This window comes from Chitinophaga sp. YR627 (genome assembly GCF_900114995.1).
In the GTDB taxonomy this organism is placed as follows: Bacteria; Bacteroidota; Bacteroidia; order Chitinophagales; family Chitinophagaceae; genus Chitinophaga.
In genome coordinates this window covers 1-115343 of the sequence record NZ_FOUX01000007.1, presented here as the reverse complement: position 1 = coordinate 115343, position 115343 = coordinate 1, and the positions used below count along the sequence as shown (strand labels likewise).

The following is a 115343-nucleotide window of genomic DNA, read 5'->3' as shown; positions in this document are numbered from 1 at the left end:
TCTGTACATTGATGAAGATAAAATCTTTTGCTTCCGGCACCCCTCTTTTTTGCTCTGCGTTGACCTTATTCACAGCCGTCAGAAAGCGTTCAAACTCAAAAGGCTTTAGCAGGTAATCCGTCACGTTCAGATTAAACCCTTCCACAGCATACTGATGATAGGCCGTGGTAACGATCACTGCCGGCGGATTGACCAGTGTTTTCAGAAAAGCCATGCCTTTTAGTTTAGGCAGATGGATATCCAGGAAAATCAGGTCTGTCTGGTTGGATAGCAGGAACTCGGATGCAAGGATAGCGTCCTTAAAAGTACGCTGCAATTCCAGGAAATGGACTGCTGCAATGTAGTCAGTCAGCACCTTCGCTGCCAATGGCTCATCTTCGATTATAATACATTTCACTTTAGACATGACTGGCGAGATTTATCTTTAAAACAGCTGTGAAACGGAAATCACCGGGTTTGAGATCAAGACTGTAATCAGTATACAATAATTCCAGCTGACGGCGCAGATTAGAAAGACCGATATTCTCTTTTACCGCATCACTTTCCGCAGCTTCACCGGTTGAGTTTTCCACCGTAAAGACGAGCACCCTGTCTTTCACGGAAAGATGAATATTAACAAAGGGCCTGTCCCTGGTTTCTGACACCCCATGTTTGAAGGCGTTTTCCACCAATGGGATGAGCAATAGCGGCGGTAAACCCTGCTTTCTGTCTTCCAGGTCATGGTTAAAGTTAACATGCAGGGACTCATCGTAGCGCAGCTTTTCCAGTTCGATATAGTCATCAATAATTTTGAGATCCTGTTCAATAGCGGTGTAGGGTGCACTGGTTTCATACAGCATATAACGCAGGATCTTCGACAAACGGAGAATAGACTCCGGCGCCAGGTCTGATTTCTCCCTGGCAAGCGCGTAAATATTATTGAGTGTATTGAAAAGAAAATGAGGATTCGTCTGTGATTTCAGGTAGTTCAGTTCCGCCTGCTGACTGGCGATACGTAGCTGCTGCGTTGATTGTTTTAATCTGACATAGTTGTAAATATGCCTGACGATACCAAAGAACAATACCGAGCCTACGCTATAACCGGTTAGCGTACCGATCCTGTGCTGTATGGATACGGTGTCATTCAGCACAGTATAAATATGCAATGTTACGCCCAGCGCTCTCCAGAGAAATAACCCGATAGAATAAGCGAAACCATATAAGAGCAGATAGCCGAATGACTCAAAAAAACGTTTCCAGCTCACACCTGGCAAAGTATACTCCAGGAGCCGATAGTTGATAAAAGATATATAACAGGCGAGCCATACTTCATTGACTGCCCGCTGCGGGAAACTCCCTTCCGCTTCCACCAGGTCCTGAAACAGGTTTAATACCAGGTAAGCTGGTATCAGCCAGACATACAACTCATATCGTTTTATACCGGATAATAGCTTCATAAGGGTGTTTGCAGGATAAATGTCGACAAAATATTCTTCATTTTATCACACTACAAAGGTGATTGACGCAATCCTGCTGTTCGTTTACTGTAATTCGCTGTTCGTTGACCCTACGCAGGCACAATAAAACCGATATGCTATCCTTGTACTGTCAACAACCAAAACCTACGTATTCACCCACAATACCAAACAACATGAACAAGCTGATTCAATTCGGAGAAACAGTACCAGGATATGATATTCCTGTACTAAACGAAAGAGAGATCAGGGCTTCGGCCGGCATACTATTTCTGGCCACCTATACCTCGTTGATGTACATCCTTTTTGAGGGCAATTTCATTCCCGTAAAGTATGTCATTACCATTTTCCTGACTGATCTGCTGATCCGTGTGTTCATCAATCCCCGCTTCTCTCCTACCATGATTGCGGGTCGTCTGATCGTACGCAATCAGGTACCAGAATATGTCGGTGCTCCGCAGAAACGGTTCGCCTGGAGCATCGGGGTCGCATTATCCGGTCTGATGTTCTATATGTTTATCATTGTCAATGCCTATAGTATTATTACTGGTCTGACCTGTCTTGTTTGTCTGGTATTCCTGTTTTTCGAAGCCGCCTTTGGCATCTGTCTGGGGTGCCTGTTCTATCCCCTGTTTAATAAAAAGAAGGTACAACATTGTCCGGGAGAGGTTTGTGACACGCAGTCACGACAGGCGATTCAACGGGTATCTATTGCGCAGCTGACCATACTGGCCGCGTTTATTGCACTCTTTTTCTTCGCTTCCGGTCTGCTGAATGAACAATACAGCCGGCCACCACACGACCTGTTCAAACCAGTAAGCAGTATTAAAACGAAATAGTCATGCAGGCATCCCCTATCATGCGTGAGCAAAGGCTGGAAGATTACTTTTCATCCTTCAGTAAAAACATCATCGGCGAACAGCAGCATTTTGAATCGCCGTTTGGCATCAAACGGATCATTTATGCCGACTGGACGGCCAGTGGCAGGGCATACAAGCCGATTGAAGCATATATACAACATACGATACTTCCTTTCACAGGCAATACACATACTACGACCACTGTTACCGGCAGCTCCATGTCACTGGCTTATGATACAGCAAAGAAGATCATAAAAGCGCATGTGAATGCCGGTACGGAAGATGTATTGCTCTTTTGTGGCAGCGGCATGACGGCAGCTGTCAATAAACTACAAAGGATCCTGGGCATACGGCTACCAGAGCGTATGCGCCATCTATCGGCAGAAAAGCCAGTCGTATTTGTTACAGAGATGGAGCACCACAGTAATCATATCAGCTGGCTGGAGACAATTGCAGATGTCGTGATCATCCCCAACGATGCGACAGGACATGTAGACCTGCATCATCTATCCCTGCTACTGGAACAGTACAAAGACAGGACCCGTAAGATCGCAGCTGTAACAGCCTGCTCCAATGTGACGGGTATACAAACGCCTTATCATGAGATTGCGCAACTGATACATGCATATAACGGGTTTTGCTTCGTAGACTTCGCCTGTTCGGCGCCTTATTGTAACATCGATATGCATCCGGAAGAAGCCGGCGCCCAGCTGGATGCTATTTATTTTTCAGGACATAAGTTCCTCGGCGGACCAGGGACTCCAGGTGTACTGATCTTCCATCAACAATTATATAACAACCAGGTGCCTGATCAACCAGGCGGTGGTACCGTGCTGTATACCAATCCCTGGGGAGAACGTCTGTATATTGAAGATATTGAACAACGGGAAGACGGCGGTACACCGGCGTATCTGCAGGCTATCAAACTGGCGATGTGTATACGGCTGAAAGAAGAAATGGGGGTACACCGGATCCTGAAACGGGAGCAGGAACTCCTGGAGATTATTTTCTCAAGACTGGCGGAGATCAAATCAGTACAGGTATTGGCTGCTGATATCACCAGACGGCTGGGCGTCGTTTCCTTTCTGGTCACAGGCGTACATTACAACCTGATCGTCCGCCTGCTCAATGACAGATTTGGTATTCAGCTACGTGGTGGCTGCTCCTGTGCCGGTACTTATGGCCACTACTTATTACATGTTGATAAAGCCCGGTCATATGCCATACGAGATGCTATTCACGCCGGCGACCTCTCCTGTAAACCTGGTTGGGTCAGATTATCCATACATCCGACCATGACGGATGCAGCAATCAACTTCATCCTGGATGCCATAGAGATCACCGTCGCGAATGTACACGAATGGGCAAAAGATTATTACTATGCCCATTCGTGCAATGAATATTTTTTTAAGGAAGCGAGCGACAGCAAACAGCAACAAATTGCCGGCTGGTTTGACACCAGCAACTGGAACAGCTGTTAGCGACTAAAATCGTAGGAAGTCCTTTCTCCCGTTTGTGCAGCAGTCTCTATAGCATGGATCATTCTATGCCTGATCAGCGCGTCCTCGAAGGTAGGCGCCTGACCGGAACGGATCAGGGGATAGTTCTGTCCGGAGTTAGTCGGAATGGGGCCAAGGGAAGCATCCGGGATCAGGTTATATGCTGTCGGGATGGCTAGTTCTTCCAGCGGACCATTCTCTCCTTTACTGGCTTTAACGGTCAGGTCAAACACCGCCAGACTTGCACCGGGAGCCGTGATCTGAATATCGCCTTGGGTACCATTGATCTCCCACAGGAAATTGGTGCCTGGTATAGTACCCCCTCTGAAGTGCACGGCCGCTACCGCACCACTTTCCAGGATACCGGTCACAGCCACCTGATCAGGCGTATTAGCAGGGATTTCCTCCCCTGTTTCTATGACCCGCGTCTTTGTTCTTCTGATAGCTGTCGTCGCGGAAAGGCTGGTAAATTCTCCCAGTACATAACACAGGGCATCTACCGCATTGGAAAAGATCACGGGTAATAAACCAGCGCCGGCTTCCGGATTGACAATATAGGTATTCGCCTGATCTACCACCTCACCATAGAGGATACCAGCGCCTACCATGGTGGTAGATAATACCTCTCCGATATGCCCCTGGGCAATGTAATCCTTAATAAAGCGGACAGCAGGTACCGACCGGGATTGTAAACCGACAAAACCTTTGACTCGTTTCTCCTTTATCAGGGCCGTCAGGGTTTCTGCTTCCTGCAGATTCCGACCTAAAGGCCATTCACTGAATACGTCCTTTCCGGCATCCGCGGCAGCTTTGATCAGTTCGTAGTGAGAGGGGACTTTTACGGCTACTAACACCATATCCACCTCTTTACTATGCACCAGGTCCTGTATCTCGTTGTACACTACAGGCACGTTAAAGGCGGCCTTTAAAGTAGCAGTATTCTCCTTTTTAGAGGTGAACAACGCGCTGATCTCATAGTCAGGTAATACCTGCAGGGCTGGGATGTGGCCCCAGGCCGCCCATCCTCTTTTTTCGCTTGCGCCTATAATACCGATTCTTGTCTTATTTGCGTTCATCTTACATTCATAATTTTCGATATCAAAGGTATCTGCAAGTTGCCATACCTTTGTCAGCAGTATCACGGATGATACCAATACCATGAAAGATCAATGCATCAAAGTACAGCAAACCGAAGAGGACATTAAAGCCCTGCAGGACACCATCTATGTGATCGGTGGCAAGTGGAAATTGCCTATCATACATTCCATCTGTAATGGCAATAAACACTTCAAGGAGATCGAGCGGAGTATACCGGGTATCACCACGAGGATGTTGTCGAGAAGTCTGCGGGAGTTAGAAGACAATAAACTGATCACCCGTACGGTCGATCCGAATGTACCGACACTGGTAGAATACGAGTTTACCGAATATGCGAAAGAATACGGTGTACTGATCACTGAAATGATCAGATGGGGTAAACATCATAAAAAAATGATTATTGGCCAGCTGTAATACCACCTTATAAAAATAAAGACACCAGCCAGGAATAGCCGGTGTACTGCTTAAACCTACAACTGTATCAATCGCTGATGAAGCAATTGTTAGAACTGTTAAATTTTTAGTCTGCGGCAAATATTGCACTTTCTTCCAGGCTTTGCCTGTCACATCTGATGAACCGACTATAATGTAGTTTGAAAAGGAAAGAACCCGTCATGAAGCGTGACAGGGATACAGCAATACAACTGGTGTATTGGTAGTGAAGCTGACTGTGAAGGATAATAAACGGATGTGATAACTGATAGCAGATAACTCAGGCCCGCTGGCGCTCCGCCAGTTCTATTCTAACCATCGTTTTGGCGGCTTTACGCTCTTTTTTCCAGTATATTTTATGTAAAAGCGGTCTTAGGTGTTTCCATCTTTCAGTAGCAGTAGTAAGATGTCCTTTTCTTTTATATGCCATAGTAACAGGGGGATTAAAACCGGAGGTCCGGAAAACAAAACGAATATAGATTTTATTCTCCAGACTTCGGGCGATACCATTTTATCTTGTTGTAAAACGGTCTATTATTTTCCTGATACACCGCACTGTTTCCTCCGGTTGTTCTTCCGGCACATAATGCCCTGCATCTTTTACTACTATCACTTCCGGCGATGACAATTGCTGCAGGGCATTGCCGATCTGTTCTACTAGAGCGTACTGTCCACCCAGGGCCAGCACCGGTACCTGTAAACGATGCAGATCTGTCCTGTTATGCTGTGCACTGGTCGTAAATGCCCTGTAATAAGCAAAACCACGCTTCAGCCGTTCTATACCTGTATAAGCGCACACATATTCCTCCAGGTCCGGTTCATTGATCGCGTCTTTAACAAAGGATTTATTAGAGAAATACCAGGACAGATAAGCCTTCTCTTTTCCTTCTACCAGTAACTCCGGGATGTCCCCAACAGCATGAAAATAGAACTGCCAGATCTTTTGTGCATTCTCTGGTCTGAATACGGCATCTGACATCAGTCCTGGTATCGCGGCATCGATAACGGTCAGGGTATTGAGCTGCGCTTCATGGTTCAGTGCAAAAGATACGGCTACCCAGCTGCCTACATCATGAGATACCAGGTGTACTTTGTTGATATGCAACTGGCTGATAAAACGACTGATCAATGCGGCTATGGATTTTGTATCATAAGCCGGCGCCGGACCACTGTTGCCCAGTCCGGGCAGGTCCACCGCAATGACCCTGTTGTGCTTCGCCAGTAATGGCATTACTTTCCGCCAGACATAAGAGGTCTGTGGCCACCCATGTAATAACAGGATAACGTCTCCCTGACCTTGTTCGTAATAACAAAGCTTTGTACTTTCGATCTCAATAAATTTTGCTTCAGGCATTTGTGCTTTCATTGTGCTAACGGATAAAAATGTGATTAGTGCTGTTAGAATCATCCTATGTCTCATACAGCAAATTTAGTTCCGTGACCGTCCGGACAGGAAGACAAAAAACCGTCTATTTCTGCCATTCGCTGACGGTCATTTTATTGCAGATCTATTATGAGCAAAGAAGAGAAACATATCGTAATACTGGTACCTTCCAATTCCGCATTGATGGATATGGCAGGACCGATGGAAGTATTCAGCAGAGCAGCGGCAGAACAGACTAAAACGGCTCATCCTTTACGATACATCGTGCATACGGTATCGGGCGAAGCGACGAGGCAGGTCATTACTTCTTCTTTCCTGCCGATATTATGTGAATCGACTTTCGAAGAGATCAATTACCCCATTGATACACTGATCCTTTCCGGTATTCCTGCGGATGATGATCAGCCATTACATCACAATCTGCTTCCCTGGATAGCCGCACAGGCCACGCAGGTACGGCGGATAGGCTCCGTTTGTTCCGGTTCTTTTATGCTGGCGCAGGCGGGCGTATTAAATGGTAAAAGAGCCACCACCCACTGGCGGCTCTGTCAGAAGATGAAAGAAAAGTATCCGGAGGTATTGGTAGAACATACGCCTGTCTTTGTAAAAGACGGACATATTTATACTTCCGCCGGCGTTACTACCGGTATGGACCTGGCGCTGGCATTGGTAGAGGAAGATATGGGGCGGACATTTGCGCTGGATATTGCGCGACAGATGGTACTTTTCCTGAAACGCCCCGGTAATCAGTCCCAGTATAGTACCATGCTCGCGGCACAGGCAACGGACTATACCCCGATCAACAACGCCCTGTCCTGGTTACAGACGCATCTGCATGAAGAGATCACTGTCGAGCGACTGGCACAGGAAGCGGCCATGAGTCCCCGTAATTTCGCCCGGATATTTGTACAGGAACTCGATATCACCCCGGCAAGGTATATTGAAAAACTGCGTGTGGAACTTGCCTGTAGAAGTCTGACCGAAAAGAAACTCACCCAGGCAGAAATCGCCTTACAAAGTGGATTTGGCAATGCAGACAATATGCGCAAAGTATTCCTGCGGGTCATGGAAACCACGCCCTCCGAATACAGAAAACGGTTTAAAAGCGCGCTACACGCTTAACAGTGTAAACCTGACTTTGCGTCGTCTCTCCCCTGTTCCGGCCAGCCTTCTGGCAGGTTTTCCCCTATAAATGCTTTCTCCCGCTGCCATACTGACCCTGATTTTTCCAGGGTAGGGTATTTGATGTGCCAATTGCATTATAAATCGATTTTATTAAAACTATGGATGCATATTCTCAACTCATCATTGACGCTGTCGAGAAGGCCAGTCCCGCAGTTGTCAAAATAGAACGGTTGGAACGTCGTGGTAACCAGGAGACCGTATCCGGCACAGGGTCCGGATTTCTTTTCTCTTCCGATGGTTACCTGTTCACCAACAGTCACGTGATCAATGGCGCCGCCCGTCTGAAAGTGCGGTTGCAGGATGGACGTGAATTCACGGCCGCCCTGGCAGGGCAGGACGTACCTACCGATCTGGCCATACTGAAGATTGACGCAGGAGAGTTTGCCACGGTAAAACTGGGTGATTCGGATGACCTGAAGATCGGGCAACTGGCTATTGCTATCGGTAATCCGCTGGGCTTTCAGCATACGGTGACCGCCGGTGTGATTAGTGCTGTAGGCAGGTCGCTACAGGGACAGAACGGCGTTACAATGGATGCGATGATACAGACAGATGCAGCGCTGAATCCCGGTAATTCCGGCGGACCGCTCATCAACAGTGAAGGCGAAGTGATCGGGGTCAATACGGCCGTGATCATGGGCGCGCAGGGACTTTGTTTTGCGATCAGTATCAATACCGCTAAGGCCATTGCCAATCAGCTGATCCGTTTCGGGAAAGTAAAGCGGGCTTATATCGGTGTGGCCATGCAGCAGATAGACCTGGTACCCCGTTTACGCAGCATTCACCAGATCCGGAACAAACAGGCCCTCTTCATTTCCAATGTGGAGCGTTATAGTCCGGCCGCCAAAGCCGGCATCCTGAATGGCGATATCATCTTCCAGTTTAACGACCAGCTGGTGGAAACGGCCGACCAGTTCTTTAAAATGCTCACTTCCGACAAGATCGGACAGTTCCAGTACATCAATGTGATCAGGGATAATACCCTCCTGGAGCTACGCATTACTCCCATTGAAAGAGGTGACTGACCATCACTCCACATCACCATACAAGGGTGTAGTAATCAATGATCACTACACCCTTGTATGGTATATCATTCCCACTATGCAAATTAATAGTGAATAATCCCCCTACCCCTGTTCCTTTCCAACGGAAACATCAGTAAATTAGAAGAGATTTCGAATTCCACGACTTACACTTATACTCACTGATTATGGGTAAACAACTGTACTTCCCGCTATTGGCCCTATTGCTGTGCTGCCTCTTTTCCGTTCCCCTTGCGGCACAAAACACCGGCATCTTTGACGCCCATGGCGATATTGGTCCCGTGAAACATCCGGGTAGTCTGCAATACGATCCCCGGACACAACAATACACCATTACCGGCGCCGGTACGAATATGTGGTTTGGCAGCGATGAATGTCATTTCGCCTGGAAAAAAATGAAGGGAGACTTCATCTTACGTACCCGCGCACAGTTTAGCGGTAAGGGCCGGGAAACACACCGGAAATGGGGCCTGATGGTACGCAGTAGCCTGGATACAGGCGCTCAGCATGTCAATGGTGTAGTACATGGCGACGGACTGACCTCTCTGCAGTACAGAAAGACCAGCGGCGCAAATACAGAAGAGATCAAAACAAATGTGAACGGTGCGGACATTGTCCAGCTGGAAAGAAAGGGGAATACCTACATCCTGTCCGTTGCACGTAACGGGGTTCCTTTTATCAGTGAAACACTCAACGACATACAACTGGGAGATGAGGTATATGCAGGACTTTTCGTTTGTTCACATAATGCGGATGTAACAGAGAAAGCGGTATTCAGTAACGTACGACTGACAGTACCGGCACCAGCTGATCTGAAGGCTTATAAACAGTATATCGGCAGTCAGCTGGAGCTGATGGATATTGCCACCCAACACAGTATCATCGTTTATCAGACGCCGGGGTCTATACAGGCGCCTAACTGGAATACAGACGGCCAATCGCTGATCTATAACAAGGAAGGGAAATTATACCAGTTTGACCTGCGTACACAGACGCCGTCACCGATCAACACCGGTGTAGCCAAACAGAATAACAATGACCACGTCTTATCTTTTGATGGAAAGATGCTGGCAATCAGTAGCGGTGAAGGTGAAAATGGCGCTTCCGTAGGATATGTTGTTCCACGTACCGGCGGAGATCCTGTGCGCATCAATCAGGTGGGTCCGTCTTATATGCATGGCTGGTCACCTGATGGAAAATACCTGGTCTTTACCGGACAAAGAAATAACGAGTTTGATATATACCGGGTGCCTGCAAAAGGAGGAGATGAAGTACGGCTGACTACAGCGCCTGGTCTTGACGACGGACCGGAATATACACCCGACGGCAGGTACATTTACTTCAATTCCGTACGTAGCGGTATGATGCAGATCTGGCGGATGGGACCAGATGGCAGCAATCAGACGCAGGTAACGGATGATGAGTTTCACAACTGGTTCCCGCATATCTCACCGGATGGAAAATGGATCGTTTTCCTTTCCTTTCTGAAAGAAGAAGTAGACGCGTCTGATCATCCTTTTTATAAACATGTGTATTTACGATTGATGCCGGCAACGGGCGGTCCGGCGAAAGTAATTGCCTATCTCTATGGCGGACAGGGTACGATCAATACGCCTTCCTGGTCGCCTGACAGTAAGCGTATTGCTTTTATCAGCAATACCAATCTGCTGTTTCCCGTATTTCCGATGGAAAAATAGGCTTAACGACGGCTCATTTGTTTATTGATCTCTACGGCAGCACTGATCAGGGCCAGGTGGGTGAAGGCCTGCGGGAAATTCCCGAGGTGCTCACCTTTCATGCCCAGTTCTTCACTGAAAAGTCCGAGGTGGTTGGCGTAACCGATCATCTTTTCAAAGCTTTCCACTGCGAGGTCAATCTCTCCACATTTGGCCAGTGCTTCGATATACCAGAAAGAGCACATGTTGAAGGTACCTTCTACCCCGTCAAGACCATCGATCCGTTCCAGGTGATTCCGGTAGCGGTAGATCAATACGTCCAGGCGGAGGTCACGGTCAATGACCTTCATGGTAGACAACCACCTGGGTTCAAGCGGTGTAATAAAATGGGTCAGTGGCATCAGCAGGGCGCTTGCGTCTACCGTCTTAGCGCCTTTATACTGTACCCAGGCCCCCAGCTCTTCGTTCCAGAAGTTATGATAGATATCGTTGTAAATCTCATCGCGGACGGCCTGCCATTCCATTTCCGGATAAGGGAAGGACCGATGTTCTGCGATCTTAATGGCCCTGTCCATAGCTACCCAGCACATTAAACGTGTATGCAGGAACTCACGTTTTACATTCCTGATCTCCCAGATACCATGATCGGGCAGTTTCCAGCCCGCCACCACACTGTTAACCTGTTGTTGTATCAGGGTCCAGAATTCGTACGTGATCGGTTTATAAGATTTGTTGTAGATGTAGATCGTGTCGATCAGTTCTCCGTAGATATCGATCTGTAACTGTGTGGCGGCAGCATTCCCTACACGTACCGGTTTAGCACCCTTATAGCCGTCCATATGTTTCAGTTCCCTTTCTGCCTCACTTTTAGTACCATCCACCTTGTAGAGCAGCTGTAATTTGCTTTCTGTACAAAGACTGGAGATCCAGTTCATGAAGTTCGTTGCTTCGTCATAGAAACCGAGTTTCAGGAAAGCATACATGGTAAAAGCCGCATCCCGGATCCAGGTAAAGCGGTAGTCCCAGTTACGGCTGCCGCCGAGGGTTTCCGGTACGCCGAAAGTAGCTGCCGCTATGACGGAACCATACCGGGCGGAGGTCAGTAGCTTCAAAGTGATGGCCGAACGTTGTATCAGTTCCCCATAATGCCCTTTATAAGTCGATTTCCCTACCCATTCCCGCCACTTTGCGATCGTTTCATGATAAGTGTCGTGCGCATAGTAGTTAATGCCTTCAAAGGCTCCTTTATGGTCTTTCCTGACAGCCTGCAATACGATATGCGCTATTTCGGACTCTTTCAATGTAAACTCTGCATAACCGTCCTTCCTTTTGAGCTGAAGCGGAATATCTGCTATCAGGCGTAACTGCACATTTCCATCATTGATAGCGGTGAAGATGATCTCATTCTTTTTCTTTTTCAGGTCTGCCTCATGCTTCGCTTCCGCATAGTCAAAACGGGGTGCGCAATGCACCTTAAACGTGATATCGCCCCGGATCGCCTTGATCTTACGTACGATGGTGCTGTCAGTCTCATCTCCGGATGCCTGCAGGGGCATATAGTCCGTCAGTTCGGCGATACCGGATTCAGAGAAATAGCGGGTCAGCAGGATCGCCGTACCGGGTATATACAATTGTTTGGAACTATATTCTCCCATCTGTGGTTCTACAGAAAAGAATCCACCTTTGGTGGAGTCCAGCAGGGAGGCGAAAATAGTGGGGGCATCAAAGCGGGGAAAACACATGAAGTCAATGGATCCTGTCAGGGAAACCAGGGCGACTGTTTCAAGGTTGCCGATGATACCATAATTTTCAATACGCTGATATGGCCGTTCCTGATGCTTCATACTGGTATTTATCATGAACCATGCCTAAAACAAAGGTATCCCTTACCTTTACTGCATGTTACAATTGCCCATTACTGTGCGTATTCCTACTGATGCGGAGCTGGATCACCGGCCTGATATTGATGAAATTCTTATCCGGCGGAGAAAGGCAAAGATCGTGGAAGGATACAATCTGCAGATGAATGAAAATCCTCGCCTGCCTTACCGTTTTCAGGCGACTATCAATATCGACAATGATCGTTTATGGGCGCTTTTTCTGACACTGGCAGAAACCCTGCCTTCCAAGGTGAGTTGTGTGTATGGTATTTATGAGGAAGAGAACATGACCACTCCCCTGTTACAGAAAGATTTTGTGCTGAAGGAACTGGAGAAATACGAGCCTGAACTGGCACAGGACTGCCTGCTGGAAGCCGGTATGTTATTTCATACCAAAGACATCCTCATAGAGCTGGGTATCAGTGCCAGTAAATACATCCGTTACTGGGGCGCAGAACTGGAAAGGTTTCGCCTGCTGATGCAATCCTTTGAACTGCCTTTTGTGGAAGGACTGGAGTTTATCGATGAATACCCACGGATAGTGACACCGCTGCGGGAGCTGGACAGAACGGCCAAAGCACCTGAAACAGTACTGTACTATCTTGATCAGGCATTCCGTGTAGACAGAACAGCCCCTGAACCTTTCTTTGACTGATCTATCAGAATTAAACTGAGCTCCTGCACATCGTTCAAATGATTTGCGGTCTTCAGGACCAAATAAAAAGAGGATGTATCTTATTTCGGATACACCCTCTTTGCTATGTGTCGCAAAAAAGATCGCTGTTCATCACCTCCCGGTGTGATAGTTATTAATTACTAATGATGGCAACACATTGATGCGATACGTTTTCCCGTTACAATGCAGGATTAGCTGCATAGTCAGCCCAGAGCTGATCAACGGTTTTACCGGTCAGCGTTACCCAGGTGTTGGCAGTGTAGGTGTGATTACGCAAAGCAGTATTCAGATTGGTTACAATCGTGCTGCTCACGTGATTTTCCAGCCATGCCAGGAAACGCGCAGTTACGCGGTAAGAATTCGTATAAGACTGAGACGAAGAAAAAGCAGGTAAAGACCATCCTGCTGCTGAGTTATTCACGCCGTATCTGTAACGTACCAGGTCAGCGATACCCTCAGTTAACCAGCCGGGTGTACCGCCGGTATAAGCCTGAATGATATGCATGATCTCATGCGTTGCTACGTCCACATCCTGTGGATTGCTCTGGAACCATGCCGCACTGTAGGTTACAGTTGTACCGGAAGTGTAGGCTACTCCACTGTAGTTAGGGTCAATTACATAGGTAATTGATTTGGTGACACCGGGGTTGAAGCGGGTCAGCAATTGCGGATAGGTACCGAAGAAGATGTCTACGATCTTCTGACGTACCGTTTCATTGAAATTCGGATCGTTGTTGGTCAGCGTCAGTTTATAGCCATTGCTGGTATAAACAACTGTGCCAACAGGTACTGCGAGCGCGGCAACTTCGCCCGTTGCCTTTGAGTTTTCATTTACGGCATTTTCTTCGGGAGCGACGCTATCGGATTTGCTACAGGCAGACAATAAAAAGATACCAAGGGTACCGATAATCATGGAATTTTTAAGCGAGTGTCTCATTTTTCTGAGTGGGTTTACAATAGGAGGCAAATGAACAACGCGATCTACCCATATAAACGCATGATGTATCTTTTTCGTACATCCTGCACCCACTGCCGTAAAGCTGTTTTCTACTTGACAAGTTGAATATCTTACACGACCTGTACATCCGGCCATCCGGCTGCTTCTTCCAGCCGCTTCCGGGTATATTCCAGTCCGGTCTGATAAATAGCGTCGAAACGCTTAAAATCAAACATTCCAAACTGCCCCAATCCATCTGGTTCTATAAAGAGACTGCATAACTGCCTGTTCTTCAATACCGGTTCCTGGATAGCCATATGCATGGTACGATCCATAGCCGCTGAAATGCTGCCTCCGGGATTGTAAGGCGTCATCGGATTGACATGCACACCGATAATATCACTATAAATACCCAGCAGCGGTTCAACGGGCAGATTACTGGAAATGCCACCATCGATATATGGTATACCATCTATTACCACAGGAGGAAACAGCATCGGGATCGTCGAAGCCGCCAATACAGCCGGAATCACTTCCCCTTTGGAGAAAACGGTCTGTCTGCCGGTACCGTAGTCCGTGGCCGCGATATATAAAGGAACAGGCAAAGACTCAAAAGTAGTATGGCGCAGGGTCTGTTTCAGCACCTTCTCCACCGTCTTCAGTGACAGAAAACCGGATTTGAGGTTTCGCCATTGCATGGACAATCCCATCTTCGTATGCTGGAAGATCTCTCTGACCTCATCGGGGGTATATCCGTCGCAGATAAAGGCGGCAGCAATGGAACCGGCACTGGTAGCTGCGATCGCCTGGGGAAAAATGTCCTGTTCTTCAAATGCTTTTAATACTCCAATGTGGGCGTAACCACGGGCGCCACCACCGGAAAGCACAAACGGACGCCGCATAGGGATTTTCAACTGCTGATTCATCCGGCTAATATATATAAAGAAAGTAAAATCTGCTACCTTTAGCGTCATCAACAATAACCCATGAAACGCTGCTATCTGCTACTGAAGACCGCGCTGATCGCCTGTACCTTACCGGTATCTGCGCAGTCAGTTCCCGGCGCCACCACAAAGACCATCTGCATTACGCATGCAAACGTCATTGACGTCATTAACAACAAAACGCTGCCTGATCAGACGATCATCATTGACAACGACCGGATCGTCCTGACGGGGTCTTCTAAAAAGCTAAAGGTCCCTGCAGGTGCTACCACTATTGATGCAACAGGACGTTTTGTAATGCCGGGTATGACAGATGCGCATATACACTTTTTCCAGAGCGGCGGACTGTATACCAGACCAGATGCACTGGACCTGAGACACGTCTATCCTTATGAAAAAGACCAGCAATGGGTTAAAGATCACCTGAGTGACCTGATGGCCCGCTACCTGGCTTGTGGTATTACCACTGTCGCAGATGTAGGTGGTCCGCTGCGTAACTTCAGCATCAGGGATCAGGCAGCAAAAGACTCCCTGAGTACCAATGCCTGGGTGACAGGTCCATTGATATCAACCTACCTGCCACCAAATCTGGACAAAAATGACCCGCCTATCGTGAAGGTGACAACACCCGATGAAGCACGAGAACTGGTCAGAAAACAACTGCCCTATAAACCTGATTTCATTAAGATCTGGTACATCGTGGTACCCGGTCAACCGGCAGAAAGCACACTGCATATTGTGCGCGCAGCCATAGAAGAGAGCCATGCACACGGATTGAAAGTGGCCGTACATGGCACTGAATACCAGACGGCAAAACTGGCGGTCAGCGCCGGTGCAGATATCCTGGTGCATAGTGTGGATGATAAGCTGTTTGACAATGAAATGCTGCAGTTGCTGAAAAGTCATCAGACGGTATACATCCCCACATTAACCGTCATGCATGGTTACAAACGGGCTTTTACACAACAGTTTGATTTTCCTGCACAGGACCTGGCCTATGGCGATCCGTTTATGCTGGGTACATTGACTGATCTGCAACATATCGATAGCAGCGTGGCTAAATTCAGTTACAAACAATTACGCACCCGGCACCACGTACCATCAGAAGAAGATACGATCATGCTGAAAAACCTGCAACTGGCACAGGATGCAGGTATTAATATCGTCACGGGAACAGATGCCGGAAATATCGGTACCCTGCATGCCTCTTCTTATTTTACAGAACTGAAAGCGATGGAGAGCGCCGGACTGACGAACATGGAGATCATCCGCGCAGCGACTATCAACGCCGCTAAAGGTTTTGGAAAAGACAAAGACTATGGGAGTATTGAAAAGGGAAAGGTGGCAGACCTCCTGCTGTTATCCAAAGACCCTCTACAGGACCTGAACGCTTTGGCACACATAGAGACGCTGATCCACAGAGGCAAAACCATTGACGCCCAAAAACTATTACCTGTTACACCTGAAATACTCGCACAGGAACAACTCAATGCCTATAATGCCAGAAACATTGATGCATTTCTGGCACCCTACAGTGATAGTGTAGTGATCTCCGATCAGGCAACAGGACAGGTGATCATGAAGGGTAAAGAACAGATGCGCCAACGATATAGCGGTCTCTTTGAGCGGGCGAAAAACCTGCATTGTCAGCTGGTCAGCAGAATGGTGCTGGGGAATACGGTAATAGATCAGGAAAGTGTTACCGGTATGGGAAATAAACCATCGGAAGCGATCGCCATTTATACCATCGAAAATGGGAAAATAGCACACGTATCATTCATCTTTCCCGCCCCATACTGATCACATGTACGACCGGCGGATTGCGCATTTTTCTGATCATCGAAAATCCTGCAATACCGATCAATGCACCAAAGATCAGATAAACATTGACGGTGCCCAGTGAGATCAATCCGATCAGTAATGCACTGATACGTCCCGTGCTATATACGGTGCCACCATGATCCAGTTCGTTCATGATAAACAGGGTATAAATAAACAGTAAAGCAACTACTATCAATCCTGCCATCGGTTTTGTTGCCGCTCTCATTTTATCATACCTGTCCACCCGGTAAGATGATCCCGGAATATGCTCTTTCAGATATGCGAAGATTTCCTCACGCAGCGTTTCATCTTTGATAAGGAAGTGCTCTTCCGAATCACGTCCGAAAAATACCTGTATATGATCATTTCCTTCCTGCAAACGGATATCTCTTACATAATCCAATGGGAGACCAAACAGACTGGGGTCTGAAAAGTCATTTGCCTGCATCCTGGCCACTAAAAATTCCAGTTCTTCTTCTTTGGGATTTGCCTTATAAAGTGTAGCATTTACAAATGCTATGATCTTTTCCCCTTTGTTGTCGTAATTAGTCCAGATTCGGGTCATTATTATTCCTTAAAGCTGCCGAAGATATAAAAGATTAATCTAATCTGGTAATACCAGCCGCCCATTACCCGCCCCGGGGGTTTTATGTATATTTAGCCCATGAGTGGTATTACAGATCTGTCCGAATTACTTAAAAACATGACACCTCAGTTACAGGATGGTGAGTATGTTTTCTGCACGGTCCCTGATAATCAGGCAATTGATATAAAAGACATCCTGGGCAGCTTCCGGGAAGAAGAAGGTATAACACTGATCCTCTCCCGGGAAACCGCCGACAGGCTGCAATTGTCCTATACTTATATTGCCGCCTGGATCACCCTGAAAGTACATTCGTCGCTGTCAGCCGTCGGACTGACCGCCGCTTTCTCTGCTGCACTGGGCCGGGAAGGGATTAGTTGTAATGTAGTGGCCGCCTTTTACCACGATCATATTTTTGTGGCAAAGAAGGAGGCAGGTAGAGCAATGGATGCACTTAAACAACTCACTATCAACAATTAGCCGCGATCCTGCCACCGCTCAAAATAACCAGTAACCGCTGTTGTAAATTAACGCACCTCCTCCCTCCCCCCTGGCGCTTTGTAAATAATTTTTGTATCTTTCGAAAGTAAAATCAGATTCACCTACCTATCCCTAACGAAACCTACATGAAAAAGAACACACTATCACGGATAACAACCGCTGTTGTTGCTATCTGCTGTATGAGCATCACCACTGTAGTCGCACAAAAGAAAGTACCTAATCCTGGTACATTAAACATCGAAAGAAATGGTACGGTCTTCTCCTCTAAGGATATCAGAGGCAATGCTACTATTGGTAGCAGCAAGATGGCCATTATGAATATGGAATGTACACTGCATGATGGAAAACGAATCCTGTCCCTGAGATTTGATCTGAAAAAAATAGGGGAATTCAAACCTGTTACTATTACGTTTGATAAGTCTACCGGAGAAGATCAGGTGGGCAACTTTGCGCAGTTCCTGAACTATCCGCAGGATGAAGCAACAGAAACGGCCGATGACGGTTCAGGCAAAGATGTGTCTTCCAGTGCAGAGAAAGGTTCTTTTACCCTGACAGAGATCAGATTTGATGATGTGAAAGCATTTATCTCCGGAAACTTTGAATTTACGGGTCCGAATGATATAGAGTCCGGCGCTGAAAAAACGGTTACTGTGAAGGGCACCTTCAGCGGCGTACAGGTCGTTTGTATGGGTCCTCATCCATGATATTATAATCAACAGCGGGCATATTATTACAGCATGCCCGCTGCTGATCATAGTTCCTTACCGGTCAGACAATAAAAGAGGTTCTGTAACTGATGTACATATACCAAAGGTTGTCCGTAAGGCACCAGCTGTCCCGGCGCTTCTGCCAGCAGCTGAAAGGAATAACCTTCATCTCTTACATAGATACTGTCCTTTCGGTTATATCTGAAGGAAAATACATTTTCATCTTCCCCGTGATCTCTGTCTCCCTGTACAAATCCCAGACTGTTAAGATGTCCCGTATCGAGCGTTAACGGATGCACACTGGCCAGCGGCAGTTTGCTTTTAGGCAATGAAGAATTATAGATAAAGCCGTCCAGTATCCCTTCCACTTCAAACACCGTCTCATTCATATACAGATCATAATACCATACCAGGTTACCGGAGCGCACGTCAGTTGCTTCTATCATGATACCATATCTTTCTGCAAGTATAATGGTATATTCTAATTATCAAATGAGACACTGCGACTTTCCTTTATAATATCTTCCTCTTCCGGATCATTCCTGTCTATCAGTCCTGCAAATACCTGTACTTTCCCACTTTTGAACACAACACTGTCAATACCGGCACTTGCGCCGGACCTCCGCATGTTATTGAAAGCCATCTTCTTTTCCTTTCTACGGGCTACATTCACTGCAACCACTCTTACACTGTCCTCCGGATCATTACCGGTGATGTTGTATACGATCTGACCAGTTGTAGCATCGTAATCCAGCACCTGCTCATACTCCTGGTATTCCGGCTGACTTTCCTTACTCACCGTCATTACTGCCAGACATTCAGTACCACAGTAATATTCGAAGAAAAGGTGCTTCGCATTTTCACCGGCATAACGGGGAATGTATTTCCAGCTCAATGCCAGGACCTCTGATTCCGGAATGACCAGCTTACTTTTTCCGTTGCTGCACTCCATGTACAGGTCTTTGTATTTTGTCTTATCGTCCTTTACCAGATATCTGACCGACCAGCCACTGGCAGTCAGGGTATCCTGTGGCATCATGCCTCCTTCAGCATACGCCTCATCTTCTCTGTTCAGGGGTACCATGGCAGTTGAATGATTTCCGTGTGCTGTTTTGCCGACAGCTCCGTCACTTTCTAAGAACTGAGCAGCAGTATTTTGTGAATTTTCAGCTGGTTGATGACAGGCAGACAGGAATGCTGCCACACATGACAATGCGTAGATCTTTGCGTATTTCATAGGTATATTCTGTACACTAAATGTAGTATTCCTCATGCAATTCTTTATAACTATCTTTATATACCATTAAAGGTATCACGACAAGTGATCATCAGTACGCAATAACCATTAAACACAGTGTAACATATCTATGGAAAAGCTCCGTATATCCTTCCCATCTCTATTATTTTAAGTAGTATATTTGAATGGATGTACCCCTTATGCCCTGGATATTTCACGTTAAAGAACCGACGCAGATTTTCAACACCCTTTATGTAAACTCAAAATAACCTGGTAAAATCTATGAAAAGCCTGTATCTGTCAGCGATCCTGCTGGCTGCCGCTGCATTGCAAACGCATGCACAAGCTCCCGTTTCTGTAGGCGCCGGAAGTTATGCTTCTTTTCCACCGGCCTCAGAAAACACAATCGATGGGAATAACGATGGTAAGGGAGATCTCTATCAGTTTGTCTATGACCGGCCTATTTATGTCGCGGCCGACAAAATGAACAAACCTATTCCCACCAATGACTGGTGGACCGACCTCGTAGTGTCACAGTATGGAGGCCTGATGTGGGCCTATCCTTTAGTGGCTGATCCTGAAGACTATGGCGTTAAAATGTACTATCCGAACAGCTTTGTTGCCGATGGTTCCAACATTGCCTACGGTGGTAGTATGATGATCAAAGCTGCCGGCTATACGCCCTCCAAAGCGATTGCCAAAGACTGGTCTGACTGGGGCCTGGTGATGTCCCTGCCTGACAGTCTGCACAACAAAAACATGGATGTAACCATGGCGCATGGTATTCCATTTATGTGGCTGGAAACACAGGGTATCAATCCTGAATTCTCTTTTGACAGAGGCGCGTCCTATCTCACACAAAGTGGCAGCGCCATTCAGTTCCCTACCAGCAATTCATTTGTCATACAGACGGATGGCCGCTATTTCGGTATCCATCTCAGTGGCAGCACAACAGCTGAATTACAGGGACAACAGTATGTCAGGATTGACCTGGGATCTGTACAGAACATTACCAAAGTAAGGCTCAACTGGGAAACTGCCTTTGCAAAAGGTTATGCCATTCAGGTATCCAGCAATGGTACTACCTGGAGCACAGTGGCCTCGGAGGTCAATGGTAACGGCGGACTGGATAGTCTGAGTTTTAACACCTCCGGCCGCTATATCAAACTGGCACTGGCTGAGAAGGGCTCTATCTATGCCTATTCCCTGTGGGAAATGGAAGTCTTCAATGGCACGACCCTCCTGTCACGCAACAAACCAGTAGAAGTATCATCTGTTGAAGCAGCCTTCGCCGGTACCAATGTCAACGATGGTAATACCGGCACCCGCTGGGCTTCCGATGGCGCAGCAGCAGAACGCCTGGTACTGAATACCGGTAATGGTAACGCCTATTTTGTAGTATCCGCTCTGCCAGCGCCCGGCGACCTGCCCACTTACGAAACCTATGCATTCAACAAGGTGACCAATACCGCTGTAGGATATGATTATGATGCCAGTGCCGGTAAAGTGTATGTCAACTGGAACATTACCACGGCTAATCTGAAAGGACAGGCTGCCGGTAATACCATCCAGGGTTTCCTGCCCCACCTGTATCAGAATGCGGCCAACAGCATCGCGTTTACGGCGGTGAACTATGTAACACCCAGAGGGTCTATGAAAACGGCCATCGGAAAGACCTTCTCTTTTACGTACGACTTTAATGGCATCCTGCCTACCTATAATTCACCTTACCGCAATGCGGCAGATGCAAGTCCGTATAATGCTAACGCGATGTTTGACATGCTGACCCGCTTCTCCAAGAAAACCGGTTATGGTGGCGACACCTACTGGGGTGGTAAAGACCTGGTCAACTATGCCAAATACACGCTGATGGCAAAGGAACTGAATCACCAGGCCTACCAGTCCCTGAAAGCAAAAACAAGAGAGAGTCTGGTCAACTGGCTGACCTATACGCCGGGTGAAACAGAAAAATTCTTTGCCCGCTATGATAGATGGGGCGCTATTGTTGGCTTTAATGAATCTTACGGTTCAGCAGAATTCACAGACAATCATTTCCACTATGGCTATCTGATCTATGCCTGCGCACTATATGGTATGACAGACCCTGATTTCCTGACGCAGTACGGCCCGATGATCAAAATGGTGGCTAAACAATACGCCAACTGGGATAGAACAGACAACTTCCTGCCTTTCTTCAGAACATTCGATCCATGGATCGGACATAGTTACGCAGGCGGCACCAGCTCTTCTACCGGCAACAACCAGGAGTCTACTTCAGAAGCGATGCAGTCCTGGATCGGTCTGTTCCTGCTGGGCGACATGCTGAATGATGAAGCTATCCGCGATGCCGGTGCTTTCGGTTATATCAGTGAAGCATATGCCACCCTGGAATACTGGTTTGACTGGAAAAACAGGAACCTGCCAGCAGCCTATCCACACAATGTAGTAGGTATCCTCTCTAATCAGGGCTTTGCCTATGGTACGTATTTCAGCGCCAGTCCGGTACACATCCACGGCATACAATACCTACCGGTAAATCCTGGTTTCAAATACCTGGCAAAAGATACCACCTGGGCGAAAAGAGAATATAGTGATATGATGACGGAATCAGCAGCAATAGACGGACATACCAGTGAGACCGATTTTGGTGATGACTGGGCACATGTGGCACTCGGTTTCCGTCAGTTGTTCGACCCTAAATATGCGGCGGGTTTCATGGCCAATAACCTGGCCCTGGCGCCTACTGACAGCAAGTATATCATGGATTATGAAGTAGCAGGTATGACTTATTTCTATACCCATGCGAATCAGAACCTGGGCTTTTTCTCTTTTAACTTCCGCACCAACTTCCCTTCCAGCAGCGTATTCGAAAGGAACGGCGCATTCAGTCACGCAGTAGCATATAATCCAACGGCAAGTGCAAAGACCTGTAATGTGTACAATGCCGGCGGCGCAATCGTGGCTTCTTTCAACGTGCCTGCCAGGACACTGGTGACTTATCCTACCCTGCCAACTACCGGACAGCAGCCAACAGGTTGTTATGGTTTATTACCAGCTACTGCTACCGCTACTTCCGGTAATGCGGCCCTGGCCGTTGATGGTAGTTTGGGTTCCCGCTGGGAAAGTGCCTTTACTGACCCACAGCAGCTGACGGTTGACCTGGGCGTGGTTTCTACGGTGAATAAGATCAGTATCTCCTGGGAGGTGGCCAATGCGAAGAACTACACACTGACTGGGTCTGTAGATGGTAATACCTGGCTGCCGATTGCCACAAAGACCAATATGCCTACCGGCAACAGGACTGACATCATTGATAACCTGAATGGTAACTACCGTTATATCCGTATGGATGGTACTGTCAGGAATACGCAATGGGGTTATTCCATCTATGAACTGGAAGTATGCGGTACAGCCGCTGCCGGTGCAGCACCGCTGGCTGCCGCCAATACACTGGCCAGCAAAGCAGAACCGAAAACGGATGCGACAGCACCTGTGCTTTATCCAAACCCTGCCAATGACTGGGTGAAGATCCAGAGTAAGACAAAGGACATTTACAGTCTGACAGACCTGCAGGGTAAAGTGATCCAGACAGGTAAACTGGATGCCGGCATCAACACCATTGATATCAGCCGTCTTCCAAAAGGTCTTTACATCATCAGGATCAAAGATCAGACGTTCAAACTCATCAAATCCAACCAATAAACAGCATCGCTGTATAAACAACGAGGGTGTACCGGTAAAACGGTTACACCCTCATTTTTATAATGAACAAAACAATCCTCTCAGGATTCGGCAGACACAGCCACCGCTTCTGTAAACGGCTGCAGGTCATTTCTCAGTGACTCGATGATATCGACAAATTTATCGGCTACCAATCCAAAGCCATCATTGGTAGGATGAATCTCGTCATACCAGGAATCGCGTGCCACGATATCTCTCACATTGACATAGTATACTACACCAGGAAATGCAGCCACTACTTTCTGTAAGCGTTTGTTGAACTCATCTACAATGAACTTAATCACTGACTCTCTTTCCGCCTGCGGATCCATATGTTTCAGGATCATGTATTTACCCAGCCAGCTGGTTTTCTTTGGTTGCAGATCAGTATCTACCGGAATGATATAGTCATAACTATGCACCAGGATCCGCAGGTTAGGATAGCGGTTGTGCAGTTCCGTGAACATATCTTTATACCATTTCTCCAGGTCGTCCAGTTTATCATTAAAAGCGCCTTTGAGATAGCGGCCCGGCGTGATATCATCTTCTGCCGGTGTATCCCGCAGGAACTGCTGGAACTGTGATCCGAGTATATCATTACCACCGCCACTCACCAGGAAGATCTGGGCCTGCTCATCTTTGATGGCATTGAGGTATTCTTTTTCTTTCAGATAATGCTCCAGGGTATCGCCTGCTTCTGCAAAGCTACGGATCGCATACAGCTTATACAGGTGATCGAGGGTATCCAGCAAACGGATGGGATACTGGAACCAGGAATCTCCTTCGGCTACGATGCGGAGCCGGTCTGTTTTCTTCAGGCGGTTGTACAACCTTCTGCGCTGACGGGTTTCGATAGTGTTGGCTGCCCATAATACCACGTCTCCCCATATGCCTCTTTCGTCTTCCGGCAGCTTTATTTCCGGTTTCAGCTGCAGCTGGGTCGGTTGTCCGCTTTCATCGGGTACCAGGTCATAATAGAGGCCTGCGGCAAAGTAAGACGTCTCTTCGTAGTCCATCAGTTGTTTCAGCGTCTCACTATCGATACGGTTAAACGCCGGATTATTAAACACCAGTGTGAGTGTCTGTGTCATCCAGCCACTGAATACTGCCGGTGTTTCATCTTCCATCACGGCACCACGGGTCACTTCCATCCCACCCCTCATGATGCCCCGGTCTCTGTCAGCCAGTACATAAGGCGCAGGCAGATTACCCAGTCCCAATGCCTTCACATTAAATTCTTCTGTGCTGGCAATGATCTTCACGGTCTCCATACTCAGCGGCCAGTTATACTCCCTGACAAAATCATCCTGGCGGATGATGATCCGGTCTTTCCCTTTTCTAGCCATGATGATAAACTTACCTGGTTCCAGCAGCCAGGGCGACTGTACCTGGTAATCCAGGTAGCTGCTGAACTGTATGCCCAGGTAAAGCGCCGATACGTATAAGTTCTGATTAGTGGTATTGGTCAGCTTTATTTCCATAGCACCTTCCCAGAGGTCTACTTTTTCTTCAAAGTTGAAGATGGCCCTTCCGGAAGAAACATCCAGTTTCTCACGGCAACCATCGGTATATAAACGGGTCAGTTCAATACGCAACGGTTGTTCAGGGAAGCCGGGAGGAATACTGCTGTTCTGCAATTCCTTAATGAAGTGCCATTGGGAAATATGCTTCAGCGTTTCTACCAGCTCCAGGTTACCATTGTCTTTCAGAATGTCCAGGGGTCGTACTACCGGCCGGTAAGGATCATTGGCACGTGTGATCACGGCCTCCCCTGCCCGGATGTGCAGGGTATAGTCCGCGCTGCGTCCGTTTTCTCCTGCGGCAGTCTGGAATTCAAAATGACCACTTGCCTTACTATCTATTTCATCCAGCAGTCTGGCCATTTCAGCCGGATGACCATTACTGTTGTTGAGTTCAAGTAATATCCTGCCGCTCATTAATCCTTCAACAAAGGCTTTATGGGCACGGTCCTGATCGGGACTACCATCCACAGTAATACTGCTATAATCAATGAACACATTGCTGATTACCGCGTTCCACTTACGGCTGGTATCTGCCGCATCAGCTATGGTGATCTTTGTATTTTTATCCACGCCGTGAATAGCCCCCAGGTTCAGCTGCCAGCCTTTGGCATCATTGTAAGTGACTTCGCCTATAGTGGTCTGATCGCTGAGACTACGGTTCAGGAATCCGAGCGCCAGTAGTCCGTCCATATTGCCAGGTACATAGATCTTAGGCGTCTGTTCAAAACTAAAGCGCAGGTACTGTCTGATACGGCTGCTTAATTCATTATAGGAAACATTACCGGTACACGCATCCAGTGCGCCCAGCAGTTTTTTGGTAAAGACGCCTTCACCATTTACTTCAACTGCCGACTGATTACTTTCACAGGCTGCCATCTGGATATGTATACCTTCCGGTAAGAATTCTTCCGGTTTTTTGCCTTTGATATCCTCTTCTCTGATAACGTTACCGAAGACAAATTCCGTCCAGTCACGCTGCGGGAATGCACCGGAATAACGGGAGGTATCATAGACCATCCGTTTATTGACTTCGTCATTCTTATAGGCGGTACTTACCAGACGGCCACGGGTATTGTCACCGGAGTGACAACAGTCAAAAATGGTAACGATATGCGCGCCCGTCTTTTCATAAAGTTTGCCGAGCAGATAACGCAGTTCCTTATCCGTCAGCAGGAAGTCAGCTGCTTTTTCTGCACCACCGTCATAGCAAACCAGGCATTCCAGTTTGCCGTCTGTTTCATCCCATATAGACGCAGCATCTTCCTGGGTACCATGACCGGAATAATAGAAAAGGATGGTATCTCCCTTACTGGCATTTCCCAGGTGCTCTTCAAATGCTTTTACGACGCCGGCACGGGTAGCTGCCGAATCTGTCAGTTTCAGTATACGGCAGTCGAACGGTGTACGGTTCTTCAGATAGTTCTCTACCTGTTGTACATCATGCAGACAACCACGCAGTTTACGCACACGGTCATATTCATTGATACCGGCGAGTAATGCGAATACTTTACCGCTTGGCTGTGTAATATCTTTTGTCAGATCTTCTTCGTAGTTAAATGGATTGTACCCTTCATTGTCAGTCGTTTCAGGTGCGTTATCCTCTGCACCCGTCGTATCAGCAAACTGTGCGTTGATACCTGCTTCAGATGTGACGCCGGGTGATAGTTCGCGGGCCGCAAAACTAAGTGAGCGGGCAGTAGTGGAAGGTGTGAACTCCGCAGCGGTGACGCCATTGATCAGAGTAGTCCAGTCAAAAGCGGGCCCTATATCCCACTTACCGGAAGCGCGGTAGTTGATATGGGATACGATGCCTTTAAAAGTGAGTACATCATTGGTCGTAGTATATCTTTTATCCTCCGGCAGGAATTGCCTGGGGATGTTATACTTCGCCGTCAGATAACGCAGCAGGATGATCGTGCTTTCTATCTGTTCCGGGGTATAGGCAGCATAATATACCTGATCCCTGAAAGGCTGATTGATCTTAATATAAGCGGCACTATTGCTTAATGCGCAGTATTCATCAACCGGACCCGGTTTACCATTCACCGGCTGACGGGAATAGATCGTTTCCAGTACACCATCGTGGGGTACCAGGTAGGCATAATTAGATAATTCGATACCGATGCTTACTTTGTCCTGCGCATTCTGTGTACCCTGATTGCCCAGTCCGGGGCCAATATGGCCGGACCAGTTTGCAGAAGGAAACAACTGATAAATGGTACCGTCCCTTGCGATAACGAAGGGAACAGAAACATGCCTGTCCTGTGTGGTCAGGCTTTGCATGTCGGACCTCAGATTACCGGCTGTAAAATGCAGCACTATCCGTTCCTTGTTATGCGTTGCCGGATAGAAATAGTTGCTGCTGGCAGGTTTGTACAATTGTCCTTTCAGAAACAACTGTTCATTGGGAACCTGTAAAGAAAATGAAGTAAGTAATGACGCTGCTTCACTCTTGAAACGAGCCTCGATCTGGGGTAAGGAGTCGTATCTCATGTAGAGGTTAATTTAAATTTACTGGGGATACTGATAATGCCGGTGCTTTTTGGATTATACGGTTGTGTAAAACGTGAAAATTGTGACGATAAAACTGAATTCCCGAAACGTACTATATATGATTATGCCCATTCCAAATATATGATTTAAAATCCAGAATCAACTGATAATCCTCACATTACGACACCTATCCGATTCCACGGCTGTGCCTGTATACTTATTTACACCCTTTTTATCCGGAAGTCCACATTAACATGTAAGCCTTATTCAATACTTAATTATTCATGAGATATAATAACATGATCTATAGTCCAGTTCCAGATCAGCAGAATCAAGCAGGATTTTGGCAATAAATACTATTATTAATTTCTCTTTAAAACAACGAGTCATGAAAAAGCATTTTGCAACATGTTGTCTGCTGATCGTATCTGGCGCATTTGTTTATTTCGGGGTAAACACAACGCCTGCCTTCGCAGCAAGTACAACAGAAGACGAGGCATATATTGCCTCTTTTGATCAGTATAAACAGGATACTGTTCCCGGTAGAGACACTTCCTGGCAAAAGTCGAAGATGAAGCACAAAATGAAAAAAGACACTACCTGGAAAAAAGATACAATACCCCAATAAGCTAACTATACAGGCAGCCTCCGTGTAAAACGGAGGCTGTTTCTTTTGGTCACTTATCCCCTGCGTTTCGTCACATTTAGCGGGCAGTCCGTTTTCTGTTCGCTAGTATTGCTGTCAAATCGCACACTACTATGAAACACGTTACTTTCCTTACACTGCTCCTGCTCTGTGGTATACACCTTAGTGCACAGCGGCAGTTGGGGAAACTCAATCAATACTTTAATCATGTTGCGCAGCAGGGGTATATGAACGGTAATATCCTGCTGGCTCAAAACGGGAATACTATTTACCGGCGTTCTTTCGGAGCAGCAGATATTGCGGGCGGCAGACCCAATAATGATTCCTCCAGGTTTAACCTTGCTTCCATTTCCAAAGTATTTACATCCACCGCAATCCTGCAATTAAAAGAGAAAGGATTGTTGCACCTGAATGATACCTTTCAGCATTATTTCCCTTCGTTTCCTTATAGCGGTATCACCATCCGGCATTTGCTGACACATACATCCGGACTACCTGACCTGGAACTCTATGAGTCACTTATCAGGGCATATCCGGATACGATCGTCACCAATAATATTATTATACCTACCCTGATCAAAGAGAAAATGCCTTTGTATTTTTCTCCGGGCGATCAGTTCCGGTATTCCAATACCAACTATTCCCTGCTGGCCCTGCTGGTGGAGCAATTAAGCGGACAGTCCTTCGCTGCCTACCTGGACACACATATATTCCAGCCGGCAGGTATGCACAGGACCAGCTGTGATGCTTCGTCCTTCCGCCCAGCAGATACCGCGATCGTGACACCGCATGTTTATAGCATGTTCTATGACTCCGTTTACACAGCGGTGTTCAATGTGAAACGGTATAAGTATACGGCCTATAATAATGATGCCGCCATTGGCGCCTCCAATATTGTCAGTACGACCGGCGATCTGCAACTATTTGACAAGGCCTTCTTTGATGGCCGCCTGATCAGTGCGGCATCTATGAAAGAAGCTTTTACACCTGTTGTGTTAAATAATGGTGATACGCTGTGGGAGCATATGGATACGATGCGGGGAGAAGGGAAAGGCAGTTACGGACTGGGATGGGATATCTTCAGACAACCGGGGTTTGGAACGGCTGTAGGACATGGTGGTTTTAAGTTTGGTCTGGCTACTTTTTATTACCGGAATATAGACCTGGGCGAGACGATCATTGCTTTTGACAATGCACCTGGTGCTCCGTTCGGGGATATTATCACTTCTGCTTTCTATATTATGAATCAGCAGCAGGCGTTTCCCACACATGTCAGGCAATCGCTGGTCCGTTTATTTGCGCAGGCTATTACGCAATATGGATTTGACAATGCGGTGAGTTGTCTGAGCAGCTTAAAAAGCGATACCACTCACTACTACTTCAGCGAAAAAGAGATGAACCAGCTGGGGTATGAGTTCTTATATTTTTCTTCTTTTCCGGCGCATCAGCAACTGGCGGTGCAGACGTTTATGATCAATATGTTGCTGTACCCGAAAAGTTTCAATACATACGACAGCTATGCGGAAGCACTATCGGCGACAGGCAAAAAACAGGAAGCCATCCTTATGTATCAGCAATCCATTGCGTTAAACCCAAACAACGCAGACGGTATAAGGGCCCTGCAACGTTTACTCAGCCAGCGTTAAAGGGACAGCCGGTCTGTGTTGTGTAAGAGTGTGGCATTTGCACGCCACACTCTTTTTTATGTTTATCTGTTATTCAGATCGGCAATCATCGTTACCAGCTGTGAAGCGGTGACAGGTTGCAGATTGAAACTAACAGGTGTATAGTTCGTTCCCGAAGCCGGTGCTGCAATGGTCACATCCAGCAACTGTGCATAGAACTGTCCGTTGAGGGCAGTTATTGCCAGGAATGTACCCTGTTGTCCGACTGGTATAATTGTCTGATAGCTCAGGAAGCCTTTGAAACCGGCAGGCGCATTCAAAATGATGTTAAAGAACTTAACTACAGAGTTGATGTTCCTGGGTTTGAAAAACAGCATACTTGGCTGCTCAGGAGATGAGTTAGGGGTGTCGTTATTGTACACATCAAAATAACCAAGTACGGTTGTTTTGGGTCCGGTGCTGCTACTGAACACATCGCAGTTTCTCCATTGCAACAACTGAGACAGCTGGAAATCCAGTGTACCGGTAGTGGCGTTGAACAGGGCATAATCAGGCGCCTGTGTCCAGTTGATACCAGGATCCTGTGAAGCAGGTTGCGTTACAGAAGTAGGCTGGTTCAGCTGGTTATAACCATTGATGGTGAAGTACACCGTCGTGTCGCCGTCCCACATTGGTACTTTTTCCTGTGGACGAACCTGGGTTCTTACGACGGTCTGTACAGCGATCGGGGCTGCCAGTACCAGGTCAGCGCCCGCTTCTGTGGCACGTACAAAATACTCTCCATAGGACAGCAGATAGGCGCCGGAAGCAGCGGTAGGTCTGTTGCTCAGTACAAAGTCTTTCGGACTTAATACCTCTCTGATAGCAACGGAGATCGGACCGGTAGGTGCGGTACCATCTTTTCGGCGCAGGGCGCCGGCAGGGATGTTGTACTTATTACCATTGCTGGTGGTAAGGGTTACTTTTTCCTTCCCCTGCACAGTGAAGAACTGGGTTTTAGGACCTGCACTGGCAAAAAGCTGTGCCAGTAACTGTGCGTCTCTGTTAGGTTGTGCTTCAGCAGCGGCAATGCTGCCTTCGGGATTCAGTTTTTCTACAGTGGATTGTTTGTTACAGGAAACAACGGCAATAGTTGTCACCAAAGCGAGTGCTCTGACAAGGGATTTCATAATTATCAGTTTTTAGTTAGGAAATTTCCAGGGTTATTACGTGTTGCTACATATAGGTGCGACTTATCACAAATTTAGATGTTGTGACTTGAAATCATACCGCGGGGGAGATAAAGAATTAGGAATTAAGAATTAAGAATTGGTTAGCCGGAAGTGCGATTGGTATGTCATATACTATATAATTGGGTGGGTATTATTTATTGCATATTGCAAGAATTTTCGATGATAGCTGTATTGTTACTAATTATTATATGCGCCAGACCTGAATGAACATCCAGTCAAGTGTATTACGCGGATGGCTATTGTTGAATTCTTAATTCTTAATCCTTAATTCTTAATTCTTAATTTTCAGATTGTCTATATGCTGAGAAACTGCTGCATGGCTTCTCTCTTATAATCTGTAAAGCTTCTGCCGGAGAAGTTCTTAAAGAACTTACTGAAGTGTGCGATATCATCGAAGCCTAAGCTATAGGCGATTTCTTTCATGCTGGCGCCGGAATAGGTTGCCAGGCGTTTTGCTTCCAGTATGACCCGCTGTCTGATATGATGACTGGCAGGGAACCCGGATACCTTTTTTACCATCTCATTCAGATGGTTGGGCGTCACCGCCAGTTCGTCGGCATATTCAGCGACGAGTTTATATTCCATATATTTCTTTTCAACAATGGAGAAAAACCGGTTGACCAATGCCTTGTTGCCTGCTTTTACAACAGGCGCTATTGTAGGGCGGTATTGACGGGTCAGGTAGATCATGAAGATATTCAGGAGGCCTCTTAATATCTCTGATCTGAGTAACAGGAAACTGGCAAACTCTTTCAGCATCTTGCCGGCCAGGTCTTCCATTTCTTCGCGGATGTCAGCGGACAACTCAATAATGGTCGTGCCGGACAACTTATGGAAGGAACTGGCATGAAAGATCAGGGCAGCATTATCTTCCGGCATAAGCAGGAATTCAGGACTGAAGGTGATCACATACCCTTTGGTGGCTGTATCGGGTTTGAACTGATGTAGTTGTCCCGGGGTCAGACAATATACCATATCCGCACCTACTTCATGCTGCTCATTGTCTACAAGATAATCACCACTCCCCTCCAGTACCCATACCAGCTCAAAACTGTTATGCAGGTGAGGTGCACCGTCTTTCAGGTGGTGGTTGCAGGACGCATCTTCCAGCTTGTAGATCTCGAAAGGCACGTTTGTCCTGTTTTCCGGAACGGGGGACTGCTCCGATTTGCTCCCTGGGCTTCGTTGCACGATGCAACTTCGACTAATTTTTGTCATAGAGTGTAGTTAATGGTTCCTAAAAATTGGTCAGGCGTTGTTCCCTTCCGCCAGCTCGGGGGCCAGCGGAAAGTCTATTTCTATCTGGGTGAGATTACAGAGATAATTCATAGCGATATTATCGCTGATCTGCAAAATGAGGTCTACGAGGTTCCCTTTGTCATATCCAGCCTCAAAAAAGCGTTCAAGGGCGTCGATGGATGCCCGTCCCTTATTCTCCGCGATCTCCTTTGCAAGGCCTGCTAAAGCGTTTAATCTTGGATGGCTGCTGCTCCCTGTTCTGACAGCCATCAGTTCTTCTTCTGATATACCATTTTTTCTGCCCAGGGACGTGTATACGCTCTGGCAGTAACGACAACCGTTCACCTGTGCCATCACCAGGCTGACCGCTTCCCTTTCCCGGTTGTAAAGAGAGGTTTTTGCCGTCTGGAAGGCCAGGTACTTATTCAGTCCGTTCTCGGAATAGGCGATTGTGGCATATAAATTCGGCACCATTCCCAGTCTTCTTTGCAATGTGTCAAAGGCCGCTTCGTTTCCAGGATAAATCTGTTCTCTTGTGGGTACGCTAAAGTCTATCATTCTTCTTACTGTTTTGTTGTGACGTTGGTATAGCGACATAGAGAAAACAAAACACATACCATATGGATAAAGAACTGGAAAACAGCCATTTGATAAAAAATCACCATTTGATAATTAACTATATTTAGTGATTTCACTGCTTTTACCCACTTTATTTAGTGAATAGCCGCGACCTTTTTTTGCTTCGCAGAAAATGCCGGAATTAACAATCAGGCATGAAGAACAGGTCGCAGAAATGGCGTTTTTACGAAATCTAATAAAGGAATTCGCGTGAAAGGCTGCGATATTACGAAATATCGTGTTTTTATATCAGGACACAAATACACAAACAACTGAAAATCAACAAACAACAACTCGGGCATACAATTGGCCATTATTCCGGCATAAAACCACTGCATTATGAAGTATCCAGAATATTGCCCCCTGTTAAAGCTCGAAGACGTAGACGCCAATCTGCCATTCCAGATCCGTACATTTAAAAATATGCGGGAAGAGATCATTGCGCATAACAGCACCCCGCATAAACAAAACTACATTGAAATCATCTGGATCACAAAAGGAAGCGGTACCCTGGTACTGGACCTTGAAATCTTCAACCTGGAAAGTAACAGCATCTTCTGTATTACCCCCGGACAGCTACATCAGCTGAGAGAAGATGAAAGCACTGAAGGGTTTATATTATCATTTACCGAGGCATTCCTCCACATGGGTGAGCAGGAATTTGACCTGATGTATAACTCAGGACTGTTCCAGGCCTTCTCCCGTTCAGCCGGTATCCGTGTCAATAATGATATCGCGAGAGAGATGCAGGAGGTGGCGCTGAAAATGCTGAAGGAAAGCAATAATGTTTATCTGTTCAGAACGGAGATGTTGCGCCGTTATCTGAAGATCTTCCTGATCTACGTTACCCGTCAGTTTCAGGGACCATTGACAACCGTTATTCAGACGCGTAATCTGGAACTGACAGAGAAGTTTAAATCACTGGTGGAAGTTAATTTCAAAACGCACCGCAAAGTGGCAGACTATGCGAAACTCCTGGCCGTAACGCCCAACTATCTCAATGAGATCATCAAGAAGACGACCGCTTATCCTGCCAGTTATCACATCCGCCAGCGTATCATATTAGAGGCAAAGAGAAGAGTGGCCTATTCTGACGAGTGCATGAAAGAAGTGGCCTGGTATCTTGGTTTTTCCGACATTGCACACTTCAGTAAATTCTTCAAAAATGCTACCGGTATCACCTTCTCTGATTTCAGAAAGGAATGCCTGGTGATCAGCGCCGCCTGATAACAGGCATTCCCATTTGTTTTTATTCAATGATCTTCAGCAATACGATACTTACTGAGTCCGGTTTGGACAGAAAAGGACTATGTCCTGTATTGAGCGCATATATCTTTTTGATACCTGCCGCGGCGGCCATCTGATTTTGCAGATCTATACCGATCGTATGATCCTGATTGGTATGGATATAATACTTATCAACTGAGCCAAAGTTTGCCGCGGTCACAACGGCTTTATTCGTGAACGGGATAGCTGGTTCGTCGCGATATTTCGCGACCAGTTGTTCCTTTACAGCAGCCGATCCATCCTGACAGAATACATCGGTCAGTTTTTCCGGTTTCACCCCAATAGTTGCCGGTGTCGGAAAGGTGAGTGAAGCCGGTAATGCGGATTGTTTATCCATGCCGGACAACTCCAGGATAGACTGACCATTCGCAGGCACGAACGCACCTATATACACCAGTTTCTCTATCTGTGCAGGTATTTTTTCAGCGATAGCCGTAATGACTGCACCTCCCATACTGTGCCCGACAAGGACTACTTTTTGCTTTGTCGCATTGATCGCCGCGAGTACTTTGTCCCTGTATGCATCTATCGTTACGTTCTGCGGAGCAGTTGTATCATCTCCGTGAGCAGGTAGTTCTACAACGACCACTTTTTGTCCGTGTTGTTCCAGCTGGGTTTTAACGGATTGCCATACAAAAGCGCCCTGCCAGGAACCGTGAACAAGCACAAAGGTTTTCGCGGGTGCAGCCGGCTGATTATTGTCGTCATCATCTGAGCAGGCAGCAAAAGAAAACAGCGTTACGCACGCAAGCATTAAAGCAATAACTGATTTTTTCATGATTCGTCTGTATTTATGCAAACAAAACTACAGGCGGTCATGCGCAACAATTTTAACCCGGGTTAACTTTTTCCAGGTATATAAAAGATAAGCTCCTGACCTACCATTACTGATCTGTCAGGAGCTTTTATAAAGTAACAGTGTTCGTTTACTGTTTGAGATATTTCTTCAGTTCTGCACCGGCATGATCCATCGCAGAACGCGTGCCAGGAACAGTCGCCAGCGGGTTTAACAGTCCCCAGTCATGGATCATTCCCTGATAACGCACCAGCGCTACCGGTACGCCTGCCTGATCGAGTTTACGTGCATATGATTCTCCTTCATCACGCAATACATCATTCTCAGCAACCATCACCAATGCAGGTGGCAGTCCTTTCAGTTGATCTGTTGTCGCCTGTAAAGGAGAGATATGAATATCGCTGCGTTCTGAAGGTGTGGAATAATTATCAAAGAACCATTTCATCATTTCTTTTGTCAGGAAACGGCCTGTTGCAAACTGATTATAAGAACCAGTTTCGAAATCAGCATTTGTTACCGGCCAGAGCATTACCTGTCCTTTAAGCGCAGGTCCCTGTTTTTCTTTTGCCAGAATAGCTACGACAGCCGTCATATTACCACCTACGCTATTACCTGCCAGCGCGAGGTTCTTACCATCTACACCGATCTCATCACCATGTTCAGCCACCCATTTGGTAGCAGCATATGCTTCATTGATCTGTGTAGGGAATTTTCCTTCCGGCGCAGGCGTATAGTTAGGGAAAACTGCAACAGCACCGGATGCCACAACGAGGTCACGCACCAGTCGTTTATGTGTAGGGAAATCGCCCAGTACCCAACCACCGCCGTGGAAGAACATGAACACCGGCAGTTTGCCGCTTACGCCGGCAGGACGTACGATATCCAGTTTTACGGTAATTCCTTCAGATGTAATGGTTTTCTCAGAAAACTCCACGCCTGAAACGTCTACCTGTACAGATTCCTGTGCACCTGTCAGCACAGCACGTGCATCCACAGGTGATAATGTTTCCAGTGGCTGACCGCCGCTTGTATTTAAAGCATGCAGGAACGCTTTTACTTTGCTGTCAATAGCAGGATCTACATCCGGATCCAGTGGTAACCTTATCTCTGTGCTCATTGTGTTTTAAGTTTATGTTGATGAATTAACAATTATCCGGTACTAATAGTTGCAAAGCTATTTCCAATATGATGCCAGGACAATTGCCAATTACCTGCAAGTGTTGTCATATTTATCGTGAATCAGGAGACAAAAATTTAATTCTTAATTTCTAACTCCTCTCCGGCGATAAAAAAGACAAAACATACTATGATCTGACAATTGATGTATAGCGGGTCCATGTATAGATTTGGGTTCCATTACAATAGAACATGAACACCACATACAGAGCTGCGCGGTTGAAAGATGCGGAAGTACTTACTATGATGTCCACGGAATTATACGGCGAAATGATCAGCCGTAAAAACCTCGCTCAAAATAAGATCGTCGCTACATTATTTTTTTATGAACAACGTCACAATATGGGCGCCGTACATGTAATAGAATGTGACGGAGAGCTGGCCGGATATGCTATCTCTTTCTGTTACTGGAGTAACGAATACGGTGGCCTGATACTCGGGATCGATGAATTATATGTACGCCGGCTGCATCGCAGAAAAGGCATTGCCGGTAATTTCATCAGGAGTCTTATCCGTGCGGGCGGGCATGATCAATCCTATGCAGGCATTGAATTCAGTATGCATGCGGGCAATGATGCCGCTGTAAAATTTCTTGATGCACTGGATATCCCGCGAAATGCACAATCAACTTATGTGAGGTTATTCGGTAAGGAGTACTAACGTCCATAATTAATACAAATTAAACCCTGATTCCTGCATTGCTATACAAGATCATTTTTTTCACCTTTGTATTGTTATCAATAAGATATCGGATCATCAGCGAAAATTAAACCTGATATTTTTATCAAGTTGGCATTGGTTACCAAACGGCTGTTTCTATTCAGGAACAGCTTTTTTTTTATAGTTGACAATAAAAATAAATAGCGCCACAGAGTTGTGGCGCTATTGGGTTACAAACATTTATCTACCTATTACAACTGTTCTTATTTTTCTCACCCTATTTCCATCCGCCTCCCAGACTTCTGTACAATTCAACAGAAGCGCTCAGCTGCTGACGGGTAATATCAGCCTGTGTGAGTGATGCCTGTAAGGATCTGCTTTGTGCGGTGATCACATCCAGGTAATTAGCCATTCCACTGCGGAACAGCATTCTCGCCTGTGAAGTGGCCAGCGCCAGGGTAGTTACCTGATTAGAAGCGATCACCTGCTGTTCTTTCAGTTTATCCAGTCTCACCAGTGAATTGGACACCTCTCCTATTGCATTCAGCGCCACCTGTCTGAACCTGATCACGGCTTCTTCCCGCTGGATCTTTGCGACTGCGAGGTTCGTTTTCAGTTGTCCGCGCTGAAACACCGGTTGTGTAAGGCTTCCGGCCACTGTTCCAAACAGTGAGGCCGGCAATGTAAACCAGTCGCTGGCTTTGAATGCATTCACACCACCATTGGCTGTAATGTTCAAAGCAGGATACATACTGGCCTGTGCTACGCCTACTTCAGCATTCGCGGCGACCAGCGCCATTTCCTGTTCTTTTACATCCGGTCTGTTACTCAGCAGCGCTGCTGGTACGCCGGCTGGCATCAGTTCGCGGAGCGGTGTAGTGATCAGTGTCGTATTATACACCACAGCGCCCGGCAACTCTCCTGCCAGGATACGCAGCGTATTCTGTTCGATCGCTTTTGCCTGCTCCAGCTGCGGTATCAGTAATGCTGCTGTCTGACGTTGTGCCTCTGCCTGTTGTACCGCCAGTTCAGTTGTTTCACCGGCTGTCTTCTGCAAACGGATCATCTGTACGATGGTATCGCTGAGTGATACGTTACTCTTTGCAATTTCCAGCTGTGCATCCAGCATCAGCAGGTTGTAATAACTGTTGGCAATATCCGCCACCAGCCCTGTCTGTACTGCATGCATACCTTCAAATGTACCGAGGTAGCTGGCCAGTGCCGCTTCCTTGCGACGTCTGATCTTACCCCATACATCGATCTCCCAGGAGAGTCCGGCATTCAGACTGTAGTCCTCGATATGATCGGTCCGCAGGAAGGTATTCAGACTGGTACCATTCAAACTGTTCTTTGAAGGGATGGAAGTAGACGCTGCTGCCTGGAGATTCACCGTTGGCAGCCAACCTAATTTCGCTTGTTTTAAGTATGCCTGTGCCGTTTCTATGCGTTTAATTGCCAGCTGCAAATCATAGTTCCCGCTCAGCGCCCTTCCGATCAATCCCTGTAATGTCGTATCTGTAAAAAACTGCTTCCATTCCAACGTCGCAATACTGCTGTCAGCAGCTGCCGTTGCCACCGTATCATTGTACTGAGCAGGCATTGCCAGAGCGGGCCGTTGATAATTGCGGCCCACCCGACATGCTGACAATCCTACAACTATAACTACAGTGACGATTGAAAATCGAATATATTTTAGTGTCATCCTGTTTTCTTTATACTTTAATATTAGATGCGCTTATACGGTTGCATCGCTTGTTACATCTGTATGATGTGTCGTCTTGAACGGCTTACCGCTGATCTTTTCCTGTAGATACTGGAATATGATAAACAATACAGGAATAGCGAAGATACCCAGTATCACACCGGTCAGCATACCACCGGCCGCACCGGTACTGATGGACCGGTTACCTAATGCGGAGGAACCTGTTGCACGCATTAACGGCGTCAGACCAGCCACAAAGGCGAAGGACGTCATCAGGATCGGACGAAGACGTAAGCGGGATGCTTCCAATGCAGCAGCTAACAGCCCCATACCATTACGACGGCGCTGTACGGCATATTCCACGATCAGGATCGCGTTCTTGGCTAACAAACCAATCAGCATGATCAGACCTACCTGCACATATATATTGTTGTCAATACCAAACAGGTTAATGAATACGAATACACCGAAAATACCCAGCGGAATAGACAGTATCACTGACAACGGCAGGATATAGCTTTCATACTGTGCTGCCAGCAGGAAGTATACGAACACAAGACATAACAGGAAGATGATCCCTGCCTGTCCGCCTGCTGCGATCTCCTCTTTTGTCATACCTACCCACTCATAGGAATAACCTCTTGGCAGGTATTGCTGTGCAACTTCCTCTACTGCTTTGATCGCGTCACCGGAACTGTATCCTGGTTTCGGCTGACCATTAATCGTTACCGCATTGAAGAGGTTATTACGGGTCACCGTTTCCGGACCGTATACTCTTTCCAGTTTCACGACTGCATTCACCGGCACCATTTCACCTGAACTGTTCTTTACAAAGATCTGATCCAGTGAAGCAGCTTCTGCGCGGGCAGGCGCTTCTGCCTGTACGATCACACGGTAGTACTTACCAAAACGGTTAAAGTCAGATGCAAAGGTGCTACCATAATATACCTGCATGGTCTGGAGGATATCTGATACTGAAATACCCAGCTGTTTGGCTTTTGTTTCGTCGATCTCCAGGTTATATTGCGGGTTACCGGCATTGAAGGTGGTGAAGGCAAAAGCGATCTCTTTACGCTTCATCAGTTCACCGATAAAACCATAGGCGGTATTGGCCAGTTTATCGAGTGGTCCGCCGGTACGGTCCTGCAGGATCACCTCAAAACCATCCACGTTACTAAAACCAGGTACGGTCGGCATATTGAACATAAAGATGCTGGCTTCCTTGATACCGGCCAGTTTGCCCTGCATCATCCCCATTACATCTTTCAGGTCTTTCATCTGACCACGGTCTTCGTGTTTTTTCAGTTTCACGAAACCTACCGCATAGGCAGAACTGTTAGAGTTAGTGAGGATGTTGAAACCAGATACGCTCAGGTAACTGTTCACTGATTCCAGCGCCTTCATTTCCTTCTCTACTTTATTCACCACTTCCTGTGTACGTTGCAGGGATGATCCCGGCGGCATGGTCACAGAGTATACCACGAAGCCATTATCCTCTGTCGGGATAAAGCCGGTCGGCGTTCTCTTCACCAGCCATACAGTTACACCGATGATAATTGCCAGGGCAGATAAAGCGATCCATTTACGTCTTACGAGGAAACGGATACTGCTGATGTATTTATTAGTTACCGTTTCAAAACCAGTGTTGAAAGCGGTGAAGAAACGTTTACCAAATCCTTTTGTATAAGCAGCGCCATGCGCCTGATCACTATGGTTGTTCTTCAGCAACAGCGCACATAAAGCCGGACTCAGGGTCAATGCGTTCAGTGCGGAGATCAGGATTGCGATCGCGAGTGTGAAGGCAAACTGCCGGTAGAACACCCCTGCAGGTCCCTGCATGAAACCAACCGGAATGAATACCGCGGCCATTACCAGGGTGATGGAGATGATCGCACCGGATATCTCCTGCATACTGGTGATCGTGGCAACCCTTGGTGACATATTGATGGTCTCCATCTTCGAGTGCACGGCTTCGACGACCACAATGGCGTCATCCACCACGATACCGATGGCCAGTACGAGTGCGAACAGGGTGAGCAGGTTGATGGTAAAACCAAACAGCTGCATAAAGAAGAATGTACCAATGATCGCTACAGGTACTGCGATAGCAGGTATGAGCGTAGAACGGAAATCCTGCAGGAAGATGAACACAACGATGAACACCAGGATAAAGGCTTCTATCAGGGTATGTTTCACCTGGTCAATTGATTCATCCAGGTATTCCTTCGTGCTGTAAATATTGAAGTAATCCACACCATTCGGGAACAGACCTGCTGCTTTTTTCATCAGCACATTTACCTGTGTCTGTATTTCGTTGGCATTGGAACCTGCTGTCTGATAGATAGCGATACCGATACCATATTTACCATTTACATGCGTGTCACTGCTGTAGGTAAAGGAACCGAATTCCACACGTGCCACGTCTTTCAGCCGCAGCAGGGAACCGTCTGCATTTGCTTTCAGTACGATATCTTCATACTGTGCATTCTGGTTACGTTTTCCTTTGTATTTGATCACATATTCGAATGCTTCCTTGCTGCTTTCGCCAAAACGGCCCGGTGCTGCTTCAAGGTTCTGTTCACGGATCGCGGTCAATACATCCTGTGGAGACAGGTTATTGGCAGCGAGACGGTCAGGACGCAACCAGATACGCATAGAGTAGTCTTTCGCACCGAATACCATTGCCTGACCAACACCGGTCACACGTTGTATTTCAGGGATGATGTTGATCTTTGCATAGTTCTGCAGAAACTTCTCATCATATTCAGACATTTCGCTGACCAGGTTCACCACCATGATCATACTGTTCTGCTGTTTCTGTGTGGTGATACCTGCGCTTACAACTTCCACCGGCAGGAGGCTTGTTGCTTTTGCCACGCGGTTCTGTACGTTTACAGCGGCGAGGTCAGGATCAGTACCCAGTTTAAAGTATACGGTCAGGGTCATGGAGCCGTCATTGTTGGACGTGGAGGTCATGTAGGTCATGTTCTCCACACCATTCACAGCTTCCTCAATAGGCGTTGCTACTGAGCGGGCTACCACTTCCGCATTCGCACCCGGATAGGAGGCTGTTACGGCCACGCTGGGCGGAGCGATATCGGGGAACTGCGTAACGGGCAGGGTGGCGAGCGACAATAATCCCAGCAGTACCAGGATAATGGACACCACCGTTGCCAGTACGGGTCTTTCTATAAATCTTCTTAACATAATTTGCTTGCGTTAGTTGTTTGTCAGGATGTCCGGAGTGTACTATCCCCAGCGGTCTTTGCAAACCGTGATAGCGGGGAATACATTACTATACTGTCGTCAGTTAAAGTGGTCTGGCTTTCAGCAGACTATCCATTGAAATGGGTTGCGGTTGGATCACCATTCCATCACGCAGACGGTCCAATCCGGTGTACACAACAGATTCACCGGCGTTCACGCCTTTTGCGACGAAATAGTACGCACCATTTTTACCCGATACGGTGATCGGTTTGCTTACTACTTTATTACTGTCGCCAACAGTAAATACGAAGATCTTATCCTGTAATTCGAAAGTAGCTTCCTGTGGTATAACCAGTGCGGCGGCAAAGGATTCGGAGAGTTTTACCTTACCTGTATTACCGGAGCGCAGCAGACCGTTCGGATTGGGGAATGTAGCGCGGAAACTTACAGCGCCCATTGTTTTATCGAACTGACCTTCCATAGTTTCGATGCGGCCTTTTTCAGGATAGATCGTGTTATCAGGTAATACCAGGTCCACCGGAGGCAGTTGTTTTACTTTTTCCGCGATGGTATTGCCGGGGAATTTATCCTTGAATTGCAGGAAATCCACTTCACTCATAGAGAAGTATGCATATACTTCATTTACATCAGAAAGTACGGTGAGTGGTTGTGATTCGCTACGACCTACGAGGCTACCATTCTTATAAGGAATGCGGCCGATATAACCGCTCACAGGTGCTGTGATCAATGTAAAACCTACGTTGATGCGTGCATTGCTGACCATGGCCTGTGCCTGCGCTACATTGGCTTTAGCAGCCTGGTAAGCGGCTTTGGCTGTTTTCAGCTGAATGTCGGATACGACATTATTGTCTACCAGTGGCGTCAGTCTGGATACTTCCAGTGATGCTTTTTCTTCGTTAGCCTGTGCAGCCAGCAGACTGGCAGATGCATTGCTCAACTGTTCCTGGTAAGGACGGTCGTTGATCCGGAACAATGGTTGTCCGGCTTTCACATAAGCGCCTTCATCAACGAAGATCTTATCGATATATCCATCTACCTGTGCACGGATCTCCACGTTCACTTTACCTTCCAGCGCGGCGTTATATTCACGGTGAGTAGAAGCAGGAACTGCAGCAGCCTTGAATACCGGCAACGCAGTTACAGGAGGAGCACCACCTTCCGGATTAGCGGAAGAGGACGCGCAACCTGATAATACTGCGAGCAGTATCAGGCTATAGAGAAAGCCTACAGGCTTTTGTTTGTAAACTTGTTGAAATAAGTGGTTCATACGGTTTTGTGTTTTCTTGATTATTGACAATAGCCGGTCACGCTGTAATCTTATTGGCGATTTCAGACACATTGTGGAGCTATGGGCAAACCCTGCCATATCCCTTCCCTGTTGATGGAAAGAAAATAGTTGTTGTTGCGTAGTGTTGGAACTACGAGGTAGATTTACTAAAAATAGCTAATAGAGAAATTTGGTTCCTGATAATTAACAGGTGAGATCATTGTACTTCATGAGCGTTCGGTTTTAGTTGACGATTGCTAAAACAGTTTCCATTCTATCCGATTTACAAAAATAGGACGTATAAAAAAGAAAATCATTTAACTAATTACGGTATTAATTGTACTTTTCACGGATGCTACGTTGAAAAGAAGCAGGTGTTGCACCTGTATGTTTCTTAAAGAAGCGATTAAAATAACCGTCATCTTCAAAGTTCAGTTGTCCTGCGATCTCTTTAATTGTATGTTCACCCCAATACAATAAACGCTTTGCTTCAGTAATACGTTTTTCGTCTATAATTTGTTTAGCGGTCTTCCCCAGTGCGGATTTAATCGTATCGTTCAGGTGACCCGGCGTTACGAACATCAGCTCTGCGTAGTGGGCGACCTGGGTTTTATCTTTGTAATGGATGTCGGACAGTTCATTGAATTGTCTGACGATGCGGTTGGGCAGGGTATCTGACTGTATAGATGCGATATCGAGTTGCGGCAGTCTGGCGGTAGCGGCCATCAGCGATTTCAGCTGACTACGGATGATCAGGTCACTGAGTGGCTGCGGGTTTTCCGTTTCTCTGAGCATGAGGCGTGCGAAGCCGAGCAGCTCTTTGAGCTGTCCGTCGGTCAGTGGCACAATTGCTTTTTCAAATACGCATGACCAGCAAACCATTCCACTGGCGGATGTTTCCGGCAGCAGAAATTCCGGAGAGAAAGAAATGTTCACAATTTCAGACAGGCTATCGCCGGTGTACCGGTAGATCTGATCAGGAGATAACATGATCAGTGCCGGTGCTTTCACGGTATATTTTTCGAAGTCTATATATTGTATACTTTCGCCGGATAATAACAACGTGAGGCTGTAATTGGAACGTCTGTGCGGCTCGGACACATCTTCAGGTTGTACCAGATAAGTTGTACGGTCAATATGAAATCCCCTCACAGGATTACCAGGCCTGTTGACGTCGGCATAGTCGTAAACGGGTATCAATACATTATTCCTCATAATACTTGACGTTTGGTATTAGTAATGCGCACTACAGTAAATAAGGGGATCAGGCAGATCTCATTATTGGATCCGGACAGAAGCAGGTGGTAACAAGTAGTATTAACGTATGGTGTTCGTTATGGTGGTACAAAAGTATACAATCCACCCACAAATCATAGTTATTCTTCTGATATTAATTTATATCTCGATAATTTAGTTCCATACGGTTTGCGCTACTTTTCAATCCTGCATTTAATTAGCCGGCTAAATAAATAATTTAAAAAAAAGGAAAAATGCGCTTATTCTTCCTCTTCCATGTTTTCCAATACCTGCATTAACAGTCGTCTGAGCAATATCTTTTCTTCTGTGCTCATGTTTTTTACCATCTGCTGCTCCAGCTTATTCCAGGTAGTATCTATTATATCGGTGGCTGCTTCTTTTCCTTTATCGGTCAGGCTGACTCTCACAACCCGCTGATCATTATTACATTTTTCTTTTGTGAGAAACCCGTTTTTCTCCAGTCGTTCAGCTGTTCTTGTCACTGTTGCGGGTGTTACTTCCAGATTTTCCGTGAGCTCGTTCATCGTCATAGGTCCTCCACACAGCAGTTGCGCCAGGAAATGCTCCTGACCGGCATGGAGCTGATGGGCAGCCAGCATCTGGTTGCCTTTATTCCTGTGTACCTTGCAGATCTGCGTAAGCAGGTGGCTGATGGTACTACACATCATCGGTCTGTTCATAGAACGAAGATAATACAAATTAATTAGCCGGCTAAGGAAATATTGGGAGCGTTAAGAATTAAAAAGGAAGGGTTGCGTGAAAAAGCATGAATGATTAATTTTCATAAAGTGTTAATTGGCGTTGATATACGCCCCGGCTGAATAGGTTACAGGTGTAAAGCGCTCGCTGAAATAAACGCCAACCTGTAAAGCTAATCCTGCATTCAATACATCAACTGTAAGGTTGTTCTGTACCTGTACATCAGAGCATGTAAACCGCTATCAGCACTATACAGAAAGCCGTTTGAATATCTGAGATAATTCCCAGATAAGCCGTAGATAACCCGTATATAAGCCGTAGATGAGCCATACTTATAGGAGCGGCTTATCTACGGCTTATATACGGGTTATCTACGGGAAGACAATGATTTATAGTGAATTACAAGACCTGATTAGTCCGGGGTTGGATATAGCCTGGCATGATTTGTCCTGAATGCCCCTTATTCTGCCTAAAAACGGCTTAGACACGAACTATACACGGCTTATATACGACGCATCTACGGGACATCTATAGGGTATCGGCGTCAGGGACCAACGAAAAAGGGCGCTTCAGATGAAGCGCCCTCCTGGTCATAATATGTATGAAATACTTAATTCTTCCTTAAATACTACTTAGCCGTTTCTTCCTTCGGCCGTTCTTTTACCAGCACCAGATCAGACATCGCCACGTTCATTGGAATATTGCCGAGTTTGACGATACCGCGTTTGTCACGTACCTCCATCAGCTTTCCTACCTGGCCATTGCTCCTGATCTTTACCTGGTCGCCCAGTTTCAGGTCGGCTCCTACTACCTCCTGGAATTTATCCTGGATCTTCTTTTCGAAGCGTTCGTTGATCTGTTTCTGACGTTTGTGGAATAACAGGGCTTCTGCCTGTTTCATGACTTTTTGTTTGTCATCTGTGCGTTTCCACTCAAAAACGATCTGTTTCAGCTTCCGCTCCATATCCTTGAGGTACTGGAGTTCTTCCTCCTTGATCTGGTTTTGCAGTTTCAGGGTGGTGAATTGCTGGGTTTTCCTTTCCTTATCGGACAGGATCTCGTATTCACGTTTCAGCTTTTCATTCTCCTTCAGGAGTTTCTGCAATTCTTTCTCTTTAGCTTCTACTTTCTGCAGATCCTGTTCTGCTTTGTTGAGCAGTTTATCCAGCTGGAAGTGTCCTTCATCCACCAGGTTTTTGGCCCGGGCGATGAGGGCAGGTTGCAGACCGATACGCTGCGCGATGGAGAACGTATAGGAGCTACCTGGTTTACCTACGATCAGTTTGTACATAGGCGACAGGTTTTCCTCGTCAAAGCCCATAGCGCCGTTGATGATACCGCGTACCTTATTGGCCATTACCTTCAGGTTGAGATAGTGGGTGGTCACGATACCAAAAGCGTGTTTCTTGGCCATTTCTTCCATGATCACCTCCGCGAAGGCGCCCCCGAGATTCGGGTCAGAACCACTACCTAATTCATCGATGAAGAACATGGTCTTACCGTTGGCGTTCTCCATGAAATACTTCATGTTCTTCAGGTGGGAACTATAGGTACTCAATTCGAACTCCAGGGATTGGGTATCACCGATGTGGATCATCAGCTGACGGAAAATACCGAGTTGTGAGCTGGGGTGTACAGGCACCAGCAGGCCCGCCTGCAGCATAAGCTGGATCAGGCCGACCGTTTTCATGGTCACGGTTTTACCGCCGGCATTCGGACCACTGATCACCAGGATATGGTTATCCTTGTTCAGGGTCAGGTTCACCGGGATGGTCGGTTTCTTGTTACGGCGGTTATACAGGAGCAGCAGCGGGTGGTGTGCATCAACGAGATGTGCTTCCGCGTGCGGCGTCAGCATGGGGTAGTTACCGTCCATGTCCAGCGCCAGTCTGGCTTTTGCCCTGATAAAGTCGTATTGTCCGAGTATCTCGTGATAGTTATTGAGCAGGTGACTGTGCTGACTGAGCTGATGGGTCAGTGTACGCAGTATTTTGTACACTTCCTTACTTTCTTCTCTTTCGAGGGACATCACGTCATTGTTCAGTTCTATCGTTTCTTCCGGTTCTACAAAAGCGGTACGGCGGGTATCGGATTCTCCGTGGAGGATCCCTTTCACCATACGTTTGTTTTCGGCGTAGATTGCTACTACCCTTCTGCCGTTGAGGAAGGCTTCTTCCGTATCGGCCAGGTAGCCCAGTTTGCTGAGTTTACTGAGACAGCGCTCGAATGCGCGGCGTAACTCGGTCCTTTTACGGAACAGGTTCATACGGATCTTCGCCAGTTCAGGCGTGGCGTTATCACGTACTTCGCCATGCTCATCGAGTACTTCGTCGATGAGGGCCGTGATCTTTTTCTCATAGTGCGTATGAGTAATCACGCTGAACAGTCCTGCATAAGTGACACGCCTGTCGTGATCAAAGAAGCGTACAATGCTGTGCATACTTTCCGCCAGCTTACGCAGCTGCATGATCTGTTCTTCGCTCAGTACAGCACCCTGAATGCTTAGCAGACGCAGTTCATTTTTCAGGTTCAGTACGTAATCGTTGGGAAAGTGTTCCTGCAGCAAAGTCAGCTGCTTGTATTCATGGGCCTGTTGCAGGGCCGTTTTTACATAATCAATGTGGGTATGCAAACGCAGTTCATCTGCCATTTGTTTGCCCAGCTCCGTTTTACAATGCTCTTTTAACAAAGCCTGTACCTTGTCAAATTCCAGCTGTACCAGTGCTGAATCGGGAAAATATTTCATCTTACTTATCCATACAAAGCCTGTAAACCCTTTGTTTACAGACGGTTAAAATTGGCCGATGCCGTTCCGAACCTCTTACGGGCCGGCAAAAGGAATGTTAAAGTTACTTAACTTGCTGATCTATTCCGTTAATCTTGTCGTAATTTAACTCGCTCCGGGTATCTGAGCCCTGATCGCAATATGGCACTTTCAACATTAAAAATCATGCGAAGATACTCAATATTAAGCTGTTTACTGGCACTAACTATTTGTGCCTGCGGACAGGGTGAAAAATCAAAGGACAAAGTACCAGACGATATGGCAATTAGCAATAACATAAAAACAGCGAAAGCCACCTTTGGCGGTGGATGTTTCTGGTGTACAGAGGCACAGTTTCAATACCTGGATGGTGTGATCAGTGTGGAATCCGGTTATGCCGGCGGTGCCATTGCCAATCCCAGTTATGAGGACGTGTCAACCGGTACTACCGGTCATGCAGAGGTGATACAGGTGACCTACGATCCGGCAAAGATCTCTTATGACGAACTTTTACAGGCTTTCTGGCAAAGCCACGACCCGACCCAGCTAAACCGGCAGGGAAACGACGTCGGTACCCAATACCGCTCCGTTATCTTCTATCACAATGAGGATCAGCACAAACTGGCCGAAATGTATAAACAGAAACTGGATGCCTCCGGCGCATACGACAAACCGGTGGTTACGGAAATAGCACCGCTGACCGATTTCTATAAGGCGGAAGACTACCATCAGAACTATTATAATGAAAATGGCTCCCAGCCTTATTGCCATTTTGTGATACAACCCAAACTGGCCAAATTCAAAAAAGTATTTAAAGATAAATTAAAGACGAATTAACTTATTGTTATACAGTTCATTGCTAACGCGAATGGGTAAACCCATTCGCGTTCTGCTTTATACCCGAAACATTACATATTTTCACATATTTAAATTAGGTGTATATTGCACTCCGGACAATATCCCGACCCTATCACACAGCAACTGTTAAGCGCTATATATACCTAAATCCATGAAATACGAACTGTCCCCGGGCGCAACTATCTCCGAACAGGAGAAAGCCTTCCGCTCCTTCATCAGCAACGACCCTGCGCTGAGTTACTTTCTTGAGACCGGCACCCTGCGCAAGAATGCGAAGTTTGCCAAAGAAGAACTCTACAAAGACCCGGCGTTCCTGGCTTTTATCTCCCCTTATTTTGAAGACATCTATGTGAAGGCCGTATTCAGGTGTTTTGACCTGAAAGACACAAACCTGATCAGCGATATCGCCGCCAATCCGTTGCTGCTGGACGATACGCACAAAACGATGGCCTTCAGTAAGATCACCAAACTGCTGGAAGATAAAAAAGCCAGACTGATATCTCTCAGCAACAATATCCAGATGGGATATCAGGTGGATATGATCGAACTGTCTGAGCAGACCGGTGTAATGACCATTTGTATACTGAACTATCTGCCTGTTGAATTCCAGGCATTCAGAACGGGATACGGTAACGAAATCGTTAAACTGGTGCGTTCACTGATGTCGAAAGATTTTAACAGTGCACGTAATATCATTACGGATGTACGTCAGCTGAAAGCAGATGCACAGACCACTTATGATGCAGAACAGATATACCAGCAGATGGAGAATGCGGCACAGAAAGCAGCAGCGCTGGAGAGTGCAAGGGAAGAGAGTAGTAGCAGCGGGGGGATTATCTGGGCGGTGATTGGGTTTATTGTCTTTATTATTAAGATGATATTGATATTTGCGGATTAAGCTTTGACATGATGCATTGATGCATGGCTGAAAATGACTATAAATAAAAAGGCTCCTCAATATTGAGGAACCTTTTTATTTATAGTGTAAAAAGTGTTTAATCACTTTTTCGCCCGTCGCTCTTTTATAGACAGAAATCCCTGGTACCAGGGCAACATTCTGATATACTCAGAAAAATGTTCAGCTACTTTGTAACCCACGCCTTCATTTATGGAGGCATACTCATACACAGGGGGGTCATCTCCCTCATTTAAAGGAAACCAGGATGCAGAAGGGCCGTGAAAATCAAAGTTAAATACAAATATATGCTCATCGATATTTACCTGCTCATCCTCTGCAGTCATTTCCATGGCGGCATCTCTCATTCCCTGGTAATCCGGATATTCAAAACTATTCTCTGCGATAGTAAAAGAACTATACTTCCCGAATATCATGACAAGCTCACGATATGCTGTGGGAAACTTAACTCCGAGTGACTGCTCCAGTTCATCTACCTGTTCTTCTGTACAAGGATCGTCGTATTCCAAGTACACGGCACATTCCCGGAGAAAATCCAGGTATAAATATTCAGGCGTCTCCATTATCTCTTATATTTTCCTTCGTAAACAATAATCTCAATATTAAATCTTTTCTTGAAATCTCTGATAACATTCAGACATGATGGACAAACCGGCCGTTCAGTATACAAAATTAACTGCCTTATATCGTCTTTGTCTATTTCTCCTTTATTCAGTTTCTCTAAAAGATCTTCAAAATATTTAGACTCAGAATCCTGAACACGAGGGCCACCAACCGTAAACTGATCAAAATGCGGATTCGACTCATCCACTTTCTTCGTAGTACCTGTGATACTTGGTGTACTTCTGTCGCGGGTAGCACCTCCACTATGTGCCACTTCCTCTATATCTGTACCATTTTTCATTCTGCGATTGACTACCAGTACATTTTGATCCGGATGAATACTGAATCGTGCCCTGGCTGCGTCTATTTTACTCCAGCCTTTGGCGTCCAGTGCGGAATAGCGGAATACTGCTGAATTGAGTACGGCGTTTGCAAAATAGTCTTTATTAAAGTCTCCATTTTTAAACATGTACTCCGTCATTTTTTTCCGGGTAGTCGCATATTCGATAAATGGCTTCACAGCATCCGCATTTTTGATAATCTCTATAGCTTCTTCAACAGTGGAATGCATTACCTCAAACAATTTCGGGTCATCTGCACAACCTGTCAGCAAGGCTTCCCGGTATGTGGCAAACTTTTTACCTTTTACCGTAACCTCGACTTCAGGCAGTGCATTTGCTATTACGTCTAAAATTCTTGCATCATTCTGATATGCCTTTACAAATTCTGCATTTTTAGACAGCTTCAGCGCCAATTCACTACCAATACCAAATTTGTTTTTAAATGCAACCACCAGGTCACTCACAGTAGTCGCCTTCACAACCTTTGCGCCCAGTGTTACCACATCTTTTTCAGATGACGGCGGCACGGCCTGTTTACCAACTACAACACTTGTACTATTGTCTATAGTCCCCGTCTCATCGATATATCTAAAACTATTATCTGCCTCAATCACACCATTAGAATATACCTTTACCGGACCATCATTCGCAACCACACTACGCTTCAGTTTACGGCTCAGATGCTGTGCTGTTTCGATATCACCGCAGGAGAGTAATACCAGTTGTTTATTGGCAGGGAACAATTCTTCATTTGCCAGTATCCAGTTGGCAAGGGAACGGTGGTCCATTACCACCTCTTTACCACCATGCATCACCTTGAAGTCTCCGCCAACCGCATGAACAGCCAGATAGATATTGGGATCCGCATTTTCGGCAGTATTTAACCACGATAATACCCTGGCAACATCCTCGTCCTTACTGATCGTTACAGCCCGTCTACCTATCTCTGCCGCATCTTCTGCCACTTCCGGCAGATGAGCTGCCGCAGATAATTCCTGTCTTATACGTTCAAGTGCCGCTTTCTCTCTTAACTGTTTTGCACTCAGTCCACTCTTACCATATTTAGTATTCAATAAGGCATCTAATTCAGTTACCTTCCGCTCAATTCTAGGTATCGCCAACGCCATGTTAGGCAGTGAACAAACGAATGACGCGATCTGAAGGCTCGTCCTCAGTTTCGGTGAGATCGCATCCTCATCCAGCATCTGCAGGCCTATACCAGCTGTGGATCCCAGCAGATCAAGCGCCACAATAGTTTTTCTGACATAGTTACCGGCAGTAAAGAATATCTTAGCCGATCCAACACCGATCACCATTGTGCCGACATCAAATGCCAGCCATGCCGTCTTCGCTGCCACATCCGCAGTATTGATCTCTGACATCAATCCAACCTGTATTGCAGGGATATTCAGGATTGTTCCCTTTGCAAAAGTTGAATCTGCACCGTTAATTTTTATTGTGAAGGAGCCTACTACCTGTACAGAAACGATATCATTGTAATTATATGGCTTTCCGTTAATCAGGATCTTATTACCGTCAGGAAAATCTACGTTGGCATTCTTAAACTGCAACATGTCTCCTTCCAGTTGCGGCAGACCATCAGGATTATCAATCTTATCAGCCTTCTCTTCTATCAGATAATTACAGTGTCCTGTATTAGTGATCATGTTGCTATAAGCCATCATGGTCGCTATCTGCATTTTCGCAGGCATCAGGAACCTGTTGAATGGATTATAGATGTTGCTGAACATGATGCTATCCTCGATATATTTCAGCAGCGCCGTCTGATCTTCTACACCCTTAAAGCTGGTAAGGAGCTTCATGTATACGTCATCCTCATGCGGGAAATCAACTGTGCTGTTATCGTAGGTCTTTGTGAGGATCTCAAGTGCTATACCTCTCTTATCAACAGCAACTGTCTGCATATGTATATAAGGCTCATCCCTTACATGCGGGAATACTTCATATGCAGATGCCCGTCTTGTCAGCGTATCCCAGAACTTATTGTCAGCCGCGATCGCAGTTGTAACGATATAATTCGCAAACTCTGTATAGAATTTCCTATAGAACCTGACTTTATCGCCTGTATATGCCGCCTTGATCTCTGCACTATCTGCCAGTAATTTACCCCATGGATAATCCGTTGCCTTTTCCTCTCTTGAGGCATAATAACCACTCGTTGCCAATGGCATTTCAAAACTGATGGGCATCTCCCAGTTACCTTTCTCCTCTCTCCTGCCTCCGGTTACACCCTCTTCTACCACTAATTCCGGCTGTGTAAACCTGGTGAAGTATTCGGGATATACCTGCCGCATCTGCGCAACCTTATCCAGCCAGAGATACTCTGCACCACCACAATGACCTTTCATCATGTTTACGGTAGTCGTGGCTATACAATATGGACATCTGTTATTCACATCAGCAGGCAACTCCTGACTTAAAGTGATAAACGACATCGGATCAGTCATCAGCGTGTTCACTGCAAATGGTCTGAACGTTCCGGCAAAGTCTGCAAACTTCTTAATCGGATCACCGTTCTTATGTAAAGCCATGCCACTACGGGTAAACTTATACATCCTCATCTTGCCATCGCACTGAAGTGGGTAAATAAATCCATCTATCATATCAGCAGCTACAGACTCCAGTTCATATACGGTGCCTCCCGTTACGGCCCTGTAATCACCTGAATTATCATAGTACATATAACGCTGCACACCATTGGCTCCATCCTTTATTTCAAAGCTTCTCACTGCACCCACAGTAAGATCAGGACCAAATTTCAGATCATCAGACCCGGATCTGTATATAGCTCCATACTGGAACTCTACCTTACCCAGTTTATCCCACGGTACGGACAATACGGTGCCAGAAGGTGTCAGGAAGGAAACTGTCCTTTTATCCTTATTCAGGAATATTTTACTGATGTCTACTGCAAAGTAATTCTCACTGTCTGCATCATCTTCAAATATGCCCCATACGCTTCCCGGATCGTGCAGGATATCCCACTGGTATTTCAGCAGTTTATATCCACCGTTATAATCCATCAGGTTATCTGTCTTCCCTTTTTCCAGTCCGACACCTTCACTGAATGTATGTTCCAGTGTGTAATCACCGTGTCCGATCTCGTGTAATGCCGTACGCACAATTGATTCGCTGGACGCACCCTTTGTGAAGAGGAAACCAAACTGACTATTACGCGGCATTTTACCCTGAAGATCTCCATCCGCCAGCGCCACTTCATCCACTACAAACAGGTACACTGCATCATCTCTGAGCTTTGTCTTCTTTTTGTATAGTTTCTTCAGCGCCTTTTCTTCACCCGTAAAGTTGTTACTCAGGAATGCGCTGCCCTTGTCCTGCAAAACATCATCATGATTGCTGTCCCAGTCCCTGTTATTTTTGAAAGACTCATCCACCTCAACAGTATAGGTAATACCCACTTTTCCGTAGATGTGTTGCAGACTATCCTGCAATGCTTCCCTATTGATAACTGCTGCGCCGATCGGTATCAATACAACTGTTTTCTGCAACGGCGCATAACTCACCACCAGCAATTTACCCATGCTGATATATCCGCCTTTTCCATCCGGATAAGCTGCATATACTTCCTGTGCATCACCACCAGGGCCGCCGGTCACCTTCACAGCATATTTACCATTGCCCAGGTCTTTAGATTCCAGGACAATGCCTTTACCTGTCACAAACTTCAGCTTGGAAGTTGTGATATCAGCGCCTGCTCCCTTTAGGATTGCAACCAGTTCTTCCTGCACGCCTGGTACGATGGCTTTCGCGCTTACGCGATATTTACCATCTGCCAGAGATTCATATTTATTCTCCAGTACAGCTTTTCCGCTATAGCTATCTTTCCACTCATCAAATGCATATGCATTGTCAGTCAATGCTGCGAATGTCACGGTGCCTTTGCTGAGATTGAGCGTTTTCAGTGACTCCAGTACTTCTTTCGTCAGTGAATTATCACGCTTACCGGCGGAAGTTACCTTACCACCCTTGTCGATATTATACAGATTACCATCTGCATCTTCCAGCACCAGTGGCAGCGTCTTGCCTTTATCTTTATAGTTAATAACCTCCTCTTTACCACTCTCACTATCTTTCAGGGTAATGGTACCCGCATCTATATCTACTTTAATATTTGCCGGAGAGAAGATCTTTAGTTTCGTAGTGATATCCGGCACGATATCGCCTGTTTTCACCTTGCCTACATCGTTACCACCACGTTGTTCATCTACCTTGTCCTGAATGAATTTATCGATGCCTTCGGTCACAGCATTCATCTCTCCGCCTGTCACTACCATATCGGTATTGACAGTTACATTCTTAAACTCCATCTGCAAACCAATACCAAAGCCCAGGGTGATCACCCGGCCTTTACCGGTGAACTTACCGCCGCTACCGCTTACTTCTGTCAGTATCACATCATAGTTGCCTACGCGGAAAATACTACCGACATGTGCGTTTGCCAGTGGTTCTTTGTTAGCAGGTGCTGTCATTAAAGCAGGGTCGCCACAAACGAAGGTTTTAGCGGAGTCGGTCTTCAGTGTTACAACATCACTCAATGGTCCGTAGATACCTTCTATTTTCCATTGTAATCTACCTTCATAGTTACGTCCCGGCTCTAATCCATTCGCAGTAAATGCGGTATCTCCTGCTGATTCCTGGGTCTGCCAGTCAAACTCTGTACTACCGGTTTTCGCTGCGCGGTATTGCAAACGATAGGCTTCCACTTGATAACCTGCATCTGCCAGCGGCCAGCTGAAACGTACGCTCCGTTGTCCGGTACTACGGCCCCCTAATACAGGTTTAGGGATATTTCTTTGTGTGAAAGGATTATTTCCCAGGTAATTGAATGTGCAACTCAGACTCAGTCCGTTATTGCTGAACATATCCCTGCCGCTCTTATCCCTTGCCTGCACTGTCCATACATACTGCATACTATCTCTCAGCTGCGGTTCTCCCGGACCATATACAATGGTGTTCATCTCTGTAACCAGTGTATAGATCGGCTTTGCACTTCTGACGATATAGTCCGGATTGCTGCCCGCCGGTCTTACTTCATACAGGGAGAAAACGTATTCCGTACCACTACCTGGTAAAGGACTGGGGGAATTACGGCTGCTCCAGTTGAATGTGAGGAACTGCGGATCGAGTTTTTCCACACGGCTGTTACAGATAGGCAGGTTTAGCAAAGGCGGATCATTCTTCCGGAAGAAGAAGACATTCGCGCCGGTATTACTTACCTGTACCTGCGGACGACGATAGTCATATGCTGTAAAGGAAATGCGGTAAGCCCCTTCCGGTAAGGAACGGGTCTTTTCGTATACTTCCCGGCTGAAGCCGCCGCTATACTGGATATTTGCCGGATTGAGATAGTCCGCCAGATCAATCCCTCCTATAATGGTAGGAATACCCGGACTTAAGGTCAGCGGTTTAGGTATAAAGGTCGGAGACGACCGCATGATCACCGTACCGTTCTGCTCTACAGTTATCTGTAACCTGATATCATAACTGGGTACTGTCAGGTCATTCTGTACGAGTATCACACGTAGTTTATCACTACCCGGCACTGCGTAATCCGGCAGATAAACACTATAAGGCGGTACGATCTGCGTACTGGCTGTGACAGGGTATTGCTGGGCATCAACACGGTAGAAGCCCGCGAGCAGCGTCAGCAGGCAAATGAGGTATCGGAATATACGAGGCATTTTCAATGCAGGATATGTTATCAAAACGAATAGGTATAGTTAAGGGTACTTGTCAGTTCATTGTAACCACGCTGATTGGCTGTAGCGCCACGTATTACCCATGAAATGTTAGCCCCTATGGTATGGGTTTGCTTATTGAAGAACTTTCTTTTTCCTTCTCCGTCAGTCGTCGTTTCAGACTGTTTTCCTTTCGGACTGTAGTTGACATTCAGTCCGGTGTTGAACAGAGTACTGTTGGTTGTAGTTTTCAGTCCTTCACCCAACGTACTGGTTGCTTCTGTAATGTTATACACAGCGGAAATACCTGTCCGCAAGGTCTTCTCCAGGAACAGCTTATTCACATTCACACCTGGTCCGACGAAAGTCGTGCTCAATCCTGCAGCACTGTTCTTATAGTAGTTCACCGATGCACTCATGGTCAGGTCCTTTGGCGGCAATGTATAGGCATAACTCAGATTTGATGTAAAGAACCTGCTGAGCATAGGTCCTGTTGTATCATTACTGCTGCGGTCACTGGCATACTGGTAAGAAGAGTTGAAAGTGATCGCCTGTTGTCTTTCCTTATTGCCTGTATGATACATCACCATACCGTTGTAGGTATTATTCACCTGGTAAAAGTCAAGCGTATCCAATGGGTTATTGAAATAAGGATCTATCTGTGGTCGTACCCGGGTATAGTTACTGAAGTTGGAATAACCACCGTTGAGTACCCAGTGCTGACCGGCGCTCACGTTCGCATTTCCATTGATTACCCAGCGTTTGGCGTCACTGTTCTTACTATTATCCAGGTTATTGACCTGCATACCGGCGTTGGCGGATAAGTTCACTTTGCCGTTGAACAGCTTGACGCTGGGAGCTACGGTGATATTACGCATATCGTTTACTACGTTGTAAGCGCCAAGGGTGACATAGTCCGGCGCTACCCTTTCATAGCGGAGTTGTATGGTATAGAAAGTACCATTGTAACCCAGTCCGGCCTGTATGGCATCAAAGTAACGGGTATTGTTGGTCGGTGAAAGAAAATGACTCAGCAGATTGGATGTACCCCGGCTGCTGTCAAATGCATTCTTCTCTCCGCGTACATCCCTGTTGAGTGCAGACACAGAATATTCCAGGTCTACAAAGATGTGTTGTATGATGGACTGACGTATGTTAAAGGCAATGGCCACATTCTCCCTGGGCGCGATAGCTGCATCATCAGGTATATAAGGCAATGAAGCTGCATCATCTTTTGCGTGGAAGAAGGATACCCCGTAGGTGTTCCCTTCATTCTCGTAGGCTACCTTCAGTCCCTGTCCCTTTCGTTCGAAGGATGCCCTGCTGTAACTTTCGGGCGACAGCACATCAAAAGGAACAGCTTTCAGCAGTGTGCCATACATCGCGGAGATATGCCACTTTGCAGGCGTCAGTTCAAGACCTACACCATTGAACATATGTCCGGCCAGTGTATAATTACTGAAGTTCATACTGGTATTCCCCACATACAGGCGCGCCCATTTATAGGAAGGCGCAAACCTGAACTGATTGAAGGGCTGCGAATAGTTCTTTCCCTGGTTACTGTAACTAAAGGAAAAAGGCATATCGTAGCCAAACAGGTTGATATTGATGTTCCCGTTCACATACCAGGCGAATGGATCTCTCCGGCTCTCAATACCATGTGCTGCATAGGCAGTGGTACTGGTACTGAGTGATCCATTCATGGTGACGCCCTTCTTCGTACTGAAGGCGTCCAGTGCCTGGGCCTGTGCAGGATGCACATCCAGCAGCCAGGCGCCCATGGTCACGATGAACAATAGATATAGGTACTTCATAGGTTAAAGGGCATTTATCGGGATATAATAAACCGGACATCTCTGCTTTCGCTTTCAGTGATGATCCTCAGGATGAATGTGCCGGAGGCAGTACCGCCGACAGTAATATTATCTTCTATCTGTAAAGCCGGTGCATACTGACGTTTCGCAGAGATGATACCGTTCATATCATATACATAAGCGACGACCTGTTGTTTGCGGTTCAGCTTTACGGTGAATTTGAAATAACCATTATTCGGATTCGGTGACAGCATGACTGTATCGATGACACTGACAGGTACCGTATACCCCGGACCAGCCAACGGATCATACGGACTGATGCTCACATCCTTTCTTTCGCTATAGGTACATTCACCAAAAGTAGCCGTCATCTCTACCCAGTAAGTACCCGGTGCAGAGAATCTGATCAATGGCGTACCGTCATTTTCATACCCCAGTAAAGTGGCAGCAGGAGAATAGTTCCAACGCACACGATCCGGCTCAGGCAGACTGATCTCCCTGATGATCAGGGTATCCATGGCATTCCTGCGGGAAGCTACCAGGAAGTTGATATCAGGTTTGACATTCACCTTACCGATCTCAAAGTTTTGTGCAATCTCGCAACCATGTGCATCCTGTACGGTCATGTTATACTGACCAGCGTCCATACCGGTGAATGAACCCGTTGTGAGCCAGCTGCTTTGATTGAGCGCATATTTATAAGGTAAAGTTCCACCGTTCACATCTGCATCGATCGTACCATCACTCAGGCCATCACAGATTGGAGGCGCTGCCACTTCAAGCGTCAGTTTATCCGGCTGCGTCACCTCATGCGTGAATGAGCGGAAACAGCCTGCGCCGTCAGTCACTTTCACAGTATAGGTACCAGCATGGATCTGTTGTAAAGTGCTACCTGACATACCCGCCGCATTCCATTCGTAGGTATAACGACCATCCCCACCTGTTACATGCATGATGAGTTTCGCATCTGACAACCCATTACAGCTGACGTTCGTAATATCGGCAGTTGCATCAATCGGTGGATACATCGCTTTGATATCCTGTGAGATATTCACCCTGCAACCATTCAGGTCTTTAACCGACAGTGCGTATGTATTAGCCGGTAATGTTTCGAATAAGGATGCGGACTGCCAGTTGCCATTATTCATTGCGAAAGCATAAGGCGTGGTACCACCCGTTGCGAGTAACTGAATCTTACCCGTAGGATTTGCGCCACATGGAAGGTCTGCTTTACTGCTAACTGCCAATGTCAATGCTGCAGGTTGTTGCAGTACTACCTGGCGACTTAGTGTACAACCACGGCCGTCGACGATCTTAATGGTATAATTGCCGGCAGACAGATTACTATAACTATTCGTAGTACTATATGCACTGTTATTGATACTGTATGTATAACCCGTGTAATTACCACCATTACCACCACTTGTAGCGAGACTGATACTACCATCGTTCAGGCCATTACAGGAGATCTGTACGCCGTTGTAGGCCGATGTGGTCACTACTGTATTCAGTGCTGCGGTTGGTGCAGAGATCTGTTTCACAGCAGATACCGGAGAATAACAACCCGCGGCATCTTTTACGCGGATGGTATAAGCACCTTCAGCCAGTGGTGTGTTATTGGTAAATGTATTATTGTAAGTACCCCCATTCCAGGCGTATTCGTTGGTCAGGATACCTGTACCGCCGTGTGCCTGTACCAGTATGGTACCTTTCTGTCCATAACATATGATGTCATTCACAGTAATGTTGTCAATCACGATAGGAGCATTCACAGGTACAAGGCTTACGGTAATGGATTTACCACAGCTGTTCAGATCCTTTACCCAGATCGTATAAGTACCTCCTATCAGGTTACTGAAGGTAGTACCTGTCTGCCAGTGATTATTATCGATACTGTATTGTAAACCACCTGCGCCGCCGCTACCTGCCACCGTGATGCTACCAGCAGGTACATATGCGCAGGGCACGTCCTGTTTGCTTACTACGGTGAGGTTAATGGCGAGGGCAGATTGTGTGAACTGATAATTCCGGGAGACTACACAACCTCTGCCATCTTTCACATGCAATGTATGCGTACCTGCATTAATGCCCTGTATCAGTGGCGTTGTTGTATATGCCCCATTGTCGATAGCGTAGGTATAACCTGTATAGCTTGCGCCGTTACCACCAGTCGCTTTGATATCAGCGAAGGCGTTGTTACCACCGTTACAGGAGATATTAAATCCGTTATAATCAGATAATGTAGCTGTCAATGCCAGCGGTGCAGCGGGTGTGGTGATCAGCAATGCGGTAGGGTGAGTACTTACACAACCCTGACCGTCAGTAACACGCAAAGCGTAGTTACCCGCTGTAAGTCCGGCGCCACTGGTATAGCTTACTGCGTTCGTCCAGTTATCCGTACTCAGACTAAAAGCATGTATACCATCGCCACCACTTGCGTCGATATCAATATGTCCTGTCGTACCATAACATACGATATCAGTTACTACCGCACTATTGATCTTCAGAGCGGGATAAGTATACATAATGCTGATAGCAGTATCTTTTGTACAACCATTTGCATCTGTAATATGGATCGCATAATTACCGGCAGGTAACTGCTGCATGGTTGTTCCTGCTGTTACTTCAGTACCATTTACCCTGAGTACATAAGGAGCTGCACCACCCGTGATGCTGGTCGTCAGTGTACCCGTAGCAGCTCCGTTACATAAGATATCGCTCTTTGTGAGCGTCACTGCAATGGCAGGCTGTGAGAGGCTAACTGTCTTTGTTACCTGACACCCTCTGGCATCTTTTACGGTAATAGTATAAGTACCGGCGAGCAGGTTGCTGAAGATAGCACCTGACTGGAAATTTCCGTTATTGATGCTGTACTGATAGCCACTGTAAGTGCCACCGTTTCCACCCTGTGCATTGACAGTGATCTTTCCATCACTGGCATCTTTACAGGAGATATTAAAACCGTGATAATCAGATACGGTCATAGTGAAATCTAATGCGGCAGCAGGAAGTGCGATATTATAAGTATCGTCGGCATCTGTTTTACACCCATTGCCGTCTTTTACCTGCAATTGATAATTAGCGGTTGTTGTAAAAGTAGTAGCTGCGGTAAATGGTGTATAATTTGCGCCTCCATCGGTTGACCAGAAATAGGTATATGCACCTGTGCCCCCACTGGCACTCATACTGATGTGTACACCGTCTGCCAGACATACGGCATCTGTCACGGTGATATTGGTGATCTTGAGTTCAGTTACTTCGTTGATCACTACTTCAGCCGAAGTGATCGCACACGCAGGCGCTTTTGCATCCGTGATGATAACACGATAAGTACCGGCAGGTAATGCTTCAATTTTTGTATCTGTTTCAAACCAGAAACTGTTACCTGTCCAGACGTTATTCTTCAGTTGCTGCCAGGTATATTTATAAGAGCCTGATCCACCATTGACGGTTGCTTTTACAGTAGCATCTTCCGCCTCAAAACAGGAGATCAGCGTCGATTGTAACTGTACGCTTAGTGGACTGCGCTGGAAGACATCTACCTGTTGGCTGATCTGGTCATTACAACCTGATGCCTGGTTTGTCAGCTGGATGGTATAGTTACCAGCAGGAAGATTATTGAAAATGCCATTAGCATTGGTGCGGGTACCAATAGCAGCGCCACTCAGTGTAAAGGTATAAGCGCCACTTCCACCACCAGCAGAAAATTCCAGTCTGCCGTCACTGCCACCATTACAGCTAACAGAATCACGCGCCGTCATCTGTAAGGTCAGCGGAGCAGGCGTGATCAACGTTGTATCACCGTTCCACGGCGGACAGCCCGCTATATCATCATTAAAAAGTTGTACGATATAGTCGCCACCAGTAAGTCCGGAGAAAGTATAACTATTCGCCGTTACGGAACCGGACTGTTGTTGTACCGTTCCGTTCTTATAGAGATCATATCTGAATTTCGATACGCCTGTAGCGTTGGCTGTCAGCGTAATGCTACCGTTACCCGGTATATTACAGGTAGGTTCTGTGATAAAGATATCACCTGTCACCTGTTTGGGTTGTGTCAGTTCAATATCTGCGCTTGTCTTGATATCACTACACTTATTATTTCTGACACGTAGCCTGTAAAAGCCTGCAGGGAGATTATTCCATGTCATAGAGGCTCCGTTGCCCTGCTGCTCCGGAATATAAATAGTATTGTCGTTATGCAATAATGTAAAGAAGTACTGTCCGGCAGGATCACCACCTGTGGCGGTGGCTGTCAGCTGACCGTCATTCGCATTGTAACAACTGATATTCTTATGTACAGATACATCCTCTGCCAATGTTACCGCAGGAAAAGAACCAACAGAAAAAGGATAGCTGGAAAAGCAACTTCTTGCTTCCTGTCCCGGGTTGACAAACCACAGGGTATAATTACCTTCTGCCAGTTTATCGTAGTAAATTTCTGTAGCAAGAGGTACGGCGCCATCACTCTGTGCAATGCCGTTACCACAGTTTGAGTTCGTTCCGGGGAAACATGGATCTGTTACAGTTCCTGGTCTGAGTATCCATCGCATGGTGGAGTTAGGCCCGCTCAAAGCACCTGCAGGTACCCTTATGCTACCATTTGATTCTCCGGGACAGGTCATTACTTTCTGAACCTGGGAAACATTTAATGAAGGCGGAGGCGATAATATTTCAACATATGTCGCCGGTGTTGCCGACCAGGGAGAATATTGTGGTTTGCCGCTATATACGGCTTTGGCCCTGCAGCGGAAGCGTACATACTTTGTACCTTGTGATACTTCCGGGATCTTTTGTCTAATGTCGAAGCTTATTGGATAGTACGTACCGTATGCACTGGTTGAGTCAAGGTTCTTCCAATCACTCGTTCCCTGTATATTGTACTGATACACGACATAACAGCTCACATAACTGTCAGAAAACAGATAACCATTATAGTCAGATGAAGCCGACATATAACCATTCCCACAAACTGTAGTATAATCGCTTCTCACAGTATTTGGCGCCACCATTGCGTACAACCATCTGGCGGTAAATGAGCCATTACCATGGTTATAAGTAGTAGTTGTTCCTACGAATGGCAGGTCTTCTCTTTGCTCTCCTTCATAGGCGAAAGGATAAATGCTGGTATTATATATTCCCGGAGTAGACCCATTAGGAAAAGCAAGCTGGTAAGGACCTGCCGCCTTTATTGCGGCTGCTGCTACACGTCCCGGCCCCAGAGGTGTCCCACCTAAAGGTTGGTCCTGTGGAAACCCGGTATACTTCACATACATCGTACCCGATGGCGTAGTACCTTCAATCTGGGCAAACAACCAGGTGGAGGCAGACATTGTCTGTTGGGCAGACAGGTACTGTACCTTTCCTGTTATTAAAATGGTTGTACAGAACAACCAGGTAAATATTTTGCTAACTTTCATCAGCTGTAGATTTAGAATTTAACTTCAACCACTTTGCTCATTTCAGCTTTCACATCTCCTTTCATCACAGCGGTTATTTTATATTTATAAACATTGCCTAAGAATACTTCGTTATCTGTCCATTGCTGGCTGCCAGCTTCAGTAGTGGTATACAGGATAAAGGGGTTGTCGTTCTTGGCACGATAGATACGGTATTGCTTTACTTCGGGCTGATTGTATTGCCAGCTCAGCTCAATATGTTTCTTTTCTGTATTGACGATACCTTTGAAGTTCTTTACGGCGTTACGCTTTCCGGTTTCAAACCAGATATCGCCGCTGATCTCCTTCGCATGGTTGCCGGCATCATCATACACAATCAGTTCGTAGAAATAGGTATTTCCTGCTGTCAATGCAGTATCTACATAGCGTTCACGTTTAGAAGCGGTATCCCAGATAGCGGCTTCCTTACGGGAGCTGTCCTTTGTATTGATACTGTACAATGCGTACTTTACTACGTCTTTACTGGAACTATTGATCCATTCCAGGACAATCGCATGCAGACTATCAGAACGGAATGCTTTGGTGATCAGCGGACGGGAAGGCGCGATCGTGTCCGGTCTTCTTAGCATGATGTATGGGGAGTATTCGGAAGGATTGTAGTTCTTATCGACTGCAATCACTTTATAAAACACGTGCGCTGTCAGCGTGTGTAAGGTCACGGTATCGGCGAATTGCGGACGTGACAAGATCTCACGGGTTACCTCAACAAATTCTTCTTTATTGCTGTTGGCACGGAATACACGATAACCACGCAGGTCCTTTTCTGTATTCGCCGTCCATTGAAGAGATACAATACCAACAGAATCGATCTTGCCTGCTAATCCAACAGGTACTGCCGGTGGCATACTATCTATCAGTTGCGCAAAGTAAGGGAAGGAATAAATGGCCTTACCACTCTTTGTAATCCCTTTGATACGATAGTAATTGGATGTTAAAGGCTTGTCATCTGTAAAGGTGATCGCGCTTCCTTTCAATGTGCCTACCGGTGTAAAAGGACCACGGCTATTATCCGCACGGGTGATGATCAGTTGTGACAACTGTTGGGATAACTTGCCTGGCAGGGTCCATTGCAGCGTGATCTTTTTATTATCCACTATAATGATGGTATCCATCACAGGACGATCGGCTACAGCCGGTACGCCCATGCCTTCGACTGTCTGGGAGTAGGGACCGTATTCACCAAAAGGAGAGATCCCTTTTATACGGTAAGTATATCTGTTATCGTTGTCAGGGAGTGAATCCTGGTAATAAGAGAACCCATTCTTATCCGGCGCTGTCGGTATTACCGGCAGTGCAGATACAGGTTTGAAGTTCTTTCCGTCTACCGCTCTTTCTATGACATAAGCAGAGTACATACTGCGCGAGTAAGCGGTCACCCATCCCAGCGTAGCAGTACTATCAGCACATACAATAGCCAGTTCCTGCGGTTTTGCCAGCAGGAATGCTTCATCAAGAGAAGTTACGATATAGGCAGTGTCGATGACCAGATTCTGGGGCTGGCGGGCAGGGGCGATACGATAAGCATAACGCTCTCCCTTTTTTACGTCGGTATCTTCCAGATATAGTGCGGCGCTCTGTGCTGCGGTAACAGACAAGTCTGCATTCAGCAGGGCCATGCCCATGCGCCAGTCATTGATATTCTGGTTTTCGAGGAAAGAACCGATGCCTTCTTCCGGCGTCACTTTCTTTGCACCTTCACCATAGATCAGTTCAGCCATGATGGCAATACGATCATCTTTTTCGGCCAGCGCTTCCATGCGTTCCAGCAGATAGGGTTTTAAAGGCTGGCGGGTCAGCATCACTGGTTTGGGGTGAGGGACAAGGACACCGTTTTCGGAAATAGTAAAACGTTCGACGGTATACCCATATTTATTACCGATCTCCCAGGCAATATAGCTGGAGGGAGACCAGCGCAAACGGATCATGCCTTCTTTCGGGGCAGCCAGACCAGCGATCTTATGCACATTGTCCTGTGCATAGGACCGGTCTATACCGCAGCAGAACAACATCACGGAACACAAAAGGGTCAATAGGATACGGTGCATTCGACTTATAATTTATAATAGATACTCTTGGTTATTGTTGATGATATCTGGTTGAGACCCGGTAAGCGATACTGTATCTCTACCGGATAATAAATGTTGCCATCCAGTTCGGGGAACATGGTATTCAGCAAGGCGGTCACCTTCGCAGATCCTTTTCCATTCACATAGAGACGACCTGCTTTACCCATCAGGTCAATGAAGTCTTCATGCGCGGTAAATGGCACGAAGTACATAAACCTACAGGCTCCTGGTTTCAACGGTGCCACACCATCAGTGATGTGGTTACTTTCCAGCTGGTGGTAAACATCATTGTTGTTATACATCTGCACCGCTTCGAGCGGAGGAACGCCACCTGTGGTAGCAGGATCACGGGCTACCGTCATGGAAGGATCAAATGGATAACCGTTATATAAGAGTGGCAGGATCTTATTCTGTAACCAGGAGTTGTTTGTACTTGCCCGGAGATACAGCAATGGCTTTGTATTCATCGCACCATCGCCCTGTATATCGAATCTGTCAAACTGTTCGTCTGTATTGAATCGCGTACCGATCACTGTTACCCAACCGGTAGCCACATCCCAGACATCCTGTTGACTGGTCACTCCACTCATTTTTTCGCTGAAGGTGTTGTATTTGCTGGTACGGAAACTATAGGCGATCACTTCTTTATCAGCCTCAGAATTGGCGTTACCTTTCAGGGCAGTCTGCGTGATGGTAGTGCTGTCACCCAGATCACTTACCGTGAGGTTTTCTTTCTTCGTTACGTTATTGGCTGCAGTCTCACCATCCAGTGACGATCTTACAATATTATAGGTGTAGACCATTTCTTTAGACATGCCATCCGGAATGTCGAAGTTCACCTGCGAAGTTGATTCATCATAAGAAACATTGGTAGTGATCGCCTGTTTCTGACCGGAAGTGAATTTGGCTGCTATGCTATAGTTCTTACCCTGGTCATCCGTTTTTCTGAAGAGTTTCGGCTGACCATATTTCAATTTGATATAACCTTTTTTATACTCACCAGGCAGAAAGTTGTACTGGTTCCTTACCGGGTAAGTGTATACCACGTTATCCCAGCCAATGGTGGTAGGTTCTTCACCGGTGGTAAAGGTGGAAGACTTCACTTCGTAATCAATGTTCTTACCGTCGCTTTTCAGTGCTTCCCATGCAGCGCCATTTTGTTTTTCAAAATGTACCTTTGCAGAAGCAGTCAATGTGCTGAGCCCAGGGAGGATATCACGCTGTTGCAGATAAGCGGACATACCATCCGGATTAACGATGAGTTGTCCGGTGATAGGTGTCTTATCTTTCATTAGTTTTACTTCATCCAGTTGCGCGCGGTAAGTAGCCACCTGATCGTATTCATTCATCATAGAGAATGGACGCTGGATGGCGATGTTAAATGCTACCTGCGGAGAAGAGAATACACTTACTTCCGTACCCTGATCATCCGGTTTGATTTCGCTGATCACTTCCACATTGATTTCTTTCGCCCCTACGATATCACACTCGGAACCGAGTTCTACCTTGATATTCGCCTTTCCTTTCACCATACCACCCAGTACGGAATATTTCACACCCACCATACCTCTGAACCAGGAAGGATTTGGCCCTTTAGCCTGTAAGAGTACAGCGGCAGTTAATTTTGCAATAGAGAATCCTTTCTTCTTACCGAATACTTTCACCCGGATACCTACATCACCTTTGAGGTAAGCGTATGCCTGTCCGGCAGCATACCATCCGTTGAAACCGATCACACTGTTACTTCCTTTACATCTTGCTTCACCGTAGTTGCGCAACAGGATATCCGACCCGGCGCCAACGGCGAACTCACCATAGACACCATAATCAAATGCAAAACCTGTTTTGAAGTGAGCTCCGAAACCAAAACCTTTACCGGTACTCATGGTATTCTCCATAGCCATGAAGTTGGTATTGATATCATCGAATACCTCGTTCACTTCGGAAGGCAGTGGTGGCATATCTTCTACCCTGGACCCCATCATGAAATAACTTCTTACTTCTGCGAGTCCGGCGATAGACAGACCAAACATCTGTGAAGGACGTCCTATATAAAAGTACCAGTCGTCAGGACCAACATGTAATGCCGCCTCTCCTACCAGTCCTCTCTCATTCACACCTTTGAGCACACCCATGATATTGATATAGGTTTTCATGTTGGCGTCAAAAGTGCTGTTTACATTATCATAACGCATTTTGAACTGTACCCAGGCCGGTGCGGAATCATCTTCTTTTGCTTCGTTCTTGCTCTTCGCTTTCAGTGCTTCATGCATTACATAACCGGCGCCATCGAACTGCGCATATCTGAAGCCTCCATTCGTACCAAACTGTACTTCCAGTGCGACGTTCACGTTGACCACCATTTCTGTGGCCAGTGCCAGTGAGACGCCTCCCATAAAGCCCAGACCAGCATCTTTAGATGGTACATACTGGAAGATCTCGTTGACATCTTTCATACCGCCTTTCTTGTCGATCGCATTCCTTGAATCGTATGGATCGAAGTTGGAAGGACGTTCCATATGATAAGACATACCGCCCATCAAACCTGTGATCTGTAATACCGGCGGTACGGGAATGCTGACACCGATATATGCATCCACATGCCAGTAACGGTAGTCGTCTTTCGAACCGAAATAGGCCGTTGCTTTTGCTTTGGGGATGGGACCAGGTATGGAGAAATCAAGCATACCCCTGAAGCCGTTGCCGTATACCGGATGCTGGTCAAACAGGGTGATGATACCATGCATCTGGAAAGCCATTACTTTCACGGTCAGATCGATATCGCTGACGGTGACCTTGTCCAGTTTCCAGTGGGTATCTATTTTCTCAATCGCCACATTATTCACCATAACGGTTGACTTCTCCTCTTCCTGTGCAGCGGTGACAACAAATCCGGCGCTACCGCTGAAGCCTTTATCACCGGAGTTCATGAAGTTCAGTTTCACGGTAGCCCCTACTGCGACTTTTCCTTCTGAAATCCCCAGACTGAGGTCATCAAACCCGATCGGGAAACCGCTCATTTTTGAACCACCATCTGTAGCGATATCAAATGTGCCGCTGTGTACATAAGGTTTCTGTGTAGATAATGTCAGGTCTTCGAAAGAGATGCCTTTTACATTAAGTACACTTTTATTGAGGTCTACCTTACCCGTCAGCGTTGCTTTAGGAATAAAGTCTTTTTCGGTTTTGGTCACCTCGATGCGACAGTCTTTATTTAAGGTGATATTACCGGCAAAGAAGGAATATGTTTTATCAGCGGTGGTCTGTAAGGCGAAGGAATAATAAGTGTCACCACCACGCATACTGACGGTTGCATCATAATTAAGCGGATCGTCGCCCAGGAAACCGATCTTTAGTTGTCCGCCGAGGGAACCGCCATTCAGTTTATTCTTACTGAAGCTCAGGCCTACTTTTTCAATGGACAGCGGCCATCCACCTGCGCTGGCGTCTCCCAGCTTCACAATATTCTCTGCTTTTATGGAGCCGCTTACTCCCTGATCGTCTATGATAAAGTTGGTTACATTTACTTTTGGCCTGCCCTGTTTGGAAGCCATCTGTTGCGGTAATCCCACTTCCAGTTCCTGGAGGTAGAAACCTCTCCACAACAAGGGGCTTGAAGGATCTTCCAGCATATCTGCGGTAACGTTCAAACCACCCGGATTTGCCACATCGCTCATGTCAATGACGGCGTGTTTCACTTTAAAGCTGAAATCGTTCAGACCGCTGATCCGGAAGGCAGGGATATCGATATCAGCCATGATGTTGCTAAGATCTTTGGCATTGACATTCAGGGCAGCTTTTACCTTGTCTTCATTCGGATTATCAGGCTGTAGCCAGCCTTTGTCAAATTCGAACATACCGGCAAGGTTGGCCGACTTAAAACCGTTACAGTCCCATTCCACGAAATTGCTGCCATTACCGGGGAAGGTCAGTTCAACGTGTTCGTTGATATGCACTTCCTGGTCATTGAGCAACATTAGTTTTGTGGATGTACCGGCGCCGATACCTCCGGGTGTGAAAGCAATATTCTTTCCACCGAAGATCAGTTCGCGGTCAGTACCGGGAAAGGTAAAACGGAAATACGCGCTTAAAAAGGCGCCCTGTGGTGTCATACGTACACTATCAATAGCAATGACATAGACTTTACCATTGATCTCACGGACAAGGCCAACCGGCAGGGTTCCGAGGGATTCATTGGTCAGGAAGCTGATAAACTTGTTTTTTTCCTTGATCTTATTAAAAACGCCGATCGCATAATCTTCTATTCCGGTTTTTGCAGTATCTGCCGTGAGGAAAGAAGTTCTCGAATCTGCTGCAGTACTTACGACAGGCCTTAATAAGAACAGCAATAAACAAAACACTGCTATCCGCAGTGAGGTTACAGGGTTGTGGTTCATAGGTTCGGTCAACAGGATAGGGTCCTTGATATTAAATATTATGCAAATTTAACAAAATATCACTCATTATTCATTTTTGAAATATATTTTTCTTAAGCGATTGTCAATCAGAACTAAACGGAATCGTTATAGAGAATAATATGTGGATGAGACAGCTATTATGTGTAGTTGACACGAAATGCAGATGTAGATAAGGTGGACTTGATATGGGGCTGACGGGAGGTGGACCTGATACTATAATAAGGGGCCTGATCACCTTTGGAAATGGATAGCTATTGTTATAAAACAGCGACCTTTTACCGAAGTGAACAATAATATTGTCAAGCCCGGTAAAAGGTCTGCTGGTGGTTATTCCATGGTTGATTCATGGATCATATGATTGATCTTTTTCTGTGTTTTGCGGAGGTGGCGGTTTGCCACACGGCGGGCATCATCTGCGGTTGATTCTGCTCCGTCCAGCAGACGTTGCATACCATTTCTGCTACGTGTAAGATAAAGGATCACTCCAGCTGCTGCTACGCCGACAATGGAAGCGGCAATCAATGCTTTTTTCATGGCTAAAATTTTTTGGTCCGCAGTGGTTAATACAAGAGTTATACCAATTGATGCCAGATTTTATATTTTTGCCGGCACAATCGAAATCAAATATGCCCGAAACCACAACCACACCTGTCTACAGCATTCCGTTAAAATACCGGAAAATGGAAAATCTGCATATCGTTTTCTGGTTGCTGAAAGATATAGGCTGGTGCCTGATCTGGAAGCCGCTGGGCATTGTCATGATCTTCCCAACGCTGATCATTGCGCTTGTCATTGCATACCGTACACGACAATTCATGTCCGAGCTGTGCCATAACCTGGCTATTGCGGTATGGATCACGGCGAACTCCTACTGGATGATCAGTGAATTCCTGCACTTTGATGCGGAGATCGTGACGGGGACCATTACATACAAACATCTGGCGCTGATCCCTTTCCTGACGGGTGTACTGATACTGGCCTATTATTATTGCTGGTACAGACCAAAGCATCCGGAGGAACTGGAAACAATGTAATCTCAGCGATCCCACCACATACGATATAACCAGTCATCCGTCCCTCCCATTCTATCCAGGGCTTCCTGATAATGGATCGTATTGCTGAATGCTTCCGTTGCCGGATAGAATAACCTGCGGGGCAACACACCGTTTGTCTGTGATTCACTTCCTTTGTCTGTGATCGGCGCCAGCACCGGATAACCGCTGCGGCGCTGATTCGCATATGCTTCAAAGCCATTGGGAAATAAAGCCACCCATTTCTGCATATTGATCTGTTCTATTTCTCTTCCCGCTGTCAGTACATGTGCATTGACAAAAGCATTGATATTTTCTTCCGGGATATAACTGATCTCCGGGTATAATTTCAACTGATCGATAGCAGCCCTGATACCCTGCTGATACCAGCGGTTGGCTGTTTCCGGTATCCATCCTCTTACCGCAGCTTCAGCCAGCAGAAAGCAGACCTCTGCATACCCCATGTGCAGGAAAGGGGCGCGTAACTGATAGAAGGGCTGATTAATGAAACAATACTTATTCGCAGCAGGAATGATCACTCCATCCGGACTGACAAACTGTAATTCATCATCCCAGTAATACATACCTGGTGCGATAGACAGGTAATGCGTGACGCTGGTAATGTCATTTCCCTCCGCATCCTGATTTGTAAAGAAGGTAGGTAAGCGCGGATCATTTTCTGCCTTCAGGTAATTCACAAACGTGCTGCACCCTTTTGCCCACTGATAGACCCTGTCTTCCTGTAATGCCTGTGCATAACTGTTACCTCTCAGGTCGGGATAGGCGTAGTCATCGTGCAGCATACGGAAGTTGTCCATCTGATCTGTCATCGGGCCTGCCGCATAGGCCATCTGCACCTGGATCCTTGCCATTGTCTCGTTGGCTTTCGTCAGTCGCATAGCTAAGCGCAAACGTATGGATGCTGCGAGGCGTTTCCATTTTGTGATATCTCCTCCGTAGAGAATATCATTGTAGACCGGTTCCTGTGAGCGATCAAATTGCGCAACGGCTTCGGTTAATTCTTTGAAGAAGTCAGCATAGATATCTGCCTGCCGGTCATAAGCCGGTGTATAGTTTTTCCCATACCAGGCCATCCCTGCTTCTGAATATGGAATATCGCCATAGGTATCTGTGAGCAATGAAAACACATAGACCTTCAGTATACGTGCTGCGGCGCAATAGTTCACCACTTTAGGATTGTCTTTATGCCGCGCCAGCAGGTCTGCCAGTTGCTTGATACTTTTCCCGTAGAGGTTTTCCCACATACAGTTGTTATAGAATTCATTGAGGACATACTTCCCTCCTGCGCTCATACCCGGTGCACCACTGAGGTACTGCACCATGGGCTGAAACAGGTAAAGATTCGGATATCCCATCTCTCTGCCGCCATCCATAAAGTAGGCGGCAGCCGTGAGCTGATCACCTGGCGGAATACTGTCTGATTTACGCGGATCAGTATTGATCCTGTCAAATCCCGCTGTGCAGGATGACAAGAGTATGATAAGCAGATAAATATTCCAGCGAAACCGTTTCATCCCTATTGCTTAAAATTTGACATACAGTTTGATACCGTAAGATCTTCTCATGGGCAGGGAACCGTATTCCAGTCCCTGCGCGGTGGTATTGTTATAACTTGATTCAGGATCGATGTTGGGCACTGCCTTATACAGGGTCGCCAGATTACGTCCTGTCAGCGATATCGTTGCTTCTCTGAACCGTGTTGAGAAACGCGGTAGCTGATAGTCGAGATGCAGTTCACGTAGTTTTATAAAGGAAGCGTCATACACAAAGGCTTCCGGGATATTATCTGATACGCGTGTCCAGTAGGCCTGTGGATTGACATATGCCTGTATTTCATTCCCTGTGGCTGCCTGTACACCACTGACCAGTAATCCGCCGGTAGGCGTCCATTCTTCCTGTTTTTTACCTGCGCTGACACGCTCCTGTTCTGAGCGCGCCCATCCATCTCTGCCAACCAGGGTACCTTTCTGTTTACCATTGCCATAGGCCAGGAGATTGGTCATAGAGTAGATATTGCCGCCGTACCGGATGTCCAGCAGGGTCGTCAGACTAAACCGCTTATAAGTCACCTTATTGGTAATACTACCTGTCCAGTCATACTGGTTATTCCCCAGATAGCCATCTGTTGTTGTATACTTCGGCAGGTTATTCGCATCGAGGATCATCCTGCCCTGTGCATCCCGGAGGAACTTTTTACCACTGATCATCCCATAGGCCTCTCCTTTTTTTGCTACAATGGAGGCATTTCCCCAGCGTCCAACTGCCATGGTGTAATAGGGTGAAACCAGCGTATTCAGGGAGAGTATACGATTACAATTGCGGGAAAAAATAAAACGGGTATCCCAATGTAACTGCTGACGGTTTACCGGAACGATGGTCAGTCCCAGTTCTATTCCCTGATTACGGATATTACCGGAATTGATCACTGCACTGGTATAACCACTGGAGGTAGATACGGGGGCATTCAGCACCTGATCGAGGGTATTGGTATGGTACCAGGTGGCATCCAGACTGATACGGTCATTAAAGAACGCCAGATCCAGGCCAGCTTCATATCCCTTGCTGATACCCGGACGAAGGTCTGCGAAGGGTACATTATCTACTGCTACCCCACCAATGGAATAACCTTTTATACTGGGTATATCCGGATTATAACCATAGCTTAAACGCAGCAGGTAAGGCTGGGCGGCGTCTGTTCCGGTTTGTGCCACGGAGACACGCAGTTTACCGAAGGACAGGATATGGTTGTCTGTCAGCAGTTCGCTGAACTGAAATGCGGCAGAGGCGGAGGGATAAAAATAGGCGTTGTGGTCAGCAGGCAATGTAGATGACCAGTCATTACGACCGGTCAGCGAGAGATATAACAAGCGTCTGTAGTCAATATCCAGAGAAGCGTAGACAGAATTGATCCGTTTTCTGAGGATCATTTCATTGCGCATACGTGTACCGAAATTTTCAATGCCCCTGTTTCCCCTGATGTTCATTTCCCTGCCGGTAGTATTACGTACCCGCTCCTGGTAATCCATGCGGGTAGCGCCGGTGTTCAGGGTAATGCCCCAGCGGTTTAACTGACGGCTGTACGTCAACAGCAGGTCTGTATTGCTCTCCCATAGTCTTCTGTCTTTGAGGGAGATGGCACCCAACGGATTGACCGGTGTGGAGTAGTTCATCAGCTCATAGAAAGAGAAACTGGAATAGTCCATACCTGAGCGGAGGTGTACTGCCAGGTCAGGAGATATTTTATATTTCAGCTGGAGGAAGCCGTTGAGGCGATTCTGGACACTGGCATTGGGCTGTTCATAAATGGCCCAGTAAGGATTGACCTGGTAGGTGTTGTTGTTCCAGTTGATATAATTGCCGGTGACAGGATCTTTATAGTTTTTAAGCCAGTTCAGATCAATATTGGGTGCAATACCTGTCAGCACGTAACCGACATTGTTAGGATTATCAGAGAGGGCGGGGCGGTTCTGCACCTGTTCGTTTAACCAGGCCACACGCGTATCCAGTTCCAGGCGACGACCAAGGACAGTGCTCACCCGGGCGGAAAGATTATGCCTTTGCAGACCGCTTTGCGGGAGAATATCATGTGTCCCGGTATTGGTATAGGAAAAACGCAGCTGTGTACGTTCATTCCCTGTTGCAGCAGCCAGTGTGTTGATCCGTGTAAAGCCTTCGCGGAAGAAATCAGCCGTGGAATGACGTGCCTTTACATAAGGGACCCGTTGTCCGTTCCATAGCCACACCAGACTATCGGCATGCAGTTTCGGTCCCCAGCTGTACTGAGATACCCACCTGGCTTCAGCAGCGCTGACAGGCAGTACGCCATCGCGACCGCTGCCATAGGTATCCTGAAAATCGTACTGATTGTTGGTCTGTTCCAGCATTATATTCGACGTAAAGGCCATTTCCAGCCCTTTACGGACACCTTTACGGGTTGTAACAAGAATTACTCCGTTTAAAGCTCTGGTACCGTATAAAGCAGCAGAAGCCCCTCCTTTGAGCACAGAGATCGTCTCAACATCATCCGGATTGATAACAGCGGTGCCATCCCCCAGATCATAACCGCCATATCTTTCTGCCTGTCCGGGAGAGGAATTATTGACCGGGATACCGTCCATTACGAGTAAGGGCTGGTTATTACCGCCCAGCAACCGCATCCCCCTGAGCGTAAGTTTTGTAGAACCTCCCATACCGCTGTTCACCGGACTCACTTCCAGTCCGGCCACCTTTCCACTCAGGGTATTCATGGGATGGATATCGCGGGCTGCCGTCATCTCCTCTCCATTTATCTCAGCGTAAGCATAACCAAGCGTATACTTGGGCCGGTTGATGCCCAGTGCCGTTACGACGACAGTATTCATCTGCATGATGCGGGCAGGTTGTAATGTGTCTGTTGCCAGGGAAGTTTGTTTTCTAAAGCGGATGATGATCTGGTGACCGATGGTCCTGATATCATATTTTGCGGAAGGAAAGATGCGTTCGAGGATTGCCTGTACGGTGATATCGCGTTCATTGATGGTAACGGAGGTACGGCCTTCCAGTATTTCGTTGGGATATGCAAAAGAGTTACCTGTCTGCTGACTGATCCACTTCATGAAGTTAACGACCGGCATGTTCTTCACCCGCACATCCAGGCGTTGCTGGAGCAATGCTGACTGTTGTGCTGTTCCTGTCAGGAATACACATATTAAAACGGTGATTAAACCTAAGATGGCCAGGATCCTCATGTGGGTTAAAGGAGCTCAATTATTCATCTAAAACGGTCGCCAGGATTTCCATAGCTTGTTCGGCCGGCGTGTTATGCAGGTGTAAGGTAATACGTTTATGTTTTAGATTTTCAGGTATTTTCAGGGCAGGTATTTTATAGTAGTCTGCGATCACTTTTGCTACGTGTGCAGCTTCTTCATTTTCGAATGACAAATCATCTGTAGCCCATACGCACTGATTGCTGTAATCGCCCTGTGGGTGCAGGATTTCACCACCCGCAGCATCCACCGTTCCTTTATTTCCATCACCACTACTGAGCACCAGTTGCTGACCATTTTGCTGTAAACTTATTTTCCCTTCAAACACGATCACCTCTGTTCTATTCTGTTCTATTCGTACATTAAATGCCGTACCTAATACACGCACAACTGCATCTCCTGCCTGTACGAAAAAAGTGTGTTCGGCTGCTTTCTTTACATCAAAATATGCTTCACCAGATAAGAGGACAACGGTGCGGTCAGAAAAGGGTTGTTTATATTTCAGAGTAGTACCTGGTTTGAGATATACCAGTGAGCCATCTGGCAGTGAGAGACTATCCCTGTTTGCTGCCTGGGCGATATAGATCGTCCAGCGGACGGCAGTTGTCTGCCACCACCAGATGCCGGTACCCAGGAGTAAGAGCAACACGGCTGCGGCCACTGTCTTCCAGGGGAACATGCGTTTTACAGGCGTCTCTTCTGCAATTATCTGCAGGAGTTCGTTCCAGCCTTGTTCGCTGTCAAATGGTACAGGAGGGACTGCTGCGGCAGCTTCCCAAAGCTGCTTCAGTTCTGCATACAGTGCGCGGTTATCTTCCGATTTCTGCAACCACTGATTTAATGCAGCCTGTTTGTCCTTGTTACCGGTATCTGTCAGACAATCAATGACAAATTCAGTTACGTCCTTGTTGTTCATCACTTATACATATTACGACAATTCAACGCCGTGTTACTTTGATGCTACTCTAATTTTTTTCCATTCAGCAAATGTGTTCGCAGGTGCTTCAGGGCCACTGCCAGCTGGAAATACACGGTATTAACCGCAATACCCAGCTTTGCTGCTATCTCAGCAGGTTCCAGTCCGTCGAAACGACTGAGCAGGAAGATCTCCCGGCAGCGTGGCGCTAAGTCCTGTACCAGCCGCATGATCTCTTTCTGCAGTAAAAGATGGTCGGTGATCTCATGCAGGGAAACACTGTCCGCCTGCCATTGCAGGGCTTCTTCACTGACATGGCGGGCCCTGCGCTTTAGCTCATTGATACTTCTGTTGGTGACTGCACGATACAGGTAATGCCGTACATTTCCGGTAATAGTGATCTCCGGTCCTTTCTCCCATAAATGGGTAAAAAGACCCTGTACGACCTCCTTTGCCAGGTCATTGTCTTTGACCCAGCGGTAAGCCAGCAGGTACAGTTCTTCACTGTACGCATTGTAAATATTCCGGAATACGTCGGCATTGCGGCTACGGAGTGCCTCAGTAGCTTCATCAGCAGAGATATGGTATCCGTCGTGCGTCATCAGTCGTTTTGAATGGCGCACAAAGTATTATTTTTTTTAAATAATTGAGGGGGAAAATAAACGGTATTACCAGCAGCTTTTTGCGATGTTATTCTTTAAGCAGTGAAAGATCTACGTAATTATCCTTCAATTCCACACCGGAAAGACGCAGTTTCATCGCTTCCTGCAACAGATAACAGATCTTGCCGGCAGCCGGGATATACTGTAATCCGTCCTGCCGGATGTTGGAAATACAGTTACGGCCTTCGTCGGTATTACCCGGACGGGGATTAAAAGTGATATAGGCGCCCATACTGTCAGCAGCACTCAGTCCAGGACGTTCTCCTATGAGTACAAGGGTCATCTTTGCTTCCAGCAGACTCCCTATTTCATCTCCAATAGCGACCCTCGCCTGCTCTGCCAGACAAACCGGTGCGATTGATAATCCGGCAGTCTTCAGCATTGGCAACAGATGATTCAATAAAGGAGCCGTATGTATGTTCATGGCTGTAGCTGATAGTCCGTCGGCAATGATGATAGCCACATCTTTCTGCCGGAAGGCATCCGGCTGTGCCCTGAGCATATCGATGCTCTGTGGATCCAGGCAACGACCCTTGTCCGGACGTTGCAGGTATTCATAACGATCCACAGCGCTGCTATGCAATGGTAATACGGGCAACAAAAATGCATGTAGTTCTTCCAGCAGGAGATTCGTATCCAGTTTTGAATAAACAGCATCTCTTGCATGCGCATGCGCGAGTCTGAAAGACAATACCTCCTTCAGCGGAATAGCCGTCCCTGTTCTCCCCAGCGCAATACGTGCAGTGGTGAAAGCTTTCAATGAAGACCAGGGGTCTTCCTGTACTGTGTTACTGTGTTGTATATTACTCATCCCGCCTGATAACTTAATAAGTGATGTGCTTTCCCTACCTGTTGTAACTGTCCCTGTGCATTGGTAATACCCTGTTGCTGTAACCAGGCATCAAATTCCGGTGCGGCTTTTAATCCTAATACCTTTCGTGCATACAAGGCATCGTGAAAAGAAGTAGACTGATAATTCAGCATAATATCATCCGCTCCTGGTACGCCCATAATAAAATTACAACCTGCTACCCCCAGCAATGTCAGCAGGTTATCCATATCATCCTGGTCTGCCTCTGCGTGATTGGTATAACAGATATCCACGCCCATTGGCAATCCCAGTAGCTTACCACAGCAATGATCTTCCAGAGCTGCCCGGATGATCTGTTTACCATCGAAAAGATATTCTGGTCCGATGAAACCAACGACTGTGTTTACCAGTAATGGTGAGAACTGCCGCGCAACAGCATAAGATCTTACTTCACAGGTCTGCTGGTCCACACCCGCATGTGCATTTGCAGATAAAGCGCTTCCCTGTCCTGTTTCAAAATACATGACGTTATTACCCACGGTACCTCTTTTCAGCGATAATGCTGCTTCATGCGCTTCTTTTAACATATTCAGGTGAATACCAAAACTGCTGTTTGTTTTTTCAGTACCACCAATAGATTGAAAGACCAGGTCAACCGGCGCCTGGTGCATGATCTGCATGGCGGTAGTAACATGACAGAGAATGCAGGATTGTGTGGGAATGTCGAACTGCTGTCTCAACTGATCCAGCATCCGTAGTAATTGTATCACGGCCTGCGGACTATCCGTAGCAGGATTGATACCTATTACCGCATCACCGCTGCCATATAGTAGTCCGTCGATGATACTCGCTGCTATCCCTTTGGGATCATCCGTATTATGATTAGGCTGCAATCTTACAGAAAGATGTCCTTTCAACCCGATGGTATTCCGGAAGCGCGTCACTACTTCACATTTCTGTGCGACACTGATCAGGTCCTGGTTACGCATCAGTTTAGAAACAGCGGCGACCATTTCCGGTGTCAGTCCTTTTGACAGTTGTTGCAGCGTGCGTGTGTCTGCAACGTCACTTAGCAGCCAGTCGCGTAATTCCCCTACGGTGAAATGACTGACAGGTGCGAAGGCTGTCTGATCATGCGTATCGATGATCAGCCGTGTGATCTCATCTTCTTCATAAGGGATGATGGCTTCCTGTAAAAAAGTCTTTAAGGGTACGTCTGCCAGCGTCATTTGTGCCGCGACTCTTTCTTCATAGGTATCGGCGGCAAGACCTGCCAATGCATCCCCTGAGCGGAAAGGTGTTGCTTTCGCCATCAGTGTACGCAGATCGGCAAACTGATATCGTTTATGATGTATGGTATGTTGATATGACACAACTATCTTTTTTTCTTAGGCGGTTACTTCTTCTGGTTCCGGTGTTGCTGGCTTCTTGCCATGGAAACATCCACGCTTTGTTTTATGTTATTACTTCCTCCGGTTCCGGTATTCTCACTTTATTCCTGCTTATGAATACAAAAATAGCCACTCGTTTCTTCACGTTATCACTATCCCTGTTTACGTTTTTGTTAGCTTATATCTGATCATTGGCACAGGAACTTCCGGTTGCTTCTCTATGCTATCACTTCCTCTGGTTCAGGTGTTACTACCTTATGCTTACCTGTTGATACAAAAACGCCCAGCGCCACCAGCATCCCTGCAAAGAAAAGAATCCCCAGCTGCCAGTTATAGTACACGATCGCAATTAATGATATGATAGACAACACTAAAGCAATACCCGGAAACCATGGATAAAAAGGCGCTTTAAAAGGACGTTCAAGCCCTGGTTCTTTCTTTCTTAAAATAAACAGGCTGATCATACTCAGGATATACATCACTACAGCACCCATTACTGACAGTATCACCAGCTGATCCGTCTTACCAAAGTAGAGCGCCCCCACTCCTAATAATCCACCAACGATGAGTGCTACATAGGGCACCTGTCTTTTAGGACTCAGCACTGCCAGTACAGGTGGTAAATAACCGCCCCTGGCCAGTGCAAACAGCTGACGGGAATAGCTGATAATAATACCATTAAAAGAGGCGATCAGTCCGAAGAGACCAATACCCGCAAATATCTTAGTGATACCGCTTTGTTTACCCAGTACAACGCCGATCGCTTCCGGTAATGGGTAGTCGATGGTGGATAGCTGTCGCCAGTCTGTAATACCACCCGTGAGCACCATCACACCTACTGCGAGTATCGCGAGTGTGAGCATAGCAGAGATATATCCTTTGGGAATATTGGCACCGGGATCCTTTACTTCTTCTGCTACCATCGCGATCCCTTCTATACAGACGTACAACCACATCGCGAAAGGCAATGCTGCGAATACGCCCATCCAGCCTGCAGGCATGGCATCATGCAGGAAGTTGGCTGTACTGAAAGAAGGCGCTACGATCCCCATGTATATCAGCAGTTCTACTACGGCCAGTAAGGTGATGATCAGGGAGAATAAGGCTGACTCTTTAATACCCAGCAGGTTCACGCCCGTCAGGATCACATAAAAGGCGATCCCGCAACCGAGTACCGGCAGCGAAGGATGCAGAAAGTGCAGATAATTGCCCAGGGCGAACGCAATAGCGGGTGTGGCCAGCAGGAACTCCACAGCGGTCGCGTATCCGGCGATAAGTCCGCCGAAAGGCCCCATCGCCCTATGCGTATAGGTAAACGGTCCACCGGCCTGCGGAATAGACGTGGTCAGTTCTGTAAAGCTGAAAATAAACGTGATATACAGGACGGTAATGATAACTGTCGCTATCAGAAAACCGACGGTACCGGCTACGTCCCAGCCATAATTCCATCCGAAATATTCACCGGAGATGACCAGTCCGACGCCAATGGCCCATAAGTGTATGGGTTTGATTACTTTCTTTAAAACAGTTTCCTGAGCAGACATATAAATACGGGATTACTGGCAATGCATGGCATCACCACTGGTTGATATAATCTATTCCCGTTTCCCTCCGTGAAGTCCTGTCAAGATACGCAAAAAGATCACATTTCCATCTGCAGGGAAGCATTGCGGCTACCGGCAAATTTGAACCTGTATTCTGTGGGCGTCAGACCGACTTCTTTTCTGAATACTTTTCGGAAAGCTTTGATATCGTTATATCCGCAATCGAGCATGACAGCGAGGATGCTGTTACCTGTCTGTTCCAGCATTTTCTTGGCGGCCTCTATACGCGTTTTTTGCAGGTATTCGATCGGGGTGATACCAGTGGCCTGCTTAAAACGCCGTACGAAGTTGCGGCGGCTGGCAGGAATATTTTCCATAAAAGATTCCACATTACGCGCTTCCCGGAACTGGGCTTCCATCCGCTGCTGTACTTCTGTGATCAGCGGATCTGCATGTTTTTTATCAGGCAGGAACATACCGAAATAGGATTGTGTATCACGGTCCATATCGATGGCAAACAGTTTAGCGGCTTTTACGGCCATATCCTGTCCGCAGTACTTTTCTACCAGGTACAACAAGAGGTGGAAAGTACTGGTCGCGCCGCCGCTGGTATAAATACCGGAGGCTGCTGTCAGCACCTTGTCGGGTTGCAGTAATACATCCGGGAAGTGACCTGCAAAAGCGGGACAGGCATTCATATGTGTGGTGGCAGGTTTACCATCCAGCAAGCCGGTGGCTGCCAGCAGGAACGCGCCGGTACAAAAACTGGCTATTTCTGCACCTGCATGGTGCTGCTGACGGATCCAGGGAATAAACGTATTATTGGCGATGATAGCCGTATCGACATCTCCGGCAATAAAAGCTGGAATCAGCACAACATCTGCTTTCACCGCTTCTTTCAGGGGTACCGTACTATAACGTCCGTAGTGTGGCAGGATATCTACACCTTCCTGATCAGGCAGAACGAGCTGTATATTGAAACAAGTTGGCTGCTGGCCGGCGGCATACATCGAATTGACTGATTCAAACACATCAAGGATCGCGGCCGTGCTGATCAGCCGATGATTGTAAGTGAGCAACAATGCCAGGTTCGTCATAACGTAATTACAGGTTTTAAAACAAGTACCTGTTAAGGTACAACATTTGTCCCAAATACCCCCTAAGACAGCGTTTTTAAGATGTTCAAGAAAAGATTTAGTTCCGTATCTTACAGCAAGTAATCCACTAAATCAATGGAAAAGAAAAAAGCAGGTACCATTTTATGGCATGACCTTACCGTTCCCGACGCAGGTGTTGTCAGCGACTTTTATCGTCAGGTGATCGGATGGGAAAAATCTCCGCTCAGTATGGGAGAATATGATGACTATGTCATGCAGGCGCCTGGGGCCGGAGAAGGTGATCATACAATGACTACCACCGGCGTTTGTCATGCGAAAGGACAGAACAGCTCTATCCCCCCGCAATGGATGATCTATGTCGCAGTAGATGACCTTGAAAAAAGCATGGAGCAGTGTACTCTGCACGGCGGAAAGGTGATCGGTGAAAAACGCAGTATGGGACAGGAAGCAGTATACTGTCTGATACAGGACCCTGCCGGCGCGCATATGATGCTGTACCAGCAGCTGTAAGTGTCCGGAATACCCGTTTAAACAAGTAAAATATCTCCATTACAACCTGTCGCGTAAATGATCCGCGACCAGGTAAACTCTGCAAAAAACCGGCGTTTATACAGCCTGTATATTACTACCTATGCACACAATAACCAGATTTTCCACGTCAGCGATGAGCACCCTTTCGTACCATATACTTCTACATGACCGCAACGTATTCCGCAATAGCCGAATTCAAATCCCTCGAAACATGAAGAAAACCATCAATTCCCTCCTCCTTTGCATGACTATGGCAGCTATGGCCACTTTATTATTTATGTGCAAAAAACAGGACCTGAACAGCAATGCGCCATTGCGCAACGAAAGCCTGACAGCAGCAGCAGGTGTGGCGCCCGCTGTTTTTGTACATCCGGGTGTGCTCAATACACAGGCAAGCCTGGACCTGATCGGTTCGCAGGTCAACAGCGGTGAAGCTGTCCGTTCTGCGGCCTATCAGAAAGTACTGGATTTTGTCAACGGTAATGCATTACCAACAAAATTCTGGGAAACGGTTACCGTGGGCTCCAACGGGGCGACCACCGAATCCAAAAGCCAGATCAGAAAAGACGCCGTACTGGCATATGCACTGGCACTCCGCTGGGCAAAAACGGGTACAGCAACCTATGCACAGCAGTGTATTGCCATTCTGAACGGCTGGTCTTATACGTTTAAACAGTATGCGCTGATGGATGGGGCTAATCAGTACCAGCCTTCTCTGGAAGCTTCCTGGACGACGCCCAGTTTTGTGGCAGCAGCAGAGATCATACGGTATTACAAGGCCTTCGGACAAGCAGCCGGCTGGTCAGATGCTGATATCAACCAGTTTAACAATTACCTGAACCTGGTGAAGAACAATTACATCAACAACACACCGGCGTACAACAACAACTGGAATGCTTCCGCAGGTTATGCGAAAATGGCGATCGGTATTTTCCTGAACAGCGCGACGGTTTACCAGAATGGCTATAACATCATCGCACAGCACCTGCCGATCATTATCAAACCAGATGGTACCATTCCGGAATACTGTGACAGAAATGACTGTGTGCATTTCCAGTATTCGCTGACCGCATTCTCCTATGCAGCCCAACTGGCAAAAATGCAGGGGGATAACTCTCTCTGGACATTCAATTCCAACCTGCTGAGCAAAGGATATGACTACATGAGATCGGCATATAATCAAACTACTTCCTGTAACAAATGTTCTACTTCCAGCCCGGTATTCCCTGGTACAGAGGTGGCATATAATTACTATAAAACAGCTAACCTGCAATACCTCCGGGAATTGCAGGATCCATTAGGCGTACCTAACGATAAAACATTCCTGGGCTTTACCTCCTATACGCATTTTAACGTACCAGGCCTCTGATAACACACTATATACTTCATCAGGCTATTCGCGGATAAAAAAAGACCGTTCCTGGTATGGAACGGTCTTTTTTTATCCGCTAGTCTATGAGACCATTAAGCTTTGCAAATGGATCGTGATGCGGATCCTCGTTCCATTCGTATTCTGCACCATTAGCTACACTGATGGCGACATCATGCCCGAATAGTTTTTGTATCAATGCCAGGGCCATATCAGTACCTGCTGAAACACCTGAAGAAGTAAAAAACTTTCCGTCTTCCACCCAACGGGCCTCCTTTATCCAGTTCACCTTATCGCTCTGGCTGGTCGCCCATTTAAATGACCGTTTATTGGTAGTCGCTTTTACACCATCAATTAATCCTGTTCTGGCTAATACAGCGGCTCCGGTACAAATAGAGGCTACATGAGGTGTGTGTCCGGCCAGCTTCCCGAAAGCATCCACAAATGGCTGATTGTTCACTTCTCTCCTGGTCCCCATCCCTCCTGGTATCAGCAGAATGTCCAAGGCGTTGACTTCGTCAAAGGTACGATCGATGACGACTGAGGGGCCTGCACTGCTTTTTACGGCTCCGTGCCGCTCCCCGATCATCCAGATATCTACCTTGTCTCTGAGGGCGCCAAACATCTCCAGGGGACCAAAAGTATCGAGCAGCTGAAAGCCCTCAAATACCACCATGCCCAGTTGTAATTTATTATCATTGTTTTCCATCATACCTGCATGTGCCCCTATTGTCCGGGCGATTCCGGTCAATGGCCCCAGGGAAAGCAACGCTGTTCCGACAACCATCGACTTAATAAAGTACCTCCTTGATCCGGGCTGTTCTTTTTTCATTCCTGCATCTTTTTGCATTAAAGTTATCCTGCTACAAACGCATCCATGGATCTTTCCCTTCCCGTTTCAACTGTATGAAAATACTCCGTATATACACAAGATCCAAAAGGAAGGTAGTGCCTACAATGACATTCATCAGATGGGAGGCGCCGTGGTGTAATACAAACAGGTAGTAGACGCCCACTGTCAGTCCGGTACCGATACACTTAAAAACACCTATTGTCAGTGATTGTCCCCTGGCATTGCCGCGCTCCCAGAGCATCAGCATAAAACATACAGAGATAATCAGGTTTTGTATATATGCGATAAATATCGCCCCCTGAAATATGTCTCCTTTAAAATAGTCAGTAAACTGCGCTAAGAAGGGACCACCTGTCAACATGATACCAAATGCTACCACGAAGGCGAATAAGGAATAACCGATCCAGGCGGGCTTTGACATCCCATAACGGTGATAGAAATATCTATACCCATATCGAAAATAGGTAGCAATGATCCCAATGTCGCAGATCATCCAGATAGCATTCACAACAGTGCCTGCTACACCAGTAGCTGCCGGAGGATAGACAACAGAAAAAGTAAATTCCCAGGCAAAATTCAATGCCAGCGGTACCAATGGCATGCCATATGAGTGATCTTTTATCCCTCTGTAGATGAGTGCTATGTAGACGATCGTCCAGGCTAATCCGCTTGCAGCTGTGGCTATCAGTTCAGCGTTCATATTTATATTGCGCTATTATAAAATAGTTTATCTGCTACCTGTTGCTGAAAGAAACGGGCTTTTCGCAAAATGATTACAAGCAAGCACGTATCCTTTGTTAAGATAAAGCCGGTGTGCATCATGCAGCATATACCCGCTATCAAGATGAACAAACTTAATATCCGCTGCCAGGGCGATACCATCTACAAAGTCAAGGAGCGCACCTGCATACCCCTTGCCACGGGATGCCGGATCGGTATACAGATCGTCTATGTAAATTGACCAGCTGGTCCGTAAAGTATGCATTACCCGATAGCCGACGAATGCTGCTGCTTTCGTATTGTCTTCATTGGGAATATATGCCAGCTTAAAGGCCTCTTTAGCCATCATATCCACGATCAGGTCAATGTAGGTGGCACTATCCAGGTTCGTTCTGAATGCGAAAAGCGCTTCCTTACAAAATGCGATCTGTTCTCTTGTTTCAGCGATGATTATATTCATTGTATAAAATTGTTGTTGATTCCTACTGTCTGTTATCGGGTGTGAATAATTATACTATTAGTCTCTTTACTTTTTCTGCTGCCACGTCCAGTAATTTTGGACCCATGTCAACTCCATCCATTGTAACTGCTTCTATATCTTCAAGTCCCATAATAGTGAACACCGTCCGCAGATAACCGCTCTGGAAATCCATGTGCTCATAATATTCACCAAAACCGTAGCCATTATTGCCACGCACCATCAACAGATACACCTTTTTCTCCTTTAATAATCCCGTATATGGATTTTTGGGATTATCCTTACTGATTAAGACGGTCTCATTGACCCGTAGTACCTGATCAATATATGCTTTCAGTGCGCTGGGTACGGACCAGTTGTACATTGGGGCACCCAATACAATGATATTTGCTGCCTTTAGTTCTGCAATCAGCTGATCACTTATTGTTAGCGCTTCAATATGCTCTGCTGTTCTTAACTCAGCCGGTTTAAAAGCCCCGGCGATCCATGTTTCTGTCACATGCGGAATAGGCTCCTGTCCAATTTCCCTGTGGACAATGACATCATCGGGATACTTTGTTTGCCAGGTCTCAACAAATACGTTCGTCATGTATCTGCTTAATGATCTTTCCTTACGGGCGCTTGCGTTTATTACTAATACTTTGTTCATCTTTACAATAGATTTAAAATAGATACATTGTTCCTGCAATACCGATGTAACTGTTAGCCTCCCCCGGATTCCCCAAACATCCCAGGGGATTCAGTACAGACCAGCAGGCAATTCCATTTGAATATTGAAACAATGACCGGATAGATGGATAACTGTTTTGCATTTCGGATACATTAACGAGGCAAAATTATTCCAGGTGGAAACCTGTCTGACGGGCCAGAAAACAATAGTCAGGTAGTCCAGCTGATTTTAGTCAATACCGGCAGTTTGATTCCTGTCACATTTTGGCTACTTTTGATGGCTGTCATTCCATAGCCGCACTTTATGCTTCCTTATAAAAATTTGCTTATCATAGATAAAAACAGCGATCAGGCTGTTTTTAACCAGATTGCTATGCAATTCATTCACCTTATACAGGAAGGAAAACTCTTGCCGGGTACACCATTACCAAGCACACGTGCATTAGCACTTGATCTGGGACTACACCGGAAAACGATCGTGGCAGCATATGAAAGCCTGGTTGCCAGTAACTGGGTGGACAATCTGCCACGTAAGGGGTTCATCGTATCCCCCAATTTACCGGTCGTACGGCCACGGTCTTACCATAACGGCCGGATTGGTGCATATGAGACGGATCCCGGATTTGAATATGCACAATTTGGCAGCTTTCCCTATCCTTCATCGTTACACCAAAAGGATGAGATTATCATCGATGACGGCTTTCCTGATATCACATTGCTGCCTGGTCATGTGCTGTTAAAAGAATACAGAAATGCGCTGGATCCTGTTGTTTTGAAGAAGCTAAGCACAGGCTGGGACATTGAAGGTTCTTCAGATTGCAGAAATGCACTGTGCGGCTTTTTGAATCAGACAAGGGGTATAGATATCAAAGCCGAAAATCTGCTGACCACCAGGGGAGCGCAGATGGCGATATACATAGCGGCCTCCCTGATCATTAAACCAGGGGATAAGGTGATCGTCGGGGACCCAAGCTATATCTTCGCAAATATGGTTTTTAAGGAGCTGGGCGCTGAGCTGATCCAGGTACCTGTTGACAGTAATGGTATGAACACCGAAATAGTGGAGGAAATACTTAAAAAGCACCGGGTCAGGTTAATTTATATTATTCCGCATCATCATCACCCGACGACTGTCACCATGAGTGTAGAAAGGCGTACTCATTTACTCCGGTTAATCAAAAACTACCAGCTCGCAGTCATTGAAGATGACTATGATTATGATTTCCAGTTTCAGTATGAACCCTATCTGCCACTGGCCAGTGGCGATCATGGGGGCAACATTATATATATCGGATCGCTGACGAAAGTGTTAGGGGCGCCTTTCCGGCTGGGCTATATGGTCGCTGCTGAAAAATTCATACACGCTGCCGCTACAAAGCGCATGCTGATCAATTTAAGAGGAGATATCTTCACAGAACAGGTAGTTTCCAGTCTGATTACAGGTGGCGAACTGACAAGGTTAATACAGAAAGCCAATAAGGTGTATCGCCAGCGTTGCCATTTTTTAGCCGACCTGTTGAGTACAGAACTGAGCGACGTCGTTGAATTAACCCGGCCTAACGGGGGCATGGCGCTATGGTTGCAATTTCACGCTGATCTTCCACTGACAAAAGTGCTTGAAAAAGCATCCGTCAGAGGTATAAAGATGATGGGGAGTGTATACTCCAGGGACAATAACGCACCCTATAATGCCCTCAGATTTGGCTTTGCCTCCCTCGATGAAGCCGATCTGAGCAAAGCCGTAGGTATACTTAAGACCTCCATCCGGCAGCTGAAGTAATTAACATACAAACACTTATAATCCCATTAATCGTATTTCCCCCATATATAAGCAGGTATCTGACCTGTTTTCCTGATTTTTTTTGAAAAAAAAGAACCTATCCAACACAACGTACGTTTTTAATACATACCTTTGAAACATGAGCTTATTTAAGAAAGATCAGACTCCTGATATGGTGCCTACCAAGACAGAAATGGACGTACTACAGATACTCTGGCAGTACGGCCCTTCTACTGTGCGTTTTGTCCATGATAAGCTGAACGAGCAGAAGGAAGCCGTTATTTATACCAGTACGCTGAAACTGATGCAGGTAATGAAGGAAAAGGGGATGCTGGACCGTGATGAAAGCAGCATGAAACACGTTTACAGCGCTATTGTGGAGGAAAATAAGGTAAAGGGCACGATGCTCGGCCGCTTTATGGATACGATGTATAACGGCTCTCCCAGTGATCTGATGGTTGCCCTGTTAGGTAATGACAGGACCTCTACAGAAGAACTGAAAAAGATAAAAGAGCTACTGAAAAAAATGGACGATAAATAGTCAAATACATGCCCATGTATCTGTACCTCAACATACACTCCTTCGGAGAACGCCTTTTACAGGCCTTTAGCTGGATGCTGGTGCATTCCCTCTGGCAGGGTATGCTGATCGCACTGCTGGCAGTGATATTCTTACAGCTGAGCAGCAAAGCGGCATCCGCCGTGAGGTACAATATCCTCTTGATACATTTCGCCGCATTTGCTGTAGCCTGTATGGTTACCTTCTTCCGGGAACTGACAGGCAGTGTATCACAAAGGGCGGTACCGCTGGCCGATAGTATCGGACAGGGCGCCTCTACCCTCTTCCGGCTCGATGCGGTCCATGTTAAGACACTGGCTGTAAGCAGTGCAGCATATATCTCTGCGAATGCACACCTGCTGGTTATATTATGGGCGCTGTTCTTCGCCTTCCGCTCCTTCAGCATGATCCAGGGTATGCGTTATCTGCGGCATGCCAGAAAGCAGCAGGTATATGCAGCAGCGGAAGAATGGCGTACGCGTCTACAGCAGCTCTGTACTGCTTTGGGTGTGACTAAATCTGTCCGCCTGCTGGAATCTGCCTTTGTAAAAGTACCGGTGGTAGCAGGCCATCTGAAACCTGTCATACTCATGCCGGCCGGTTTACTGGCAGGTCTTCCTGCACAACAGATCGAAGCCGTCTTATTACACGAACTCGCGCATATCCGCCGTCACGATTATATCGTTAATCTATTGCAGGTATGCTGTGAAACGATTTTCTTCTTTAATCCCGGATTCCTCTGGATCTCCGTACTGTTACGTGATGAAAGGGAACATTGCTGTGACGATATCGCCCTGCAACAAACAGGTAGTAAAAAGACCTTTATTGAAGCACTGATCAGTTTTAAGGAGTATACTCTTTCTGCACAATACCCGGCGGTGGCATTTCCCGGCAGAAAGAACCAGTTACTGCAAAGGGTCAGCCGTATTGTCAACAACCGGCATCAGTCGCTGGGTACCGCTGAAAAAATCTGTTTCTTCACCGGCATCGCGCTATTAAGCGTGGTTTTATCCACCGCTGCCATCACCCAACTGGGGCGTCATACCAGCATAAAAATAAATACGCCGTATGTGCTGGCAAAAGGCGAAGAGCTCCTGGCGCTGCCTGTAAAACCGGTACCTGACACCGTCGTACCTGCACCACCACCGGCAATAATAGTGACGAGACATGAACCGATCATCACCGTTATTCATCATAAACCGGCAGTGAAGACAATGCCACAGGTATCGGTACTGCATACCGGAGAAGCATCTCCTGCTCCTGCGCCGGCACCATCTGCTGCTCCGGATATGAGCGAAGGGCAGATGTCAGATCCTACACCCGAAGTACAGGCGCAGCGTCTCATCATAGAGGCCAACAGGCAACAGAAAGAACAGGCGAGACTAGACAGACTGCAGGCAGAGAAAGACAGACACCAGGCCACGCTGGACAAACTGCAGGCTGACCGTGACAGAAAACAGGCAGTATTCGACCGCTTACAGGCGGATAAAGACAGAGAACAGGCAAGGCAGGATCGTATACAGGCAGACAAAGACCGGCAACAGGCAGACCGTGACAGAGTGCAGGCAGAGAAAGACCGGCAGCAGGGTATCATAGACCGCTCCAGAGCTGATCAGGAACGCGCAGTACATGAAATGGTCCTGGCAAAACATGAAGCGGAGAAAAAGGCTTTGCGTATGACACGCTATAACGGCAACTATAACGCAAACCGTTATCAGGGTAACACACAGTAAAATACAGGCCGTCCATACACACAGGCCGATCACTCACATCTAAAATTCAGTTTTCAATAACTGCGCATACTGCGCGGCAGGCAGCTTATTGCCTTCACTATCTTTTATTCATAATACACTAACAGTATTTTTTCACAGTCACCGGCTGCGACAGGCCATGTATTGCCTATACCTACCGGCACATTATTCACAATTACTAAATCCATCAGACATGAACACGATCAACACCATGCGTAACACTTTACTGGCAGCTTTAATTATCTGCAGCGTCAGCGCTTATGCACAAAAGAAAACAAAGCCAACGATATATGGTACACACACCAACACCAACACGAATACCCGTGAAGAAACCATCAGCACAGATAAGGGTGGTAAGAACTATGAAATGACTTTCGCAGATGGTAAAATGACTTCTTTCTCTGTTGACGGCAAAGCAATTCCTGCGGAGCAATGGAGCGATTACCAGAAGCAGATCGATGAAATTAAGGAACAGGTAAAACAAGACCGCGAGCAGGCAGAGAAGGATCGTGCACAGGCACAAAAAGACAGAGAACATGCAAAACTGGACCGGATACAGGCAGATAAAGACAGACTACAAGCCATACAGGATAAAAAACAGGCACAACTTGACCGTCAGCAGTCATTAAAAGACAGAGCCCAGGCAGATCGCGACAGGGCACAGGCAGAACAGGACAGAAAGCAGGCTGAAAAAGACAGGCAGCAGGCGGACCTTGATCGCGTGCAGGCGGAGAAGGACAGAGAACAGGCCGACAAGGACAGGGAACAAGCTGTACGTGATCGTGCACAGGCAGAAAAAGACCGCGCTGCGGCTGAAGAGGACAGAAAACTGATCAATAACCTGGTCAGCGATCTCGTAGCTGATAAACTGATCACAACTAAAAGCGATATACATGAACTGGTGATCACAGATCAGGGAATGACACTTAATGAGCAGCAACAACCAGACGCTGTTCATCAGAAATATATCAACAAATACGGTGATCTTATCAAGACCGGTATTTCATACAAAGCTGAGGGTGGGAACATTTCAATCCGGCGGAACTGGAGGAAAAATTAAAATCTGCTGGAGAAGAATGAAAAAAGGCCCGCCATTACGGCGAGGCCTTTATTTCTTTATGCTATAACTATTAAAGTTCCATGCATGTAAAATACTGTCTGCCTGTGCGGCGGTGATAATAGTATGATGCGGCTGGTCCGGCGCAAAAAACTCATACTTCCAGTGGTGCGTACTATCATAGTAGTAATAGATTGAAAGTCCTTCCTGTCCTCCTTCGACTTTGCGGACAATGTTATCCAGCTCACCAATGATCTCATCATCTTCTACCTTCACAATCTTCATACTTCTAAACACAGAATCTTTCTTTTGTCCTTCCGGCGGGAACCAGGCTTTAATTTCTGACCTGTTGGGCGATGTCCAGTCTTCAGGCAGCGGCAGTATCCCCAGTCTGTGTCTTTCGTCATTATATTTCACACCATAGCGCCCGGCAGCAGGACCATATTTGTCCCATAATGCCGGACCGAAGAAAGTAAGAAATATCGCTACTCCTGTGACAACCGGCATCCATTTTCGATTTTTTAGCATAGATCAGGGTAAATTGACAGCTCCTTAAAAAAAAGAGACTGCCTGTAATAAAGCAGTCTCTCCCTTATTCTTATTCCGGGATCAAGTTACTTAATTTCTTTCAGCATTTCGGTCACCGCTGCTTCCAGCTGATTATCCTTTCCACTGAAAGCATCTTCATAACGCAGTGGTACACGGATATCCGGTTCCAGCTGTGTATTCTCCAGCGGATGATCGCCTGTTTTGCCGAAGGTAGCTACCATCGGGATACCAAATACCAGCGACTGATCGATCTGTCTTTCCCACCATACAGCGGTACCTGTTCCTGCTACCGGCATACCGATCAGTTTACCCAGGTTGTCCTGTTTGTAGATGAAAGGGAAGATATGCGCGTCGCTGTAGTTGCCCTCTCCCATCAGTACACAGCTAGGTCTTGTCCAGCGGGTCTGTGGTTCGAAGGATTTTGTACGGTTACCCTGTGGTGCGAAGTTCAGATAGGTCTTACCATCCAGGAAGTTATACAGGTCATCATGCAGCCATCCGCCACCATTGAAACGGGTGTCTACGATCAGGGCTTTTTTCTCCCTGTTCTTACCCATTACCTCATCGTATACAGAGCGGAAGCTGGCGTCATTCATACCCTGTACGTGCACATAACCTACTTTACCACCACTGAGTTTATCTACCATCACCCGCATGGTATTTACCCAGCGTTTGTACATCAGGCTACCTTCTTCACCGTTGGAGATCGGTTTTACAGATTCATCCCAGCGTTTATTGGCAGCAGGGTCGTAGATGCTTACCAGTACGTTATTGCCTGTTTTACGGTTCAGGAATATGGCCCAGTCCTGTTTAGCGGAGATCTCATCTCCATCGATACGCTCGATGATATAGCCTTTTTTCAGTTTACTGAAAGCCTTGTCAAACGGTCCGCCGCTGATCACTTCATCTACTTTCAGTCCGTTACCTGTATAGGTCTCATCATATAATAATCCCAGTGCAGCCGTGTTATCGCCATCAGCACGTCCGCCATAATAACGGCCGCCTGTATGAGAAGCATTCAGTTCTCCCAGTAATTCACTCAGCAATTCCTGGTAATCATAGTTATTGCTGATGTAAGGCAGGAAGCGCTCGTAGTTCTTTGCATACATTTCCCAGTCGATCTTCTTCAGTGTGGCCGGATCATAGAACTTATCTACTACCTGTTTCCAGGCGTGTTCATAGATATAACGGCGCTCTGCTTCCTGATCGAGTACAAACTCGGTACTGATGGATACCGGCGTTATCTTACCTGAAGAAGCATCTACTTTTACCACGCTGCCACGGTTGCTGACAAATACGGTATTACCGTCCTTGCTCAGCGCGATGCTACCCGGACTGCCCCCCAGTTTAGCCAGTATTTTGGTTTCGCCGGTTCTTGGTTCAGTCGTCCAGAGGTCATATCCTTTTTCGAAGGCTGCCATGTAAAAGATCTTGCTGGCATCGCTGTTCAGCACATAATCACTGATAGAGGAACTGTTAACAGTAAATCTGACAATCCTGCTGTCCAGGTTATTGAAATCAGGATTAAAAGGCTTTTTAGACGCTGCACTGTCCTTTTTAGCAGCTACTGTATCCTTTTTCTTTGCGTTATCTTCTTTCTCTTTCAGGAGATTGAAATCGTCTTTGGAGAGCTTAAATCTGTCATACGCTTCCTGGTCAAAAAATACACCGAAGATGTCTACTTCCGTACTTCCCTGACGTGCCAGTCCGCGACGGCCGTCACGGTCACTCAGCCAGGTCATGATCTTACCATCTGACGCCCATTTGGTATTGCCTTCGCCAAAGCCACTCATTACGGGATAGATCGTCTGTCCTTTCCCATCCGCAGGAATGATCCCTGCATTGGTGACGTTGAAATAGCCCTGGTGGTCATCTGTTACGATCCATTTGCTATCCGGACTCCAGGCAAATTCCCAGTCACCATCAGAATAGGAGAAGTTACGGCCCGCTGGTAAGAGCGTACGGCTTTTCTTTGAAGCGATATTGTATACGCGGAGTACATTACGATCTTCCACATAGGCGATCTCCTTTCCATCCGGAGAGAATACCGGCTGGAATTCTTCCGCATCAGTAGCGATGAGCGGTTCTTCCTTCAGCAGGGTGGCGGCGAAGAAATAAGGCTCTTCTGCGCGTACGACAGTGGTCTGATATACATCCCAGTTACCATTCCTTTCGGCGGCATACACCAGTTTCTTCCCATCAGGCGACCAGGCCACAGAACGTTCCTGTTGCGGGGTATTGGTAATACGTTTGGTCATGTTGCCTTCCACGCTGGTCACAAAGACCTCTCCACGGGCTACGAATGCCATTTCCTTACCATCAGGGCGCATGGCGAACTGCGTCACATTACCGCTGACAGGAATTGGTTTGGTAACAGAAGAACGGCCATCATTGAAGATCTGTACGGCCAGTTTCTTTGGCTGCTGCCCTTCTCTGAGGGTATAGATCTCACCATTCCAGGTAAAGCAGAGCAGGTTATCTTCAGATCTGGACAGGTGACGTACCGGATGTTTTTCGAATTTCGTCAGCTGCTGCATCTTGTTTTTATCGGTAGCAGATGCTTTGAAGAGGTTCTGGGCGATCCCTCCTTTTTCACTCAGGTAATATATATCGTTGTCGCCGGCGAACAGTGGTTCGCGGTCTTCTCCTTCATAACCGGACACCTGTTTATAGGTTTTGGCAGCAATGTCAAACACCCAGATATCTCTTGTTACGGCAGAAGTATGGTGTTTACGCCATGGATCCTCATAGCCTTTTCTATCCTGGAAAATGATCTGTGTACCTTTGCTGTTATAGTGTGCATTTTCTGCACCTGCGGCACTTACCAGCAGGGAGCGGCCACCCGTAACAGGTACGGTGTACAGATTAGCAAATAGTCCGGAGCTGAAGCGCACACTCTCAGCCGGTGCATTACGGGAACTCCCGAAAAGCACCTGTTTATTGTCAGGTGAGAAATCGTAAGGATAATCTCCGGCACTGTTGTAGGTCAGACGAACCGGTGTGCCACCGGTAGCAGGCATTACGAATACATCGAAGTTACCATAGCGGTCACTGGCAAAAGCCAGGTATTTACCATCATGGCTCCATACAGGCATCATGTCCTGTGCTTCATGAATGGTGACTGGTACGGCAACACCACCATTTACATCTACACGGTAGATGTCTCCTTTGTAGCCGAAGGCGATGGTTTTACCATCAGGAGAGATAGCGGGATATCGTAGCCATTGTGCATTATCCTGCGCCTGGCTAAAGCCGGCAGTACAGCACATCGTCAAGGCAAGTAGTAGTTTTCTCATAAAAAGGCGGCTGTTAATTCGCCTCTCAATATAACAAATGCAATGACGTATTCCAGTGAGGAAATGATAAAAGGTGCGCTCCCCTGATGGTTCGCCTGTTAAGGTTGCTGGGCTTTGGCCACCACACTGTGTTTACGGCCATAACCAAAGTAAATGGCAAAACCGATCAGTAGCCATACGATGAGCCTGATCCAGGTATCCAGGGGCAGGGAGAACATCATCAGTAAACAGGTCAGAATCCCCAGAATAGGTACTACCGGCACCCATGGCGTTCTGAATGTCCTTGGCAGGTTCGGTTGTTCCTTACGCAGGATGATCACCGCCAGGCATACCATTACAAAGGCAAGCAAAGTACCGATACTGGTCATCTCCCCTACTACATGAATAGGTACCAGTCCTGCGAAAAGGCTGATGAACACGCAGAGTACGACATTGGATTTATAAGGTGTTGCAAAGCGTGGGTGCAATTTTGAGAATACCGGTGGCAGCAGACCGTCCTTACTCATGGAGTAGAATACGCGGGACTGTCCCAGCAGATCGACCAGTATCACGGAGGTATAACCGATCAGGATCGCCGCAATCACAGCGAGGAACAACCACTCATACGGGGTATGTGCGATCGCCACAGCAACAGGGGCGGCATTGTCTTTAAATTCGGTATAGTGCGCCAATCCTGTCATCACATAGCCAAACAGGATAAAAAGAATGGTACACACGATCAGGGAACCCAGGATACCTATTGGCATATTCTTCTTAGGATTTTTTGTTTCCTGCGCCATGGTGGCAACGATATCAAAGCCAATAAAGACAAAGAATACCACACCGGCGCCACGTAATATGCCACTCAGTCCGAAGTGCCCGAACTCGCCGGTATTTTGTGGAATGAAAGGTTTATAGTTTTCCGGATTGATATAATGCCATCCTAAAGCGATGAAGACCAACACAACACTGATCTTTAATGCTACCACGATCGCATTGAATAAAGCGGATCCTCTTGTGCCAAAGATGATAATAGAGGTGATGAATACGATGATCAGCACAGCAGGCAGGTTGATAAAACCATGTATCTGCGTACCATCCGCCAGTTTGACCAGTTCAAAAGGAGAAGTGACCAGTTGTGCGGGCAGGTGAATATTGAACTTACCCAGGAAGGTCACCAGGTATTTAGACCAGCTGATACCCACGGTAGCAGCACCTACGGAATATTCGAGTACCAGGTCCCAGCCAATGATCCAGGCAAAGAGTTCTCCCATCGTTGCATAGGCATACGTATAGGCGCTACCTGCTACAGGAACCATAGAGGCCAGTTCTGCGTAACAAAGTGCACTGAAAGCACAGCCTACGGCTGCCAGCAGGAAAGACAGGATAACGGCAGGTCCGGTGTTATTGGCGGCAGCGATACCTGTCAGCGAGAACAGACCCGCGCCGATGATCACCCCGATCCCTATGGCTATAAGATTAACGCCTCCAAGATTGCGTTTTAGTGTATTCGCCCCGCTTTGGGCTGCTTCCTGCTGAAGACTCTCAATTGACTTTTTTATCACAGGTAAAGTTGGTTTGGCTGCAAAGGTAACTGCTTCAGACTACCCTACAAAATTAATAGGCTTTAACATGACATTCCAAAGACGAAACTATTTTGGTTTTGTTAACGAATCATTAACCATATCAAGCGACCTCTTTTATATCTTACAGTCTTATATTTCATAGGTATAGGGATATCAGACAGCTGCTCTTTATAGGGCGGCTTATCTTTTTTTAAGCGGTTTCCATTTGCAGGACGCGTATATTCTATCTCCTAAAACCTTCTCCTGCATTGACTTACAACAGAACACGCATTCCCTTCATCAGCAACATCACTGTTACTGTCATTACAGCGATCATTTTCAAAAACAGTAAAGAATATGGAGCAGATTTTTAGCTGCTGCCGGCAAGTGCATGCATGACAATTATCTGATTAAACAAAGGACCGTAGAATATGCAGGTTTATACCGTATGTATATCGGGAGATATGAACGGCGGTATAACGGCTTTTAAGCCTTCCGCCGAACCTTCTTTTTCTTTAACTTTAAATACATGATACAAGAAGAAGGCCCTCTTACCAATGAAGACATCCGGCTCCTGAAAACAGCAGGAAGGATTACGGGTATACGCTGGCTGCTGCTCTTATTGTTCACCGCTATCACGCTTATTCTCGCATCATTACTGCTGATGGCCGTGTGCGGCAAACAGGCACGCATCTATATTCCCGTATCTGTTACCCTTTTTATCTCCATCGCTATCTGCTTTTTTATGTGGCGCAGCGCGCTTAAAATGAGAAAACGCTGCAGAAGCGGCCTGCTTAAAGGAAGGAAAAAAATGGTGCGTATGCGCATCAGGAATCTGATTGCCAGCCCCAAAGGTGATCTGCAGTATATCACCTACAACCACGAAGTTATTGAAGCCAAATCGGCCCTGCCGGACAGAAGCTTTTTCTTTGAACAAAGATCTACCTACCACCAGGCTATTATCAGCAATATTTCCGGTCTGACGAATTATGAAGTCATCCTGCACATCAGTATGGAAGGCAGCATCCTGCTGAAAGCAGAATACCCCCATACCTATTACCGGGAAACGACCGCCCGGATCACACCTGATGACCTCCAGCTGATGAAAGAAAAACAAGCCACACTTGTAAAACTCTTCATGACCGGCTGCACAGGTCTGGCAATGATACTATTGCTGGGAGGCATTGCTAAAGGCAATTACTCAAACCTCTACCTCGTCATAGCCGGTGTATACCTGGTATTCTTCTTCCTCGCTACTCCTGCTTATTATGTCTATAATAGCTATACGCAGTCCGAAAGTAAGGTGATCATCCGGGGCAAAGTCACCGAGATCATCTCTACCATACAGCCCAACCGGGGTACGGGAGACGTCTATTACCGCATCTGTGACAAACTCTACCTGGTCAGACCTATCGAGAACCTCGGTACCAAAGTACTGCCAGGAAATGAAGTAGAACTCCATTTCGTACGAAAAGCCAATGGCAGACGCGGCAGAATGCTCTATGATATCAAATGCCAGCGCTAACAAAAAGTTAGTACCTTTGTATCCTGCCAAATGTGAGAAAGATGCCAAAATTTTCTACTACACCTCCTGAAAGTGAAGCCGCCTGTAATGCCTCATTTCAGGCCCTGGGTGATGCCTTATATGTTATCGGAGGGAAATGGAAACTCCGGATCATCATTGCCCTTTCCGAAGGAATCAAAAGATTCAACGAAATACAACGTCGGGTGGATGGTATATCTGCCAGGGTGTTATCCAGCGAACTAAAGGATATGGAACTGAACGGCTTTATCAGCAGGACCGTGCACCCCGGCAATAGCAACCTGGTAGAATATGAGCTGACTGAATACAGCGGTACCTTACAGGACGTTGTCCGGTCACTTATTGACTGGGGTACCATGCACAGGACGAATATCAAAAACAGGATGAAACAGACAGCCGAAACAACATCATAAAAACATGCAGTTAAGCGACGGGAAATTTTATGGTAATACTGTTCGTCAGACGACACTCACGCATTTTTGTCTGACGCAAACCGTGTACAGTGCTGACGTAGCACTGCCCCGGCATCATCATGAAAATCCCTATTTCAGTCTGTTGCTGGAAGGTAATTACCTGGAGAAAACACACAGGGAAGAAACGATCATCGCAGGCGGCCACTCTATTTTCAGGCCCTTTGATCATGAACATGCCAATATATTTGACGGCACAACCGGCAAATGCTTCAACCTGGAGCTTAAAAACGATATCAGCAGCCAGTTTTCCCGGGAGATGAAGGAACAGCGGCCTATTATCCTGAAACAATCTTCGCTGGACCTTTTCCTCCTGTACTACCGTTTTATCAAAGGCCATCCGGCAGATACACTGGATATGCTGTCTTTTGAGATCATTACCGCACTGTTTGAAAAGGAACAACTCTCCCGTTTCGGACAAACACCCTGGATCAACACCATCACAGCACGTATCAATGATATGCCGGCAGAACAACACAGCGTGGACAGTCTTGCAGCCACGGTGAATGTACATCCTGTCTATATGCTGCGGAAGTTCAAGGAAAAGACGGGGCTGCGCCTTTCAGAATACATCACCCGTGTACGCCTGGAAAAAGCCACCAACAGCATTGTAGCTGGTAAGGGCAATCTGACCAATATCACCTATGACAGCGGCTTCTATGATCAGCCACATTTTACACGCCATTTCAGGCGCTATTTCGGCACTTCCCCCAGAGACTTTGGCAAGACCTTAAAAGGTTAATTACATACAAGTTTTCCCCTTCCGTCTTCCCTTACTTTGTATACAGGAAAACACCTGTATCACATGCAAAAACTATGGCTTTCGATTATATCGTTTATCATCAGTATACAAATATCCGGCGCTGCACCCATCCAGCTTTTATGGGACAAAGCCGAACAGGCATTCTTTAAATATGACCTGTCCGGGTCGGCGGCTGCCATCAGAGAGATCATCCATTCACCGCAAACAACGCAGGAAGAACGGGCAAAAGCATTCCGTACCCTGGCCGGAAGGGACTGGCAGTTTTACAATGATTACACATTGGCTAAAAAACATCTTGACAGCGCCCTCTCTGCCTTTGCTACACCCGATAACTACATCCTGCTCAGCGATCTTGAAGCAGGTGCTGCTCATTACAGCGCTTCGCTGATCGCCGCTGAAAAAGCACTCTCCTCCGCCAGATCTCCAGCTGAATGGCAGTCCGCCGCCCTTTGTTATGCCCGCACGGCTTTCCTGCAAAACAACACACACAGCAAGCCGAATACCGCTGTTTTATCCAAAGCAGCTACGCTCCTGCAAACGGTTCTCGAACAGATGCCCGGACACCCGCAGGCAGCTAAACAAATGATCGGCATCGGTATCCTGCAAAAAGACGGTGCACTGATCCTATCAGGATGGAATGCCTATTTCCATTTCTCCAGTTCTCAAAGTATATGGCCCTATCAAAAGACCAATGCAGATACCTTAAACGCGCTCTTACCACATTGGACAGGACGTAATACCACAGAGAATGAAAAGATTGCCCGTGCGCTGGCCAGTTCACGTTTCTATGAATATGCTGCATTAGTAGCAACGCCTGACCAGCAGGAGATCTTACACTATGCCGCTTTTCTGCGTCAGACGGATAAGCTGATCACACATTACTATCAGCAGCTGGCATTAAAGAAAGCGAATGACAGCCTGTTTGAACACCAATTACTGCAATCCTGCGGACAGCTCCTCCGGCAGCTGCACCTCCCTGCTGGTACTGCGCCTTTAACGTATGATACCTTCCTGGAAATCATGACGCCCCGATTTGGCACCAGCGGTTTTCTTGGTGTCAGTTCAGGCTTTTCCTCCAAAGAAATATGCCTTGGACACATCGTCAATATCACCCATAAAGAAGTACTGCAATACGGGTATAAAGGCGCCCTGACTTTTATCGAAGTAGACCTCATGACTTCCAACGGTTTTACCGGATGGTTTACAGATGGTAAAAGCAGGAACGGTGGATGGTCTGTCAATGACACCATTTACCAGGTAAGAGAAGCTTATATAGAGGAGCCGATGAACGTATGGACCATGGTCACCGACAGCAGTGTACGCAAAGAAAGACTCGCCCCTTTTGCGCACATCATGAGCAGTAATGATACCGCTACTATCCTTAACGGTATCGGTATGCGTATGCGCATGGATGCACTGGATACGCTTTATGGGGTAATGAAGAGACAGGGATTACAGGGCAGGAAACTACAGGTGGCTTTTATGACTGCCTTCGAAACAAAACAGCAGAATGCCTCCATATTTGCACATGAAGGCAGACACAGTATCGATCAGATCTATTTTAAAAAGCAATTTGAGGATGCCCCGCCCAAAGAAAGAGAATACAGGGCGAAACTATCAGAGATCGCCTGTGCTGACTTTCCGGTATTCCTGCTGGGTAAGATTATCAGCAGGACAGGTCCGGGAGGTCATGGACAGGCCAATCAGATGATCCTCAATGATGTACTTCACTGGATGAACACACATCCATCTGATATCGATGGATATGATCCACAGATACCTGCCATTAAACAGATCTACTTGTTATCTGAAGCACAGATCAGGATCTGTTTCAGGGACATAGACCCGCTTTATAAGGGATAACTGTTATTCTCCTTTCAGACTTTTTACAGGATCAGCTACCGCTGCCTTTATTGCGTAGAAACTCACGGTCATCAGTGCGACACCTACTACCAGGAATGCGGCGGTGGCGAATATCCACCAGCTGACCGTAATACGGTACGGATAAGCCTCCAGCCATTTATTACTTACTATCCAGGCCAGTGGCATGGCCAGCACGAAAGATATTATCACCAGTTTCAGGAAGTCTGTTGACAGTATAGTCACTACCGCAGCCACAGAAGCCCCCAGCACTTTACGGATACCAATCTCTTTGGTTCTTTTTTCTGCGGATAGAACGGACAAGCCGAATAAGCCTATACATGAAATGAAGATCGTCAGGATAGCACTGAACAGGATGATCTGTTTCCATTTGGCCTCCGATTCATACCGTTTCATGTTTTCGTCATTCATGAAGGTATACTCATAAGGACTCAGCGGGAAGTATTTCTTATAAGTAGTTGCAATATGTGCCAGCGCGGCGGTTTCCTTACCTGGCTTTATTTTGACATAAGTTGCGCCATATTGATTACTGTTCTTCATCGTGAAGAGCTGTTCCCTGATTTGCTGTTTCAGGTCTATATAATGATAATCTTTCACGACGCCTACGACTATATACTTTTCGTCTTTGTTATACCAGAAGTTTACCTCTTGTCCGATAGGGTCTTTCCAGCCAGCTGTCTTTACAAAGGCTTCATTTACCAGCACGGCGTGCGTAGAATCCGAAGGAAATGCTTTAGAGAAATTCCGACCCTTCACAACTGGTATTTTCAGTAAGGGCAGATATTTTTCATCGACCGTCTCGTAACTGAAATTAACCGTCTGATCACCTTTCACCTTCGCCGATGTCATCCAGTCCCCCGAATTCTTAAATGCTACATCCGCAACAGCGCTGCTCTTCATCAACTCATCCCTGAATGCGTCTGCACGCAGATAAGGGATACGGTTATGTCTGAGTATCACCAGGTCTTTGTCATCGTAACCGAGCTGACGGGTGGTCAGATACCGGAACTGCCAGTAGATCGTAATGGTACCAATGATCAGGAAAGACGCCAGTGTAAACTGTAATATTACCAGTCCTTTCTGCAGATAGTTCTTACCTGATAAAGTGAATCTGTTGTAGAGTACTTTCACCGGGTTAAAACCGGACAGTACCAATGAGGGATAGAAGCCTGCCAGGAAACCGGTCATAAAGAAAAGCAGCAGATAACCGCCTACCAGTTTCAAATCGAACAGATAACTTATCGCGAGGGACTTATTGGATAATTCATTGAATACCGGCAGCGAAAGCTGTACCAGTATCAGGGCCAGGAGAAATGCTGCGATACTGAGAATAAAGGATTCTCCCATGAACTGCATGATGAGCTGCATTCTGTCACCACCTACTACTTTACGGATCCCTATTTCCTTTGCACGTTTCACAGAGCGTGCGATGGTCAGGTTAATGAAGTTAATACAGGCGATCAGCAGAATGAATGCCGCTATACCGGACAGAATGTAAGAGAAAATGGGATCACTGGCGTCTGTCAGTCCGTTATCCGCTCTGTACGTTTTACTTAGATGCAGCTCGTTCATCGGCTGTAACTGGTAGACCGTTTTGCCGAGCGGACCAAATTGTTTTTGCTGGCGTTCAAAAACAGCTGCCGACTGGGCTGTGTAGACCTGTTGCATGTTAGTCTCTACCTGACTTCTGTTAGCGGCCGGGTCCAGTACAACAAAAGTATTAAGGAAGAAATTGAACCAGTTTTCATCATTGCCCTCATCCACTGCGGATGCCGGATGGGGACCAATATCTTGAATTTCAGTGAGGAGTTCTGTGGTATTCTTTTAGCGACGCCTGTTACCGTGTAGGGTTTAAACTGATCGTCCCCCCGTTTCATTAGCAGCACCTTTCCCAGTGCGTCCTTTGTGCCGAATTGCTCCTTCGCTACATCTTCTGTGATCACAACAGCATCCGGCGCCAGTAAAGCTGTTTTTGGATTGCCGCTCAGCAGGGGAAAAGAGAAGATAGAAAAAAAGCCGGAGTCAGCCAGGTGTACCTGCCAGGCCTTAATATTCTCTCCGTTCTTCACATCACGCATATCCTGCTCTATCCTTGTAAAGGCTTTGATACCTGGTACATCTGCTGCAAAACGCGGTCCCTGGAGGTAACCCGAGTAGCCCATGGCCCCGTCCCTTTTTCCTTCCACATTATACTGCACGGTACTGATCCGGTAGATATTATTCAGGTTGTCATGAAAGCGGTCATAGCTGACCTCATCTTTCACATACAAAATGATCAACATACCACAGGCGAGTCCCATACTCAGTCCGAGGATGTTAATACCGGAATAGATCTTATTCCTTAACAGGTTCCTGAATGCAGTCTTAAAGTAGTTTTTGAACATAACGGATAGCTTACTGCGGCGATCGGTGCAAAAATAATGTCAGTTTAAGCAACAAATGATTATCAATTCATTACACTAATCAGCCGCAATAAAGGTGTCCGCTTTTGATACAGTTACTGTCCGCTTTCAGGTGTTCCCTGCAATGGTGTCCATGGAGCAGGTAATACCTTGGCGCGTTTGGCATAATCATCCCAGATCGCACTCATTTCCCTTACTCTATCAGGATGTTGGGCTGATACATCGTGTAATTCGCTTCTATCGGATTTGATGTTATAAAGTTCCCATTTACCCAGCGTATAGTTCTTCCATTCACCATAGCCATCCTTTTCACTGAGCAATTCACCTTTGGCCACCAGTTTCCAGTCACCCAGGCGTACGGCCCTGTTCATCTCATGCTCCCAGCAGAGGGCTTTTCCCCTGTCCAGTGCTTTTCCGGTGAACAAAGGCACCAGACTGGTCCCTTCCATCGGAATGATCTCGTTGTTATGCCAGTTAGCCGGATAGGAAGCACCTGCCAATTCGGCTACGGTAGGCATGATATCAATAAAATGACCTACAAAATTGCTGCTGTTATGCTGGCGGATACCGGCAGGATAATGAATGATCAGCGGGGTAGAGATACCGCCTTCATGTACCCAGTGTTTATACTCACGGAAAGGGGTGTTGGAGACATTCGCCCATACCTTTCCATAAGAAACATAGGTCGTTTCCGGACCACCGATGATACCTTCTCCTTTCATGATCAGTTTACCGTCTTTGGTCATTTTAGGGATCACATCATACTCTATCTCACCTTTTGCCCTTGGTTTTATCTTTTCAGGGTTTGCTGCCACCGGACCGGTTTTCCCTTTGGTACCGATTTCCTCTGCACAACCACCATTATCCTGCATAAACATCACAACGGTGTTTTCATCCAATCCCTGCTTTTTCAGCTGTGCCATGATCTCCCCTATTCCCTGGTCCATCTCATCTACCATAGCGGCATATACTTCCATCCTTCCCGCCTGTACGGCTTTGTTCTTTTCGTCTTTCCACCCGGGTGCATCGGAAGGAGATAATTCTGCGTTAGCGGGCAGTAAGCCCAGTTTCTTCATTTTCTCAAAACGCTGTTTGCGGATCGCCTCCCAGCCTTTGTCGTACATGCCCTTATATTTCTTAATATCAGCCGGTTTTGCCTGTAAAGGCCAGTGTGCAGCGGTATAAGCCAGGTACATAAAGAATGGCTTAGATGGATCGCTTTCTTTGATAAAACGGATGGCTTCATGCGTTACCGCATCTGTATAGAAATAGTTAGCTGGCTGATAGGCGGTATCTGTTGCTGGCGTAATCAGCTGATTACCCCGGCACAAAGTAGCAGGATCATAATAGCTGCCTGCTCCCTGTATTGTGCCATAAAATCTGTCAAAACCACGTTGTAAAGGCCAGTTGTCCAGCGGACCATCCTGGCGGATGCCCTGGCTCACATGCCATTTACCCACCATCAAGGTCGTATAACCCGCCGGTTTTACCACTTCCGCCATCGTTACAGCGTGTTTACTCAGTCCACCCTGGTAACCTTCCAATCCGGCATCTTTGTCTCTCATCCAGCCCATTCCCGCCTGATGCGGATATAAGCCGGTGAGCAGTGAAGCCCTGGACGGACAGCAACGGGCCGTATTATAAAACTGCGTAAAACGCAGACCGTTCTTATACAACTTATCAAGATTGGGTGTATGGATCTCGCTGCCGTAACAACCCAGATCTGAATACCCCATATCGTCGCTTAATATAACAATGATGTTCGGCCGTTTAGCCGGTTGCTGTGCAGACACTTCGAACCATACACTAAGGCAGGTTAACAGGAAGAATACCTTTTTCATACGATAGAATTTATCACCAGGAGGCCAAATTAAGCAAACACTTTGTCAAATACTAGCATATCAGTTTGTAGCCCACACTTCTGATACTAAGGATCTGAATACCTGGTTCATCTTTCAGCAGTTTACGTATATGCGTCATGAATACATCCATGCTACGCGTATTATAATAACTATCGTCGTTCCAGATCTTTAACAGGGCTTCCTGTCTTTCCAGTATATCATTTTTACGACGGATGAGCATTTCCAGCAATGCCGATTCCTTAAAGGATAACGTATGCTTACCGCTGGAGGTTACTAAGGTCTGCTGTACCGTGTCAAGGGTACAGGTACCGAAATGATACAGTGTTTCCTTCTCTTCCGTCTTCTGTTGGGGCGCACCGGAAAAACGGTATAGTAAAGCCTCTATACGCACCAGTAATTCCTCCATACTGAAAGGCTTCTTCAGATAGTCATTCCCGCCCGTCTTAAACCCTTTAACCACATCTTCTGTCAGCGACTTGGCACTCAGGAAGATGATAGGCACCTGGTGGTCCAGTAGCCTGATCTCTTCCGCAATAGTGTAGCCATCCTTGGAAGGCAGCATGATATCCAGCACACAGATATCGGGCTGAATAGTTTCAAATGCGGACAATGCCTTCTTTCCGTCAGCGATCAGGTGAACGTCATAACCACTTGCCTTTAAGCCATCACTGACAATACGTGACAGAAAAGGCTCGTCTTCTACATATAATATCTTATAACTCATGTTGCTGCTGGTAAACTGATCATAAAATCGCTTCCTTTTCCTGGTTCACTTTTCACGGTGATGGTGCCATTCAGCCGGGTGATGATACTTTTGACGTAGTTCAATCCCAGGCCGGACCCTTTCACATCGTGTATATCTCCTTTCACAGGCACACGGAAGAAGCGGTCGAATATTTTATCGTGATAGATCTTGTCAATGCCTGGTCCGTTATCCTTAAAATGCACCACTACCCTGTCGTGTACCACCGCACAGCTGATCTCCAGCTGAAGCGGCGCTACTGCGTACTTGATCGCATTTTCGATCAGGTTATAGCAGACATTCGTCAGGTGTACCGGATCGCCATATACAAAACAGGGCTCCGGAGACAAGTCCAGTTTACATACCGCACCTGCATTCGCCAGTTGTAATTCCATCGAACGAACAACATCCTGTAAGCCGGTCTGCACGTCATACAGCACCATATTCAACGGATAATCAACATTCTGTTCCCTGCTAAGGTTCAATACCTTCTCGATCATCAGGTTCAGGCGTTGCAGTTCCTGCCGGCCGATAGACAGGTATTCTTCCAGCTTCTGCGGTTGTTGCACCAGGTCATAACGGGTGATAGACTCCAATGCCAGGGCGACCGTCGCAATAGGCGTTTTCAGTTCGTGCGTCATATTACTGGTAAATGCGACCCTGGCCTTTGCATACAGGCGCTGATTGCGCATCAGTCTTATGATAAAGTAAAAGGCCGCACAGGTCAGTACGATCATCAGCAGGGAGGAAAGCAAATAATAACGCATTTCATACCATACATATCCGGTAATGGAGTCTACCTGTATCTGACAACGTCGCCTGTATTCAAGATTATAGGAATACTTTTCACTGATGTAACCGGGACTGTCGGGGTCCCGTACTACTTCACTTCTATCCCCTAAGTCGACAAATATCATATGAAACTTACTATTCAGACCAATCTGTTGCAATCGCACCCTGACGGTGCTATCCATCATACGTAATATCATTGAATCAAGACCGGGTATCTCCGGCGAAGAATAATACCTTCCGGACTTACGCCTTTTGCTGGCTTCACTGCCCGGGCGAAAGAAAACAAATTTAAAGACGATATAGGAGGAATCCTTGCTATCATCTGACATATCGAAGGCTTTATACATGCTGGGAGCACCGAGTCCGTCGAAACCCTGCCGCAATTGTATCCACTCAGGTGACAATAAAAAGCGGCGGTAAATCGTGTCCTTTAAACCGAGATACTTCGCACTTTCGTAGGAAACCTCCTTCGCCGAAGTACTAACGATCTGCTCTATCTGCTCACGGATATGCGCCCGCTGTTCGGTAAACAACTGTCTTAGCCAGGCAATTTGCAGCACTATGCTGACAAGTACCGAGATGACCACAAGTGGATAAGCGTATTTTGCAGAAAGCCATTTCATATCCCGAAAATAGCCTTTTTATTATGTGCTTATGCAGATCAGGAGCGGATTTAACTTTATTTAACCGAGCTTAACTTTCGTTTACAGCCCTTCGGAATACGTTTGCATCACAAAATCACCAATGATGAAAACGATTCTATACATACTTATACTAACCGGCTTTACCATTTCAGCAGTGGCACAGCAAACCCGCCCGGATACCATGAAAGTACAGCAGCTGAAAGATATTGTAGTGACCAGCCGTCCGCCACAGGTGGAACGCAGGAACGATAAAGTGATCTTCAACGTACAAAACAGTATTCTCGCCAGCGGCAGCACTGTCTGGGACGCGTTACGTAAAGCACCTGGTATACAGACCAATGAGAGTGGCCAGGTAACACAGGGCACAAAGAGTATGACCGTATATATTGACGGGAAACAGGTACAGATGACCGGAGAAGATCTGACCGCCTACCTTAGCGGATTACCTGCTGATAACGTCTCCAAAATTGAGATCATGCGCACTCCTTCCGCCAAATACGATATACAGGGTGGTGGTATTGTGAATATCATCACCAAAAAGTCGAAAGCGCAGGGTTTCAACGGGACTATCAATGGCGCCTACACACAGGCTACATTCGGTAGTCAGACCGCCGGTGGCACCTTCAATTACAAACAAAACAAACTAAACATCTATGGTAACTATGGCTTTACCAATAAAAGCATCAGACGCCTGATGAATACCTATACCATATACGAAACACCTGATTCCTATTCTGACTGGCGGGGGCGACGTGCGATCGATCCGGTGAATAAAAGCCACAGTTACCAGTTAGGACTCGACTATGATATCAATCCAAAACAGGTGTTTGGTTTCCGGGTGACCGGATTTAATTCCGATCGTAACACCGACTCCAGGACCATCAGCAATGTATTCAATGATCATGTATCGGCAGCTGATTCTACCCTTAACACCAATGGCCGTTCAAATTCCGCCAGCAATAACTACAGCTTCAATCTGAACTACAAAATAAAACTGGACAGTGCGGGCAAAAGCCTTAACATCGATGTAGACTATGTGCCTTACACCAACAATAACCGGCAGTATGTCAACGCACTGACATATATACAGGACAAGAACGTCAATGATAACTTCAACATATTCACGCCATCCACACAACGTATTAATATCTGGTCAGGAAAAGCTGATCTGACCTATAAAATTGCCGGAAAATGGGATATGGAGTCAGGGATCAAATACACCAGTATTAACTCAGACAACCTCTTCCTGTACAACAATGTGCTTGAAGGTGGCTTATCCCCGGACGACAGTAAAAGTAATAACTTCAAATACACGGAGAATACAGCTGCGGCTTACACCAGTATCAGCGGTAGCCTTGGTAAATGGGACCTGCAGGCAGGATTAAGAGGTGAACAGACCCGTACTACCGGTAATTCCATTACACAACAAGTCATCAACAAAAGAAATTACCTACGCTTATTTCCGACCTTGTTCATTACCTACAAAGCATCAGACGATCATGTGTTCAGTTTCAACTATAACAGTCGTATGGAACGTCCAGCCTATATGCAGCTGAACCCGGCCCGTTCGTACAGTAGTCCCTATAGCTTCCAACAGGGTAATCCCGCTCTGCGGCCTGCTATCTTTACAAGCGGTGAACTCAGCTATACCTTTAAACAAAACTACACACTGACTGCGTCCTATTCAAAACTGAAAGATCTGGTCAGTAATGTAACGGTACAGGATAATGCGAGCAAAACATTTTACGATACGCAGCAGAACCTGGATAATATCGAAGACTTTACCCTGGGTTTCATGACAAACCTCCGGCCTACAGACTGGTGGGATATGAATGTGACGGTTGAAGGCGCTTACCGCAGACAGCACTCCCTGTATACAGATGGTTATTTTGCTTCTGATAATTATATTGTTTCTCTGAATACCACCCAGTCCTTTGTTCTCAGCAAAAAACAAGGCATAAAAGCAGAACTCTCCGGCAGATATGAATCCCCTGTTTATCAGGGTGTATATCATGTGGACAGGACCTCTGATATCAGCCTGGGATTCAGTAAATCTATATTAAAGCAACAGGGTACCGTCAAACTTGCTTTTGCAGATATCTTTTATAAGAATCCTTACAAGCTGGATATTGCCTATCTGCAACAACGCAATGGTATGATACAGAAGAATGATACCAGGAATATATCGGTATCCTTCTCTTATAAGTTTGGGAAAAACACCTTCTCTTCGCGTAAAAGGCAGACGGCAAGTGAGGAAGAAAGAAGAAGAGCCAACTAAAACAATTAAGAATTAAAAATTAAGGATTAAGAATTGGAGGCAATTGTCTTCAATTCTTAATCCTTAATTCTTAATTCCTTATCAATTCAGGTAACTATAGTTAGAAGATATAACGCGCACCTACCTGTAACTGCCATCTTGAAATCAGGTCAGGGTTGGTAATGAACGTATGTCTTTGCGAAGGATCGAACTGATAGATCGCTTTACCATTCGTTTCTCTTCCTGCAAATCCCAGCGGCTGATAGTAACCACTGTTACTTGCGTATTTACGAAGGCCCCATTTGCTACTGATCAGATTACCCAGGTTCACGACGTCAAGACTGATCTGTATGGTGCTGGTCTTTTCTTTTCCTTTGAAGTTGAAGTCCTGTAACACGCGCATATCGATCTGACTGAACCAAGGCGTTTCACCTGCATATTTACCGGTATACTGACCACGATGACTGCTCAGGTATTTATCCTGACCAATGAACGCTTCCAGTGCTGCACCCTGTGCGGCGGCGTTCTGTGTATTACCGTCTGCATCTGTCAGTGTCGCAAAGCTCATATTTCTGATTTCTGCGGCAGTAGGTACATACATCAGGTCATTCGCAGCAGAACCATCGTTGTTCAGGTCACCACCGTATACATAAGAGAAGCGGTTACCGCTGGTCCAGTTGGCAAAGAAGGAAACAGTTGTTGCGTATTTACCTTTACCATATTCAAACTTCCTGATACCTGCCAGGGTGAAACGGTGTTTGTTACCATACAGAGAAGTTGATTCCACGGCCCTGTTCGCATTACCCAATACCGGATTACGGTCGAAGGCATCACCGGAAATCTCCGCTGAAATAGAACTGGCATCTTTTGCAATCAGGAAGTTATAGCCGAACATGAAGAAGTATCCTTTACCAAAGGTCTGTTGCGCCTGGAAAGTTGCATTATAAGAGTACCCTGCTTTGACATTGGTGAATACATATGTACCGGTATTACCCTTATCAGCTGTCTGATAGACTTCGCGGTCGTCGCCGGTACCTGAGTTCAGGGTGCCGGTTGGCGTACCCAGACCATAGTCACGCACTATCATAGAATTGATATCTTTTGAATAGGCGAAATCTGCGGTCAGTACTGTCCCTACAGGCAGTTTATAATCCAGACCGATATTGGAGCGCCAGATCTGCGGCCATTTGAAGTTATGCGCTGTTACGTTGTAATAACCGGTGAAAGGGTTACCGATGGCATTACCTACCCATACAAACGGGAAGCGGCCTGTAAACAGACCTGTACCACCTCGCAGTTGTACTGTCTTATCCCCTTTGATATCCCAGTTGAAACCTAAACGCGGAGACACCAGGATCTTACCGCTTGGCGTACTGGTATTGTCGATCGTCTGTCCGGGGCCATTCTTCACCGGATTACCGTTTTCATCAAACAGGGTCAGGTTATCTGTATTCGGAACGGTTGGAGAACCGGTTACAAAACTACCTGCGAAGGTGCCATCCTGGTTTACGTTGGGACTGTTATAACTTGCTTTGGATGGGAAATAAAGCGCCTTATCAAAACGTACGCCGTAAGTCAGTTTGAAGTTACCTGCTGCACTGAATTCATCCTGCAAATAAGCAGATGCCTGTCCTACAGTCAGATAGTACCAGGTCCACTGGTCAGCCGCCACACGGTTCTTTGCATAAGTGACATTGGCATCGTATTGTCCCGTCTGCACATTGTTCAGGAAAGTCCCGATATCTACACCGGAGAACACGGTAAAACCAAACCCTGTCAGGTTGAAAGAGTTACCAAACTTGAACTGCTCATAGGATGCGCCTATGGTCAGTGTATGTTTCGGCAGGATGATGTTGAAGTTGTCTGTCAGCTGTAATGCATCCTGGTTCAGACGGTTATTGATAGAGAACGGTTCATATCCTGCTACGATGTATGGCACATTGTATTTTGTGATGTTCAGCACCGGGAATGGTGAGGAGAACGGATCACGTTTATCCCTGAAGCTGGTGAATACTGCCCTGAATTTATTGGAGTAGGTATCGTTGAAGTTAGACTTCAATTCCAGTCCGAAGGAATGCAGTTTGTTGATCATCTTGTAACCGGAGTTACGGAATTGCAGGGTAATGGCATCCGGTCCGCGGCGATTGATCGCGTTCGGGTGTGCACCTTTTTCCTGCGATGCATCCAGTCCGTTATATGTAAATGACAGCGTATGTTTACTGTTGATCACCCAATCCAGTTTCGCCAGCCATTTATAGTTCTTACGTTTATATTCATAATCCTGGTAAGGACCTGTCACATATCCAAAGCGACTGCTCAGCGCATTACTGACTGCTACCAGGTCAGATTCCAGTACGCGGGAGGTGGTTACATCTCCGGCGTTGCTGTTATTCCTCGCTACATATGCACTGGCCCCATCCGTACGTTGCTCTGTCTCGAAGTTCACGAAATAGAACAGCTTATCTTTTTTGACCGCACCACCCAGTGAGAAGCCTCCCTGGAAGTGATCGAGTGTAGGTACCTTGAGTTTTTGTCCGTCGATCTTATCACCGGAAATCGCATCATTTCTGTAAAATGCGTACACTGTTCCGGCGAACTTATTACTACCGCTTTTCGTTACTGTGTTCACACCGGCGCCGGTGAATCCGGACTGTGTCACATCATACGGCGCAATATTGATCTGGATCTGATCGATCGCATCCAGCGAGATGGGTTGCGCGTTTGTTTGTCCGCCGGGAGCCGGCGCATCCAGTCCGAACGGGTTATTAAACACCGCTCCATCCAGCGAAAAGTTATTATACTGTCCATTCCTTCCTGCAAAGGATATCCCGTTATACGTCGGTGATGCGGAAGGTGTGATACGCAGATAGTCATCTGCCGAACGCGAAATCGTTGGCAGTTGCCGGATCTGTTGCGCACTGATGTTCGTAGAAGCACCGGTACGCTGGTCGTTGAAGATAGTGGAGCGTCCGCTGATCACTACTTCGTTCAGTTTACCCGTCGATTCGGAGAGACGGAGATCGAGTGCGGTGTTTTGTCCGAGTGTGAGGAATACACCCGTAGCAGTTTCTGTGGCGAAGCCGGTATATGAGGCTGTAACGGTATATGGTCCACCTACACGAAGATTGGGGACTACGAAGCTACCGTCTGATTTCGTGACGAGGCCTTTGTTAATGCCTGCGTCGGCGAAGGTCACCCTGATAGTCGCACCGGGTAATGGCTGGCCTGCTTCGTTTTTGACGATACCGCTGAGAGTTGCGGTCGTCACCTGGGCTTGCGCCCGCAGTAGCAGAAAACAGGCAATGAATAAGCTTCCTAATAGCTTAGTTAGATTTGGTTGATGCATCTTTTATAAATTGGGTGGATAAAACGCTGTTACAAATAAAACCGTAAACGCCCTCCCTACAAGCCCAAACAACCTATACAAGTTACTTCAAATTTTGCGTATTGGGGTCAGTAGAATTACTGAAATTTCAGTTTTGGGGAGGTGGTTTAGACATATAGTGAAAATCATCAGGTGTGTGCTACTGGATTGAGTAGTGCGATTTTACATCAGGCATGGGGTGTTTGAGTGTTAAATGCATCAGATTTTTGGGTGGGCGATAAAATTTCTTCTTCCAAAGGTATGGAGCCGGGGCTGACGACGGTGGTCCAGTGTGGGAGCCCTGGCTGACGCGCGCCGAAGCTACTTGCTATGGGGCGGTGGGGTGGAGATTGAGGCAGTGGGGGTGGATTAAACCCCTGGGGGCATGGGCTGGGCGTTGCTTCGGAGCGCTAAGGCCAGGTCTCTCCACCTGGAACCACCTATGATTATGCACTGATTATTGTGTCCACTCATTCACTTTATTTTATCTTTGTTATCGCTCCTTTCCACTTCTCGTTTTTCGATTTCTCATTAGCTTTTTACCCATATCCATCCTCCGACTGGGTATATTCTAAGTCGCTATTTCCTGATGCGGTATTCTATCTTTTCTCCTTTCTATCAGTATTTCCTTATTTGCTATTTACCCATATCCGCCTTCTTACCAGCCATATTCTAAGTCTCCATTTCCTTATGCAGCAATCTATCCTTTCTCCTTTCTATTAGTATTCCCTTATTTGCTCTCCCCTCACATCCTCACTTGACTATTCATACATCAAGTCTTTATTTCCCTGCACTGTATTCCCTCCTTTCCGATTTACAAACTACTCTCGCTTTTGTATCTTCTGATAGCTTTATGTTAAAATTGTATCAGTCATTTTGAGCCGATTGTTTTACAGATGCCGGTTTGATAATACTTATCCTACGTTAATCTTACGTTGCTGAACGTAGGATTAACGTAGGATAAGTATTATCAAATAAATACCTGTATGATCCTGAAATAGGTTTACACCTTAAAAAGTGTAAAACATGCAAAATTCAAACAATGAGGGACGTAAAGGGCGTCTAGGAATGCAATTTCAATATGAGCAGTCATTCATGAATAAAGTCGTAGCCGAATATATGGCTGGGGACCAAAGCATGAGCCAGGTGGCTGCTCGTTATAAGATTACAAAATCACAAGTAGC

Annotated in this window: 80 protein-coding genes (1 of these 80 running past the window's edge); 29 read left to right on the top strand and 51 right to left on the bottom strand. The window is 46.6% G+C overall.

Annotated elements, in window-relative coordinates:
• On the bottom strand, positions 1 to 406 hold the 5' portion of the coding sequence (locus BMZ72_RS32670) for a LytR/AlgR family response regulator transcription factor (protein WP_089815129.1). 272 nt of this gene lie to the left of the window's left edge; only the first 406 of its 678 coding nucleotides appear in the window; its start codon is at positions 404 to 406; the stop codon falls past the left edge of the window.
• Positions 399 to 1436: a sensor histidine kinase gene (locus tag BMZ72_RS32665; RefSeq protein ID WP_089815127.1), complete on the bottom strand. Its 1038-nt coding sequence runs from the start codon at positions 1434 to 1436 to the stop codon at positions 399 to 401. Before BMZ72_RS32665 ends, BMZ72_RS32670 begins: the two co-directional genes overlap by 8 nt.
• 194 nt (positions 1437 to 1630) lie before the next feature.
• Here BMZ72_RS32665 and BMZ72_RS32660 point away from each other — a divergent pair, with 194 nt between their 5' ends.
• A complete protein-coding gene (locus tag BMZ72_RS32660; protein WP_089815125.1) occupies positions 1631 to 2293 on the top strand; it encodes a DUF4395 domain-containing protein in 663 nt (220 codons plus the stop codon).
• 2 nt (positions 2294 to 2295) lie between these two features.
• A complete protein-coding gene (locus BMZ72_RS32655) occupies positions 2296 to 3795 on the top strand; it encodes an aminotransferase class V-fold PLP-dependent enzyme (protein WP_218155316.1) in 1500 nt (499 codons plus the stop codon).
• On the opposite strand, the gene BMZ72_RS32650 is transcribed toward BMZ72_RS32655, so the two are convergent.
• Positions 3792 to 4889 (bottom strand): Gfo/Idh/MocA family protein, encoded by a 1098-nt coding sequence (locus BMZ72_RS32650; RefSeq protein WP_218155315.1) that lies wholly within the window; start codon positions 4887 to 4889, stop codon positions 3792 to 3794. The genes BMZ72_RS32655 and BMZ72_RS32650 overlap by 4 nt on opposite strands.
• An 82-nt stretch (positions 4890 to 4971) precedes the next feature.
• Between BMZ72_RS32650 and BMZ72_RS32645 the strand changes: the two genes are divergently transcribed.
• Positions 4972 to 5325: a winged helix-turn-helix transcriptional regulator gene (locus BMZ72_RS32645; protein WP_089815122.1), complete on the top strand. Its 354-nt coding sequence runs from the start codon at positions 4972 to 4974 to the stop codon at positions 5323 to 5325.
• Positions 5326 to 5623: 298 nt separating this feature from the next.
• Here BMZ72_RS32645 and BMZ72_RS36745 read toward each other — a convergent pair whose 3' ends face one another.
• Together BMZ72_RS36745 and BMZ72_RS32640 are read right to left on the bottom strand one after the other, a co-directional pair.
• A complete protein-coding gene (locus BMZ72_RS36745; protein ID WP_177223002.1) occupies positions 5624 to 5773 on the bottom strand; it encodes a hypothetical protein in 150 nt (49 codons plus the stop codon).
• An 81-nt stretch (positions 5774 to 5854) separates the two neighbouring features.
• Entirely contained in the window at positions 5855 to 6709 is an 855-nt protein-coding gene (locus BMZ72_RS32640) for an alpha/beta fold hydrolase (RefSeq protein ID WP_255373354.1), read from the bottom strand.
• A 147-nt stretch (positions 6710 to 6856) separates the two neighbouring features.
• On the opposite strand from BMZ72_RS32640, the gene BMZ72_RS32635 reads away from it, so the two are divergent.
• From BMZ72_RS32635 to BMZ72_RS32625, 3 genes are all read left to right on the top strand, one after another.
• Entirely contained in the window at positions 6857 to 7849 is a 993-nt protein-coding gene (locus BMZ72_RS32635) for a GlxA family transcriptional regulator (RefSeq protein WP_089815118.1), read from the top strand.
• Positions 7850 to 8010: 161 nt separating this feature from the next.
• Positions 8011 to 8937, top strand: a complete 927-nt coding sequence (locus BMZ72_RS32630) for a S1C family serine protease (RefSeq protein WP_089815116.1) — start codon at positions 8011 to 8013, stop codon at positions 8935 to 8937.
• 185 nt (positions 8938 to 9122) lie between these two features.
• Entirely contained in the window at positions 9123 to 10652 is a 1530-nt protein-coding gene (locus BMZ72_RS32625) for a TolB family protein (RefSeq protein WP_089815114.1), read from the top strand.
• A gap of 2 nt (positions 10653 to 10654) precedes the next feature.
• Here BMZ72_RS32625 and BMZ72_RS32620 read toward each other — a convergent pair whose 3' ends face one another.
• On the bottom strand, positions 10655 to 12475 hold the full coding sequence (locus tag BMZ72_RS32620; protein WP_089815639.1) for a glycoside hydrolase family 15 protein: 1821 nt from the start codon (positions 12473 to 12475) through the stop codon (positions 10655 to 10657).
• A 55-nt stretch (positions 12476 to 12530) separates the two neighbouring features.
• Between BMZ72_RS32620 and BMZ72_RS32615 the strand changes: the two genes are divergently transcribed.
• The gene (locus BMZ72_RS32615; protein WP_089815112.1) at positions 12531 to 13166 is read left to right on the top strand and encodes a hypothetical protein; all 636 of its coding nucleotides are present in this window, start codon (positions 12531 to 12533) and stop codon (positions 13164 to 13166) included.
• Between the two features lie 199 nt (positions 13167 to 13365).
• Here BMZ72_RS32615 and BMZ72_RS32610 read toward each other — a convergent pair whose 3' ends face one another.
• On the bottom strand, positions 13366 to 14124 hold the full coding sequence (locus BMZ72_RS32610; protein WP_255373353.1) for a basic secretory family protein: 759 nt from the start codon (positions 14122 to 14124) through the stop codon (positions 13366 to 13368).
• Positions 14125 to 14255: 131 nt separating this feature from the next.
• Positions 14256 to 15050, bottom strand: coding sequence for a patatin-like phospholipase family protein (locus tag BMZ72_RS32605; RefSeq protein ID WP_177223001.1), 795 nt, complete (start codon positions 15048 to 15050; stop codon positions 14256 to 14258).
• A 60-nt stretch (positions 15051 to 15110) separates the two neighbouring features.
• On the opposite strand from BMZ72_RS32605, the gene BMZ72_RS32600 reads away from it, so the two are divergent.
• Entirely contained in the window at positions 15111 to 16868 is a 1758-nt protein-coding gene (locus BMZ72_RS32600) for an amidohydrolase family protein (RefSeq protein WP_089815106.1), read from the top strand.
• On the opposite strand, the gene BMZ72_RS32595 is transcribed toward BMZ72_RS32600, so the two are convergent.
• Positions 16846 to 17454 (bottom strand): hypothetical protein, encoded by a 609-nt coding sequence (locus BMZ72_RS32595; RefSeq protein WP_089815104.1) that lies wholly within the window; start codon positions 17452 to 17454, stop codon positions 16846 to 16848. The two genes, BMZ72_RS32600 and BMZ72_RS32595, sit on opposite strands and share 23 nt — an antisense overlap.
• Positions 17455 to 17553: 99 nt before the next feature.
• Here BMZ72_RS32595 and BMZ72_RS32590 point away from each other — a divergent pair, with 99 nt between their 5' ends.
• Positions 17554 to 17952, top strand: coding sequence for an ACT domain-containing protein (locus tag BMZ72_RS32590; protein WP_089815102.1), 399 nt, complete (start codon positions 17554 to 17556; stop codon positions 17950 to 17952).
• A gap of 146 nt (positions 17953 to 18098) precedes the next feature.
• On the top strand, positions 18099 to 18677 hold the full coding sequence (locus BMZ72_RS32585; protein WP_143087848.1) for a hypothetical protein: 579 nt from the start codon (positions 18099 to 18101) through the stop codon (positions 18675 to 18677).
• Between the two features lie 47 nt (positions 18678 to 18724).
• On the opposite strand, the gene BMZ72_RS32580 is transcribed toward BMZ72_RS32585, so the two are convergent.
• Positions 18725 to 19126, bottom strand: coding sequence for a hypothetical protein (locus BMZ72_RS32580; protein ID WP_012790453.1), 402 nt, complete (start codon positions 19124 to 19126; stop codon positions 18725 to 18727).
• A gap of 35 nt (positions 19127 to 19161) precedes the next feature.
• Complete coding sequence (locus tag BMZ72_RS32575; RefSeq protein ID WP_089815098.1) at positions 19162 to 19953, bottom strand: hypothetical protein; 792 nt, start codon at positions 19951 to 19953, stop codon at positions 19162 to 19164.
• 246 nt (positions 19954 to 20199) lie between these two features.
• Here BMZ72_RS32575 and BMZ72_RS32570 point away from each other — a divergent pair, with 246 nt between their 5' ends.
• Positions 20200 to 23619, top strand: coding sequence for a glycosyl hydrolase (locus BMZ72_RS32570; protein WP_089815096.1), 3420 nt, complete (start codon positions 20200 to 20202; stop codon positions 23617 to 23619).
• Positions 23620 to 23699: 80 nt separating this feature from the next.
• Here BMZ72_RS32570 and BMZ72_RS32565 read toward each other — a convergent pair whose 3' ends face one another.
• Positions 23700 to 27653 carry a caspase family protein gene (locus BMZ72_RS32565; protein WP_089815094.1) on the bottom strand — a complete coding sequence of 1318 codons (3954 nt, stop codon included), beginning with the start codon at positions 27651 to 27653 and terminating at the stop codon, positions 23700 to 23702.
• A 388-nt stretch (positions 27654 to 28041) separates the two neighbouring features.
• Between BMZ72_RS32565 and BMZ72_RS32560 the strand changes: the two genes are divergently transcribed.
• Together BMZ72_RS32560 and BMZ72_RS32555 are read left to right on the top strand one after the other, a co-directional pair.
• A complete protein-coding gene (locus BMZ72_RS32560; RefSeq protein ID WP_089815092.1) occupies positions 28042 to 28281 on the top strand; it encodes a hypothetical protein in 240 nt (79 codons plus the stop codon).
• A 131-nt stretch (positions 28282 to 28412) separates the two neighbouring features.
• Positions 28413 to 29945: a serine hydrolase domain-containing protein gene (locus tag BMZ72_RS32555; protein ID WP_089815090.1), complete on the top strand. Its 1533-nt coding sequence runs from the start codon at positions 28413 to 28415 to the stop codon at positions 29943 to 29945.
• 62 nt (positions 29946 to 30007) lie between these two features.
• Here the strand turns inward: BMZ72_RS32555 and BMZ72_RS32550 are convergent, their stop codons facing one another.
• From BMZ72_RS32550 to BMZ72_RS32540, 3 genes are all read right to left on the bottom strand, one after another.
• Positions 30008 to 31093: a hypothetical protein gene (locus BMZ72_RS32550; RefSeq protein WP_089815088.1), complete on the bottom strand. Its 1086-nt coding sequence runs from the start codon at positions 31091 to 31093 to the stop codon at positions 30008 to 30010.
• Between the two features lie 357 nt (positions 31094 to 31450).
• On the bottom strand, positions 31451 to 32347 hold the full coding sequence (locus BMZ72_RS32545; protein WP_255373352.1) for an AraC family transcriptional regulator: 897 nt from the start codon (positions 32345 to 32347) through the stop codon (positions 31451 to 31453).
• A 57-nt stretch (positions 32348 to 32404) separates the two neighbouring features.
• Positions 32405 to 32953, bottom strand: coding sequence for a carboxymuconolactone decarboxylase family protein (locus BMZ72_RS32540; RefSeq protein ID WP_089815084.1), 549 nt, complete (start codon positions 32951 to 32953; stop codon positions 32405 to 32407).
• A 399-nt stretch (positions 32954 to 33352) separates the two neighbouring features.
• Here BMZ72_RS32540 and BMZ72_RS32535 point away from each other — a divergent pair, with 399 nt between their 5' ends.
• Complete coding sequence (locus BMZ72_RS32535) at positions 33353 to 34240, top strand: AraC family transcriptional regulator (protein ID WP_089815082.1); 888 nt, start codon at positions 33353 to 33355, stop codon at positions 34238 to 34240.
• Between the two features lie 22 nt (positions 34241 to 34262).
• Here BMZ72_RS32535 and BMZ72_RS32530 read toward each other — a convergent pair whose 3' ends face one another.
• Both BMZ72_RS32530 and BMZ72_RS32525 read right to left on the bottom strand, forming a co-directional pair.
• On the bottom strand, positions 34263 to 35078 hold the full coding sequence (locus BMZ72_RS32530; protein ID WP_255373351.1) for an alpha/beta fold hydrolase: 816 nt from the start codon (positions 35076 to 35078) through the stop codon (positions 34263 to 34265).
• Between the two features lie 148 nt (positions 35079 to 35226).
• Positions 35227 to 36213, bottom strand: coding sequence for an alpha/beta hydrolase (locus BMZ72_RS32525; RefSeq protein ID WP_089815079.1), 987 nt, complete (start codon positions 36211 to 36213; stop codon positions 35227 to 35229).
• Between the two features lie 251 nt (positions 36214 to 36464).
• Between BMZ72_RS32525 and BMZ72_RS32520 the strand changes: the two genes are divergently transcribed.
• Positions 36465 to 36932 (top strand): GNAT family N-acetyltransferase, encoded by a 468-nt coding sequence (locus tag BMZ72_RS32520; protein ID WP_089815078.1) that lies wholly within the window; start codon positions 36465 to 36467, stop codon positions 36930 to 36932.
• Between the two features lie 277 nt (positions 36933 to 37209).
• Here BMZ72_RS32520 and BMZ72_RS32515 read toward each other — a convergent pair whose 3' ends face one another.
• The 6 genes from BMZ72_RS32515 to BMZ72_RS32490 form a co-directional block, all read right to left on the bottom strand.
• Positions 37210 to 38634, bottom strand: a complete 1425-nt coding sequence (locus tag BMZ72_RS32515) for an efflux transporter outer membrane subunit (protein ID WP_089815076.1) — start codon at positions 38632 to 38634, stop codon at positions 37210 to 37212.
• A 33-nt stretch (positions 38635 to 38667) separates the two neighbouring features.
• Complete coding sequence (locus BMZ72_RS32510; RefSeq protein ID WP_089815075.1) at positions 38668 to 41841, bottom strand: efflux RND transporter permease subunit; 3174 nt, start codon at positions 41839 to 41841, stop codon at positions 38668 to 38670.
• Positions 41842 to 41944: 103 nt separating this feature from the next.
• Positions 41945 to 43129: an efflux RND transporter periplasmic adaptor subunit gene (locus BMZ72_RS32505; RefSeq protein ID WP_089815073.1), complete on the bottom strand. Its 1185-nt coding sequence runs from the start codon at positions 43127 to 43129 to the stop codon at positions 41945 to 41947.
• Positions 43130 to 43462: 333 nt separating this feature from the next.
• Positions 43463 to 44344: a helix-turn-helix domain-containing protein gene (locus BMZ72_RS32500; RefSeq protein WP_012790437.1), complete on the bottom strand. Its 882-nt coding sequence runs from the start codon at positions 44342 to 44344 to the stop codon at positions 43463 to 43465.
• 281 nt (positions 44345 to 44625) lie between these two features.
• Positions 44626 to 45066, bottom strand: a complete 441-nt coding sequence (locus BMZ72_RS32495; RefSeq protein ID WP_089815071.1) for a MarR family winged helix-turn-helix transcriptional regulator — start codon at positions 45064 to 45066, stop codon at positions 44626 to 44628.
• Positions 45067 to 45713: 647 nt separating this feature from the next.
• Positions 45714 to 47831, bottom strand: a complete 2118-nt coding sequence (locus BMZ72_RS32490; RefSeq protein WP_089815069.1) for an endonuclease MutS2 — start codon at positions 47829 to 47831, stop codon at positions 45714 to 45716.
• Between the two features lie 204 nt (positions 47832 to 48035).
• Here BMZ72_RS32490 and msrA point away from each other — a divergent pair, with 204 nt between their 5' ends.
• Together msrA and BMZ72_RS32480 are read left to right on the top strand one after the other, a co-directional pair.
• On the top strand, positions 48036 to 48686 hold the full coding sequence (gene msrA / locus BMZ72_RS32485) for a peptide-methionine (S)-S-oxide reductase MsrA (RefSeq protein WP_089815067.1): 651 nt from the start codon (positions 48036 to 48038) through the stop codon (positions 48684 to 48686).
• A gap of 172 nt (positions 48687 to 48858) precedes the next feature.
• Positions 48859 to 49605 (top strand): hypothetical protein, encoded by a 747-nt coding sequence (locus BMZ72_RS32480; RefSeq protein ID WP_089815064.1) that lies wholly within the window; start codon positions 48859 to 48861, stop codon positions 49603 to 49605.
• Positions 49606 to 49706: 101 nt separating this feature from the next.
• Here BMZ72_RS32480 and BMZ72_RS32475 read toward each other — a convergent pair whose 3' ends face one another.
• From BMZ72_RS32475 to BMZ72_RS32445, 7 genes are all read right to left on the bottom strand, one after another.
• Complete coding sequence (locus BMZ72_RS32475; protein WP_089815062.1) at positions 49707 to 50186, bottom strand: SMI1/KNR4 family protein; 480 nt, start codon at positions 50184 to 50186, stop codon at positions 49707 to 49709.
• Positions 50186 to 56290 (bottom strand): deaminase domain-containing protein, encoded by a 6105-nt coding sequence (locus tag BMZ72_RS32470; protein WP_089815060.1) that lies wholly within the window; start codon positions 56288 to 56290, stop codon positions 50186 to 50188. Before BMZ72_RS32470 ends, BMZ72_RS32475 begins: the two co-directional genes overlap by 1 nt.
• Before the next feature lie 20 nt (positions 56291 to 56310).
• Complete coding sequence (locus tag BMZ72_RS32465; RefSeq protein ID WP_143087847.1) at positions 56311 to 58101, bottom strand: hypothetical protein; 1791 nt, start codon at positions 58099 to 58101, stop codon at positions 56311 to 56313.
• A gap of 14 nt (positions 58102 to 58115) precedes the next feature.
• Positions 58116 to 63521, bottom strand: a complete 5406-nt coding sequence (locus BMZ72_RS32460) for a T9SS type A sorting domain-containing protein (RefSeq protein WP_089815056.1) — start codon at positions 63519 to 63521, stop codon at positions 58116 to 58118.
• 11 nt (positions 63522 to 63532) lie between these two features.
• Positions 63533 to 65605 (bottom strand): fibronectin type III domain-containing protein, encoded by a 2073-nt coding sequence (locus BMZ72_RS32455; protein ID WP_089815054.1) that lies wholly within the window; start codon positions 65603 to 65605, stop codon positions 63533 to 63535.
• A 5-nt stretch (positions 65606 to 65610) separates the two neighbouring features.
• Entirely contained in the window at positions 65611 to 70023 is a 4413-nt protein-coding gene (locus BMZ72_RS32450; protein WP_089815052.1) for a hypothetical protein, read from the bottom strand.
• A 348-nt stretch (positions 70024 to 70371) separates the two neighbouring features.
• Positions 70372 to 70578, bottom strand: coding sequence for a hypothetical protein (locus BMZ72_RS32445; protein WP_012790426.1), 207 nt, complete (start codon positions 70576 to 70578; stop codon positions 70372 to 70374).
• A gap of 92 nt (positions 70579 to 70670) precedes the next feature.
• Here BMZ72_RS32445 and BMZ72_RS32440 point away from each other — a divergent pair, with 92 nt between their 5' ends.
• Entirely contained in the window at positions 70671 to 71078 is a 408-nt protein-coding gene (locus tag BMZ72_RS32440; protein WP_255373350.1) for a hypothetical protein, read from the top strand.
• Positions 71079 to 71080: 2 nt separating this feature from the next.
• On the opposite strand, the gene BMZ72_RS32435 is transcribed toward BMZ72_RS32440, so the two are convergent.
• The 8 genes from BMZ72_RS32435 to BMZ72_RS32400 form a co-directional block, all read right to left on the bottom strand.
• Entirely contained in the window at positions 71081 to 72610 is a 1530-nt protein-coding gene (locus BMZ72_RS32435; protein ID WP_089815048.1) for a SusD/RagB family nutrient-binding outer membrane lipoprotein, read from the bottom strand.
• Positions 72611 to 72619: 9 nt separating this feature from the next.
• On the bottom strand, positions 72620 to 75823 hold the full coding sequence (locus BMZ72_RS32430) for a SusC/RagA family TonB-linked outer membrane protein (RefSeq protein ID WP_089815047.1): 3204 nt from the start codon (positions 75821 to 75823) through the stop codon (positions 72620 to 72622).
• A gap of 19 nt (positions 75824 to 75842) precedes the next feature.
• Complete coding sequence (locus tag BMZ72_RS32425; RefSeq protein WP_089815045.1) at positions 75843 to 76757, bottom strand: FecR family protein; 915 nt, start codon at positions 76755 to 76757, stop codon at positions 75843 to 75845.
• A gap of 44 nt (positions 76758 to 76801) precedes the next feature.
• Complete coding sequence (locus tag BMZ72_RS32420) at positions 76802 to 77380, bottom strand: RNA polymerase sigma-70 factor (RefSeq protein WP_143087846.1); 579 nt, start codon at positions 77378 to 77380, stop codon at positions 76802 to 76804.
• Positions 77381 to 77447: 67 nt separating this feature from the next.
• Positions 77448 to 78230, bottom strand: a complete 783-nt coding sequence (gene eutC / locus BMZ72_RS32415) for an ethanolamine ammonia-lyase subunit EutC (protein ID WP_089815043.1) — start codon at positions 78228 to 78230, stop codon at positions 77448 to 77450.
• The gene (locus BMZ72_RS32410) at positions 78227 to 79603 is read right to left on the bottom strand and encodes an ethanolamine ammonia-lyase subunit EutB (protein ID WP_089815041.1); all 1377 of its coding nucleotides are present in this window, start codon (positions 79601 to 79603) and stop codon (positions 78227 to 78229) included. Before BMZ72_RS32410 ends, eutC begins: the two co-directional genes overlap by 4 nt.
• Positions 79604 to 79839: 236 nt before the next feature.
• Positions 79840 to 81165, bottom strand: coding sequence for an ethanolamine permease (eat, locus tag BMZ72_RS32405; protein ID WP_089815039.1), 1326 nt, complete (start codon positions 81163 to 81165; stop codon positions 79840 to 79842).
• A 98-nt stretch (positions 81166 to 81263) separates the two neighbouring features.
• Positions 81264 to 82262 (bottom strand): GlxA family transcriptional regulator, encoded by a 999-nt coding sequence (locus tag BMZ72_RS32400; RefSeq protein WP_089815037.1) that lies wholly within the window; start codon positions 82260 to 82262, stop codon positions 81264 to 81266.
• 135 nt (positions 82263 to 82397) lie between these two features.
• Between BMZ72_RS32400 and BMZ72_RS32395 the strand changes: the two genes are divergently transcribed.
• Together BMZ72_RS32395 and BMZ72_RS32390 are read left to right on the top strand one after the other, a co-directional pair.
• Positions 82398 to 82793 carry a VOC family protein gene (locus BMZ72_RS32395; protein WP_089815035.1) on the top strand — a complete coding sequence of 132 codons (396 nt, stop codon included), beginning with the start codon at positions 82398 to 82400 and terminating at the stop codon, positions 82791 to 82793.
• A 232-nt stretch (positions 82794 to 83025) separates the two neighbouring features.
• Positions 83026 to 84183, top strand: a complete 1158-nt coding sequence (locus BMZ72_RS32390) for an alginate lyase family protein (RefSeq protein WP_089815034.1) — start codon at positions 83026 to 83028, stop codon at positions 84181 to 84183.
• Between the two features lie 79 nt (positions 84184 to 84262).
• Here BMZ72_RS32390 and BMZ72_RS32385 read toward each other — a convergent pair whose 3' ends face one another.
• From BMZ72_RS32385 to BMZ72_RS32370, 4 genes are read right to left on the bottom strand one after another with little or no spacing between them, the layout of a single operon-like run.
• The gene (locus BMZ72_RS32385) at positions 84263 to 85015 is read right to left on the bottom strand and encodes a DJ-1/PfpI family protein (protein ID WP_089815033.1); all 753 of its coding nucleotides are present in this window, start codon (positions 85013 to 85015) and stop codon (positions 84263 to 84265) included.
• A gap of 31 nt (positions 85016 to 85046) precedes the next feature.
• Positions 85047 to 85736, bottom strand: a complete 690-nt coding sequence (locus tag BMZ72_RS32380) for a transmembrane-type terpene cyclase (protein ID WP_089815031.1) — start codon at positions 85734 to 85736, stop codon at positions 85047 to 85049.
• Between the two features lie 27 nt (positions 85737 to 85763).
• Positions 85764 to 86216, bottom strand: a complete 453-nt coding sequence (locus BMZ72_RS32375; protein ID WP_089815030.1) for a GNAT family N-acetyltransferase — start codon at positions 86214 to 86216, stop codon at positions 85764 to 85766.
• Positions 86217 to 86265: 49 nt separating this feature from the next.
• On the bottom strand, positions 86266 to 86883 hold the full coding sequence (locus tag BMZ72_RS32370) for an FMN-dependent NADH-azoreductase (protein WP_089815028.1): 618 nt from the start codon (positions 86881 to 86883) through the stop codon (positions 86266 to 86268).
• A 393-nt stretch (positions 86884 to 87276) separates the two neighbouring features.
• Here BMZ72_RS32370 and BMZ72_RS32365 point away from each other — a divergent pair, with 393 nt between their 5' ends.
• From BMZ72_RS32365 to BMZ72_RS32350, 4 genes are all read left to right on the top strand, one after another.
• Positions 87277 to 88683 (top strand): aminotransferase-like domain-containing protein, encoded by a 1407-nt coding sequence (locus BMZ72_RS32365; RefSeq protein ID WP_177223000.1) that lies wholly within the window; start codon positions 87277 to 87279, stop codon positions 88681 to 88683.
• 139 nt (positions 88684 to 88822) lie between these two features.
• On the top strand, positions 88823 to 89224 hold the full coding sequence (locus BMZ72_RS32360) for a BlaI/MecI/CopY family transcriptional regulator (protein WP_089815024.1): 402 nt from the start codon (positions 88823 to 88825) through the stop codon (positions 89222 to 89224).
• Between the two features lie 8 nt (positions 89225 to 89232).
• Positions 89233 to 90975 (top strand): M56 family metallopeptidase, encoded by a 1743-nt coding sequence (locus tag BMZ72_RS32355; protein ID WP_089815022.1) that lies wholly within the window; start codon positions 89233 to 89235, stop codon positions 90973 to 90975.
• Positions 90976 to 91186: 211 nt separating this feature from the next.
• A complete protein-coding gene (locus tag BMZ72_RS32350) occupies positions 91187 to 92053 on the top strand; it encodes a cell envelope integrity protein TolA (protein ID WP_089815020.1) in 867 nt (288 codons plus the stop codon).
• A 48-nt stretch (positions 92054 to 92101) separates the two neighbouring features.
• On the opposite strand, the gene BMZ72_RS32345 is transcribed toward BMZ72_RS32350, so the two are convergent.
• From BMZ72_RS32345 to BMZ72_RS32335, 3 genes are all read right to left on the bottom strand, one after another.
• Positions 92102 to 92578, bottom strand: a complete 477-nt coding sequence (locus BMZ72_RS32345) for a hypothetical protein (RefSeq protein WP_143087845.1) — start codon at positions 92576 to 92578, stop codon at positions 92102 to 92104.
• A gap of 86 nt (positions 92579 to 92664) precedes the next feature.
• The gene (locus BMZ72_RS32340) at positions 92665 to 95895 is read right to left on the bottom strand and encodes a S41 family peptidase (protein ID WP_089815016.1); all 3231 of its coding nucleotides are present in this window, start codon (positions 95893 to 95895) and stop codon (positions 92665 to 92667) included.
• A 98-nt stretch (positions 95896 to 95993) separates the two neighbouring features.
• A complete protein-coding gene (locus BMZ72_RS32335) occupies positions 95994 to 97439 on the bottom strand; it encodes an amino acid permease (protein WP_089815014.1) in 1446 nt (481 codons plus the stop codon).
• Between the two features lie 529 nt (positions 97440 to 97968).
• Between BMZ72_RS32335 and BMZ72_RS32330 the strand changes: the two genes are divergently transcribed.
• From BMZ72_RS32330 to BMZ72_RS32315, 4 genes are all read left to right on the top strand, one after another.
• On the top strand, positions 97969 to 98964 hold the full coding sequence (locus BMZ72_RS32330) for a hypothetical protein (RefSeq protein ID WP_089815012.1): 996 nt from the start codon (positions 97969 to 97971) through the stop codon (positions 98962 to 98964).
• A gap of 41 nt (positions 98965 to 99005) precedes the next feature.
• A complete protein-coding gene (locus BMZ72_RS32325; protein WP_089815011.1) occupies positions 99006 to 99395 on the top strand; it encodes a winged helix-turn-helix transcriptional regulator in 390 nt (129 codons plus the stop codon).
• A 4-nt stretch (positions 99396 to 99399) separates the two neighbouring features.
• The gene (locus BMZ72_RS32320) at positions 99400 to 100194 is read left to right on the top strand and encodes a helix-turn-helix domain-containing protein (RefSeq protein ID WP_089815009.1); all 795 of its coding nucleotides are present in this window, start codon (positions 99400 to 99402) and stop codon (positions 100192 to 100194) included.
• A 63-nt stretch (positions 100195 to 100257) separates the two neighbouring features.
• A complete protein-coding gene (locus tag BMZ72_RS32315; RefSeq protein WP_089815007.1) occupies positions 100258 to 102078 on the top strand; it encodes a hypothetical protein in 1821 nt (606 codons plus the stop codon).
• A 3-nt stretch (positions 102079 to 102081) separates the two neighbouring features.
• On the opposite strand, the gene BMZ72_RS32310 is transcribed toward BMZ72_RS32315, so the two are convergent.
• The 5 genes from BMZ72_RS32310 to BMZ72_RS32295 form a co-directional block, all read right to left on the bottom strand.
• Complete coding sequence (locus BMZ72_RS32310; protein WP_218155314.1) at positions 102082 to 103860, bottom strand: ABC transporter permease; 1779 nt, start codon at positions 103858 to 103860, stop codon at positions 102082 to 102084.
• Complete coding sequence (locus BMZ72_RS36875; RefSeq protein ID WP_218155313.1) at positions 103773 to 104480, bottom strand: ABC transporter permease; 708 nt, start codon at positions 104478 to 104480, stop codon at positions 103773 to 103775. Before BMZ72_RS36875 ends, BMZ72_RS32310 begins: the two co-directional genes overlap by 88 nt.
• Positions 104481 to 104593: 113 nt before the next feature.
• Positions 104594 to 106339 carry an arylsulfatase gene (locus tag BMZ72_RS32305; RefSeq protein WP_089815005.1) on the bottom strand — a complete coding sequence of 582 codons (1746 nt, stop codon included), beginning with the start codon at positions 106337 to 106339 and terminating at the stop codon, positions 104594 to 104596.
• A gap of 52 nt (positions 106340 to 106391) precedes the next feature.
• Complete coding sequence (locus tag BMZ72_RS32300) at positions 106392 to 107084, bottom strand: response regulator transcription factor (protein WP_089815003.1); 693 nt, start codon at positions 107082 to 107084, stop codon at positions 106392 to 106394.
• Positions 107081 to 108517, bottom strand: coding sequence for a sensor histidine kinase (locus BMZ72_RS32295; protein ID WP_089815001.1), 1437 nt, complete (start codon positions 108515 to 108517; stop codon positions 107081 to 107083). Before BMZ72_RS32295 ends, BMZ72_RS32300 begins: the two co-directional genes overlap by 4 nt.
• A gap of 124 nt (positions 108518 to 108641) precedes the next feature.
• Between BMZ72_RS32295 and BMZ72_RS32290 the strand changes: the two genes are divergently transcribed.
• Positions 108642 to 110816: an outer membrane beta-barrel family protein gene (locus tag BMZ72_RS32290; protein ID WP_177222999.1), complete on the top strand. Its 2175-nt coding sequence runs from the start codon at positions 108642 to 108644 to the stop codon at positions 110814 to 110816.
• Positions 110817 to 110916: 100 nt separating this feature from the next.
• On the opposite strand, the gene BMZ72_RS32285 is transcribed toward BMZ72_RS32290, so the two are convergent.
• The gene (locus BMZ72_RS32285) at positions 110917 to 114141 is read right to left on the bottom strand and encodes a TonB-dependent receptor (RefSeq protein WP_089814997.1); all 3225 of its coding nucleotides are present in this window, start codon (positions 114139 to 114141) and stop codon (positions 110917 to 110919) included.
• Between the last annotated feature and the right edge of the window lie 1202 nt (positions 114142 to 115343).

Excerpts from the sequence above, each read along its gene's own strand:
- BMZ72_RS32665 (WP_089815127.1), bottom strand. The coding sequence starts at position 1,436 with ATGAAGCTATTATCCGGTATAAAACGATATGAGTTGTATGTCTGGCTG.
- BMZ72_RS32660 (WP_089815125.1), top strand. The coding sequence starts at position 1,631 with ATGAACAAGCTGATTCAATTCGGAGAAACAGTACCAGGATATGATATT.
- BMZ72_RS32655 (WP_218155316.1), top strand. The coding sequence starts at position 2,296 with ATGCAGGCATCCCCTATCATGCGTGAGCAAAGGCTGGAAGATTACTTT.
- BMZ72_RS32650 (WP_218155315.1), bottom strand. The coding sequence starts at position 4,889 with ATGAACGCAAATAAGACAAGAATCGGTATTATAGGCGCAAGCGAAAAA.
- BMZ72_RS32645 (WP_089815122.1), top strand. The coding sequence starts at position 4,972 with ATGAAAGATCAATGCATCAAAGTACAGCAAACCGAAGAGGACATTAAA.
- BMZ72_RS36745 (WP_177223002.1), bottom strand. The coding sequence starts at position 5,773 with ATGGCATATAAAAGAAAAGGACATCTTACTACTGCTACTGAAAGATGG.
- BMZ72_RS32640 (WP_255373354.1), bottom strand. The coding sequence starts at position 6,709 with ATGAAAGCACAAATGCCTGAAGCAAAATTTATTGAGATCGAAAGTACA.
- BMZ72_RS32635 (WP_089815118.1), top strand. The coding sequence starts at position 6,857 with ATGAGCAAAGAAGAGAAACATATCGTAATACTGGTACCTTCCAATTCC.
- BMZ72_RS32630 (WP_089815116.1), top strand. The coding sequence starts at position 8,011 with ATGGATGCATATTCTCAACTCATCATTGACGCTGTCGAGAAGGCCAGT.
- BMZ72_RS32625 (WP_089815114.1), top strand. The coding sequence starts at position 9,123 with ATGGGTAAACAACTGTACTTCCCGCTATTGGCCCTATTGCTGTGCTGC.
- BMZ72_RS32620 (WP_089815639.1), bottom strand. The coding sequence starts at position 12,475 with ATGAAGCATCAGGAACGGCCATATCAGCGTATTGAAAATTATGGTATC.
- BMZ72_RS32615 (WP_089815112.1), top strand. The coding sequence starts at position 12,531 with ATGTTACAATTGCCCATTACTGTGCGTATTCCTACTGATGCGGAGCTG.
- BMZ72_RS32610 (WP_255373353.1), bottom strand. The coding sequence starts at position 14,124 with ATGAGACACTCGCTTAAAAATTCCATGATTATCGGTACCCTTGGTATC.
- BMZ72_RS32605 (WP_177223001.1), bottom strand. The coding sequence starts at position 15,050 with ATGAATCAGCAGTTGAAAATCCCTATGCGGCGTCCGTTTGTGCTTTCC.
- BMZ72_RS32600 (WP_089815106.1), top strand. The coding sequence starts at position 15,111 with ATGAAACGCTGCTATCTGCTACTGAAGACCGCGCTGATCGCCTGTACC.
- BMZ72_RS32595 (WP_089815104.1), bottom strand. The coding sequence starts at position 17,454 with ATGACCCGAATCTGGACTAATTACGACAACAAAGGGGAAAAGATCATA.
- BMZ72_RS32590 (WP_089815102.1), top strand. The coding sequence starts at position 17,554 with ATGAGTGGTATTACAGATCTGTCCGAATTACTTAAAAACATGACACCT.
- BMZ72_RS32585 (WP_143087848.1), top strand. The coding sequence starts at position 18,099 with ATGAAAAAGAACACACTATCACGGATAACAACCGCTGTTGTTGCTATC.
- BMZ72_RS32580 (WP_012790453.1), bottom strand. The coding sequence starts at position 19,126 with ATGATAGAAGCAACTGACGTGCGCTCCGGTAACCTGGTATGGTATTAT.
- BMZ72_RS32575 (WP_089815098.1), bottom strand. The coding sequence starts at position 19,953 with ATGAGGAATACTACATTTAGTGTACAGAATATACCTATGAAATACGCA.
- BMZ72_RS32570 (WP_089815096.1), top strand. The coding sequence starts at position 20,200 with ATGAAAAGCCTGTATCTGTCAGCGATCCTGCTGGCTGCCGCTGCATTG.
- BMZ72_RS32565 (WP_089815094.1), bottom strand. The coding sequence starts at position 27,653 with ATGAGATACGACTCCTTACCCCAGATCGAGGCTCGTTTCAAGAGTGAA.
- BMZ72_RS32560 (WP_089815092.1), top strand. The coding sequence starts at position 28,042 with ATGAAAAAGCATTTTGCAACATGTTGTCTGCTGATCGTATCTGGCGCA.
- BMZ72_RS32555 (WP_089815090.1), top strand. The coding sequence starts at position 28,413 with ATGAAACACGTTACTTTCCTTACACTGCTCCTGCTCTGTGGTATACAC.
- BMZ72_RS32550 (WP_089815088.1), bottom strand. The coding sequence starts at position 31,093 with ATGAAATCCCTTGTCAGAGCACTCGCTTTGGTGACAACTATTGCCGTT.
- BMZ72_RS32540 (WP_089815084.1), bottom strand. The coding sequence starts at position 32,953 with ATGATAGACTTTAGCGTACCCACAAGAGAACAGATTTATCCTGGAAAC.
- BMZ72_RS32535 (WP_089815082.1), top strand. The coding sequence starts at position 33,353 with ATGAAGTATCCAGAATATTGCCCCCTGTTAAAGCTCGAAGACGTAGAC.
- BMZ72_RS32530 (WP_255373351.1), bottom strand. The coding sequence starts at position 35,078 with ATGAAAAAATCAGTTATTGCTTTAATGCTTGCGTGCGTAACGCTGTTT.
- BMZ72_RS32525 (WP_089815079.1), bottom strand. The coding sequence starts at position 36,213 with ATGAGCACAGAGATAAGGTTACCACTGGATCCGGATGTAGATCCTGCT.
- BMZ72_RS32520 (WP_089815078.1), top strand. The coding sequence starts at position 36,465 with ATGAACACCACATACAGAGCTGCGCGGTTGAAAGATGCGGAAGTACTT.
- BMZ72_RS32515 (WP_089815076.1), bottom strand. The coding sequence starts at position 38,634 with ATGACACTAAAATATATTCGATTTTCAATCGTCACTGTAGTTATAGTT.
- BMZ72_RS32510 (WP_089815075.1), bottom strand. The coding sequence starts at position 41,841 with ATGTTAAGAAGATTTATAGAAAGACCCGTACTGGCAACGGTGGTGTCC.
- BMZ72_RS32505 (WP_089815073.1), bottom strand. The coding sequence starts at position 43,129 with ATGAACCACTTATTTCAACAAGTTTACAAACAAAAGCCTGTAGGCTTT.
- BMZ72_RS32500 (WP_012790437.1), bottom strand. The coding sequence starts at position 44,344 with ATGAGGAATAATGTATTGATACCCGTTTACGACTATGCCGACGTCAAC.
- BMZ72_RS32495 (WP_089815071.1), bottom strand. The coding sequence starts at position 45,066 with ATGAACAGACCGATGATGTGTAGTACCATCAGCCACCTGCTTACGCAG.
- BMZ72_RS32490 (WP_089815069.1), bottom strand. The coding sequence starts at position 47,831 with ATGAAATATTTTCCCGATTCAGCACTGGTACAGCTGGAATTTGACAAG.
- msrA (WP_089815067.1), top strand. The coding sequence starts at position 48,036 with ATGCGAAGATACTCAATATTAAGCTGTTTACTGGCACTAACTATTTGT.
- BMZ72_RS32480 (WP_089815064.1), top strand. The coding sequence starts at position 48,859 with ATGAAATACGAACTGTCCCCGGGCGCAACTATCTCCGAACAGGAGAAA.
- BMZ72_RS32475 (WP_089815062.1), bottom strand. The coding sequence starts at position 50,186 with ATGGAGACGCCTGAATATTTATACCTGGATTTTCTCCGGGAATGTGCC.
- BMZ72_RS32470 (WP_089815060.1), bottom strand. The coding sequence starts at position 56,290 with ATGCCTCGTATATTCCGATACCTCATTTGCCTGCTGACGCTGCTCGCG.
- BMZ72_RS32465 (WP_143087847.1), bottom strand. The coding sequence starts at position 58,101 with ATGAAGTACCTATATCTATTGTTCATCGTGACCATGGGCGCCTGGCTG.
- BMZ72_RS32460 (WP_089815056.1), bottom strand. The coding sequence starts at position 63,521 with ATGAAAGTTAGCAAAATATTTACCTGGTTGTTCTGTACAACCATTTTA.
- BMZ72_RS32455 (WP_089815054.1), bottom strand. The coding sequence starts at position 65,605 with ATGCACCGTATCCTATTGACCCTTTTGTGTTCCGTGATGTTGTTCTGC.
- BMZ72_RS32450 (WP_089815052.1), bottom strand. The coding sequence starts at position 70,023 with ATGAACCACAACCCTGTAACCTCACTGCGGATAGCAGTGTTTTGTTTA.
- BMZ72_RS32445 (WP_012790426.1), bottom strand. The coding sequence starts at position 70,578 with ATGAAAAAAGCATTGATTGCCGCTTCCATTGTCGGCGTAGCAGCAGCT.
- BMZ72_RS32440 (WP_255373350.1), top strand. The coding sequence starts at position 70,671 with ATGCCCGAAACCACAACCACACCTGTCTACAGCATTCCGTTAAAATAC.
- BMZ72_RS32435 (WP_089815048.1), bottom strand. The coding sequence starts at position 72,610 with ATGAAACGGTTTCGCTGGAATATTTATCTGCTTATCATACTCTTGTCA.
- BMZ72_RS32430 (WP_089815047.1), bottom strand. The coding sequence starts at position 75,823 with ATGAGGATCCTGGCCATCTTAGGTTTAATCACCGTTTTAATATGTGTA.
- BMZ72_RS32425 (WP_089815045.1), bottom strand. The coding sequence starts at position 76,757 with ATGAACAACAAGGACGTAACTGAATTTGTCATTGATTGTCTGACAGAT.
- eutC (WP_089815043.1), bottom strand. The coding sequence starts at position 78,230 with ATGAGTAATATACAACACAGTAACACAGTACAGGAAGACCCCTGGTCT.
- eat (WP_089815039.1), bottom strand. The coding sequence starts at position 81,165 with ATGTCTGCTCAGGAAACTGTTTTAAAGAAAGTAATCAAACCCATACAC.
- BMZ72_RS32400 (WP_089815037.1), bottom strand. The coding sequence starts at position 82,262 with ATGACGAACCTGGCATTGTTGCTCACTTACAATCATCGGCTGATCAGC.
- BMZ72_RS32395 (WP_089815035.1), top strand. The coding sequence starts at position 82,398 with ATGGAAAAGAAAAAAGCAGGTACCATTTTATGGCATGACCTTACCGTT.
- BMZ72_RS32390 (WP_089815034.1), top strand. The coding sequence starts at position 83,026 with ATGAAGAAAACCATCAATTCCCTCCTCCTTTGCATGACTATGGCAGCT.
- BMZ72_RS32385 (WP_089815033.1), bottom strand. The coding sequence starts at position 85,015 with ATGAAAAAAGAACAGCCCGGATCAAGGAGGTACTTTATTAAGTCGATG.
- BMZ72_RS32380 (WP_089815031.1), bottom strand. The coding sequence starts at position 85,736 with ATGAACGCTGAACTGATAGCCACAGCTGCAAGCGGATTAGCCTGGACG.
- BMZ72_RS32375 (WP_089815030.1), bottom strand. The coding sequence starts at position 86,216 with ATGAATATAATCATCGCTGAAACAAGAGAACAGATCGCATTTTGTAAG.
- BMZ72_RS32370 (WP_089815028.1), bottom strand. The coding sequence starts at position 86,883 with ATGAACAAAGTATTAGTAATAAACGCAAGCGCCCGTAAGGAAAGATCA.
- BMZ72_RS32365 (WP_177223000.1), top strand. The coding sequence starts at position 87,277 with ATGCAATTCATTCACCTTATACAGGAAGGAAAACTCTTGCCGGGTACA.
- BMZ72_RS32360 (WP_089815024.1), top strand. The coding sequence starts at position 88,823 with ATGAGCTTATTTAAGAAAGATCAGACTCCTGATATGGTGCCTACCAAG.
- BMZ72_RS32355 (WP_089815022.1), top strand. The coding sequence starts at position 89,233 with ATGCCCATGTATCTGTACCTCAACATACACTCCTTCGGAGAACGCCTT.
- BMZ72_RS32350 (WP_089815020.1), top strand. The coding sequence starts at position 91,187 with ATGAACACGATCAACACCATGCGTAACACTTTACTGGCAGCTTTAATT.
- BMZ72_RS32345 (WP_143087845.1), bottom strand. The coding sequence starts at position 92,578 with ATGCTAAAAAATCGAAAATGGATGCCGGTTGTCACAGGAGTAGCGATA.
- BMZ72_RS32340 (WP_089815016.1), bottom strand. The coding sequence starts at position 95,895 with ATGAGAAAACTACTACTTGCCTTGACGATGTGCTGTACTGCCGGCTTT.
- BMZ72_RS32330 (WP_089815012.1), top strand. The coding sequence starts at position 97,969 with ATGATACAAGAAGAAGGCCCTCTTACCAATGAAGACATCCGGCTCCTG.
- BMZ72_RS32325 (WP_089815011.1), top strand. The coding sequence starts at position 99,006 with ATGCCAAAATTTTCTACTACACCTCCTGAAAGTGAAGCCGCCTGTAAT.
- BMZ72_RS32320 (WP_089815009.1), top strand. The coding sequence starts at position 99,400 with ATGCAGTTAAGCGACGGGAAATTTTATGGTAATACTGTTCGTCAGACG.
- BMZ72_RS32315 (WP_089815007.1), top strand. The coding sequence starts at position 100,258 with ATGCAAAAACTATGGCTTTCGATTATATCGTTTATCATCAGTATACAA.
- BMZ72_RS36875 (WP_218155313.1), bottom strand. The coding sequence starts at position 104,480 with ATGTTCAAAAACTACTTTAAGACTGCATTCAGGAACCTGTTAAGGAAT.
- BMZ72_RS32305 (WP_089815005.1), bottom strand. The coding sequence starts at position 106,339 with ATGAAAAAGGTATTCTTCCTGTTAACCTGCCTTAGTGTATGGTTCGAA.
- BMZ72_RS32300 (WP_089815003.1), bottom strand. The coding sequence starts at position 107,084 with ATGAGTTATAAGATATTATATGTAGAAGACGAGCCTTTTCTGTCACGT.
- BMZ72_RS32295 (WP_089815001.1), bottom strand. The coding sequence starts at position 108,517 with ATGAAATGGCTTTCTGCAAAATACGCTTATCCACTTGTGGTCATCTCG.
- BMZ72_RS32290 (WP_177222999.1), top strand. The coding sequence starts at position 108,642 with ATGAAAACGATTCTATACATACTTATACTAACCGGCTTTACCATTTCA.
- BMZ72_RS32285 (WP_089814997.1), bottom strand. The coding sequence starts at position 114,141 with ATGCATCAACCAAATCTAACTAAGCTATTAGGAAGCTTATTCATTGCC.